The sequence below is a fragment of the Glycomyces albidus genome (genome assembly GCF_009451885.1).
Lineage (GTDB): Bacteria > Actinomycetota > Actinomycetes > Mycobacteriales > Micromonosporaceae > Glycomyces > Glycomyces albidus.
This window is the reverse complement of record NZ_WIAO01000013.1, coordinates 1-114607: the sequence shown is the minus strand read 5'-3', so window position 1 is coordinate 114607 and position 114607 is coordinate 1. Positions and strand designations below refer to the sequence as shown.

Below are 114607 nucleotides of genomic sequence, written 5' to 3'. Positions count from 1 at the left end.
GACTGCTGTGCGGCGCGGGCGTGGTCGGGATGCACTACACCGGCATGGCGGCGGTCGCGACGGGCGGACGGGTCGGTTTCGACCCGGCGCTGGTCGCGGCCTCCGCCGCCATCGCGGTGGTGGCCTCGACGGTGGCGCTGCGCTTCGCGGCGGTGGTGGACCGGCGCGGGTCGATGGCGCTCGCGTCGGGCGTCATGAGCGTCGCCGTCGTCGGCATGCACTACACGGGCATGGCCGCGGTGCGCATCGACGGCCCGGCGCGGTCGGACCTGTCGGGCATCGACCCGCTGATCCTGCTGCTGCCGATCCTGATCCTGGCGCTCGTCGCCATCGTCGGCATGGTCTTCGGGGTGCTCGCCTCCCCGAGCCTCGACCGACTCGACCGAAATGACCGTCCTAGTGCAACTGTCCGTCTTGCGGATGCCGCCGGACAGTAGTCGTATAGGTTTCGAACCGCGCCGATCGCAATCGCGCAACATTCCGGATACGGGCAGCCGCCTGGGGAGGAAGACCGCTGGTGGAACATGTGAGTCACTTCACTTATGGGTGGATCAACCCCATCATGTCGTTCGGATTCGCCTTCGCGGGCTCGATCCTGGCGCTGATGTGCATGACGCAGGCGCGCCGGCAGGACGGCACGGTGAAAGCGGTCCGCAAGCGGGTGCAGTGGATCGCCTTGGCCTCGTTCTCCTTGGGCGCCACGGCGATTTGGATGATGCACTTCACCGCGATGATCGGCTTCAAGGTCATCGACTCCGACATCGCCTACGACCCGCTCAGGACGTTCCTCAGCCTGGTCGCCTCGGTCGGCTCGGTGTTCTTCGGCCTCCTGGTCGCGGGCACCGGCAACCGCGGGACCGTCGGAAAGATCCTCATCGCCGGGCCGCTCACCGGCCTCGGCGTCGTCGTCATGCACTACTCGGGCATGGCGGCCATCAACGTCTCGGGCCTCATCTCCCACGACCGGACCTACTTCATCGCCTCCGTGGTGATCGCCGTGGTCGCCGCGACCGCGGCGCTGTTCTGCGGCATGTACCTCGACGGCTGGCGGTGGCACACCGCCGCGGGCGTCGTCATGGCGATCGCGGTGTGCGGCATGCACTACACGGGCATGGCCGGCGTCCGCGTCACCCTCTACAACGAGGGCCGCGACACCGTCGAGGGCATCGACCCGATCATGCTCATCCTGCCGATCCTCGGCGTCGCGACGCTCGGGATCATCGTGCTCCTGTTCGCGCTCATGGGGACCACGCCGAAGACGGTGACCCGCCGCGAGCAGCTCGGCATCCACGTCGAGGACGAGGAGGCCCTCCCGACCTCGACCGGCGCGATCCCGGTGGACCGCATGCGCCGCCAGCAGCGGCAGCAGGACCGCCCCCGCACTCCCGGCCGCGTCCGCAACCGCACGGAGCGCGCCTCCGGACGCGTCCCCGACCAGCGCACCACTCCCCCGGTCCCGGCCCCGCAGGGCCAGGACGACCTCCCGCGCATCGTCCCCGACCGCCCGGGCTCGCGCCCCCAGCGGTCCTTCCAGCAGGCGGACCTCGACGTCACCGCCGAACGCTTCGACGTCACCCGCAACACCCGCGGCCACTGACCCGCGCACCCGTCAAGCAGCGGGAACGGCCCCCACCGGATCGGTGGGGGCCGTTCCCGTATGCCTTATATATATGGTCCGCTACACGCTGTCGGCCCTCGCGCCCCGAAATCGGCCGCGACGACCGCGCGGCCGATGGGCCACGGCCGCAGGGCGGCACGTCGGATCGGGACCCCCAGCGAGAGTTCGCTCCGACCGCGTTTCGGTGTACCGCACGCATGGTGACGACCCGATACCATGAGACTCAGAGACAAAAGATCCCGAAACACCCCCGGAGGTCCCGTCGTGGCCGAGCGGATCCTTGATCCCACATATCTTGAAGCCTTCCGAGACGAGCTGGTCAACCGGCTCAATCACGTCACCGAGCTGACCGAGATGCTGCTGCCCGAACGCGAACTCGGTGTCGAGCCCGGATTCGGGCTGCTCGAATCCTCGCAGCAGGCACGCGACGACTACAAGCGCGCACACGAAGAGGTCTGGAACAACCTTCAAAAGCTCCGCCAGGATCTGTACGGTGCGATCGTGACGCTCAACGACGCTCTCGGCCTGCACATGGAGGCGGAAGAGCTGAACGTCCAAATGCTCAGCGCACCCGGCGCCGACATCGAGAGCTAGGACCCCTCACCATGAATCGACTCGCCAAGACCTGTACCGCCGCGGCCGCCGCCGGACTCCTGCTGTCCGCCTGCAATTCCGAGGGCAACGCCTCCGACGACGCCTCAGACGGTTCGGGCGAGAACCCGGTGTACGCCGAGATGGCCACCTGGAACGCGTGCGAAGTCCTGGACAACCTCCAGCCGATCGCCGACGAGATGGGGATCGAGGGATGGGGCGGTACCAATGTCGAAGGCGGTGCGCCCGGACCCTCCGAGCTCGGCAACACCCTCGACCCCGACGCCTTCGGTTGCGGAAGCCTCCTCAACCTCCGCAGTTCCGGAGAGTACGAGAACTTCGGCGGCGGCGGTGAGCTCAAGGTCAAGCTCGTGCCGACCGAGAGCGCCGACGCTGCCGCATCGGCCTACGAAGAGCGCGCGGGAAGCGCGCAGTCGGCGGGCTCGTCAAGCGAGGGATTCACCGAATCCGCACTTGCCGGCGAATGGGACCAAGGCGTCCTCTACGGGTGGACCGGCAGCGCCGACGCGCACTATCTCGAGGTCATCGGCCAGAGCGGCCAATGGGTTCTCCACATCCAGTTGAACTACGACCAGAACTTCGGCGAGGAGGACGGCGAACCCGCGTACTCGTTCACCAGCGATGAACTCGAGCAGTGGTTCGCCGAGACCTATGCGGCCGGGGTCGAGCAGACCGTGAACGGCAAGATAGCGGAGGTGCAGTGACCATGAGCGACATCGAATTCGCCGCCGAGACGTACGGAGGCGTGGCCGGTCAGGAAGCGGTCAACGGCCAAGACGCCTCCGCGACCGCCGTCTACCGCAGTCAGGCGCCGTGCTCGAACCCGAGCTGCACCAACACCAACACGACCTTCGAAGAAGCCTGGATCAAGCTCGTCTCCGCGATCCCGGTGACCGGGCAGATTCAGCGGTTCACGTGCGTGGCTGTCGGAACCGCCGCCCCCACGCCGGAGGAGGTCAGAGGCCTGGTCGCGCAAGTTCGGCCCGATGACGAAGACCGGTTCGCACTCCGTGAGATCTCCCGGCACTGGATGACCTTCAACCAGCGGTTCGCCATCGACGACAACGAAGCCGTCGGCAAGATCCTCGAGCAGAAGCTCACCGAGCTCTCCAACGGCTGGCAGGGCACCGACTTCGACGCCTTCGCCGAGCAGATGGAGACGGTCTTCGCCAACTGCGCGCAGATCCAAGCCGACATCGGCGACAACACCAGCGGGCTCATCGGGCTGCTGGAGTTCAAGGCCGAAGAGATCTTCGCCCTCCAGGGAGGCGAGTCGTACGAACTCCCCTACCCCGCACCGCAGTACTGGGTCGAGGACGAAGGCGGCCTCTTCTCCGATCCGACCGTGCACCACCGGGTCCCGTTCAAGGACGGCGACTGCGAGATCACCGACGGGTGCTCGTGGGACGGCGAGGACGACTCCGCCAACCGGGCCATGGAGCTCGGCGGTTTCAACGGCGACTACGCCAACGAGCTGGGCCAGTACGTGGCGGACCAGACCGAGGCCCACCTCGCGCGGCTCAAGCGAGAGAACCCGGAGACTCCTGAGGCCGAACTGCGCACTCAGGCCGAGCAACTCGCGACACAGGACGGCGACGCCCGCGCCAAGCGGGACTACGACTCTGGCTCGCAGGACTACCAGGCGCGCGCCGCCGAGCAGAACGACACGGTCCTGGCTCGATGGGAAGATGCCGAGATCGCGACTCAGGAGTTCACGCCGACCGTGGAACCGGTGCAGGACACCACGTTCCGCGAGTCCGGCCAGGATCTCGACGGCGGCGGGTACTCGCCGCCGACGGGCGGGGACTTCAACGGTTCGCCGACGAGTTCGGGGTCGAGCGGGTTGACCCCGCCGCCCACGACCACCCCGTTCGGGAGCGGGGGCTCGTCGGGCACGTCGTCGTGGAACCCGACGACCGGGGGCGACGAGGAGACGTCCGGTGGCCTCGCCGGCGGCGGACTCGGCGGCGGCCTCGGCGGTCTGCCGGGCGGCGGTGCCGGTGGCGGCCTGCCCGGCGGCGGCGCGGGCGGCGGTGCCGGCGGCGGGATGGGTGGTGCCGGAATGGGCCTGTTCGGGCCCGCGGTCGGGTCGACGCCGGGTGCCGGGGCCGGAGCCGGGGCAGGCGGCCGCGCCGGCGGTTCGGGGCTCGGGAAGGGCTCGGGGCTGTTCGGGAAGACGACCGGGGCCGGCGGCGCCGGGATGATGGGCGGCGCCGGCGGCAGGCCCGGGGCCGGAGGCGACGAGAACGCCGAAGGCAAGGAGTCGTGGCTGACCGAGGACGAGGACGTCTGGGGCCTGGCCCGCTTCGAGGACGAGAACGACCCGCTGGCGTGACCGCCGCGGCATGACGCGGTCGGGCCCCTCGCGCCAGTGCGCGAGGGGCCCGATCCGGCGTCCGGCCTCAGACTCCGGCGTAGGAGTGGAGTCCGGCGAAGACCAGGTTGACGGCGGTGAGGTTGAAGAGCATGACCGCGTAGCCGAGGATCGCGATCCAGGGCGCGTTCGCCTTGGCGGACCGGCCCGAGACGCGGGCGTGCAGGTAGGCGGCGTACACGACCCAGGCGATGAAGGCCCACACCTCCTTGGGGTCCCAGTTCCAGTAGCGGCCCCACGCGAAGTGGGCCCAGACCGCGCCGGCGAGGATGCCGAAGGTCAGGAGCGGGAACGCGAACACGTGGATCTTGAACGTCATGCGCTCCAGGGCGTTCGCGTCGGGGAGGCGCTCGGCGATGTTGAGGGGGAAGCGGATCGGCTTGCCGTCGGAGCGCTGGCGGTCGTAGCGGCGCTTGAGCAGGTGCAGGATCGCGAAGACGCAGCCGATGAGCAGGATGCCGGAGGCGGCGATGGCGGCCGTGACGTGGATGACGATCCAGTACGAGTCGAGCGCGGGGACCAGGGGCCCGGCCTCGGTGTAGACGCGGACGCTGGTGCCGAGGACCATCGTGACGGCGAAGGTCGCGAAGAGGCCGAGGCGGCGCGGGACGCTGCCGCGGGAGACGAGGACCAGCCAGGTGACCATGCCCGCGAGGGCGACGCCCACGGTGTACTCGAACATGTTGCCCCACGGCCACCGTCCGGTGTAGACGACGCGGGTGACGATGCTCGCGGCGAGCGCGGCGGTGCCGAGGAACGTCAGGACGAGGCCGAGCCGGCCGGCGCCGCGGGCGGCGACGGGGCTGATCGGGGCCTCCGACGGGGACTCGGCCGGGGCGTCGTCGGGGGCGTCGGCGCCGCCGGCGGCCACGAGGGCCCGCTTGGCCACGCGCTTGTCGAAGGCGTATTCGACGGCGTAGGAGAACATCGCCGCCGCGTAGGTGAGGATGGTCGCGACGAACAGGGCGTTCGCGGCTTCTGCACCGGTCATTGCTCACTCCCGGACTTGTCGGTGTGGGTTCCCGGCGGCTCGTAGTCGGGCGCGATCGCGGCTGTGAGCTCGTCGCACTCCTCGTCGAGGCCGTCGAAGTCGTTGCGGTTGAGGCCGGCGGTCTCGACGGTGCCGTCGGGGTTCCACCGGATCCAGTATCGTCTGCGGCGCACGGCGAGCCCTGGTAGGAGGCCGAGCAGGAGGAGGACCGCGCCTGCGAGGACGACGGGCCCGCCGGGGTCGTGGCGGACCTGGAGGACGGCGTACTGCTCGACGCCGTCGAAGGTGAGGGTGGTGCCGTCGGGGAGGGTCATGGCGTCGCCGACGCCGATGACCTCGACTTCCTCGTTGAGCCGGGTCAGGGCCCCGGAGGCGATCTGCTCCTCGTTGACGGAGTACACGGATTCGGGTTCGCCGTCGCCGAGGCCGAGGTCGCCGGTGTAGGCGGTGAGGGCGAGGACCGGGTTGTTCAGTTCGGGGTCGGTGCCCAGGAGCATGGCGGTGGAGTCGTCGAAGGTGGGGACGAGGATCGCGTCGAAGCCGACCTCGGCGTTCGCGTCGACCGTGCCGGTCTCCGGGTCGACGTTCGCGTCGGGGAACTTGAAGGCGCCCTCGGAGTTCAGGGCCGCGTCCATGGCCAGGAACTCCTGGTGGAGCGTCTGGGTCTGCCCGTAGCGGTCGGTGTAGGTGACGACGGCGGTGTAGCCGTGGCCGATGAGGAAGACGTTGGTGCCGTCGATGTTGAGGGGGTGGTTGACCTGGAGGTCGTACTTCCCGGTCTCGCCGGCGGTCTCGTAGGTGACGGCGGCGTCGTAGGCGGTGGGTCCGCCGTCGGTGAACTCGGCGTCGAAGGCGTCGAGGGTGACGCAGAACCGCGGGAGGCTCGTCTCGTCGACCCAGGCGCCGAGGCCGTACTCGTCGTACTGCTGGAGGTTGTTGCAGTAGGACTTGTCCTCGGAGAGGATCCGGTTGCCGTACCAGCTCATGAGGCTGCCGACGGCGACGCCGGCGAGGACGAAGATGATGCTGGTGTGGAACAGCAGGTTCCCGGTCTCGCGCAGGTAGCCCTTCTCGGCGGCGATGACGAACGTGCCGTCCTCGTGCTCGGTCACGGCGGTGCGCCAGCGCCGCTGCTTGAGGACCGCGCGGGCGCGGCCCTGGTTGGCGTCGACGTCGAGCACGCGGTGGTACGGGAGGATCGACATGCGCTTGGGGGCGTCGGGGACCTTGGCGCGCAGGGCCTTCCAGTGGACGCCGAGGCGGGGCACGATGCAGCCGGCGAGGCTGATCATGAGGAGCAGGTAGATCGCGGAGAACCACGGCGAGGTGTAGACGTCGAAGGCCCACAGGCGGTCGAGCCAGGGGGCAAGGTCGGGGTGTTCGTCGAAGTAGCCGGCGACGTCGACGGTGCTGATGGAGCGCTGCGGGAAGGTCGAGCCGGGGATGGCGGCGAGTGCGAGGGCGAGGAGGAGGACGAGCGCGGTGCGCATGGCGGTGAGCTGGTGCCACCAGCGGCGCCAGAACGCGCGGAAGCGTTTGGCGGCCTTGGGTTTGCGGGGCGCGGGGGCGAGGGTGGCGGTCACAGGGCGCTCACCCCGGTGCCGACGGTGGCGCGGAGCCAGTTGGTGAACTCGCCCCAGGCGCCGGTGGCGAGCATGAGGCCGACGGCGATGAGCATGGCGCCGCCGGCGATCGCGATGGCGCGGCCGTGGCGTTTGAGGAAGTCGAGGGCGCGGGCGAGGCGGTGCATGCCGACGGCGAAGAGCACGAAGGGGGCGCCGAGGCCGGCGCAGTAGGCGATCATGAGGCCGACGCCGCGGGCGGTGCCGTCCTGGATGACGGCGAGGCTGGTGATCGCGGCGAGGACCGGTGAGGTGCAGGGGATCCAGGAGAGGGCGAAGACGGCGCCGAAGAGGGGGGCGCCGGCGAGGCCGACGGCGGGGCGCCACTTGGGGACGAAGCCGCCGCGGGTCGGGATGAGGCCGATGAACATGGCGCCCATGGCGATCATGACGATGCCGGCGGCGGTCTCGAGGACCTGGGTGTTCTGGAGGAGGGCGCGTCCGGCGCTCTGGAGGGCGAAGACGACGACGGTGTAGACGGCGGTGAACCCGGCGACGAAGAGGAGGGCGCCGGCGAGGACGCGTCCGGTGCGCCGGTCGGTGGTGGTCCCGCCGCCGGCGGCGGAGCCGGCGAGTTCGGCGCCGCTCATGCCGGTGACGTACGAGACGTAGCCGGGCATGAGGGGGAGGGTGCACGGCGAGGCGAACGAGACGAGCCCGGCGAGTGCGGCGACGCCGAACGCGAGCAGGAGCGGCCCGGAGGCGGCGGTCTCGGCGGGGTTCACTCGGCGTCCTCGCGCGGTGCCGGCTCGAAGTGCTGCTTGCGGGAGGCGGGGTTGTCGAGGCGGCGTTTGACGAGGGCGCCGACGGCGACGGCCGTGAGGGCGGCGGTGCCGGCCATGACGGCGCCCTTGGCGGCCCGGCGGACGGCGGGGTTGGACGGCTGGCGCATCAGGTCTCCAGGGCTTTGGCGACGTCGGCGGTGAGCGTCTCGGCGTCGGCGAGTTCGCCCCGCCAGATGGAGAAGACGCGGTGCTCGGCGTCGATGAGGATCGTGGCGGGGATGCTGTTCGGGGAGAGTCCGAAGTCGACGAACTGGTCGGCGACGCGGCCGGCCTCGTCGTACAGGGACGGGTACTGGACGCCCCAGCGGTTCTCGAAGCTCCTGGCGGTGTCGAGGCCGTCGCGGATGTTCACGCCGAGGAACCGGACCGGCTGCCCTTCGAGGGCGGCGGCGGCGTCGACGAGGTGGGGGGCTTCGGCGACGCAGGGCGCGCACCAGGAGCCCCAGAAGTTGACGACGATGACCGAGCCCGCCCAGTCGTCGGTGTCGATCGGGTTGCCGTCGAGGTCCTCGCCTTGCAGGCGGGGGGCCTCGAAGCGGTCCTCGGGGTCTTCCCACCGGTAGTTGGAGCCGTCGCCGGAGACGTACCGGTCGCGGTTGATCTCGTTGACGCGGTTGCTGTCGGCGCCGCCGTCGCCGCAGGCCGCGAGGGCCAGCAGCGGTGCCGCTGCCAGCATGGTCCTGCGCCGGAGCCCCATGGGTCAGGCACCCTTGGCCCGCCGGGCCGACAGCGACTTGAGCACGAGGTGCCCGGCCGGTTCGGAGTACTCGATGCGGGCGAGGGTCTCGCCTTCGTAGACGAAGCTCGTGAGGGACGCGAGGGAGCATTCGCGGTTGCGCGGGTCGTGCCAGAGGCGCTTGCGCTCGGCGAAGCGGCGGACCGTCCAGATGGGGAGCTGGTGCGAGACGAGGACGGCTTCGGCGCCGTCGGCGGCGGCACGGGCCTTGTCGATGGCGTCCATCATGCGGCGGGCGATGTCGAGGTACGCCTCGCCCCAGGAGGGTTTGAAGGGGTCGCGCAGGCGCCACCAGTAGCGGGGGCGGCGGAGGGCGCCGTCGCCGACGCCGACCTTGAGGCCTTCGAAGGAGTTCCCGGCTTCGACGATGCCGTCGTAGGTGACGGTGTGGAGGCGGTGGGAGGCGGCGACGGGTTCGGCGGTCTCCTGGGCGCGCTGGAGGGGGGACGCGCCGACGTGGACGATGTCGCGCTTGGCGAGTCGCTCGGCGGCGGCGAGCGCCATCTCCCGGCCGAGCTCGGACAGGCCGAAGCCCGGGAGGCGCCCGTAGAGGATGCCGTCCGGGTTGTGGACCTCGCCGTGGCGCAGCAGGTGGACGATGGTCTTGGAGCCGCTCATGACCGCACCTTAGCCGCGGCTTCGGCCGCCGGTTGCAGCGCCTGTTCGATGTGTGACAGGGCTTCCTCGTCGATCGCGGCGGACGTGAACCAGCATTCGAACGCGCTCGGCGGCAGGTAGACGCCGTGTTCGAGCATGGTGTTGAAGAACGCGCCGTACGCGGCGGTGTCCTGGGCCTTCGCTTCGGTGAAGTTCGTGACGGGCCCTTCGGTGAAGAACACCGAGAACAGGTTCGAGGGCGCCGAGACGTAGTGGGGGACGCCGGCTTTGGCGAGGGCCTCGCCGGCCATGCGCTGGATCTCGGCGGCGGTGGCGTCGAGGGTCCGGTAGACCGCGTCGTCGCAGGCGCGGAGGGTCGCGAGTCCGGCGGCGACGGCGAGCGGGTTGCCCGAGAGGGTCCCGGCCTGGTAGACGGGGCCGGCGGGGCTGATCCGCGACATGAGGTCGGCGCGGCCGCCGAACGCGGCGGCGGGCAGGCCGCCGCCCATGACCTTGCCGTACGTGTAGAGGTCGGCGGGGGCGGCGAGGCCGCCGGGGGCGACGCGGAAGCCGGTCATGACCTCGTCGGAGATCAGGAGCGCGCCGCGGGCGTGCGCGATGGAGTAGAGCTTCTCGTTGAACCCGTCGAGGGGTGCGACGGCGCCCATGTTGCCGGGGACGGCCTCGGTGATGACCGCGCCGATCTGGCCGGGGTGGGCGGCGAACGCGGCTTCGACGGCGTTCAGGTCGTTGTAGGGCACGACGATCGTGTCGGCCGCGGCGGCGGCGGGGACGCCGGGCGAGTCGGGGTGCCCGAGGGTGGCGACGCCGGAGCCGGCTTCGGCGAGGAAGTAGTCGGCGTGGCCGTGGTAGCAGCCGGCGAACTTGACGACCTTGTCGCGGCCGGTCGCGGCGCGGGCGAGGCGGACGGCGCTCATGGTGGCCTCGGTCCCGGAGGAGACGAGGCGGACCATCTCGCAGGGGGTGCGCTCGACGATGAGCTCGGCGAGCTCGATCTCGCCGACGGTGGGCGCCCCGTAGGAGGTGCCGCGGGCGGCGGCCTCGGCGAGCGCTTCGACGACGGCGGGGTGGGCGTGCCCGAGGATGAGCGGGCCCCACGAGCCGACGAGGTCGATGTAGGTGTTGCCGTCGACGTCGGTCATGCGGGCGCCGCCGGCCTCGGCGATGAACACCGGGTCGCCGCCGACGCCCCGGAACGCCCGCACCGGCGAGTTCACGCCGCCGGGGATGACCCGGGCCGCGCGTTCGGCGGCGGCCTTCGAGCGGGAGCGGTCGAGCGGCTCGTGTTGCCTGTCAGTCACGGGGTCAGCATCGCACACGCATCACCGGTCGCACCGGTTCGGCCTGCACGCGATGACCGGCCTGACGCGGCGGCGGGCGCTGCGCCCGCCGCCGCGTCCGCGTCAGGCGACCGCCTTCAGCCGCGGCGCGTCGATCGCGACCGGGTGGACCAGGCGCTCGGCGAATCCCGCGGTGAGCGGCGCCGGGCCGGGCTCGGCGTCCGGGCCGGCCAGGAGCCACCGGAGCGGCGCCGGGACCCGGTAGACCGCCTGGTCCATGGCGGGCCGCTCGATGACGACCAGGGCCGCGTCGACGAGTTCGACGAGCGCTTCGAGGCTGCCGTCGCGCTGCCGGCACAGGTCGAGGACCTCGTCGACGCTCGCGCCGCGCTCGCGCCCCGCGAGTTCGAGCAGGACCGCGCGCGCCGGGCCCGAGATCGCGGCGACCGCGTCGTCGATGGCCTCGCGGAACCGCCCGCCCGCGTCCAGGACCGCGACCGGGTCGTCGCGCAGCCGCCGCAGCGCGGCCTGCGGGGAAGCGAGGGCGACCAGGTCGGCGAGCGCGAGCAGCGCCGGCGGGAAGTTCTCGACCGCGGCGGCGAGGCCGCGGCAGTCGGCGGCGGTCCACGGCGCGCCGCGGTCCTCGCAGAACCCGGCGAGCATCGCCGCGCCGACGCCGCTCGACGGGAGGTCCAGGGCCCGCTTGACCGCGCCGGGCAGGTCCAGCGGCCGCCGGCCCACGGCGAGCAGGTGCAGGTCCGGGCAGGACTCCAGGAGCAGGAGCAGCTCGTTGCGGCGTTCGGCGCCGAGCTGGTCGGTGCCGTCGACGACCAGGAGCGCCTGACGGTCGCGGAAGTGGTCGATGACGGTGCGCATCGGCTCCCGCAGCGGCTCCGAGCGCAGGTCGAGGGCGTCCAGGAGCGCCTTGCCGAGGTCGGGACCGGCCTTGGAGTACCAGACGCCGTGCTCGTAGCAGGACAGGCGCTTGCGGGCCCAGGCCCTGGCGAACGTCGTCTTCCCGCAGCCGGGCAGGCCGCTCAGCGTCACCATGCGGCTGACGGCGAAGGCCCGGTCCAGTTCGCGCGCGTCGTCGGGCCGGTCCACCGGCGGCTTCAACGCGTGCGGCAGGTTGTGCCGGCGCGGGCGCACCGGCGGCGGCGGAAACCGCTCGGGCAGCCCCGGCGCCCGCAACTGGACCAGCTCGGTGGCGCCCGGCAGGCCGCGCAGTTCGAAGTCGCCGAGGCGGCGCATCCGCTCGGGCGGCAGGCCCGCCGCGGCGGCGCACGCGGCCGACGCCAGGATCTGGTCGCCGTGGGCGGCCGAGCAGATCCTCGCGGTCTTGTGCACCTCCGGCGTGGCGTAGCCGCCGGCGGAGGGCCACGCCTCGCCGGTGTGCAGTCCCATGCGGACGCGCGGCCGCAGCGGCGCGCCGTCCTGGTCGGGCCAAGCGGCGCCGCGCAGCGCGGTCTGTATGCCCACGGCGGCGGCGCAGGCGGCCGCGGCGTCGTGGAAGGCCACGAAGAACGAGTCGCCCTCGGTGTCGATCTCGACGCCGCCGGCGGCCCGCAGGACTTCGCGGACCAGTGCGCGGTGGCGGTGGAGGACGACCCGGTAGCGCTCGGCGCCGAGCCCGGAGGCCAGGCGCGTGGAGCCCTCTATGTCGGTGAACAGGAACGTGACGTCGCCGGCGGGCAGCAGGGCCCGGCGCTCTCCGGCGGAGCCGTCGCCACCCGGGGCCGCGAGCCTTCCGGCCACATCGGATGGATGCCGGAACTCCGATGTCTCGTTCGTGAAAAGCGGCTCGAATGAGGTCAGTGCGGCGTGCGATGCCGTTGTCGTATCCACGTGTCGGTCAACTTTCGTTCAGCCCCCGTATGCCGGGCTGTGGCGCGCTGGTGCGCGGGCACAATTGCCCAGCGGCCTCACAGTGTCACCCCCATCTCAGTCGGTTACCTGACGTGATGGGAACTGGCACCCCGCATGGCCGTGTCTGCGGGCCCAGGCGGAGACGTGAAGCGCTCTCGACGCGGGTTTGCTCGTGGCAACCACCGATCCGATATGAGGAACGATCCGAGCGCCCGCTGGTAGCGGGCATCGGAGAGAATTGTTGCCCCTCAGGCGTTGCCCGCGGGCGCGAAACTAGGGAATACTCGCAGACAGTCCGGTCCCCCCGGTGCCGTGCCGCGGTCGACCCGCGGGTGCATACTGGGCGCCCCGGCGCCGACGCCGCACCGTCAGCGCGCACTCCACCCCCCGATCGGGCCCCGACGATCGAGAAAGGACGAACCGCTCCCGTGCCGCTCCTCCTCCGCCGCCTCGCCGTCCTCCCCTGGCGCGCCCTCAAGGCCGCGGGCAGGGGCGTCCGCTCCTGCGTCCGGGCCCTCCGGGCCCCGGCGGGCCGACTCGGCGTCCAGGCGGCGCTCACGGTCCTCGCCGTCGCCGGCGCGCTCGCCGCGGGCTGGTTCGTCGTCCCCGACGCCGGACCCGCATGGTCGTTCGGCACCGAGCCGACCCCCGAGGCCGAAGAGGCTCCGCTCGTGCTCACCCCCGAGGACGCGCCCGCCGCGGGCCTCCCGGCCGAGACCGACCCGATCGAGGAGGTCGGAACCGCCGCCCCCGACGGCACCACCACCCCCGGGGACACCACCACCACGCCCGCCGGCGGCGGCGACCTCGACTCGTGGGCCCGCAGCCTCGCGTCCCTCGGCATCCCCGAGCGGGCCCTGGTCGCGTACGGGCGCGCCGAGCTCGTCTCCGCGGTCGAGAACCCCGGCTGCAACCTCTCCTGGACCACCCTCGCCGGCATCGGCGCCACCGAGACCAACCACGGCACCACCGGCGGCAACCGGATCCAGAGCGACGGCACCACCCTCACCCCCATCCGCGGCGCCGGCTACGACGAGATGGGCCCCATGCAGTTCCTCCCCTCCACCTGGGAGGCCTGGAAGGCCGACGGCGACAAGGACGGCCTGTTCAACCCCGACGACATCGACGACGCCGTCACGGCCGCCGCCAACTACCTCTGCCACGGCGGCCGCGACCTCACCACCCCGGCCGGCTGGCAGGCGGCCGTCCACTCCTACAACCCCAGGGACGACTACGTGCAGAAAGTGTTCGACCGCGCCGACGAGTACGGCCGGTCCAGCACCGCCTGACCGGGACCCCGACCGCTGCATTCCGTGAGCCGGGGGTTCCGTTCGGTGACGATTTCGGGTAAGGATAAGAGATGCCCCTGAAGCAGCTGGCTCCCGGCGAGATGACGGACGACGACCTCCGCGACTGGTGCTCGGTGCTCAACGACATGACCGCCGCCGACATGCCCGCCGAACCGCGCTGGCGCACCGACTCGCTCCGCGAGTACCTGACCGCGACCCTGCCCGAGGACCGCCGGTACCTGTTCCTCGACCGCGACGCCGACGGCGACCTCGTCGGGCACGCGAGCCTGATCCTGTTCGGGGGCGAGCAGGCCGGCACCGGCGTCGTCGAGATGTCGACGCGCCCGTCCGCGCGCGGCAAGGGCGTCGGCACGCGCCTGCTGCGGGCCGTCGCCGAATGCGCCAAGGCCGGCGGCTGCCGGACCCTCTCGGTGGAGGTCATCGCCACCACCCCCGCGGTCGGCTTCTACGACCGGCTCGGCTTCGCCCGCGCGGTCGTGGAGCAGCGCCACCTGCTGCGCTGGGCCGACATCGACTGGGAGAAGATCGAGCGCGCGGCCGGGCGCCTCGCCGCCGGGTACCGGCTCGAGTACCACGCCGGGGGCGTCCCGGACCGGCTCATGGACTCGTACGCCGACGTCAAGGCCAACCTGCGGTCGGCGCCCGGGAACGTCGCGTTCGTGCCCGAGTGGCGCGGCTCGGCCAACGCCCCGGCCCTGCGCGACTCGTTCGAGACGCTCGCGCGCCGCGGCATGCGCTCGCACATCGCCGTCGCCGTCAGCGAGCCGTACGGGAACGTCGTGGGCCTCACCGAGCTCGTCGTCTCCGCGCAGCGCCCCACCCGCGCCGACCAGTACGACACCGTCGTCGCGCCCGCCCACCGCTCCTACGGCCTCGCCATGACCATGAAGGCGCGGCTGCTCACCGAGCTGCGCCGCGCCGAGCCGCAGCTCGTCGACGTCCAGACCTGGACCCTCGACACCGCCGACGACGTCCGCTGGATCAACAGCGAACTGGGCTTCGTCCACGACGTCGACTGGTACGACTACGAAGCGGACGTCGACAAGCTCCTCGCCCGCCTCTCCCGCCCCGCCTAGGCCCGTGTCCGCGACCGGCGGTACCGCAACCGTTTGCGAATCTTCTTTACACTGAGAGTCATGCACCCCCGGCAGGCCAGGTTCGAGGACGTGCGCCCCGACCGGCGCGTGATCGTGGTGGGCGACAACGGGCTCACGCTCCGGTTCATCCGCAACCTCATCGACAACTTCGCGTTCCACGTCATCGCCGTCATCCCGACCGGCCCCGGCGGCCAGCGCGACGAGATCCGCCGCGCCTCCCAGGAGAACCGGCGCCTGTCGGTCCTCGAGGCCCAGAACATCGGCGCCGACACCATCCGCGAGGCCGGCCTCACCGACGCGTACGCGGTGGCCCTCATGGACCAGAACGACGTCGGGAACCTGCACCTGGCGCTGAAGATCCGCGAGATGTCCCACTACCTCGGCGACGAGACGCTCCCGCGCCTGGTCATCCGCATGTACAACCGGGGGCTGCGCGACCACATGCAGAAGCTCCTCGGCGACGACGGCGTGTTCGTGAAGTCCGATGCGGACATGGTCGCGCGCACGTACGCGGCCGCCGCGCTCGAGCAGATCCCGCCGGGCGACATCGACATCTGGGGGCGGCGCCTGTACCTGACGCGCGCGCCCGACCCGCGCGCACAGGCGCAGTGGGTGGTCGCGGCCGGCAACGAGTTCGGCGTCGACATGATCCCCGAGGACGCCGACGAGGCGGTCCGGATGCTGTGCCTGGAGCCGGTGGCGGCGCGGCGCTGGGTCAGGCCGATGTGGGAGGCGGTGGCGCAGTGGTTCCGGCAGTCGCTGCACACGATGCGCCGCACGTTCGGCAAGGGCCTGTGGATGGCCGCGGCCGTCCTCTTCGCCGTGATGCTCGGCGGCATGACGACGCTGCTGTCCGTGAACAGCCTGAACGCGAACCGGGAGACCGACGGGGACTTCTGGGACGCGCTCTACATGCTCGCGATGATGGCCGCCGGCGGCGCGGACCCGGACACGACCGACCACTGGGAGCTGCGGTTGACGCACGTCGTCGTGGTCGTCTCGGGGGCGCTGCTCATCCCGGTGGTCACGGGTGCGATCGTCCAGGCCGTGGTCGAGCGGCGGTACGCGCTCGCGGAGGGCCGGATGGTGCGCGCGGTCCGCGACCACGTGATCGTGGTCGGCCTGGGCAACATGGGCACCCGCGTGGTGGAGACGCTGCGGGAGCGGCGCGTGCCGGTGGTGGCGATCGAGAAGGACCGCGACGCGATCGGCGTGCGCGCGGCGCGGGCGGCGGGCGCGCAGGTGCTGCTCGGCGACGCGAGCCGGCCCGAGACGCTGCAGGAGGCCGAGGTGAAGTACTCGCGGTCGCTGGTGGCGATGGCGAAGCAGGACTCGGCGAACCTGGAGACGGCGCTGTCGGGGCTGGAGTGCAAGCCGGACCTGCGCACGGTCATGCGGATCTACGACCCGGAGTTCGCGGCGCTGATCCGCCGCAACCTGAACCGTGGCCGGTCGCTGCACGAGGCGTCGCAGCATTCGTCGTACAGCGCGCCGCAGGTCGCGGCGGGCTCGTTCGCGCGGGAGCTCACCGACGACGAGATCCTGGAGACGATCCCGGTGCGCGGGCAGATCGCGTACATCGCGGAGGTCACGGTCGAGGAGGGCGCGTTCCTGGACGACCAGGCGGCGCAGGAGGCCACGGTCACCGGGTCGCACCGGCTGCTCGCGGTGAAGCGGGACACCGGCGGCGTCCGCTGGATGCCCGACGACGGCTTCCGCATCAAGCACGGCGACACGCTGCTGGTGCTGGTGACCCGCAAGGGCCTCAACGAGGTCCACGACTGCTGCCGGACGCCCCAGGACGCGTAGCGGCCGGTCGCATCGGGTCCTGGGCGGCGGCGGCTCCGATGCTCGGCGCGGGCACGCGGTCCTGCTCGGCGGCGGGGACACGAGTGCGGCTCGGCGGTGTGGTCGGGCGGTGTGACCCGCGTTTGCTCGCGTGACAGTGCGCAACTTCCGGCGCGTTCGCTCGTTTGAACCGTGGATGCATCTCTCATGGAAGGGGCCGGCAGTGGCGGCGAGCGAACGGAGACCGCAGGCGGAGTACGGGAGCGGGAGGCGGAAGCGCCGCAAGGCGGTGCTCGCGGCGACGGCCGGGACGCTGGCCCTGGGCATCGCGGCCGTGGTGGTCCCCGCGGCGTTCGCCGACGACCCGGCGACCGAGGCCGTCGAGGACGCCGTCGAGATCCTGCCGGTGGACGACTCGGTGCTGGGCCTGATCGACGTCGGCGAGGTCAAGGACCTGACCGAGTCGCTGACCTACGCGGGCGACCGGAACGCGGTCACCGTGTCGGAGCCCGACGCCGGATACGTGAAGGTCCACTTCGAGCGGCTGCTGCTCGACGCCGGCGACCATGTGACGGTCTCCAGCCCCGACGGGACCGAGTCGTACCGGTACGACCAGTCCATGGTGGACCGGTGGGCGACCTCGATCACCGGCGACACGGCGGTCGTCGAGCTGCACCGGGCCGAGTCGGCACCGGTGTCGGACGCGCTCGGCGTGCTGATCGACCGGGTCGCGTACGGGTTCGCCGCCGACGAGGTCGACGCCATGGCCGCGGACAAGGCTGACCGGGCGCGGCCCGAGGAGAGCATCTGCTCGGGCGACGAGAAGCGCACCTCGGCGTGCTACCGGAACTCGTACCCGGAGGTCGTGGAGGGCGCGGACCCGGTGGCGCGGCTGCTGATCGACGGGACCGTGCTGTGCACGGCGTTCCGGGTGGGCGAGGACAACCGGCTGCTGACCAACCACCACTGCTTCACCGAGTCGTGGGAGGCGAAGCAGACCGAGGTGTGGTTCGGCTACGAGTGCCTTGCGTGCGGCACCGACACGGCGAGCATCCCGGTGAAGGTCAACGGCGAGCAGGTCCTCAAGACCTCGAAGTCCCTGGACTACACGCTCTTCACGGTCGACGACTTCGCGCGGATCGAGCACTTCGGCCACCTGGACCTCGCCGACCGCCCCGCCGACGCGGGCGACGCGATCTACATCCCGCAGCACCCGGCCGGCCGGCCCACCGAGATCGCGATGGAGTCCACGGAGGACGGCGGCAACTGCGTCATCAAGGACGCGGTCTTCGACGGCTACGTGACCGGCAGCGACGTCTCCTACTACTGCGACACCGAGTTCGGCTCCTCCGGCTCCCCGGTGATCTCCCGCGACACGCATGAAGTCGTGGCCCTCCACCACTTCGGCGGCTGCCCCAACTCCGGCGTGAACGCCCAGCTCATCCGGGCCGAGATCGGCCGCATGATCTAGCGACACGACAGCGGCGGCGGCGCGGACCTTTTCGAGTCCGTGCCGCCGCCGCTGTCGTACCCGCCGGGCACTGTTGACTCGGGGGCGCCTGCGAATGCCCGATTCGCGATGAACCGCCGTTCACATTCCCTGCGCCCCATCGGATGTCCCACCGGGCACCGTTGATCCGGGGGCGCTTCGCAGCGCCCATTTTGCCGGGAACCGCCGTTCACATTCGCGCGGCGCGCTACTCCACGCGCTCTTTCACCTGGAGTTCGGCGACGATCGTCGAGAAGTGCGACCGGATGCGGTCGTCGGTCGGGTCGTCCTCCGGGGTCCAGTGGACCGACATGCGCTCGTAGAGGGTGTTGCGCTGGGCCGGAATCCGGTCCGCGGAGCGGATCAGGCCGATCAGCTCCGAGAGGCGCGAGCGGTGGCGGGCGCCGGCCGAGGAGATCACGTTCTCCTCCAGCATGATCGAACCGAGGTCGTCCACGCCGAGGTGGAGGCTGAGCTGACCCGACGCCTTGCCGGTCGTCAGCCACGACGACTGGAGGTGCTTCACGTTGTGGAAGAACAGCCGCGCGACCGCGAGGAGGCGCAGGTACTCGAGCGTCGTCGCCTGGGTCCGGCCCTTGAGGTGGTTGTTCTCCGGCTGGTAGGTCCAGGGGATGAACGAGCGGAACCCGCCGGTGCGGTCCTGGACGTCGCGGATCATCCGCAGGTGCTCGATCCGCTCGGCCGCGGTCTCGCCGGTGCCCATCATCATCGTCGCCGTCGACTCGAGGCCCTGCCGGTGCGCGGCCTCCATGATCTCGAGCCAGCGCTCCCCCGACTCCTTGAGCGGGGCGAGCGCGGTGCGCGGCCGGGCCGGCAGCATCTCGGCGCCCGCGCCGGCGATCGAGTCGAGCCCGGCCGCCTTGATGCGCCGGATCGCCTCGTCGATCTCGACGCCGGAGACCTTCGACATGTGCGCGATCTCCGACGGCCCGATCGAGTGGATCATCAGCTCCGGGTACTCGCGCTTCACCGAGGAGAACAGCTCCTCGTAGTACTCGACGCCGAAGTCCGGGTGGTGGCCGCCCTGGAGCATCACCTGCGTGGCGCCCAGGCCCACGGCCTCGCCGCACCGGCGCAGGACCTCCTCCATCGGGTGGGCCCAGCCCTCCTCGTGCTTCGGGGCGCGGTAGAAGGCGCAGAACTTGCACGCGGTGACGCACACGTTCGTGTAGTTGATGTTGCGGTCGATGATGTAGGTGACGATGTTGTCGCCGATGACGCGGCGCCGGGCCGCGTCGGCGGCCTCCGCGAGCGGGTGGAAGGGCGCTTCGGTGTAGAGCAGCAGGGCTTCCTCGGCGCTGATGGCGCCGCCGTCGGCGGCGCGGGCGAGGACATCGTCAATCTCGGCCATGCACGAAGCGTATCCGCCGCAGGCCCTCCGGGACAGTGCGCCCGAACGGATTGACTCGTGGGTTACTACACGGTGTAGAGCTCGGTGTGGATCTCGGCGGTGCCGTCGGCTTCGAGGATCTCCTTGACGCCGAGGACCATCTCGTAGGGCCCGCACAGGAACCACTCGTCGACCTCGCGCGGGTCGACGAGGGTGCCGAGGACCTGCTGGAGCCGTTCGGGGGTGAGCCGCCCGGTGAGCAGCGGCGAGGGGCCTTCGGACCGCGTCCGGACGTGGTGGAGGCGCAGCCGGTCGCCGTGGGCGCGTTGGAGTTCGCGCAGTTCGGCGGCGAACATGGTGCTGTCCTCGGTCCGGTTCGAGTAGAGGAGGGTCACGGTCGCGCCGGCTTCGAGGGCGGCGGTGGCGATCGAGATGATCGGGGTGATCCCGGAGCCGGCGACGACGGAGCCGTAGTGGCGGTCGGGCCGGATGTCGGTGCAGAAGTTGCCGAGCGGCGGGAGCACTTCGAGCACGTCGCCGGGCAGGAGCCGCCGGTTCGCGTACCCGGAGAAGGAGCCCTTGGGGATCGAGCGGATGCCCAGGCGCAGCGTGCCCTGCTCGGCGAGTTCGCGCGGCGTGGAGGCGAGCGAGTAGGAGCGGCGGACCTCGGAGCCGTCGGGTTCGACGCGCTGGAAGGTGAGGTGCTGGCCGGGTTTGAAGTCGAACGCAGGCCGGAGGTGCTCGGGGACGGCGAGGGTGACCTCGACGGCGTCCTCGGTGAGGTGCCGGACGCGGCTGACGGTGAGCTTGTGCCACGCGGGGCGGTTCTTGCGGGGCTTGTTCAGCTCGATGGCCACGGGCGGTCCTTCTCTCACTCTCGGTTCTCGCGTCGGTCGGCGGCGCCGCCGGGCGCCGCCTCGAACGGCGCGACGTCGTACAGGGCGCCGCGCGGTTCGGAGGTCGCGTCGGTTCAGATGTCGCTGTCGAAGAATTCGGGCCCTTCGGGCGAAAGGTCCTTCACTTCGGTGTAACGGGCGGCTCGGGAGGCGAATTCCCGCAGGCCCGCGAGGTGCCGGTCACCGAGGCCGAACTGGAGCCGGTCGAAGTACTCGGCGAGCGCGGCGGGCGCGAACGGCTCCCAGCGGGCGGCGGAGGCGACAACGGCGCCGATCTCCTCGCGGCTCAGGCGCACCGAGTCGCGGAACGCGAGGTGGACGTCCTTGACGAGCCCCGGGTGGGCTTCGGCGTAGTCGCGGCGGACGGCCCAGACGGCGAAGACCATCGGCAGGCCGGTCCAGTCCTTCCATTCGGCGGCGAGGTCGAGCACGTGCAGGCCCCGCGGGCTGTCGTGGCCGTGCTCGTGGAAGACGTGCAGTGCCTCGTCGCCGATGAGGACGGCCGCGTCGGCGCCGTCGAGCGCGGACTCGAGGTCCGGCGGCGCGGTCCGGTAGGTCGGCCGGCGGCCGTAGCGGTCCTCCAGGAGCATCCTCCCGAGGAGGACGCCGGTGCGCGAGTCCGAGGCGAGGGAGACGCGCGGCTCGGCGGGGAGTTCGGCGAGCGGGGTCTTCGTCACCAGGTTGACGCTGAGGACCGGGCCGTCGGCGGCGACCGCCGGGTCCGGGATGAGCAGCAGGCGGTCGCTGTGGCGCAGGTACTCGACGAGGGTGATCGGGCCGATGTCGAGGTCGCCCTCGACGAGGAGCCGGCTCAGCTCGTCGGGCGCGTCGCGGCGCAGGTCGAACTCGAGCAGCGCGCCCGTCCGGGCCAGTCCCCAGTAGATGGGCATGCAGTTGAGGAAGGCGATGTGGCCGACCCTCGGGCGTCGCGCATTGTTCACAGGTCCGACCGTAGCCCCCCTTCGAGTCCTAGGACGGTCCCGAGAGGGGGGCGGGGTCGCCGCCGTCACGGCCGGATCAGCGCTCGTCGATGTCGGCGAAGTCCCTGCCGTCCTCGGCGCCGGCGTGTTCGCCGGTGGTTCCGGAGGCGCTGACGAGCGCGGCGAGCCGGTCGAGGACGTCCTCGTCGTCTCCGGTGAGGACGATCTCGTCTCCGGGGCGCACGTCCAGGACGAGCACCTGGAGGATCGACTTGGCGTCGTGCCTCTCGCCGTCGGTCTTCGCGATGAAGACCTCGCCCGCGGACTGCGCGGCGGTCTCGACGAAGACCGTCGCGGGCCGCGCCTGGATGCCGACCTCTGTGGTCACTTTCACACGGCGCTCGGCCATGCTGCTCACTCTCCCCCGTTCACGCGCGGCGTCCGAACCGGACGGCCGCCACGGGGCCGCCGGAGCGGCCCTTCGACACCAGGATGGACCCGGTGCGGGAGCGCCGGAAGCGTTTTCGGGCTATTGCGGCGGGGTCGGGGCGGTCAGGCGTCGGTCTCCTCGGGCTTGGCGCCGTAGACCGTGGGGCGCGGGAGGGGGATGTGCTCGGGCAGCTCGGACCGGTCGAGGAGGTTCTTGACGCGGGCGCGGCCGACCCGGTAGCCCTCCTCCTCGGGCGGGGGCGGGAGTTTCTGCGCGCCGGTCTTGGTCGTCGGTTCCTCGAACAGGCTGATGTCGGGCGCGTTCACGATCTTCTTGCGCGACTCGGCCTCGGTGCTCGGGCCCTCGACGGGGGCGGCCTCCGGCTGGGACGGGGGCGTCTCGACCGGTTCGGGCTCCACCTCGGCGGCGCCGGGGGTCGGTTCGGCCGGGTACAGGTCGATGGGCGCCGCGTCGGAGAACGGGCTGTCCTCGGCGTACAGGTACGTCGGGGGCGGGGTCGGCTCGGGCCGCGGGATCGGCTCCGGGTCGGGCACCGGGCCCGGCGAGGGCGGCTGCGGCGGTGTCGGCTCCGGGTGCGGCACCGGTTCCGGCTGCGGGATCGGGGCCGGCTCCGGCGTCGGGACCGGCGGCGCCGGGTCCGGGACGGGCTGCGGCGGGGTGGGCGCCGGCGGGGTCGGTTCGGTGGAGGCGAAGAGGTCCGCGGCGGGTTCGCCGGCGGTGCGCTCGTTGACCGTCTCCCCGGAGTCGACGGTCTCGGCCGCCGCCTGGGGCGTCTCGCCGGAGGGCTCGGCGGTGAGGTCGATCGCGGGCTCGGGCACGTCGGGCGCAGAGCCGCCAGCCGCCTCGGCACCGGGTGTTTCGTCGAACGCCTTGGCGCCCAAGCCGATCACGGGCTCGGGCACGTCGGGAACGGGCACGCCTGCCGCTTCGGCCGCATCGGCCGCGGCCTCGGCCGCCTCGACCAGGTCGGCGCCGGGCGTCGGCGCGTCCACGACGGCGGTCTCGGCGAGCGCCTCCTCGAGCTCGGGCTCGACGACGCTCTCGGGCGCCTCGCCGTCCTCGGCGAGGCCGGGCGCGTCGGCCGGGGCCGGCGGCAGGGACTCGCCGGGGACCTCGTCGCCGAGGCCCGCCAGCGCGGACTCGTCGTCGTCGTCGAGTTCGGCGTCGTCGTCCGGGTCCTCGGGGTCGGGCAGGGAGTCCCAGACGGCGTCCTCGTCGTCGTCCTCGTCGAGCCCGGCCGGGGCCGCCGGCGCGGCGGCCGGTTCGGCGGTGCTGAAGGACACCTCGGGTTCGGCCGCCGGCTCGGCCGCGTTGAACGACAGTGCGGGCTCGGCGGGCGACTCGGCGGGGACGCTGAACGCGGCGCTGCCGGAGTCCGGGCCGTCGGCGGCCGTGTCGCCGGAGTCCGGCGTGGTGAACGCGGTGCCGCCGGTGGTGCCGGTGGAGGAGGGCGCGGGTTCGGCCGGGGGCGCGAACACGCCGCCGGGGCTGCTCTCCGAGGAGGGCACGCTGAATCCGGGCGGGGCGGCGGCCGGGACGGCCGGCGCGGTCGGGCCGGGGTCGGCGAACGGCGCCTCCGTCGGCGGGACGGCCGGGGTGCGGCGCAGGATCTGGGTGCCGTCCTGGACGTCGGGCGCGGCGGGGGCCGCGGGCGGTGCGAACATGCCCGGTTCGGCCGACGGCAGGCTGAAGGCGCTGCTCGCGGGCGGTGCCGCGTAGGGCGGGCCGGTGACCGGCGAGGACGCCGAGGGCGGCTCGGCGAACGGCCGGCTCTCGGGGGCGGCCCCGTAGGAGGGTGCGCCCGGCGGGTTCGCGGGCGGGGCCGCGAACGAGGGCGGCGGGGAGACCGGCGGGACCGTCGGCGGGGCGGTCGCGACCGGCGGCAGCGACTGCGCGGACTGGTACGGCTGCGGGGCCTGGTACGGGGGCACGGGCGGCTGCGGCGGCTGGTAGGGCGGGTACTGGCCCTGCTGGTTCGGGGCGTGGTAGGCCGGGACCTGCGCGGCGCCGTACGCGGGCGGCTGCGGCGGCGGGACCGGTGCCGAGCCGTACTGGGGCACGGCGGCCTGGCCCTGGGGTGGGACGGCGGCCGAGCCGTGCGCGGCCGGGCCCCACTGGTGCGGCTGGTTCGCCGGCGGCTGCGGCGGGACGGCCGCGTAGCCCTGGTTCGGGTACTGCTCGGGCGGCGCGGTCGGCTGGTAGGCGCCCGGGGGCGCGTACTGGGGTTCGGGCGGCGCGGCGTAGCCCTGCGGCTCGCCGGGCGGGGCGTACTGGGGCACGGCGGCCGCGCCGTACGCCTGGGGTGCACCGGGAGGCGCGTACGAGGGCGCGCCGTAGGTCGCCGGCGGCGGGTACTGCGGCTCTGCCGGGAACCCGCCGATCGGGGGCGGCAGGGGGGCGCCGCACTGGGGGCAGCGGCGCTGCCCGGACGTCAGTCGCTTGCCGCAGGAGCTACAGCTGTTTCCGTCCACGGAAGCCTCCTCTGGGCTGGAGCGTCGTCAATCGGGCAACTCGATATCCATCGTGCCATCAACCCGTCGCGTCCCGTGCACGCGTTCCCACTATCGCGGCGATGCCCTCACGCCTCGGTCTGGCGGGTCAGCATGCCGGCGACCGTGCTGGAGGCCGTGTCGACGGGCGATTCGCCCTCGTCCTCGGTGGGCGTCAGCGGCTCGTCCGACGGGGTCGGCGAGGGGGACTCCGACGGCGTCTCGCTGTCGGTCGGGTCGGGGTCCTCGGACGTCGGGTCGTCGTCCGGGGTGGTCGGGTCGTCGTCCGGCGTCGTGGGGTCGTCGTCGGGCGTGGTCGGGTCGTCGTCCGGAGTGGACGGGTCCTCGCCGCCGGGCGTCTGCGTCGGGTCCTCGGCGTCGGGGTCGGTCTTGACGGCGTCGACGACCCGGTGGGCGCCGGCGAAGTTCTCGAACCAGATCGAGCTGATCTTGACGACGTCGCCCGAGCGGGGGGCCTGGATCATCTTGCCGTCGCCCAGGTACATGCCGGTGTGGTAGACCGACTGCCAGTTGCCCGGGTCGTCCCACCAGTAGAGGAGGTCGCCGGGGAGGAGCTTCTCGACGTCGACCGGCTTGTCGCGGGTGGCGTTGTACTGGTCGGCGGCGACGCGCGGGAGGCTCACGCCCGCGTAGGCGTACGCGGACTGGACCAGGCCCGAGCAGTCGAAGGCGTCGGGGCCCTCGGCGCCCCACAGGTACGGGTCGCCGAGCTGGGCGAGCGCGTACTCGACGGCCTTCTTCGCTTCGGGGGCGGCGTCCCAGCCGTCGACCTCGGAGGAGAAGTCGCCGGAGTAGTCGGCGGCGGCGGCCTCGCGCTCGGCCTCGAGCTGCTCGAGGGCCTCCTGGTTGTCGGCGATGAGTTCGTTCAGGGCCGTCTGGGCGCGGTCGAACTCGGTGTCGAGGGCGAGGTAGCGCGATTCGGCGCGGTCGGCGGAGAGGACGGCGGCGTCGTAGGCGGCGCGGGCGACCGATTCGGCGGTCGACGCGTCCTCGAGTTCGGCGGTCAGCGCGGGCAGGTCCCATTCGCCGCCGAGCGGGGTGAGGCCGGAGAGGTCGGGCAGTTCGTTGTCGGGGACGCCGGCGGTGTCGGCGTACGCCTCGCCGGCGGCGTAGTCGAGGGCGGCCTGCGCGGCTTCGAGTTCGGTGGCGGTCGCGGTCCACTCGGTCTGGGCGTCGGCGAGGCGGGTCTCGCGGGCGAGCCACTCCTCCTGCGCGTCGGTGGTCTCCTCGGCGAGCTGCGCGAGGTCGATCTGGGCGGCGACGATCTGGTCGCCGAGGGGGCCGTCGGCGGTCTCGGGGTTGGTCACCGGGGTGTCGTCGCCGGCCGTGCCGAGGGGCCGGCCGCCGTCGTCGGGGACGGTCACGCCGGGCTGGGAGAACGCGGGGAGCGCCCCGCCGAAGACGACGGCCGCCGCACTGGCGGCGGCGATCATGCGGGCACCGAACCGTGAAACGCGCATGTGAGGTGTCCTTCTGTGGGGGAGGCCACGGATACTGTACCCAACACACGCAACTCTCGCGTCTCCGGTTGCTTGCGAGAACGGATCGTGTTGGTGGACACTCGATGTCGTACTCCCCGCGTAGCGTCGCATCGGGGGGCTCCCGGTGTCCGAAATGCCGGGACGCTCCGTTCGCGTTCAGAGCCTCACACGCTGATCGTGCGCGGCGGCCCCGGTGCCGCCGCGAGGCTACGCTGGCGGTGAACCGACAACGTTGGGAGCGCCATGGACGACACCGCTGAGTTCAAGGCCGGCATCGAAGCGAAGCTCGCGGCCGGCGAGCGGCTGACCTTCGACGACGGCGTGGGCCTGTACGAGATCGACGACCTCGCCTGGCTCGGCCGCCTCGCGCACGGGGTGCGCACCGCCAAGAACGGCGACCGGACCATGTTCAACGTCAACCGGCACCTGAACCTCACCAACGTCTGCTCCGCATCCTGCGCGTACTGCTCCTTCCAGCGCAAGCCCGGCGAGGCCGACGCGTACACGATGCGCGTCGAGCAGGCCGTGGCCCTCGCCGAGCAGATGCGCGGCGACGCCCCCACCGAGCTGCACATCGTCAACGGCCTCCACCCGACCCTCCCGTGGCGGTACTACCCGCGGGTCCTCAAGGCGCTCAAGGAGACCCTGCCGGAGGTGAACCTCAAGGCGTTCACCGCGACCGAGGTCCAGTGGTTCGAGAAGATCTCCGGCCTCGGCGCGAGCGAGATCCTCGACGAGCTCATCGAGGCCGGCCTCGAGTCGCTCACCGGCGGCGGCGCCGAGATCTTCGACTGGGAGGTCCGTCAGCACATCGTCGACCACGACTGCCACTGGGAGGACTGGTCGCGGATCCACCGGCTCGCCCACGAGAAGGGCCTGCGGACCCCGGCGACGATGCTGTACGGCCACATCGAGGAGCCCCGCCACCGCGTCGACCACGTGCTGCGCCTGCGCGAGCTCCAGGACGAGACCGGCGGCTTCGCCGTGTTCATCCCCCTGCGCTACCAGCACGACTTCCACGACTCCAAGGACGGCAAGATCCGCAACCGGCTCCAGGCCCGCACCACCATGGCGAGCCCGGCCGAGTCGCTCAAGGTGTTCGCGGTCTCGCGGCTCCTGCTCGACAACTTCGACCACGTCAAGTGCTTCTGGGTCATGCACGGCCTCGACGTCGCGCAGCTCTCGCTGTCGTTCGGCGCCGACGACCTCGACGGCTCGGTCGTCGAGTACAAGATCACCCACGACGCCGACGACTACGGCACGCCCGACAAGATGACGCGCGACGACCTGCTCGAGCTCATCCGCGACGCCGGGTTCCGGCCCGTCGAGCGCAACACCCGCTACGAGGTGGTGCGCGAGTACGACGGGCCCCGGTCGATCGCCGAGCGCCGGGCCGAACCCCAGTCGGTGAAGTTCTAGTGGTCCAGGCCCGACCGGACGAACCCAAGGCCCCCATGGCGATGGGCCCGCTCGTGGGGACCGCGCTCGCGTACTTCGTGATGGGCGCGGTCGTCCTCGCCGTGATCGACCTGCTGTTCGTGATCCCCAGCGGCCGGCCGTTCGGCGAGACCTCCGGGTGGATCGCCGCGCTGCCCACCGTGTGGGCGTACACCGAGCAGTTCCGGCGCTACAGCGGCGCGGCCCGCTGGGGCGTCATGCTCGCCGGAGTCGTCCTCGGCCTCGGCTCCGGGCTCGCCGTCGGGATCCTCCTGCCGCCGACCTGGCCGCCGATGCTCACCGGCGGCCTGGCCGGACTCACCGCCGCACTCGTCTACGCGCCCCTGTGGTCAGCAGGGGTCCGCGCCTTCGGAGAGGAGCGGGTCGCATGAACCCGGTCGCCAAGTACTACCTCGCCCGCGTGGCGATCATCGCCGCCGTCGCGGTGCCGCTCATGTTCCTCATCAACGTGCTGGCCGCGCTCGCCGCCGGCCTGCTGGTGTCGTTCGTCCTCGGGTTCCTGCTGCTGCGCAAGCAGCGCGACGCGATGATCGCGCACATCGACGACGGCGTGAAGCGCCGCCGCGAGGAGAAGCAGCGGCTGCGCGCCGAGCTCTCCGGGGAGTGACGCCGGGCCGGGCCGGTCCTTCGGGCCGGCCCTCAGGCGTCCTTCATCAGCTCCGAGCAGATCTGGAGCGTCTCGGCCGCGCCCGCCTCGAGGGCCTTGCCGTAGTGCTTGAGCCAGGCCCGGACGCCGTCGGGCGTGCCGGTCGACCAGGCGCGCTGCGCGCCCACGTACTCGGGCTGGCGCTCGAGGTGCCCGGCGTCGACGGTGATGAGCAGCTTCGGGTCGAGGCCCTTGCTCGCCAGCGCCAGGCGCGCGGCGGCGCGGGCGACCACGTTGTTGGCGACCGGGAACGGCCGCACCGACAGGAGCTCGCCGTGGACGACGGCGGCGGCCATCGCGGCCGGGATCTCCTTGGTGGGGTTGGTGATCAGCGCGCACAGGGCGTTGATCCGCGCGGAACCGGACTCGTCGACCTCGATGCGGCCCGGCTCGAAGTCGACGCCGGCGTCCGCGAAGTCGCGGGTGGCGAGCAGGTGGAGCTTGGCGAGGACGTAGCGCGGCGAGACCGGCCAGACGTCCGCGAGCGAGGGCAGGGCGTCGGTGACGGCGAGGACGCCGCTGACGACGGGGTCGTCGAAGTCGCCGGCGCGCAGGCGCTCGACGTCGCAGTCGTACCCGTCCAGCGCGAGGGTCGCCGAGGCGCTGTGCAGGGCCACCTCGGTCTCGACGAGGCTCTCGTCGCCGCGCAGGGCCTCGTGCCAGAGCATGCGGTCGACGTTGGCTCGGGCGTTCTCAAGGGCGTCGGCGACCTCGGAGAGCTCGAGGAGAGGCGCGAGAGGATCCACGGGCGGAACCTTACCTTTAGTGCGGAGCACGCAAACGGCGCACCGGGCGGGCTAGAGGGCAGTCACAAGATCATATGCAAGTTCGCGGGTCTGCACCGCTCCGACGATACCTGCCGAATCGGAGCGCAAGGGTCCCCGAGGAGAACGAATCCGACCGCTCGGCGGCCGCCGGTCGGCCGCTCCCGGGCCGTTCGGCGCGGGCAGTTCCCAGATGCCGGAGCCGACGCGGGCGCACGTTCCGTGTCGGCCAGTTCGCGGTAGTGTTACGCGGCATAGACCCGCCTCACAGTCGCGCATCGGCGCGTAGATCTGTAAGGAGCCAATACCCGTGGCAGATACCCCGCAAGAGACGCTTGCCAACCTCCTGTCGGAGGAGCGGACCTTTCCGCCGTCCCCCGAGTTCTCCCAGGCGGCGAACGTCACCGCGGCCGCCTACGAGGAAGCCGCGGCCGACCGGCTCGCCTTCTGGGAGCGGCAGGCCCGCCGCCTCGACTGGTCGAAGGACTGGGACCGGGTCCTGGACTGGGACGACCCGCCGTTCGCGAAGTGGTTCACCGGCGGCGAGCTGAACGTGTCGGCGAACTGCCTCGACCGGCACGTGGCCGCCGGGCTCGGCGACCGGGTCGCGATCCACTTCGAGGGCGAGCCCGGCGACACCCGCGCCGTCACCTACGCCGAGCTGCTCGACGAGGTCAAGCGGGCCGCGAACGCCCTCACCGAACTGGGCGTGGAGGCCGGCGACCGGGTCGTCGTCTACATGCCGATGATCCCCGAGGCCGCGGTGGCGATGCTGGCGTGCGCGCGCATCGGCGCGCCCCACTCGGTGGTGTTCGGCGGGTTCAGCGCGACCGCCCTGTCGAGCCGCATCCAGGACGCGGGCGCGAAGCTCGTGATCTGCGCCGACGGCGGGTTCCGCAGGGGCAAGCCGCTGGCGCTCAAGCCGACCGTGGACGAGGCGCTCGAGTCGTGCCCGACCGTGGAGAAGGTCCTCGTCGTCACCCGCACCGGGCAGGAGGTCGCCTGGAGCGACCGCGACGTCAAGTGGGAGGACGCCGTCGGCGGCGCCTCGAGCGAGCACGAGGCGCAGCCGTTCGACGCCGAGCACCCGCTGTTCATCCTGTACACGTCGGGGACCACGGGCAAGCCCAAGGGCATCCTGCACACCTCCGGCGGGTACCTGACGCAGGCGTCGTACACGCACCACGCCGTGTTCGACCTCAAGCCGGAGACCGACGTCTACTGGTGCACCGCCGACATCGGCTGGGTCACCGGCCACTCGTACATCGTCTACGGCCCCATGTCGAACGGCGCCACCCAGGTCATGTACGAGGGCACCCCGGACACGCCGCACACCGGCCGGTTCTGGGAGATCGTCCAGAAGTACGGCGTGACGCTGCTCTACACCGCGCCCACGGCGATCCGCACGTTCATGAAGTGGGGCGACGACATCCCCGCGAAGTACGACCTGTCGAGCCTGCGCCTGCTCGGTTCCGTCGGCGAGCCGATCAACCCCGAGGCGTGGGTCTGGTACCGCGAGCACATCGGCGGCGGGACGACCCCGGTCGTCGACACCTGGTGGCAGACCGAGACCGGCGCGATCATGGTGTCCCCGCTCCCGGGCGTCACCGCGACCAAGCCCGGGTCGGCGCAGCGGCCGCTGCCGGGCATCGACGTCGACGTCGTGGACGAGCAGGGGCGGTCGGTGCCGAACGGCGGCGGCGGGTTCCTCACCATCCGGGAGCCGTGGCCGTCGATGCTCCGCACCATCTGGGGCGACGACCAGCGGTTCATCGACACGTACTGGGCGCACTTCGACGGCATGTACTTCGCCGGCGACGGCGCGAAGAAGGACGACGACGGCGACCTGTGGCTCCTGGGCCGCGTCGACGACATCATGCTGGTCAGCGGCCACAACATCTCCACGACCGAAGTGGAGTCGGCCCTCGTCAGCCACCCCACCGTCGCCGAGGCGGCGGTCGTGGGGGCGTCCGACCCGGTCACCGGGCAGGGCATCGTCGCGTTCGTGATCCTGCGCGGGCAGGCCGAGTCCAGCCCCGAGCACCTCGCCGAACTGCGCGCGCACGTGTCGAAGACGCTGGGCCCCATCGCGAAGCCGCGCCAGGTCATCATCGTGGCCGAGCTGCCGAAGACCCGCTCGGGCAAGATCATGCGGCGGCTCCTGCGCGACATCGCCGAGGACCGCGAGCTCGGCGACGTCACCACCCTCCAGGACAGCGCGGTCATGAGCCGCATCAAGACCGGGCTCAGGGCCGGCAAGGAGGACTAGGAGGCGAACGCCACCGGCGTTCGCCGCCGCGCCGCTAAGGCGTAAGCAACTCGTAACGAGGTCGGGTCCGCAACCTGCGGGCCCGACCTCGTACGCTGTCCGCGTGACCCGCAAGACCTTCGCCGACAGCGCCGCGCTCAAGCAGGGCCCCTGGACGCACCGGCAAGTCGACGCCAACGGCTCGCGCTTCCATGTGGCCGAATCCGGGGAAGGCCCGCTGATCCTGCTGCTGCACGGCTTCCCCGAGTTCTGGTGGGCCTGGCGCCACCAGATCCCCGCGCTCGCGGACGCCGGCTTCCGCGTCGTCGCCGCCGACCTGCGCGGCTACGGCGCCTCCGACAAGCCCCCGCGCGGCTACGACGCGTACACGATGGCCGCCGACGTCGTCGGGCTCGTCCGCGCCCTCGGCGAGCGCGAGGCCACCGTCGTCGGCCACGACCTCGGCGGGATCCTCGGGTTCGCGGCGGCCGCGTTCCACCCCCGGCAGTTCAAGTCGCTCGTGGTCCTCGGCGCCGCGCACCCGCTGCGGCAGCGGGCCGCGCTCGCGGTGGACCCGAAGGGGCAGCTCTCGGCGTCACGGCACCTGTTCGCGTTCCAGATGCCCCGCTACGAGCACAAGCTGACTGCTTGGGACGCAAGGAAAGTGGCGGATCTGATGTACTCGTGGTCGGGGCCGGGGTGGCGGAACACGCGGGACTTCCAGGAGTACGTGCGGGCCTGCCGGGACGTCATCCAGATCCCGCAGGCGGCGTTCTGCGCCCTGGAGGCGTTCCGGTGGCCGTTCCGGACCTCGCTGGGGCTGGCGGGGCGGCGGTTCGTGAAGCTGCTCCAGCGGCCGACGCCGGTGCCGACGCTCCAGCTCCACGGCGCGCTCGACTCGTGCGTGCTGCCGCGGACGGCGCAGGGCTCGGGGCGGTACGTGCACGGGCGGTACGAGTGGAAGCTCCTCGACGGGGTCGGGCACTTCCCGCAGCAGGAGTCGCCGGAGACGGTCACCAAGGAGATCATCCGCTGGGCGTCCTGAGGCCGGTCACAATCCCGCAAATATACTAGCCGACCGGCTAGTGAATGGGGCAGGATGGGACTGCAAGCTGCTTCCCATCCGAAGGCGGGTCCATGTCCGTGCCACAATCCGGCTCCGCAAGCGCCGCCGGACCGACGTTCGCGCTCACCGGCGCCACCGTCGTCCCCATCACCGCCGCTCCGATCGAGCAGGGCGTCGTCATCGTCGAGAACGGCCGCATCAGCGCCGTCGGCGGCCCCGAACTCACCGTCCCCGCGGGCGTCGACCGGATCGACGCGTCCGGCAAGTGGATCGTCCCGGGCCTCATCGACGCCCACACCCACCTGGGCGTCCACGAGACCGGCGAAGGCTGGGCGGGCGACGACACCAACGAGATGACCGACCCGAACACCGCGCACGTGCGGGCCCTGGACGGCATCAACCCGACCGAGCCCGGGTTCGCCGACGCCCTCAAGGGCGGCGTGCTCACCGCCTGCGTCAACCCCGGCTCGGGCAACGTCATCGGCGGCGAGTGCGTCGTGGTCAAGACCGCCGGCGGCCGCCGCGTCGACGACCTCGTGGTCCGCTCCCCCGCCGGCATCAAGTCGGCGCTCGGGGAGAACCCGAAGCGCGTGTACGGCGACAAGGGCCAGACCCCGAAGACCCGCATGGGCACCGCGGGCGTGCTCAGGTCGGCGTTCATCGCCGCCGAGAAGCACCGCGCCGCCGAGGACCCCGACCGCGACCTCAGGCTCGAGAACCTCGTGAAGGTCCTCGACCGCGAGATCCCCTGGCGCCAGCACTGCCACCGCGCCGACGACATCGCGACCGCGATCCGCGTCGCCGACGAGTTCGGGTACGACCTCGTCCTCGACCACGGAACCGAGGCGCACCTGCTCGCCGACGTGATCGCCGAGAAGGGCGTCCCGGTCCTGTTCGGACCGCTGCTGACCGCCCGCGCGAAGGTCGAGACCGCGAAGCGGTTCCCGGAGAACGCGGTGAGGATGGCCGAGGCCGGCGTGAAGCTCGTGATCATGACCGACCACCCGGTGGTCCCGATCCAGTACCTCATCGTGCAGGTCATGGAGTGCGTCAAGGCCGGACTCGACCGCGACACCGCGCTGCGGTCGGTGACGATCAACCCGGCCGAGGTGCTCGGCGTCGCCGACCGGCTCGGCTCGCTCGAGGCCGGCAAGGACGCGGACTTCTGCGTGTGGTCGGGCGACCCGCTCGACTACTACTCGAAAGTGGAGCAGGCGTACATCGACGGGTCGCGGGTCGCTTAGCGCGCCTTCGCGTCTGGGTCCGGTCCTCACATCGGACACCTGGGGAGACCCGTATCGACCCCGCCCCCGGGGTGCGACGGAACGGCGCTCGGGCCCGGGAGGCGATGCCTCCCGGGCCCGAGCCGTGCTCACGTATTGCCTGCGACGTCGAGGCCGCCTGTCCGGTGCCCGACGGCGCGAACGCCGCCGGACCGGTCGCGGCCCTATGCGGCGCGGCGCACCTCGGCGCGCGTCGGCAGGGCGGCGAGCTCGCCGCGGACCCGCAGTTCGCGGGCGATGAAGCCGTGCTTCGCGGCGGCGAAGCCGCCGACGATGCGGTCCATCAGCGACGGCCGGTCCTCGACGACCGGGGCGTCCGGCAGCGCGGAGCCGGCGTCGGACTTGATGAGCTGGACTGCGATGAACGCGTAAGGGTCCATTGTGGTTCCTTCCGGGCGGTGATGCGATGAGCGTGCCGCGCCGGTGCGGCGTGAGGCCCGACCGGTCTCCGGTCCCCCGGGCCTCACGGTCAACTCTGACCGGCCGGTGTCACCGGCTCATTACGTCCCAGCAAACCCTCGGGCAAGCCTGGTAAACACCGCGGTGCCGATCATGCCGCAGGTCACATATCACGGGTCCGCGAATCCGCTTGCCGCATTCCACACGATCGATGAAATTCCAACAAGAGAGAGAAATACCCGCGCCGCATTTGCCAATGACTCCGCCTAATTCGGTCATACATTCTCGACGGCGGACCATCGCCTCCGAGAAAGGAGCGCATTTGGGCAATCCGCTACGCTCAGCGCATGACAAGCGGAAGCACCGCGTATTTCGGCGTACTGGACACTGTCAACTTCCAGCCGGATCTTCCGGAACTCGAACTTGCGAATCGCACATTGAACGCGACCGGAGCGGTGATGCTCCACATGATCCTCGGCGGCGTTCACCCCGTACTGAGTCAATCCCAGGCATTCGACAGCGCACCACTCGTCAGCACCCTCGCCCGAATGGACGAGGACTCGCTCGCAATGATCGGACTCGCCCGCCGGGGAAGCATCCAAGTCCGCATTCTCGACAGCCCGGGCCTCGCGGATGATCCGGCCGACGGCCAGAGGTTCACACTCCTCAATGCGTTCCGATCGGCACTCCTGCAACCGGAGTTCCGCTTCTCGTCATGGCCGGAACTCGGCGCGGACATGGCACTGCGGCGAGCGGTCGCCGAGCAGCTCGACCGCGACCCGGAACGGGTAGGCGCGATCGCCGAACACGACCTGCTCCACCGGCTGCTCGGCCTCATCGAGTTCGACCAGGCGCTGCGGGACAGCCCCGTCTCGGAACGGGCGACGATCGCGAACGGCGCCGACCTCGCCGACCAGGTGCTCGGCGCCGTCTCGAGCATCCGCCGCACCAGCGGCGGAGCGGACACCGACATGCTCACCCTCCTGCAGGCGCGGGTCCAGGAGGCCCGCGACCCGGCGCGGTTCAGGCGGCGGTCGGCCTGGTACGCGCTGCTCGACGAGTACGAGGACGCGGCCTCGCAGGACGCGTCGGCGGCCGGCCAACTGGAACTGGTGCGGGGCCTCGTGAACGCCAAGTACAACGGCATCGTCGCCGCATCCCTGGGCGCCGACGGACTGGACGTGGAGATCCCCGACTTCAGAGCGGCGCAGATCGTGGCGCGAGCGGGAACCGAGCACCTGGTGGGGGCCAGGAGCGCTCAGGTGCTCGACCATTCGGACGTCGGCGCCTGGCTGACCTGGAGTGAACTGCAGCGGACCCTGACGCTGATGCAGGACATCAGGGTTCCGCAGAGCCGGTACCGATTCCTTGTCGGAAAATACCGCGAATACGATGTCGGGCGGCGCATGCGATCGCAGCCGGGCGGACAGATCTGGGCCCATGTCCGCGCCGCACCGATCAACGCACTGGGAGCGGCCGTCGGCGGCATCGTCGGACTCGCCATCGGAAACGACGCAGTCGGCACCGTTGTCGGGAGTCTTATCGGAACCGCAGGCGGAGTGTACGCTAACGTCGTGCTCGACAAATTCAAAGAACGCGCTCTCGGCAAGGCCGCACTCAAAGCCCAAAGGGAATCCGATCAGGTCTTCACCCCCGTCCTCGGTCGCGGCAGCATCGCGTACCGGATCGACGATGAATCCTGACAAGCGCCGGTACGAACAACTCCGGGAGACCCGACCCGAACTGTTCGCCAATCCCGCCGGAACGATCTTCTCCATCCTGCACGAACCTGAAGCGGTCGCCGAGGCCGAGCGCGAAGCGGCCGACCGGCTCCGGTCCGCCGGACTCCCCGAGGCATGGGCCCGGACCGGAGTGGTCTACGAGGACGCGTACGGCCTCCGGGTCCGGGACGCCGTCCGGTTCCCCGACGGCGCCCTCGGCACCTACATCCGCGACGTCGGACCCCGAGCGGTCGCCGGAGTCGTGGTGCTGCCGGTCCTCGACGGCAGCGTCGTGCTCGTCGACCACTTCCGGCACGCCACCCGCAGCCGCCACCTTGAGCTGCCCCGAGGCGCCGGCGAATCCGATTCGCCCGAAGACGATGCACGCCGCGAACTCGCAGAGGAGGTCGGCGCCGACGCGACGACACTCGTCCCGCTCGGCGAGCTGCACCCCGACACCGGCATCTCGGCATCGTCCGTCGCGATGTTCTACGCCGAGATCGACAGGATCGGCCGGCCGGACACGGGCGAGGCCATCGACTCGATCCGCCTGGTGCCGCCCGACGAGCTCCGGGACATGATCCGAGCCGGAGCGATCACCGACGGCTTCACCCTGGCCGCCTACCTGCGAGCGGTACTGCTCGGGCTGCTTCCCGGCTGAGCGCGAGCAACAGGCACCGGCTGCCCGACAACGATTGAGCGGCAAGGATTCTCCTGTTAGGATCGCCGCATGTACCTGGTCTCGGGAGCCACCGGCAACATCGGCCGCGAAGTCGTTCAGGCGCTGGCGGAGCGAGGGCTCCCGGTGCGGGCGCTCGTCCGCGACGCGAGCCGCGCGGCACTGCCGGACGGCGTCGAGGCCGCCGTCGGCGACCTCGACCGGCCCGAGTCGCTCGACCCGTGGCTCGGCGGCGTCGAAGCGGCGTTCGTCCTCCCCGGCTTCGCCGACATGCCGGCCGTCTGCGGTCGGCTCCGCGACGCGGGAGTCAAGCGGATCGTGCAGCTCTCCGGCAGCTCCCCCGAGACCGGCAACGCCGACAACGCGATCACCGCGATGATGGTGCGGTCCGAGGACGCCGCCCGCGGCTCCGGTCTCCAGTGGACTGTCCTGCGGCCCAGCGGATTCATGTCGAACACGCTGCGGTGGCTGCCGCAGCTCCGCACCGGCGACGTCGTCCGCGCGCCCTGGGGCGACATCCCGGTCGCGTGCATCGACCCGTTCGACATCGCCGCAGTCGCGGTGGCAGCGCTGACCGAGGACGGCCACCACGAGGCGGTCTACCGCCTCTCCGGGCCCCGCGCGATGCTGCCGGCCGAGCAGCTCGAGATCCTCGGCCGGATCCTCGACCGCCCGCTCCGCTTCGAGAACCTGACGATCGAGGAGACCCGGGCAGAGCTCGAGGCGACGATGCCCCAGCAGTACGTCGACGCCTTCTTCGACTTCTATGTGGACGGATCGCTCGACGAGTCGCCGGTGTACCCCACGGTCGAGCAGGTCACCGGCCGCCCGCCGCGCACGTTCGAGCAGTGGGCCCAGGCCAACGCCGCCGCCTTCCGCTGACCCGCACCCCGAACCCGACCGCCGATCCCCGAACGCGTCACTGGACCGGGGCTGCGCCGTGCCCTGCGTTGATCGCGGGCCAGCCGCGGAACGCCTTGTCCCCCAGGAGAGCTACGCGCAAGTGTCCACTCCACGGGGACGCCGCCGGGCCGCCGGATCCGTAGCGTTCACCGCAGCCGCGGCGCCCCCGCCGCGGGACAGCGGAAGGAATCCTCATGAGACTGGTCTGGCAACTGCTCGCCGTCGGCGCGATCGCCCTCATCGGCGGCCAAGCGACGGTCGTACTCGACGGGCGACCGTGGCTCGTGCTGATCGTCGGCCTCGCCACGAGCGCGGTCGCAGTGCTCGTGTACCGGTGGATCGTGCGGCGCACCGAGCACCGCCCGGTCGCCGAACTGGCATGGCCCGGCGCGGGCAGCGGCATCGGACTCGGCGCCGTCCTCGGCGTCGCCATGTTCGGGGCCGTCATCGCGAACATCGCGTTCCTCGGGCACTACACCGTCGACGGCCTCGGATCGCCCACGGGCGCGATCGGACTCGTCGGCTTCATGGCCGCCGCCGCCGTCACGGAGGAGCTGATCTTCCGCGGCGTCCTGCTGCGCATCGTCGAAGGGCGCTTCGGCACCTGGATCGCCCTGGCCTCCACCAGCCTCGTCTTCGGGCTGACGCACCTGGTCAACCCGAACGCGACCCTGTGGGGCGCGATCGCCATCGCGATCGAGGCCGGCGGCATGCTCGGCGCCGCGTACATCGCCACCCGCAGCCTGTGGCTGCCCATCGGCCTGCACTTCGGCTGGAACATCGCCGCCTCCGCGATCTTCAGCACCGAGGTCTCCGGCAACGGCACCCCGCAGGGCCTCCTCGACGCCGCGACCTCCGGCCCGGTCCTCGTCAGCGGCGGCGCCTTCGGCCCCGAAGGCAGCGCGTACGCGGTCGGCTTCGGCGCCGCCCTGATGATCGTCTTCCTGTGGATCGCCAAGCGACGCGGCCGCCTGGTCCCGCCCCGCCGACGCGCCGAGCGGGCCGACGCCGCGGCTACACTGCCCCGGTGATGGAACTCCGGCGGATCCCGGAGCAGTGGCGGCGGCTCGACGTCACGATCCGGGATCTCCCCTTGGGGCTGATGCTCGCCGCCATGTCGTTCCTGCCCCTGCTCCGCGGCCACGAGACGCAGCTCGGCGACCTCCCCGGGCGGCCGCTGGACGCGTTCGGCATCGGCGTCATGGCGCTCGAATGCCTCCCGCTCGCCGTGCGGCGCCGGTGGCCGGCCGTGTGCCTCGCACTGGTGTCGCTCGGGTTCGTCCTCGCCTCGCTCGGCCGCTACCACCTGGTCGCCAGCACCGCAGTCGGTTTCGCCCTGATCAGCGGAGGCGCCCACCTCGAGCGGTACCGTCGGACCGCCGTGGTCCTGCTCTCGATCGCCTACGCGGGCTTGGCGATCGGGCTCGTGCGGCTCGGCTCGGACGAAGGGGCGGCCGGCTTCGCGACGTTCTACGCGCTCCTCGCGGCCGCATGGGGCACCGGGTCCTGGCTCCGCGCCACGCGGCAGGCCGAGGCCGAGCGGCGCCGCCGCGTCGCCGAGACCACCCGCGCCGCCGAGCGGACGCACATCGCCCGCGAACTCCACGACGTCGTCACGCACCACGTGACCGCGATGGTCGTGCAGGCCGAGGCCGCCCGGTACCTGACCGGCGCTCCCGACCGCCTCGACGCGACGCTGAAGGCCGTCGGCGACACCGGCCGCCGCGCCACCACGGACCTGCGGCACCTGCTCGACCTGCTCGCGCCCGACCACACTGCTTCTGACAACGCCGGCGCCGACCGCCGGGCGCCCGGCGCCGGGGCCCGGACTCCGGCGGTCGGGCGGCTGCTCACGCTCGTGGAGCAGACGCGGCAGGCCGGCCAGCCGGTGGAGTTCACCGAGGAGGGCACGCCGGCGGCCGACACCGGCAGCGCGGACCTGGTGGCGTACCGGGTCGTCCAGGAGGCGCTCACCAACGCGGTCAAGCACGCCCGCAGCAGCCCCACGGCGGTGCGGGTGCGGCACCGCGCCGGCGACATCACCGTCGAGGTCGTCACCGAGGGGTCCACCGTCCCGCCGCTGGCCGGGAGCGGGCGCGGCCTCGCCGGGCTGCGCGAACGCGTCGACCTCCTCGGCGGCGACTTCGACGCCGGCCCCCGCGCGGGCGGCGGGTTCGCCGTGCGGGCGCGCATCCCCGCGGGCGGCCCGTCGTGACCGCCCCGATCCGGGTCCTGGTTTGCGACGACCAGATGCTCATCCGCACCGGCCTGGTCACGATCATCGGCGCGCAGCCCGACCTCGAGGTGGCCGGCGAGTGCGGCGACGGGCAGACCGCGGTCGACCTGGCCGAGCGCCTGCGACCGGACGTCGTGCTCATGGACGTCCGCATGCCGGTGCTCGACGGCATCGAGGCCACCCGCCGCCTCGCCGGCGCCGCGGTCGGCGACCCCGTCAAGGTCCTGGTGCTCACCACGTTCAACCTCGACGAGTACGTCTACGAGGCGCTGCGCGCCGGAGCGAGCGGCTTCCTGCTCAAGGACGCGCCGCCTTCGCAACTGCTGCAAGGGATCCGCACGGTCGCGACCGGCGCGGCGCTGCTCGACCCGGAGGTGACGCGCGCACTCGTCGGCAGGTACGCGGCCCGCATCCGGCCCGCGGGCGGCGCCGCCCCGGCACACCCCCTCACGCCGAGGGAGCTGGAAGTCCTGCGCCTCATCGCGGACGGCCGCTCCAACGCCGAGATCGCCGCGGCCCTGTTCATCAGCCCGGAGACGGTGAAGACCTTCGTCTCGCGCATCCTGACCAAACTGGAGCTGCGCGACCGTGTCCAGGCCGTCGTCTACGCCCACCGGCACGGCCTGGTGGACTGACCGGCGGTCAGTCGCGCTTCGCCGGGTCGCGGAGCACGGCACCGATCACCGAGGACACGACCTTGCGGACTGCCTCCGCGCCGGGCGGGGCCGCGCGGTCGGCGAACAGCAGGTGCGCGCCGCCGACGAGCATCGGCGCGAGCCCGTCGACCTCGGCGTCCGCGGCGAGCCGGCCGAGGTCCCGCTCCTGCCGGAGGTAGGCCGCGATCATGTCGACGCCTTCGGTCAGGACGGGAACGCCGGCGGGCCAGACCTCGCGGAGGCGCACGCGCAGGGGGTCGCGGAAGGTCAGCAGCGGCACGATGGCGACCGCGACCGATCCGAACAGGGCCGTCAGCGCCTCGGTGAGGTTCCCGATCACCGAGCCGGTGCCGGCCGCTTCGCGCAGCGCCGCGGCCGGGCCGTCGAGCCGCCCGACCCGGTCCATGACGAACTCGGCGAGGAAGTCGTCGAAGTCGGTGAAGTGGCGGTGGAGCACGCCTTTGGCGACCTGCGCCTCGTCGGTCACGGCCCGGCTGGTCAGGGCGCTGGGCCCGTCGCGGAGCAGGACGCGCTCGGCCGCGTCGAACAGCTGCGTCCGCGGATCGCGGAGCGCCACTCCTGTCGGCACCGTGCACCACCTCGCTTCTGTGGGGAATTCTGCCAGATTGACAAGTGGGCGAACGCCCATTTAGAGTGGGCGCATGACCACTTCAGTGTCCGGGCCGCTTCCGGAGCCCCACCGTCTGCGCGACGCCGCCGAGTCGTTCGGCGCCGACGCCGCCCGCTACGACCGCGCCCGACCCGACTACCCGGCCGCGATGGTCGACCGCATCGCCGCCGCGGCGCCCGGCCGGGACGTGCTCGACGTCGGCTGCGGCACCGGCATCGCGTCGCGGCGGCTGCAGGCCGCCGGCTGCCGCGTCCTCGGACTGGACGTCGACGAGCGCATGGCCGCGTTCGCCAGGAGCCGCGGGCTGGACGTCGAGGTCGCGAAGTTCGAGGACTGGGACGCCGCCGGCCGCCGCTTCGACGCCGTCGTCGCCGCCCAGACCTGGCACTGGATCGATCCGGTCGCGGGAGCGGCGAAGGCCGCCGGACTGCTGCGCCCCGGCGGGCTGCTCGCGGCCGTGTGGAACGTCGCGCAGCCGCCGGCCGACCTGAGCCGGGCCTTCGCAGCGGCGACCCGCGAGGCCATGCCGCCGCAACTCGCTGCCGTCATCGACGGATCGGACGTGGTGAAGTCCGCAATGGACGGATACCGGCCGATGTTCGACAGCGCGGCGCGCGGCGTCCGGGAGTCCGGCGCCTTCACGGAGCCGGCCGAGTGGCGGACCGCCTGGGAGCGCGAGTACACGCGGGACGAATGGCTCGACCAGCTCCCGACCGGCGGGCTCTACACGCGGCTCCCGAAGCCGGTGCTCGAGCGCCTGCTCGAGGCCGCGGGCGCGGTGATCGACGAGGCCGGCGGCGCCTTCACCGTCCGGTTCACGACCGTCGCGGTCGCAGCCACGAGGGCCGGGTGACGGCGCCGGGACGGGCCGGGTCTTGACTCCGTCGCAACATATTGGCAAACTTCGATGTAATGGGAGCGCTTCCGTAGCCTCCGCCGAATCAACGAAGGGCATGCCAATGCGGACAGGACGAAGACGAAGGAGCATCGCCGCCCTCGGCGCGGTCGTCGCCGCGGTCGGCGCGGGCGCGCTGACCATCGTGGCGGCCCAGGGCGCCGGGGCCGCGGAAGGCTGCGAGGTCGAGTACAACGTGGTCAACGACTGGGGCTCGGGCTTCCAGGCGAACATCAGCATCACCGCCGACGAGCCGATCGACGGCTGGACGGTCGAATGGGACTTCACCGGCGCTGTCTCCGGCATCAGCGCCTGGAACGTCACCGCGCAGTCGCTCACCGGCCCGCACTTCGAAGCCTCCGACGCGGGATGGAACGGCTCGATCGCCTCCGGTCAGACCAGGGAGGTCTTCGGCTTCACGGCGAACGGGACGGCGGGCGACATCGAGAACGCCGCCGTCAACGGCGTCGAATGCGGCGGCGACGGCAGCCAGGAGCCGACGACCGAGCCCGAGCCGACCGACCCGGACCCGACCGACCCGCCGCCGGCCGGCACGCCCGTCGAGCGGCACGGGCAGCTCAGCGTGTGCGGCGCCAACATGTGCAATGAGGACGGTCAGGCGATCCAGCTTCGCGGCATCTCCAGCATGTGGCTGCACTGGCAGACCCAGCCGTACGCGCAGAGCCTCTCGGCCCTCGAATGGATGCGCGACAACTGGAACATCGAGGTCTTCCGCGTCGCCATGGGCGTGGAGCCCGCGGGCGCGTACCTCGACGACCCCGGCCGGTGGAAGTCCGAAGTGGAGACGGTGATCCGGAACGCCGCCGAGGCCGGCGTCTACCTGATCGTCGACTTCCATGCGCACCAGGCGCACCAGCACCGGTCCGAGGCGGTCGCGTTCTTCTCCGACCTCGCCGACCGGTACGGCCACCTGCCGAACATCATCTGGGAGCCGTACAACGAGCCCGAGCAGGTCTCCTGGACCGGCGCGGTCAAGCCCTACCACGAGGCCGTGCTCGCGGCGATCCGCGCGCAGGACCCGGACAACATCGTCGTCCTCGGCACCCCGACCTGGTCCCAGGACGTCGACGTCGCCGCCGCCGACCCGGTGTCGGGCACGAACCTGATGTACACGCTGCACTTCTACTCGTGCACGCACGCACAGTGGAACCGCGACAAGGCCGATGCCGCGATCGACGCGGGCCTGGCCCTGTTCGTCACCGAGTGGGGCGCGAGCGCCGCCGACGGCGGCCTCGACGGACGCGTCTGCCTCGACGAGGCCCAGCGCTGGATCGACTGGATGGCGGCCAACCGGATCTCGTGGACCGCATGGAAACTGGACGTCGGCACCGACTCGACGAACCTGCTCTCCAGCGGGGCGCCGCTCAACGGCGGCTGGGACAACCACCTGCACGGGCACGCGCCCTTCGTGATCGCGAACCTGCCGTAGCGGGAACCGCCGGCCGGACGGTCGGGGCCGGCCGTCCGGCCGGCGGGCCCGCGGTCTCGCACCGGGACCGCGGGCCCGGCCCCTGGGGTGAACGGTGCCGTTCATGTGCCGTGCCGGATTCAGTCTCGCGGCCGGAGGCGGGATTCGCGAGGCGGCGGACCGGCAGGAGACCGGCACGAGGGAGAGCCGCCTTGGGGCGCTTGATGATCCGTTTCGAAGTGCCCGTTCCGCGTCAGTCGGCGGCCCCGCCGCACGCGGGCGCCTTCTGAGCGGCCTCGTTCAAGTCGGCGGCCGTCAGGTACGTCTCGGCCATCATGAGCGGGTACGGCAGGTTCATGGCGTCCATGCCCGCGAGCAGGTACAGGTCCTCGAGCTGCTCGACCGGGTAGACGGGCGCCAGGTCCGCGTATTCGGCGAAGCCGCTTCGGGCCTCCTCGACGTCCGCCCGGTACTGCTCCAGCGCCGCCTCGGCCTCCGGTGTCGGCCCCGCGGGGACAGCGTCGACGGCAGCCACGGCGTCGGCGAGGACGCGGTCGACCTCCGCCAGCGCGTCGATGAGCGGCCGGCGGTCGTCCTCGGTGACCTCCGCCCCGCGCGCCGCCGCGGTGAACGGGATGTACAGGTCCGTGGGGATCGCCTCGGGGGCGGCGCAGAACGCCTCCGCCCAGTCCACGAGCGCTTCCGACACCGCGGCGGGCGACTCGTCGCCGCCGTCCTGAGTCGGTTCTCCGGCGGAGCAGGCCGCCGAAGCGAGCGACAGGATGGCGGCGGCGAGAACGGTGGCGGCGGTTCGGGACACGGTGACCTCCGGGAGAGCGGCGCGATCCCCCAGTTGTAGGCCACCGCGACCGGGAGGGGTCCCGATGGACGCCGGCGGCCCTGTTGCGGACGCGTGAGCGCATCGGCGGCCGAAGTCGCCGGCGGCCTCGGCATCCTCTTCTCATCCGGCGACCACAACGGCACCGGCCAGTGGATCGTCAACGGCAACACCTCGACCACCAGAGTCCGCCGGGCCGCCGCAGGCGAACGGGAGGCCCGCGAGCCCGCGGCGAACCTCCGGAGACGGGGGCCGCAGGTGGGCCTGACGTCGCGTGCGAACGCCGAGGGCCCGCACCTTCCGGTGCGGGCTCCCTTGTGGCCGTGGGAGATCAGGCGGCGCGAACCGGGGTGCGGCCGCGGGCGAGGCTGACGGCGGCCACGATGAGGCAGACCATGCACAGCAGCCGGCCCAGCGGCAGCAGCGGCGACGCGTAGAAGAAGGCCACCGACAGGATCGACAGCACCGCGGGGACGCCGGCGACCCAGCCCATGACGCGGACCGGACGGGTCCAGGCCGCGGCCCTGGTGGCGAGGAAGACGAACAGGCCGAGGGCGACGATGTGGACGACGCCTCCGGTGAAGAAGTTCACCTCCCGCATCGCGAGGACGGTGTCCTGGGATGCGGTGGTCGCGGTGAGGCCGAGCGCGATGGACAGGCCGGCGGAGACCAGCATCGCGGCCACCGCGGTCGCGCCGAGGATCCGGACCACGCTGCGGCGCGTCCCGATCGCGGCGACGGGGCCGGCGACCACGACGGCGAGGCCGAGCACCGAGAGCGCCTGGAGGATCCCGGTCAGGAGGGACGCGGTCGTGTTGTCGCGCAGGTAGGCGTAGATCGCGTCGGCGGGGTCGTTCGGCAGCGGCATGTCGCCGTTCTGGACCGCGCCGGTCGCGAAGTCGACCGCGAGGTAGCAGAGGAGGAACGCGACCGCTCCGAGGAGCGGCGCGACCGGTCGGCGCAGCGCGGTCCGCTGAGCCTGGGGCACTTGGTGTTCGGTCATCTCGATCAGTCCTTCCGAGGGATTCGACTCGATGTCTCCTCCCACGTTCGCCGACCCGCACCGACACGTCATCGGACTGTGAACGTATCCGCCGTTCCGTCCCAGAACGTACGCCCGAGGGGGCACCCGGCCGGGGGACCGCCTTCGGGCGGGCCGGCGGACGGGTAGGACACCGCCGGCGCGGAAGCCGCGGTTCGTCGAGGTGGTCGAAGCGCACGTCCCGATCGCACGCGCTGGGGCCCTCGGCACCGAGCGTCGTCGGTCGAGGGCCCCGCTGTGTTGCGAACACCGGCGCTGCCGGCGGTGGAGGCGCTACTGGTGGAACCGCCCGAGCGGCACCTTCACGATCTTGAACTCCGCGTCCGGGTTGCCGATGTTGGCGAAGTTCTCGCCGAAGTTGCCGTCGACCACATAGAGACTGGAGTGGTACTTCTTGGCCGTGGTCGCCCACTCGGCGCCCACATCGAGCGTCGTGATCACCGTTCCAGTGGTGAGCGACCGGTCGAGCCTGATCTTGACGACGCTTTCGGGCGTCACGACGAACAGTTTCCGGTCGATCAGCACGAGCCCGTCGGCGCCCACTGGCAGCGGGCCGCTGAGCTCGATCCGCTGCGCGTCGGCGACTCCTTCGGCGTCGGCGTCGGCGTCGACGAGGTAGAGGGCCCCGCCGGTTCCGTCGGCCGCCACCGTCTGTGCCACGATGAGGTTCCCGCCGCCGGCGGCCACGATGCCGTTGGCGTCGACCTCCTGGTTCGGGACCCAGTCGCCGCCGAGTTCGATCCGTTCGGGCGTACCGATCTCGCCGTCCTTCGCGATCGGCACCTTGAAGAGCTGGGGAGCGAAGGAGTCGGTGAACCAGGCCGCCTCCTTCGTCACGAACACGTCGTTGAGGAACTCGCCGGGGACTTCGACGTCGGCCACCAGTTCGCCCGTGTCGGTGTCGTAGACGCGGAAGCTCGGTGCCACGCCTGGGAAGAAGCTCTCGCCGCCGCCGGCGACCCAGAGCCGATCGAACCGGTCGACGTCCATGCCGATCGCCCGCTTGTCCGGCCCCGGCGAGGGCGCGAACTCCTCGACTTCGCCATCGGGGAGGTGGACCTGCAGGATCGAGCCGTCGACCAGCGAGCCGGTGTACGCGACCCCTTCGTCGATGGCGATGCCCTCGGGTGAGAACCCGTTGGGGAGCTGGATGTCGGTGAGCGCCTTCTCGGCCGACGCTGGCGCGGCGAGCAGGCCGAGGGTCAGGGGCGCGGCCAAGGCGACCGATAGGACGGACGTGAGCGAGCGTTTCATGCTGTTCCCTTCCGAGCCGGACGGCTCGATTCGTATTGCGCGTCTTCGCGGCACCGCACATCCTGCCACCGCGGAGTCGAGTCGTCACGAAAATGGAATGCAGCCGTATGGACATGGCCCAGGATGAAGGAGGAGACGCATGTGAGCTGGGGATAACTCGACTGTGCTGCAGTAGTCATCGACCACTGTGGGCTACCTTGGCGACCGCTACCTCTGAGCACACTGGAGCGACCACTGCCGGTCGGTTCGCCACGCGCGCGCCGCAATCCCGCGTCGGCGTCGGCCGCCGCCGGTCAGGGCAGGACGTGCTCGAGCAGCGCGATGAGGCGCGCTGCGTGGTCGCCGGCCGGATCCAGGTCGGGCCGGAAGTCCGCGACGCTGACGCCGAGGAGTCGCGGTGACCGTGCGAGGGGCTCCATCACCGCCGCGAGCTGATCCCAGTCGAGTCCGCCCGGCTGCGGGTAGCTCACGGCGGGGAGCACCTCGCCGTCGAGCACGTCGACGTCAACGTGCAGCCACATGCGCCGGTCGGGGACCCACGAGGCGGCGCGCCGCCCTGCGTCCGCCGGGTCGACCGCGACGGCCGCGGCGTCGATGCGCTGGAGCGTTTCGGGAACCCTGGCGAGTTCGCGGGCCGAGGCCGCGTCCAGACCGCTCGTGCGGTGCCCGAGCATGACCACCGACTCGGTCGGAACCATGGGCACGACCCCGGCGAGCGAGACGAGCGGTTCCGCGCCGGCGCCGGTCAGCACCGCGAGTTCCATGTCCGCGGTCTCCCCGGTCTCCGAGCCGGGCCCGTCCGAGTAGTCCGGGTGCCCGTCCACGAACCACAACCCGATCTCGCCCACCGCGCGGCGCAGGGCCGGGACGATCCCGAGCAGGATCGAGCAGTCGCCGCCGACCACCAACGGCCGCAGTCCGGGCCGGTCCCGCAGGGCGCGCTCGACGGCCTCCGAGAGCGCGTGCGCCGCACGCAGCGTCTCGGGTAGCGCGAGTACCCCGGTAGCCGCGTCTCGTCCAGCGCCGTCGATCGAGCAGGCGGCATCTCCCGAGTCGCGGCCCACCATGCCTGAGAGCCCGGCTGCACGCAGCGCCGCCGGAGCCGCCTGCTCCCCGCGGCCCGAACCCGAACAGTCCCAGGGCGCGCCCAGCAGGAACCAGTCAGAGGTGATCACGATCGTCGCCCATCAGCAGTGTCGGATGCCCCTCGTATCCCCCGAACGCCGATCGGTCAAACGACGGCCGCCGCCCGTCCCCCGGCGCATCGGGCCCGTTCCGCCGGAGGCTCCCGCCTGATCGCGCACGGCGAGCACACCGGGCCGCGCTGCGCCCGTCCTCCGGTCACGACCCGTCGCTAGACCATGTGTCCCGGAGCGAAGACCCCTCTGCGGCCGGCTCGCTCTCCCCGGCGCGCGCCTTTCCGTCAGGTGGAGCCCCTGCCGCAGGCGACGAACACGGAGCCGCGTCCCGCCGGGACGCGGCTCCGCCGTCACCTCGCGCACTCGCACCGCGCACGGACGAGTCTTCAGGCGTCACCCCACCGACCGCTTGACCAGCTCGGTGATCTGCTTCTCCACAGCAGGGGTGATCTCCTTGAGCGCGAACGCGGTCGGCCACATCTCGCCGTCGTCGAGGGCCGCCTCGTCGTTGAAGCCGAAGCTCGCGTACCGGGCCTTGAACTTCTGCGCGCTCTGGAAGAAGCAGACGACCTTGCCGTCCCTGGCGTACGCGGGCATGCCGTACCAGGTCTTCGGCGTCAGCTCGGGCGCGTGCTCCGTGATGATCGCGTGGAGGCCCTCCGCGAGCACTCGGTCGGTGCCGTCCATCTCGGCGATCTTCTCGAGGACGTCGCGCTCGCCGTCGGCCTTGGTGGCCCGCTTGCCGCGGCGCCGCTCCTTCTTCAGCTCCTCGGCGTGGTCCTTCATCGCCGCGCGCTCCTCGTCGGTGAACCCCGCCGAGTTCTTCGCGGCGGCACCGGTCTCGGAGGCGGTCTTCTTCGCGGTCATCACTGGCTCCTCTTGTGTCGATCGTGATGACTCGATGCTAGTTTTCCCGTCCTGACCTGCGCTTCTCGATTCCTGATCGATGTCGGCGGCAAGCGCCGCGACGGTCGCGGCCGCCCCCGGACGGCCCGCGAAAGGGCGACCGGAGCGGACGAACCGCGGCCCGCGTCCCCTGCTGCGGCAGCCCCGGCCCCGGTGCCTGGAATCGGCTCGAACCGGTCGGCTAGAGCGCCGGCGCCGCCTCCTTCGGCTGCGGCGTGCTCGCGAGGAGGACGTCCAGCCGGTCGTCGGCCGGGCACCGGCCCTGGTCGGTGTAGCGGAGCCTGAACTCGGCGAGGCGCGAACGCAGCCGCTGCGGGGCACCCGTGCGGGCGAGCGCCTCCTGTGCGGCGGTGAAGCAGGCGAGCGCCGCCTCGTGCAGCTCCTTGTCGGTCAGGCCGATGCGGGCGGCCTGCTCCCACACCGGCGCGGGCGGCTGCGTCCGGCCCGCGCACAGCGCCTCGGTGGCCTCGTACGCGGCGTCGGCGGCGCGCCGGTCGTCCATGAGGGTCTCGGCCAGGACCGCGGGCACGATCCAGCCGTCGCCGTCCTGCTGGTCGATCATGCGCAGCTCGAGCCAGCCGCGCGGCCGCACGGGCGGGAAGAGCGTGCTCATGTGGTACCGAAGGTCCTCGGCCGTGGGCCATCGGCCGTCGTGTCCGTCGCGGATCCAGTCGCGCAGGGTCATGCCCGGCGGAACGTCCCATGATCCGGGCGGGTCGCAGCGGTGGCACATGACCTCCGCGTCGAGCACCCAGTTCGCGAAGTCGCGCCGCAGGTCGCCCTCCTCGGAGACCGGGTGGCCCCACCCGGGGAGCTTCGACCACAGGGCCTGGCGGGTGGAGTTCCAGCCGCTGGCGCGCCCGTCGAGTTCGGGCGAGTTCGCGAACGCGGCGATCAGGACCGGTCCGAGCCGGTGCGCGAGGTCCCAGCGGCGGCGCAGATCGGCGTCGTCGTCGCCCGCATCCAGGTTGACCTGCACCGATGCGGTGCCGCACATGACCATGCGGCCCCAGGGCCCCGTGCGGTCGTAGTAGGCCTCCATGGTCCGGTACCGCGCGTCGTCGACGTAGCGGACCGGGTCGCGGACGCCGTCGAAACCGCCGCCGCGGACGGTCTGCCCCCGCGTGGCGAGGGCCGCCTCGAGCGCGGCCTGGTCGGCTTCCGCGGAGACGATGCAGGCGGCGAGGTCGTCGGCCGGTGCGGAGCTCATCTCGACCTGTCCGCCGGCCTCGCGGCTGACGGTGCCGCCGTTGGGCAGGTCCCAACCGGTCTCCAGGTCGCCGCGGGGGTCGACGAGCCATTCGAGCTCGACGCCGACGCGCCGGGAGGGACCGGTGGTGAAGCCCCACCGGCCGATGAGACCGGCCGCCTCGTCCGAGGTCAACAGCGTGTCCATTCCGCCTCTCCTTCCTGCGCCAGGATGCAGAACGCCCCGCACGGGCCCAGTCCCGCTCGGGGGCGCGAGGAGGATGCCCAGAACGGGGCCGGTTAAGCAAACCGGGCCGCTACCTGCATCGATGCAGAGGCTGACGGTCCCCTCAGGCGCAGCGGACGTGCCGTCCGCGGGCTCGGCGGCCGACGCGCGCAGGCCCGGCGGCGCTCGCACGCGGCCGGGCCTGCGCGGTGTCCGCCCGCCGCGGCCTACGGGCTGTGGAAGACGGCCTCGGGCCAGGTCTCGGTCGGACCGTCGAGGACCGGGGCCTCCTCGCCGCGCAAGTGCGCGTCGACGAACGCGGTCACATAGGCGCGGACCAGCTCGACGGCCCGGGCGCCCTCCATCTCCTGGATCGGGATGCCGAGGTCGTCGGCGAACGGCGCCAGGTCGGTGAAGGAGCTGTGCGTGGTCTGCTCGACCTGGATCCAGCGCTTCCAGTCCGACATCTGGTTCCAGGCGGGGATCCAGTCGTCGTTGCCGCCCGGCGCGGCGTTCTCCTCACTGCCGAGGAGCAGGAACGGTTCGTCCACGGGCGCGTCCACGTGGTCGTACAAGGAGCTGTCGAGGACGAAACCCGCGGTGAAGCGGTCATCGGCCTGCACGGCCGCGTGCGCCCCGGAGCCGCCGATCGAATGGCCGCCGACGGCCACGTGCCCGCGGTCGATTCGGCTCCGCCATTCGGAGCCGCGCGAGGTGAGCTCGTCGAGCACGAATGAGAGGTCCTCGGCGCGCTGGGCGGTGACGGTCCCGCCGTCCGGATCGGTCGGGCACGCGAGGCACGGGTTCGTCGTCCCGTCGGGGAGGCCCGTCGGGGCCTCGTAGTTGTGGCCGACCGCGGCGACCGCGTAGCCGTGGCTCGCGAGCTCCTCGGCGAGGCTCGTGAGCGTGGCGCGAGGGAAGCTCCACCCTGGCGAGAGCATCACCAGCGACAGCCTGCCGCGCACCGGTTCGGCGTCCGCGACGGCGTTCGTCTCGACGGACGCGAAGTAGTCGGCGGGCGCGTCGATGCCGAGCTGGTCGACGAACACCGCCGACTCCTCGGCGGTCATGTAGGCCGCGGTCTCGCCCTGGTCCGCAGTGGGAAACCACATCGACACCATGAGCTGCCGGTCTTCCTCAGGGAGCCAGGGGTCGGCCCGGTCCTCGTCCACGAGATGGAGCGTCGTGGTCCCGATGCCGAAGGGCCCGTTCGGTTCGGCCAGCGCAGGCGCGCTCGCGTCGGCGGCCGCGCCGGGGCCGGCGGGTTCGGCCTGCGCGGTGCCGAAGGCGGCGGCCGTCGCACCGGCGGTGACCGCCAGGGCGGTCGCGCCGAGAAGGAGTCGTTTCGCGTGTCGTCGCAACGTCGATGTCCAATCGGTTGGCGGCGCGGGCCCGGCCGGGCCCGCCTCGCCAACCTTGGCGCGCGGAAGCCTCGCCGCCCTGGGCCGAACGACCGGCCGGGGTCGGTACGAAGACGGATATTCGGACGGTCCCGGCATCGCCACGGCTCGGCGCCACGACGAATGGCCCGAGGGACCGCCGAGCGACCCCGTCCGGAACGGCGAACCGGCGGCTGGAAAGGGCCCGCATCTCCCGCCGGAGTTCCGCCGGTGTTCCGCCTTGTGAACAGGCCGCCGGGCTCGAATACTGGCCCTGTCACAGAAGGGAAGTCTATTTTGTTCTCCACATTCGCGAAGCGTGCGCTGGTCGTATGCGCCGCCATGACGGCACTCGTCCTCGGAGCGTCGGGACAGGCGCAAGCGGCCAACGCATATCTGATCCTGAGCGACCGGGACGGCCGGCAGCTCGGGACCATGACCCACTACGACGCGGAGACGGACACGTTCAAGGTCTGCGACACGCAGCGGGACGGTCACGCGGTGACCGGCGTCCTGTACCGGGTCGGGGGGAGCGGCAACCTCCTGGAGATCTCCGACGGCTCCGACGCCGGCTGCAACTCCAAGAGCTACAACATCCGCGCCGGGTACACCTACTACATGGACCTGAGCTGGAACGGGAACTTCGACATCTGGCAGCGCATCCAGATCACCGAATGAGCGCAAGGCCGGGCGCAGCGCCCGGGAACCGCCGGGGGCGCCGCCAGGAATGAGGCGCCCCTGGCGTTCTGCCGCATCCGGCCGGGCGAACCGTCGCCGGAGCTTCGGCGGCGGGCTTGCGGCCAGGGCGCATCGACCAGTCGGTTGATTTCCGGTCCGCACATCGATGCGCCGATGCGCGCCCGAGGGTCGATTCGGCAGGGCCTCGAAGCGGCGAGGCTTGAGCCATGGCAGTCATCGAAGTCGCGAACCTGCGAAAGACCTACTCCGGCCGGGCCGTCCTCGAGGACGTCTCCTTCTCCGTCCAGGAGGGCGAGGTGTTCGGCATCCTCGGCCCGAACGGCGCCGGGAAGACCACCACCGTCGAATGCGTCGAAGGCCTGCGCCGCCCCGACGCCGGCACCATCCGCGTCCTCGGGCTCGACCCCGTCCGCGACGCCCGGGCCCTCCGCGAGGACGTCGGCGTCCAGCTCCAGCAGACCCAACTCCCCGAGAACCTCAAGGTCGGCGAAGCCCTCGACCTGTACGCCTCCTTCTACCGGGCGCCGCGCGACTGGCGTGAACTGCAAGAGGAATGGGGCCTGGCCGAGCTGCGCCGCGCCCGCTTCGGGAAACTCTCCGGCGGGCAGCGCCAGCGCCTGTTCATCGCGCTCGCGCTCGTCGGCGACCCGAAGGTCGTGTTCCTCGACGAACTCACCACCGGCCTCGACCCGCAGGCCCGGCGCTCCACCTGGGAGCTCGTGAAACGCGTCCGGGCCCGCGGCGTCACCACCGTCCTGGTCAGCCACTTCATGGACGAGGTCGAGGAACTGTGCGACCGGGTCGCCGTCATCGACCGCGGCACGGTCGTCGCCCTCGACACCCCCGCCGGCCTCGTCGGCGCCGACGCCGGCCCGCAGCAGATGCGCTTCACGCTCCTCGCGGACACCGACCCGGTGCCGCTCCTCTCCGCGCTCCCCGGCATCACGGCCGTCGACCGCGACGGCGCCCACGTCACGGTCCACGGCACCGGCGACTTCGCCACCGCCGTCGCCGCCCGCCTCGCCCAAGAACACCTGCTCGTCACCGACCTTCGCATCGACCAGCGCTCCCTCGAAGACGCCTTCATCGCCCTCACCGGCCGCCCCTTCGACCACTGAGCACCGCGACCACTTCGCCCGCACGCCGCCGCATCAACGAACCGGAGACGCCGCCATGACCGCCCTCGCCAAACTCACCGCCGTCGAGACGAAGCTGCTCCTGCGCGAGCCCGGCTCACTCGTCAGCATCCTCATCCCCCTGTTCTTCCTCGTCGTCTTCGGCGCGTCCACCCCGAAGGACGACACGGTCCTCCTCCCCATGGGCATGTCGATCGCCGTGGGACTCATCGGCCTCTACCTCCTGCCCACCACCCTCGCCGGCTACCGCGAACGCGGCATCCTCCGGCGCCTCTCCACCACGCCCGTCAAACCCGGCAACCTCCTCGCCGTGCAGCTGCTCCTGCAACTCGCGCTCCTCGCCGCGGCGACCGCGCTCCAGCTCACCGTCGCCGGGGGCGTCCTCGGCATCCAGCTGCCCTCCCGCGCCCTGCCGGTCGCGATCGCCTGCGCCCTCGGCACCGCCGCGATGTTCGCCGTCGGCCTGCTCATCGCCGCGCTCGCCCCGAACGGCCGGGCCGCCAACGGCATCGGCGTCCTCCTCTACTTCCCGATGGCCTACCTCGCAGGTCTCATCCAGCCGGTGGCGCAGATGCCTGCTAGCCTGGCGCGCGTCGGCGAGTACACCCCTCTCGGCGCGTTCAGGGCCGGCCTGGCCCAGGCCTGGACAGGCCAGTCCCCTGACCTGCTGCCGCTGATCCTGCTGGCCGCGTACACGGTGGTCATCAGCGCGATCGCAGCGCGCTGCTTCCGATGGGAGTAAGGGACATGACGGGCGCGACCGGGCGGCTCGACCGCTGGGAGCGGCGGCTCCAGACGCACATGCGGCTCGCACCGTACGGGCTCCTGGCGGTCTCGCTCGGCCTCTACTGGCTCACGGTCGAAGCGGCCTGGGCCGACCGGCTCGAAGTCCTCGGCCTCAGCGCGCTAGCCGCCGCCTGGATGCGCTTCCTCCCGCCTGCCAGACCCGCCCGGGTCCCGGACGCGGCCTGGCAGGGCCTGTACATCGCGGGCCTCATCGGCGCCATCGCCGTCCTCGGCTCCCACGCCGTCTGGTTCACGACGTTCTTCGGGTTCACCGGTTTTCTCCATTCGTGGTGGTTCCTCAAGAGCCCGTGGAACTTCGCGGGCGTCGCCGCGACCGCCGCAGTCAGCGTCGCCACCTACACCGGGGTCCCGGACGGGCCCGCCGAAGCGCTCACCTTCGCGCTGTTCACCGCCGCCATCACCGCTCTCGTGGCGCTGTTCAGCTTCGTCGGCGACGTCACCGCCGAGCGCAGCGCCGAACGCAAACGCACCGTCGAACGCCTCGAAGCCGCACTCGCCGAGAACGCCGGCCTCCACGCGCAACTGCTCGTCCAGGCACGCGAAGCCGGCGTCATGGACGAGCGCCAGCGCATCGCCGCCGAGATCCACGACACCCTCGCCCAGGGCCTCACGGGGATCATCGCGCAGCTCCAGGCCGCGCCCGGGGAACCGGACTGGCGGCCCCGGGTCGAGAAGGCCCTGCTGCTCGCCCGGGCGAATCTCGCGGAGGCGCGCCGGACCGTGCACGCCGTGGGCCCCGCGCAGTTGGAGGCCGCCGCGCTCCCCGAGGCGCTCGAGACCGTGTCGGGCCACTGGTCCGACCTGCACGGGATCCCGGTGGCGGTCGAGGTGACTGGTACCTTTCGGCCCATGGACCCCAGTGTCGAGGGCACGCTCCTGCGCGTCGCCCAGGAATCCCTCGCGAACGCCGGCAAGCACGCCCGTGCCGGCCGCGTCGGCATCACGCTCTCCTATATCGACGACGTGGTGGCGCTCGACGTGCTGGACGACGGCCGCGGCTTCGACATCAAGGCGGTCGCGGACGGCGGAGGGTTCGGACTGGACGGGATGCGGCGGCGCGTCGAACGGCTCGGCGGGACGTTCGCCGTCGAGTCCGCGCCCGGTGAGGGCACGGCCGTCTCGGCCACGGTGCCCGCGCTGGACCGCGACCGCGTCGGTGCCGCGGTCCGTGCCGATCCCGAACGGGCGCAGGCATGACCGGGGCGCCGATCCGCATCCTCATCGCCGACGACCATCCGGTCGTGCGGGACGGCTTCCGCGGCATGTTCACCACCGAGCCCGGTTTCGCGGTCGTCGGCGAGGCCGGGAACGGGTCCGAGGCCGTCGCGATGGCGAAGGCCCTGCACCCTGACGTGATCCTGATGGACCTGCGCATGCCCGTCATGGGCGGCGTCGAGGCCATCCGCGAACTCGGCCGCACCGGCCCGCCGGTCAAGGTCCTGGTGCTCACCACGTTCGACACCGACCAGGACGTGCGGCCCGCGATCGAGGCCGGCGCCACCGGGTACCTGCTCAAGGACACCGGCCGCACTGACCTCGTCAAGGCCGTGCGCGCGGCCGCCCGGGGCGAGGCGGTGCTCTCGCCGACGGTCGCGAGCCGCCTGATGAGCCAGGTCCGCGCGCCCCAGGAGGCGTTGAGCGACAGGGAGATCGAGATCCTGCACCTCGTCGCCGAAGGCTGCTCCAACAAGGAGGCCGCCAAGCGCCTGTTCCTCAGCGAGGCCACGGTCAAGACCCACCTGCTGCATCTCTACGCCAAACTCGGCGTCAACGACCGCGCGGCGGCAGTCGCCGTCGGCTTCCGCAAGGGCCTCCTCCCGCTGGCGGACGAGCACTAGTACCGCGGGCGCGGACGGTCGGCCCTGCACCTGGGCGCCCCTCCGATGAATGCACCAGGTCAGGTCAGGGCGTGCGCTGCCGAGGCACGGCCGGCGGTGCGCACCGGGCTCATCGCGGACCGACGAGCAACCAGGGTTGACAAGTATCGATGAGCAACCTAGGTTGACGGTATGGAATCAGCGCAGATTGCGACGGTCGCCGCTGACGTCAGCGACCCGCGCGCCGGGCTTCGCGCCGTGGCGTCGCTGCGGGTGCTGGCCGACAGGCTCGAATTGCGGCAGGTCGAGGCGGCCCTGCGCTCCGGCATGGGCTGGCAGGCCATCGCCGACGCGCTCGGAGTGACCCGGCAGGCAGTGCACAAGAAGTACGCGAAACGCATCGACCCGACCATCCGCCCCTCGAGGAGAAGCACGTGAGCAGGTTCCTCGGCATGGCCGCCACCGCTCACGCGCTGTCGCTCACCGCGATGGAGGAGGCCTCGCGGCGCGGGCAGCGCGAAGCCGACATCGACGATCTGTTCCTCGCACTCGTCGTCGAGGAGCAGATCGCCGGCCAGGTGCTGCGGTGGGCCGGCATCACGCTCGACGCCGCACGCGAGGCGGTCGCCGCCCTGCATGCGGCGCAACTGGAATCGCTCGGCATCACCGCCGACCTCCCCGGCCCGGACCGCATCGTGTTCCACGAGACCGGCGGCTACGAGTGGACCGGGCGGGCCCTCGACGTCTTCGATCGCGCGAGCCGGAAAGGGAGCAAGGGCGACGGCGTCGCGGTACTGCGAGCACTCCTGGCCGAGCCGAGCGGGATGATCGAAGACCTGCTGCACCGGCTCGGCACCGCGCCCGCGGAAGTGCTGGCGCGCCTTGACGAGGCCGAGCGGCTCCCGGCGCGACCGGCACCGCGGCATCCCGCTTCCGGAGCACTGTCAGGCTCCGCGGAGAAGTTCGTGCCCGCCCCGGTTCCGGCCGTGTGGGCGATGCTCGCCGACCCCGCGCGCATGCCCGAGTGGGATCCCGGCATCGCACGCGTCGAGCCCGGCGAGGAGGCGGGTCTCCTCGGCGGGACCTGGGTGGCCCTCGCGCCGACCCACCGCCCCGACGGGAGACGACTCGACATCAAACCGGAATTCCGACGCCGGCGGGTGGAGCTGCTGGACGCCGACGAGGCCTCCTTCATCAAGTGGCGCTTGTCCTTCCCGGACGCGACCCGCGCGAACCCCCTATGCATCGCCATCATCCTCGAGCCCGCGGCCGGCGGCACCCTGCTGGGCATCACGCTGGAGTGGCAGCGCATCCGGAAGAGCCGGGTCCTCGGCCCGCTCCTGCGCCCGTGGCAGAAATTCGCCATCTGGATGCAGCTCAGCCAGATCGGCGCCGCGATCAGCCGCGCCTTCCGATGACGAGGAGCGAGGGCCACGGGAGACGGTCAAGGCGCAGAGCACCGGAGTCGAGTTCAGTCACATCGATCCGCCTGCCAATGGAGGTTCCCGCTCCCGCAAGCGATCCCGGAGCCGAGTGCAACGCCGGGTAGCGGACACGGTCCCGCCGGCGCTGGTCGTTGCGTTCGTTCACGTCCCTACTCGGCCGCCCCGGGGCGGATCCGACCGACGACCTCGTTCAGATACCGCGTCGCGAGGCCCGCCGCATCATGGTTTCGGTCGAAGGCGACATCGACGTCATCGGTCCACTGGCGATAGAGCTCGACACAGGCGAGAAGCGCCTTCCCCACCTCGCCCCTGTCGGAGCCGCAGAGAGTCGCCTCGAGCCGCGCCGCGGCATCGGGGTCGATCGCCTCGAGGCGCCGCACCCCTTGCAGCAGCTTTCCGTGGCGGTGCTGGATCAAAGGACCGAACACGGTCTCCCGGAGAAAGGCAATGAATCCGATGGCCTCGAGCAGCTCGCCCCTGGCCAGCTTCGTGGCACCGTAGTGGATCCACACCCAGAACCGGTCCTCGATCCACTGAAGGTCCAGCCGGGGAGGAGCGGGCGGAGTCGCGGCGAGCGCGGCCGAAAGGCGTCCGTCCCGTTCCCAGAGCACCCGAAGCCCATCGACCCGGGTCGCGAAGTCGGTGAGCCTGACGAATTTGAAATCGACATGCAGCGCCTGGGGGCCCATGAGACTGATGATGAGTCGGGGTTCCCCGACGTGCTCGCCCGTGAATCCGGCGACGAGCGGCGACCATGCGGCTATGAGGGCGAGCCGCCCACGCATCACCTCGTCGAACTCGTCGTCCTCGATCGCCAGCACCAGGTCGATGTCGGAGTACTCGTCAGGGACACCGTTGGCGATGGACCCGCCGGCCGCCACGCCGACGATCCGCGGGTCGGACCGCGTTCGGGGCAGCAGACCGTCGAGGAAACGCTCATGCACATCGGGCAGGGACATCGTTCTCCTTTCCTGTGGGAGCAAAGTTTTCGAGCGTAACACCCTGGACTGGACGAATCAATCGATGAATGAGAACGGCCCGGTCGCGGGCCCTGACGGGACCGCTTGGCGCGCCCGGCATCGCTTCTCGTCGGTGAACGAGGTGTGGAAAGGGGACGTGGGGGTAATGAGAAGGAACCTCAGCCCAACGAACATGGAGGTTCCAACATGATCGGTTTCATCGTCGCCGGGCTCATCATCGGTGCGCTGGCGCGCCTGATCAAGCCCGGTAAGCAACGCCTCGGCATCATCGCCACGCTGCTGCTGGGCATCGTCGGCTCGGTAATCGGCGGGACCATCGCGAACCTGCTGGGCACCGGCGACATCTGGGAGCTGAACGTCCTCGGCTTCGTCGTGGCAGTCATCGCCTCGATCCTGCTCATCGGCGTCGCCGAAGCGATCGCCGGGAACCGCCACAAGACCGCCCACTAGCCATGAGGACGCATCGGGGCCCGTTCGCGCTGCGAGCGGGCCCCGACCGTGTCTCGTGAGGCGATGGCGACCCGGCATCCGTCGGCCCAGCGGAGAACCCGCCCGCGCCGCTCCTCGAACGGCCGTTTCGAAACCGCGCCGTGGCGGTGCGTCAGCCCTTGACGGCGCCGGTGATGACGGCCTTGGTGAAGTGCTTCTGGATGAACGGGTACATGACCACGATCGGGATGATCGTGCACACGACCGCGGCCATCTTGAGCGAGGCGGCCGGCGCGTTGTCCATGCCGGAGGAGATGGCCGCCGCCGCGGCCGCGTCCTGCCCGGACGGCTGGGTGGACGCGATGAGCCACTGCTGGATGAGCACCTGGATGGGCTTGGTCTCCAGCCCGGGCGTGTAGAGCACCGAGAGGAAGTAGGTGTTCCAGTACCCGACGGCGTAGAACAGCCCGATGACCGCCAGGATCGCCTTCGACATCGGCAGCACCACTTTGAACATGGTCCGGAACTCCCCCGCGCCGTCGATCTTGGCGGCGTCGATCAGCTCGCCGGGCACGCTGGTCATGAAGAAGGTGCGCAGGACGATGAGGTTCCAGGCGGAGAAGCAGACCGGCAGGATCAGCGACCACATGTTGTTGAGCAGGCCCAGGTCCTGGACGACCAGGTAGGACGGGTACATGCCGGGGGCGAACAGGAGCGTGACGAGGGCCGCGGTGAGGAACTTGCGGTGCCACACCGACCCGGGCCGCGACAGCCCGTAGGCCGCGCCCACGGTCAGGACCAGGCTGATGGCGGTGCCCACGGCGGTGAGCATGAGCGTGAACAGCAGCGACTTGGTCACCGCTCCGCCCGACAGGATCTCCCGGTAGGCCTGGAAGCTCACGTCGGTGGGGAGGAAGACCATGTCCCCGCCGGAGCGGGCGAGGGCGTCGTCGGTGGCGACGCTCGTCGCGAGCACCGCCCATAGTGGAACTATGATCGCCGCGGCGTAGCAGATCAGGAACAGCGCCTTGGCGGACTTGCCGAGGAACGAGGGCTTCTCGTCCCAGACGGGGCGCCGGTCGCGGCGCGGGCGGCGGGCGCGAACGGCGGTGGTTGCGGTGACGGCGCTCATGACTTCTGGTAGATCCCTTGCTCTCCGAGGCGGTGGGCGATGTTGTTGGCGGCGAGGATGAGCAGGAGCCCGATGACGCCCTTGAACAGCCCCGCCGCGGTGCCGAGCGATTCGCCGTTCGAGGCCAGGATGGTCCGGTAGTAGACGAACGTGTCGAGCACTTCGGAGGCGCCCCAGCCGACCGCGGCCCGCTGGAGCTGGTACTGCTCGAAGCCGACCGACAGGATGGAGCCGAGCTGGAGGATGAGCAGCAGGACGATCACCGGGCGGATGCTCGGCAGCGTGATGTGCCACAGGCGCCTCCAGCGGTTCGCGCCGTCGACGGCGGCGGCCTCGTACAGCGCGGGGTTGATCGCGGCCAGGGCGGCCAGGAAGATGATCATGCCCCAGCCGGCGTCCTTCCAGGTCCACTGCATCCAGGCGAGGAACATGAAGGAGTCGGGGTCCCTCATGATGTCGAGGCGCTCGCCGCCCATGCCCACCAGCCACCGGCTGAGCAGGCCGTCCTGGCCCAGGACCTGGGCGAAGACCGAGACGACCAGGACCCAGGAGAAGAAGTAGGGCAGGTAGACGATCGACTGGAACGTGCTGCGGATCTTCGTCGAGACGACCGAGTGCATGATCAGCGCGAGGACGATCGAGAACGGGAAGACGAACAGCAGCTGCGCGAACGCGAACTGGAGCGTGTTGAGCAGCGCGTCGACGAAGTACGGGTCCTCGAAGAGGATCTGGAAGTGCGTGAACCCGATGATCGGGTTCTCCCACAGCGGCCGGTACGGACTGTAGTCCATGAAGGCGATGATGCTGTAGGCCGAAGGAGTGTAGAAGAAGACCGCCAGCTGCACCATCGCGGGCAGCGTGAGCACGACCAGCGGCCAGTCCAGCCGCAGGCGGTGCCGGAGCGGCCGGCGTCGGGCCTTCGGGGCCTTGGTCTTCGTCGGGGCCGCGGCGGTGCGCGCCGCCGGTGTTGTCACTGCCATGTCGCTCTCGTCGTCTCCGATGGGAATCGCTCGCCGAACCGTCCTCAAGGGCGCGTGCAGGGGCGGCGCCGGGTTCCGCCCCGTGCCGTCACTCGCCGTGCAGCTGCTTGTAGGCCTTCTCGAAGAACTCGCGGGCCTCGTCGCCGCCGTCGGCCTTCCAGGTCTCGATCGCCGCGTCGAGCTCGCTGAGCTCGGCGCGGCCGTAGATGATGTCGTTGACCTTCTCGTCGAAGACGGTCCCGGCGTTGACGCCGGACTCGGGGCCGTTCAGGCGCAGGCCCTCGAAGGGGTTCTCGTCGAGGTAGGGCTGGACGGCCTCGTTGAACGCGAAGCGGGCCTCGACGATCTTCGTGGGGCCGTCGAGGAAGTACTGCGGCGAGCCGCTCATGGCCGTGTAGGCCAGCGAGTCCTGCTTGGACTTGATGCCCGCCTCGGTGAACGCGGGCTTGCCCTCGGCGTCGTACTCGAAGTGCACGCCCTGGAGGCCGAAGTGGATCATCTCGTACTCCTTGGTGCCGTAGGGCGACGCGCAGAAGTTGGAGACGTCGAGCAGTTCGGCGATGGCGTCCTCGCCCAGGTCCTTGCGGAAGAACAGCCAGCCGCCGACGCCCCATGCGGCGTGGTACATCGGCTCGCGGTCCTTGAAGGTGAGCGCGCCGAGCACGCCCAGCTCGAAGTCGGGGTTCTCGCCGCTGGCGTTCATCTCCAGCGTGAGGTCGTTCCAGCGGTTCCAGCCGTCCTGGTCGAACAGGACTTCGCCGGACTTCTGTGCCTGCTTGGGCTCGAACCCGGGGGTGCCGACACTGGGGTGGCGCAGCTTCTCGTCGGTCAGGGTGCGCTGGAACTCGACCCATTCCTTGAACTCGGAGCGCTCGTTGTTGTGGACGAGCCCGGACCCGTCCCAGTACCAGCCGTGCCCGGCGGCGAGGCGGAACCACGCCTTCGACATGTAGTCGGTGCCGGCGAACGCCCACTTGCCGGCCTTGTCGTCCGACCAGGCGCGGCCCACCTCGAGCAGCTCCTCGACCGTGGTCGGCACGTCGAGGCCGGCCTGGGCCAAGAGGTCGGCCCGGTAGTAGAAGGCGTTGCCGGGTCCGCCGTTGAGGGCCCAGGGGACGCCGTAGATCCCGGCGGTGTCCTTGGGGTTCTCGGGGTCGGTGGACCAGACCGAGTCGGCCCAGGCGGCGTCGCCGCGTCCGGCCAGCAGCGGCCAGCGCTCCGAGATGTCGCCCGAGACGATGCCGCTGATGTCGGCGAACCGGTTGACGACGGTCTCGTTGAAGTCGGCGTGCGCGTTCGTCATCCAGCCGAACATGAAGATCGCGTCGCCGAACTCCTCGGCCTGGATCCACTGCACCGAGGCCTCGGCGAACGCCTCGCCGTCGCTCTGGACGAACTCGATCTTCGTGCCGCCGGTGGCCTCCTGCATCGCGAGGTAGTACGGGTCGTCCTTGGCGGGGGAGGGCCCCCAGTTGGGGACGTAGACCTGGTAGGAGCCGGAGTTGCTGGGCGGATTCGGGATCGCCTGCGCCACCGGGTTCGGGTACGTCAGGTACGCGCTGGGGTGGTTCGGGGGGTCCCCGATGAGGTCGGGCTGGACCGGCAGCGGCCATTCCTTGTACTCGGGCAGGATGTCGAGGGTCTGGTCGAGTTCCTGCACGCTGCCCTCGCCGCCGCTGACCTCGCCGCAGGCGGACACCAGGGGCACGCCGGCGGCGCCGACCGCGCCGAGGCCGGCGGCTTTGAACAGGGAGCGGCGTCCGAGCGGCGCCTTGCTTGAGGGATTCGCCATTTGCTTTCCTCGTCATTGAGAAGGGGATGCGGATCGCCGGGGCGGCCGTTGCAAGATCGACGTACTTACATGAACCGCCTGGCGTGCCGTACGCTACACAGCCTATGGCACTTTGTCAACGCATGAAATCAAGAGGGCGTCAAGTATGAACCACAATCGCCTAAATTTCGGATAAAACGCCTAATGGTTCTATGCGGGTAGAGTGAAGAAGCTTGTTTCGAAACAAAGCGAGGAGTATGGGATGGCGAGTGCCACAGCGTTCTCGAGCGAGGGGTCCGAACCGTGGCCGGCTCTCGGCGGCGTCGAACGCCAGGCCCTGCGCGAGCTGCTGATCCACGGACCGAAATCGCGCGCCGAGATCGCGCGGGAGCTCGGCATGTCGCGCGCGAGCCTCACGCGCGTCACCCGCACGCTGGTCGAGCACGGCTTCGTCGCCGAAGGGGCCTCCGAGCTGCGCGGGGCCACCGGCCGCCCCAGCGAACTCCTCCACGTCCGCCCCGAAGCGCGGAGCTTCCTCGGCGTCAAGCTCACCGGCGAGGACCTGTTCGCCGTCGTCACCGACCTCACCGCGAAGGTCCTCACCTCGCACGACGAGCCGCTGCGCTCCAAGGACGTGGACGTCGTCGTCGCGCAGATCGGCGAGGTCTACGACCGCTTCAAGGCCTCCCACCCGGACATCACGGCGGCGGGGATCGGCCTCGCAGGGGACCTGGCCGAGGTGAACGGGCGCCAGGTCGTCGTGGATTCGCAGTTCCTGGGCTGGTCGCAGGTCGAACTCGCCGACCTGGTCCGCGAGCGGCTCGGGGTGCCGGTCGCGACCGAGAACGACGTGCGCTGCCTGACCGCGGCCGAGCACTGGTTCGGCGTGGGAGCCGGGTTCGACTCGATGGCGCTGCTGACCGTCGGCGCCGGGATCGGCATCGGCCTGGTGGTGGACGGGAAGGTCGTCACCGGCGCCCACGGCAAGGCGGCGCGCCTCGACCACCAGCTGGTCGACCCGAACGGACGCGCCTGCGGGCGGCATCGCGGCTGCGTCAGCTCCTATCTCACCAACTGGTCCATCGTCAGCTCGCTGCGGACTCCCGGGCTTGACTACGAGGCGGTCGTGGACCTCGCCCGGAACGGCGACTACGCGGCCGCGGCGGCGTTCGCCGACGCCGGGCGGGCCCTCGGGGTGCTGGTCGCGACCGTGGCCAACGCGATCGACCCCGAGAAGATCGTGATCACCGGCGAGGGCATCGCCGTGACCGAGCTCGCGCGCGAGGCCATGGAGGACGCCATCGAGATCTACCGCTACACCACCGGCGCCCCCCTCGTCCTCGACATCCAGCCGTTCGAGTTCGTGGAATGGGCTCGGGCCGGGGCCGTGCTGGCGATCCGCTCCTGCCTCCAGTTCTGAGGCCTTCGCCAATCGGTTAGTTTCTCTCGTTGACAAAGCAGGGCGCCGTGCGCATACTTGGGCGTCTGCTGCAGTCGTCCCCGAGAGGCCCGCATGAACGAGTCGATGTCCGGTGTCGCCCCGGTACCGTCCCTCCCGGGACCGGCCCGCCCCCGACCCGGCGCCGCCGCGCCCTCCGCCGACGGGATCCGGGTCCTGCGCGGCGGCGGCGCCGCGGTGGTCGTGCACTTGCGCGCCGAGGGCCTTCCCGAAGTGCTGCACTGGGGACGCGAGCTCGGGGACCTCGACGCCGGCGACCTCGACCAGCTGCGCCTGGCCCGGTCCCGGCCGGTGTCGCCGAGCGCTCTGGATGCGCCGTGGCCGCTCACGCTGCTGCCGGACGAGCCCGACGGCTGGGAAGGGCGCCCGGCGTTCGCGGCGCATCGCGGCGGGCGCGTCGAACACCCGCGCTGGGTCGTCACCGAACTCCAGGCGGACACCGGGCGGCTGCACATCCGAGCCGCGGCCGAGGGCTTGTCGCTCGAAACGCAACTGGCGCTCGACGATGCAGGGGTCCTGCGCGTCGGGCATGAGCTCGTGAACACCGCGGACACCCCGCTCGCGCTCGCCGCCCTGGAAGCCGTGCTGCCTGTGGGCGATCGCGTGGGCGAGGTCCTCGACTTCACCGGCCGCTGGACCCGCGAACGGTCCCCGCAGCGCCGGGCCCTCGCACAGGGCAGCCACGTGCGCGAGACCCGGCGCGGGCGCACCGGTCACGACGCCCCGTACGTGCTCGCCCTCGGCACGCCGGGCTTCGCGACGGACGCGGGGGAGGTCTGGGCGGTGCACCTGGCCTGGAGCGGCGACGCCGTCTACCGTCACGACGCGCTGCCCGAGGCCGGGCCGCTCCTGGGCGCCGGGCCGCTGCTGCGCCCCGGCGAGATCGACCTGGCCCCCGGCGAATCGTTCCGCGCACCGACCGCGGTCTTCGTCTGGAGCGACCGCGGCACCGACGGCGTCGGCGCCCGCCTGCACGAGTCGCTTCGAGCGCGGCCGGCGCACCCGCGAGAGCCGCGCCCGGTCGTGCTCAACACCTGGGAGGCGGTGTACTTCCAGCACGACCTCGGCCGGCTCGCCTCGCTCGCCGAGACCGCCGCCGCCGTCGGCGTCGAGCGGTTCGTGCTCGACGACGGCTGGTTCACCGGCCGCCGCGACGACCGGGCCGGCCTGGGCGATTGGACCGTCGACGCCGAGGTGTGGCCCGACGGGCTGCATCCGATCGTGGACAAGGTCCGGTCCCTGGGCATGCAGTTCGGGCTCTGGTTCGAACCCGAGATGGTCAACCCCGACTCCGACCTCGCCCGCGACCACCCCGACTGGCTCCTCCAGCCCCTCGACGCCGGCATCAGGGCCTGGCGCGGACAGTACGTGCTCAACGTCGCCCACCCCGCGGCGTTCGAGCACCTGCTGAACTCGATCTCGGCGATCGTCTACGAGTACCGGCTCGACTACATCAAATGGGACCAGAACCGCGACCTGATCGAAGCCGCGCACGAGGGCCGCGCGACCGTCCACCGCCACACCGAGGCCGTCTATCACCTCATGGACCGCCTGCGGGCCCGGCACCCGGCGCTCGAGATCGAATCCTGCGCCTCCGGCGGCGCCCGCGTCGACCTGGGCGTCCTCGAGCGCACCGACCGGGTGTGGGCCTCGGACACCAACGACCCGATCGAGCGCCTCGCCATCCAGCGCTGGACCGAGCTGCTCCTCCCCCTCGAGCTCATCGGCTCCCACATCGGCCCTCCGGTCGCCCACACCACGCACCGCGCCGCGAGCCTGGACCTGCGGATCGCGACCGCGCTCTTCGGCTCCTTCGGCATCGAATGGGATCTCACCTCGTGCGCCCCGGCCGAACTCGAGCAGTTGCGCGCGGGCATCGCCTGCTACCGGCGCCTGCGGGGCCTGCTGCACACCGGCCGGCTCAGCCACCCCGACACCGGTGACGACGGCGCGACCGCCACCGCCGTGATCGCCGACGACCGGAGCCGCGCGGTCGTGCGCCTCGCCCGGCACACCACCGCCGACCGGGCCCTCGCCCCGCTGCTCCGCGTCCCCGGACTCGACCCGCGCGGCCGCTACCGGGTCGCGCCCGTGGCGGAACTGCGGACACCGCGCGGACTGGATGAGGCGCCGCCGCCGTGGCTTCGGGACGGGCTGCTCCTGCCCGGCTCGGTCCTGGCGGAGGTCGGCGTCCAGCCGCCCCTGCTCGCCCCCGGCGAGGCGCTCGTCCTCGACCTCGTCCGCCGACCGCACGGCTGAACACGCGTCCGCAGCGGGCGCGAACACCTGCCGTTGGGCGCGAAGCGAACGAGGCCCTGCCGGACACCGTCCCTCCGGTGAGGAGGGAGTCGGTCCGGCAGGGCCTCGTCGGCGTGCGGAGCGCCCGTTCAGGCGCTCCCGGCCGCTGCGGGGACTATGCGGCCGAGCAGGTCACCTGCGGTTCGACGCCCGCGCCGGTGCCGATGAAGCCGAAGACGTTGCGGGTCTGGCCCGCCGCGACGGCGGCGTTCCAGCCGACGTCGGAGGCGGTCACCGTGGCGCCCGTCTGCGTCAGTTCGGCGTTCCAGTGCGAGGAGATCCGCTGGCTCCCGGGCCAGGTCCAGGTGAGGGTCCAGCCGTCGACCGCGCCGTTGTCCGCGGTGATGTGGACGTTGCCCTGCCAGCCCGAGCCCCAGTCGCTCACGACCTCGATCTCGGCGGAGCAGTCGCCCTCGGGGGCCGTGGTGGGCTCATCGGTGGTGGGCTCGTCCGAGGTGGTCGGCTCGGTGTCGTCGTCGAAGACGGTGGCGCGCTCAGACGTCGCACCGATGCCGTTGGGGCCGTGGAAGACCCGCTCGCCCCAGGGACGCATCTGGTTCGGGTCGAAGCCGATCACCTGGTCGTGGTCGACACTGCTGTTGCCGCTCCAGGACCACGCGATCCAGCCGATGCCGCGCTCCCGGGCCTCGGCCTCGATCGTCTCGGGGGTGTCGAAGCCGAACTCGCCCACGATGAGCGGCAGGTTCTTCGCCTCGAACGCGTCGAAGTAGTCGACGACGGTCTGCGGCTGACTGTAGACCGAGTACATGTGGACCGAGAACACCGTGTTCTTCAGCGGGTCGGCGTCGAAGATGTTCTGGGCGGCGTCGCCGTCGCGCATGGTGTTGGTCCAGTCCTGGCCCCAGTTGGGGGCGTCGACCACGAGAGTGTGCTCGAAGCCGATCCGGCGCATCCGCTCGACGGCGGCGGTGGTGGCCGGCTCCCACCCGGAGACGTCGTCGTTGCCCCAGGCCTCGTTGCCGATGTTGATGAGGATGTACTCCTCCTCGCCCATCAGCACGTCCTTGATGGACTCCCAGTAGTCGACCGCCTGGTCGAGGCTGGCGGCGTTGGGGGCGTACTGGTCGCCGTAACCGGTGGTGTCGTGGACCTCGAGCACGCAGACGACCTTGTTGGCCTTGCACTCCTCGATCAGGGCCTCGACGGCGGACGCGGGGCTCGGGCCCCACTGCTGCCCCGAGCCGAGCACGACGCGGACGGTGTTGGCGCCCAGGGCGCTCATGTCCGCGATCGCCTCCGTCTCGCCCTGGTACCACTCGTGAGGGTGCGTGGAGCCGCGCATGACGAAGACGTTCCCGTTGGCGTCCACCAGGTCGTTGCCGACCACATGGAAGCCGGGCGTCTGCGCCTGGGCGGCGGGCAGGAGGAAGAGGGCCGCCGCGACGGCCGTGGCGGCGGCGGTGAGCACCGTGAGGAGTGCCCGGAGCAGCGGGCGCCGCCTCCCGGGCGCGGGTGTCACTGACATGTTGAAACCTCTCTGATGTCGGTCGCTTGCAACATGTTGGGGTGCCGGAGGCGACCGTGGCCGTTCGCTGACCCAACATGAGAGATAGCTAAACATAAATGTAGCGATGAGTCAATCATCTATGTTCATCGAAGAAACAAATCGATGCGAGCCGTCGAACAGGCAGATCGGCCCGCAAGCGGTTGCTGCATGCGCTTGAAAGCAGCGGTTTCAACGAATGCCGGTACCTCAGGCCACGGCGTCCGGTTCACTTCAAGGCGCGACGGACCATCTCAGTTTGTTCAGTGAACACTTCAGTAGTCGAAGATAATACTGCCATCAGGGCAAATATCCTGCTCATGGCATGCCCGAAGGAGCGTCGGGCGACAAGTTCGTTTCCCTCATTGACAAACAATGACCGGATGCGTATGGTACTTCGCGTCAGGTCCGGCCCTCACCGGGAGCAACCGCGGCGGCCCGGACCCGTCACCGCTCAACCCCTACTCAACGGCGAGGACGACAAGATGACCACTCCCCCGGGAACATCGCCGCTCAGGCGCCGCTCCCTGTTCAAAGCGGCCGGCCTCGGCACGGCCGGCGCCGCCGGCCTGCCGCTCGCTGCCGCCTGCGGCGACGTCAGCGGCGGCGAAGGCAACGTGCAGGAACTCGACCAGGCGCTCGACATCCTGCCCGAGTACAGGGAATGGCCGCTGCCGGCCCAACCCGACCTCGTCGGCGAGCCGCCGCACCACCCCAGCGGCTACCTCACCTACCCCGACCCGGTCCCGCAGGCGGTCCCCGACCCGCCCGGCAACTCCGGCACCTACCAGGTCTACGTCCCCAACTGGGGCCCGACCATGTCCAAGGACGACCCCTACTTCCTGACCATGCGCGACGCCATGGGCGGCACGAAGATCGACTTCGTCCAGAACACCGCGGACACCTACGCCGACGCCGCCGTGCAGTGGATCAAGGCCGAGGAGTTCGGCGACGCGATCTTCCTGCAGACGTGGATGACGGGAGCGGACGCCAACTTCAACGAGACCGTGATCAACCGGTTCGCGAACCTCACCGGCCACCTCTCGGGCGACATCGCCGAGCGCTGGCCGCTCCTGGCCGGTCGCGGCGACGACGCCTGGGCCGCCTCGGTCTGGTCCTCCGACCCTGACAAGCCCGAGGAGACCGCGGGCATCTATGCCGTGCCGTGGACGCTCAAGGGCGGACCCGGCAACGCGGTCTTCGCCCGGGTCGACCTCCTCGTCGACGCCGGACTCGCGATGCCGACCACCGTCGAGGAACTGCTGGAGGTCGCGCGGGCCTGGACCGACGACGGCGCCGGCCGGTGGGCGATCGCGGGCACCGACTGGATGTCCCCCGCCTGGTTCGGGCTCACCGCCGGGAACGGATGGCGGTGGGACGGTTCGGGCATGGTCCACAACTTCGAGCTGCCCGAGTACAAGGACTACGTCCGGTTCCACCGCACCCTGACCGACGAGAAGCTCCGGCACCCCGGTGTGGGCACCGCGGGCTTCGACCATCGGGCCGCGCACCGGGCCGGCGAGTTCGTCTTCGACCAGGACGGCTGGAACCGCTGGCCCGAACTCACCGCCGAGGTCCGCACGAGCGGCGAGGACCCCGACTTCGCACTCGCCCCGCTGGGCGCGCTCAACTTCGAGGGCCGCGAACCGGTCTACTTCGGCGCCCACGGCGTCGACGGCTACCTGTTCCTGAGCAAGAACCTGAGCGAGGACGCGATCGCCGAGATCCTCGACGTCTGCAACTTCGTCGCGGCGCCCTACGGCACCAAGGAGTACGAGATGGTCACCTACGGGTTCGAGGGCGAGCACTTCGAGTACGACGCGGACGGCAAGCCCGTCTTCACCGAGGCCGGCGTCGTGTCCAAGCAGGACTCGTTCGCCTACACCGCGATGAGCGGGGTCACCCAGGTGTTCCTCGAAGGCCCCGCCGACGTCGTCGAAGCCCGCTTCGCGTTCGACGAGGCCGTCCAGCCCTACCTGGACGAGGACCTCTTCGCGGGCCTGCGCCTCACCGCGCCCGAGTCCGGCAACACCGCCTCGAGCGTCTTCGGCGAGAAGGTCAACGACATCATCTACGGCCGCGCCGAACTCAGCGAGTTCGACGCGGCGGTCGAGGCGTGGCAGGCCGACGCCGACGAGGCCCGCGCCTTCTACGAACAGGCTTACAAGCAGCTGCACGGCGAGTAGCGGCAGGGGGCGGGACCGCGGTTCCGCCCTTTTCCGACCGGCTCGGGCGGTGGAGGTCTATCCGCGCTCGTTCGCCGATGCGAACGGCGACGGCATGGGCGACCTGGGCCGCAGACTCAAGGAGTTCTCGTGCGCCGCCGGCGTCAAGTACCTGGTGACCGAGGCGCACCAGCCCGGCTCGCACCACTGGCCGAAGGACGGCATGCACCGGCCCTCCTTGCTCCGGGCCAGAAGCGAGCACAGGTCGGCACCGGGCGCGTAGCCGCCGCCGGATCGACCGCCATCACCGGAGGAAGGGTTGCGGCGGTGTGCGAATCAGGCACGCAGCGCACCCACAGGCACGAGGGTGTCATCGCGGTGCGGGTCGAGGACTCGCCCGTCACCGGTCTCTACTTCGTCCGCAACCCGCACCAACTGACGCATATCAACGCCGAAGTCTCCGCTCACCCTGCGACACCAGGAGTCGGGGCTGTCATTGCGGTGTCAGCGCCATGTCAGCGCGGGCGGCGACAGTTCAGGGCATGACGAACCACGACACGCACGCGAACGCCTCGGCCTGGTCCGGCCTGGTCCCGGTCGACGACACCGCCCTCTACGTCACCGACACCGGTGGCGACGGCATCCCGGTCGTCTACTGCAACGGCCAGTTCGCCACCCTCGGCTACTGGAAGCATGTGGTCGAGGAACTCGGCTCCGGATTCCGCCACATCAACTTCGACGAGCGCGCCCGCGGCAAGCGGTCGAAGACCTCCAGCGACTACTCCTTCGAAGCCTGCATCCGCGACGTCGACGCCGTCCTCGCCGCCCGCGGCGTGACCGGCCCGGTCCTGATCGTCGGCTGGTCGTACGGCGCGTTCGTCGCCGCGCACTGGGCGCAGCGCAACCCCGACCGCGCCCTCGGCGCGGTCCTGGTCGACGGCGCCCAGCCGCACGACTGGCTCACCGACGCCATGGAGGAGCGGATCCGCAAGCTGTTCAAGCGGCTCCGCCCGATCACCGCCATCCTGCGGCCCACCGGCCTGACCCCCAACCTCAGCGCCGCCCAGCAGGCCGAGTGCAACATCGAACTCGGCAAGATCTCCCGCGAGGCGAACCTCGGGCCGGTGATCGACGGCCTCGCCGTACCGACCCGGTACGTGTTCGCCTCGGGCGCCTCCCTGGGCAGTAAAGGCGACGAGCAGGAGGACATCCGCGCCGCCGTCGACAAGTACGCCCAGCGCAACCCCAACGTCAAGATCTTCGCGAAGGTCCCCAGCAACCACGACCACATCCTCAGGAAAGACTTCCGCACCGTGGCCGACGCCGTCCGAGAAGTCGCCACCGCGAGGAACTGAACACGAAACCAGCCGGGCCCGGCGGGCACCCATATCGGATGCCCGCCGACCCGGCCGGCGTTGGGGATGCCACCACCTTGGCAGCGCTTCGGAGCCAGCGACTCGACGATCTCCCAGAGCCGGTCGGGCACAAGACGTTGGGCGAATACATCCACGCCGATCTCTACGAGCCATGTTGGAAGCCGGCCCGATACTCGCCCTTCAAATGCGCGCCCTCGGCTCATTTGGCGATACCTCGCTTGTGTTCGAGCGCGGCGTGGAGCTCAAATGAGCCGTCACCCGGCCCGCTTCCCTGGTAGGAAGCAAAGCCGGGCGACAGTATCGGCGTTGAGAACGGCCACCCGTCGATCAGGTTCAGCCGGGGAACGGAACGAATACGAAGCGCCCCACCGCGACGAACAAGGCCATGGCCAAGTAGATGACGTTGACGGTCACCGTGCCGCGCTCCCCGCGGCGCACCCGCATGATCACCGCGCCTGTGAACAGGGCGACCGCGCCCGAGGCCGCTATGGGGACCAGGACCGGCGCGATCCCGAGAGCTCCGGGAAGCAGCAGGCCGATCACGCCAAGTAGCTCCAGCAGCCCGATGGCCTTCAACGCGCCAGGAGGGAAGTCGGTGACCCAGGCCAACTGGTCGCTCTTTGCCCCCATCGCCACGATCTTGGCATTCGGCAGAAACAGCTTGGCCGTGCCTCCTAGTAGGACGAGGGCAAGCAGCCCGGCGGTGACCCACAATGCAATGTCCAACGGAATGCTCCTTCCAGATCTGTCGACCAGTTGACAGAGCGGCACCGCGAATCCTGACATCTCTGGTGAGTGACGTACGCCACTCCGGAGTGAGCGAAGGGCGGAAGATCGGCACGTACAGCGCTCGCGGAGCCGATGGCGCGGTGGTGGGCGCGGACCAGGGCGGTGGTGCGGCGCAGGGCGTGGCTGGACCGGGCAGAACGACGGGGTAGGCAGCAAGCGGACTCCGGGGCGGGCGGCTGAGACCAGGGACGGGCGCAGTGCGGCCCGGCCCCGCCGCACTCGGGTGTTGGGTGGTGTTACTTGTCGTGGGCGCAGCAGTCGTCGTCGCAGCCTGAATCGGTCCCGGCTGCGGTGTCGGCGGTGAAGGCGGCGGCTGCCGGGGGGCAGCAGTTGTCGCCCCGCCAGGCTTCGATGCCTTCGCGGACGGCGACGGCGGCGATGCCGAGGGCGGCGATGGGGTCGGCCCAGGACCAGCCGAAGAGGCTGTTGAGGGCGAGGCCGACGAGCAGGACCGCCGACAGGTACGTGCAGAGGAGGGTCTGTTTGGAGTCGGCGACGGCGGTGGCCGAGCCCAGTTCCCGTCCGGCCCTGCGTTGCGCGGCCGAGAGAATCGGCATGATCAGGACCGAGAGCCCGGCCAGGACGAGGCCGATGGTGGAGTGCTCGGCCTCGGACCCGCCGATGAGGCCACGGACGGACTCGAACGTGACGTAGGCGGCGAGGACGAAGAACGAGACGGCGATGATGCGCAGGGCGCGGTGTTCGCGGGCTTCGCGGACTGCGGGGTCGGAGGCGGCGAACTGCCAGGCGACGGCGGCGGCGGAGGCGACTTCGATGATGGAGTCGAGGCCGAAGCCGATCAGGGCGGTGGATGAGGCGAGGGTGCCGACGGTGAGGGCGACGACGGCTTCGATCACGTTGTAGGTGATCGTGGCCGCGACCAGCAGCCGGACGGTGCGGACCAGTCGGGCACGGCGCTCGGGGCTCGGCCCTGTGGGGGTGAGCGACAGGGAGAGCGGCGTGGCGGCCATCAGCAGCAGTCCTCGTCGTCGGTGGCGTCGCAGGCTTGGGGGTCGACCGCGAGCACGACACTCAGCAGGTCCTTCAGTGCATGGGCGAGCTGCGGGTCGGCGAGTTCGTAGCGGGTGCGGCGGCCCTCGGGGACGGCGACGACCAGGCCGCAGCCGCGCAGGCAGGCGAGGTGGTTCGACAGCGACTGGCGCGAGACGCCGAGATTCTGGGCGAGGTCGGCGGGGTAGCCGGGGGCCTCGCGCAGCGCCAGCAGCAGGCGTGCGCGGGTGGGGTCGGACAGGGCGTGGCCGAAGCGGGCCAGGACCTGCCCGTAGGTCAGGGTCTCCATAACGCGGATGATACACGAAATCGTGTATTCATTAAGGCGTGTACTGTCGATGACTCGGTGGACTCTCACCGGCCCGCCCTACCTCAAGCGGCGCGGGAGAGGTTGCGCAGGCGAGCCATGCCGCGCATCGCGATCGCGACGCCTTTCACGTTCACTACCAACATCCCGCGGTAAACCGAGAAGCCTTCAGGTCACCACCGTCCACAAAGGCACGTCATGCGAATCCATCCACACCACATCCACAGGAAGCCTGGGAAAGCGTTTACACGGCGTCGCGCTGATGCCGGATGGAAATGAATGTGCTGGTGAGGGACTTGCGTTGGTGGGCCCCCTCGGACTCGAACCGAGAACCTACGGATTAAAAGTCCGCAGCTCTGCCATTGAGCTAGAGGCCCTGTGCCGAGACCATACCGCATCGGCGCGCAGCCCTGCCGTGGCAGCAGGCTGCGGCATCGATGGTACGGCATGGCCGCCACGAGGACTGTTCGCGCCAGGCCCTCGTGGCGACCGGCACGGTCGAATCGACTGCGAGATCGAGGATTTTCGGAAGTCCGCTGGGCCGTCAAGCAATGTGCCGCGGATCCTCACCGGGTGGGAATCTCGACATGGGGTGCACCCTCCTATGCCATGGCTCCAGTCCGGCGTTCTGGCCGTCTGCTCGCGTCAGGTGGAGGCAGCAGAGTCGACGAGTTCGGGCGCTGGATTGTCGGGGGTGTGGGGGATGATGGCTCGAGGCGGGACGAGCACTGGCTCGGACACGCAGTGACTGGATTTGAGCAAGCTCCACCGCCGGGCCGGTGGCGGTGGAACCCGCGGCGGGCGGTGTGGGCTCGCTTCGCCGCTTGGACGGCGCGGCGGCAGTCGCGGAGAACCGCCGCCGCGCCTATTCGATTCCCGCGTCACACGTAGCCCTCGGTGGGGGCGGGCCCGCTCCCGCTCGAATCGAACATACGTACTATAGCGGATGAGGGCGAGCCCGTGCACCCCCGGTCGAGTGAAAACCCGCCAGCGTCGGTGCGCGGGTGCGGCCCCGGCGGCACCAGGCGGACGAGCAGGTAGACTCGCCTGCTGTGCTCATACTGCTGCCGCCGTCAGAGGGAAAGGCCGTCCAAGGGGACGGTCCGTCCCTCGACCTCGGGCGACTCTCCTCACCGGCGCTGAACCCGGTTCGCGAACTCCTGGTCGACCGGCTCGTCGAGCTGTGCGCGGACGAGGAGACCGCCGCCCGGACGCTGAAACTCCCTGCGTCGCAGCGGCACTACGTCCAGGCGAACCGGGCGCTGCGCAACGCGCCGACCCTCGCCGCCTGGGAGCTGTACAACGGCGTCCTGTACGAGCGGCTCGGCCTCGGCGACCTGCCCGACGGCGAGCAGGTTCTCATCGCGTCGCCGCTGTGGGGGCTGCTGCGGCCGTCCGACCGGGTCCCGCCGTACCGGATGCCGATGAGCGCGAAGCTTCCCGGCACCGAGACGCTGGCGAAGCTGTGGCGCCCGGCTGTCGCCGAGGTGCTCGGCGCGCGGGACGAGCTCATCGTCGATCTCCGCTCCGGCGCGTACGTGCAGGTGTGGGGGCCCAAGGACCGCGGCGTCTCAGTGCGTGTCTTCAAGGAGGACGCCGACGGGAAGCGCAGTGTCGTCACCCACATGGCGAAAGCCACCCGGGGCGAGGTCGCGCGGTCGCTGCTCGCCGGCGGTATCCGGCCTGTGTCCGCAGCCGATGTCGCGGACTTCCTCGCCGGACAGGGCTGGAAGGTCGAGCTCTCCGAACCCGCGACCCGCTCCAAGCCCTGGCTCCTCGACATCGTGAGCGCGTGATTCGGGAACTACCCTCGGGTCAACTTCTGAGCACCCCTGACAACCACCCTGCCTCAGGGAACCTGAAGCCCGGCTGAAGCGGGACCGGTTCGCCGCTGGACGGGAGTTACCCGCGCGTGTCGTTCGAAGGGCCCCTGACAACTACCCTGCCTCGGGGCACCTGAAGCGGAGCTGAAGCGTTGGGGTGCGTGAAGCGTCCTGGGAGCGCCTGAAGCGGGGCTGAAATCGACAAGCCCCCCTCGCCCATCAAGTTGAGAGTTACTGACGCGTGGCGTTCCGAGCACCCCTGACAACTACCCTGCCTCGGAAGAGCTGAAGGCAGGCTGAAGTGGCCGGGTCGGACTGACGGGAGTTACCCACGCGTGTTGTTCGGCGGGCCCCCGGTTTCCACCCTGCCTCGGGGAAGCTGAATGAGGGCTGAAGTGATTGGCGGGTAAGCGAAAAGGAACGGCTCCGAGCGTGTTCGCTCGGGGCCGTTCCCTTGTCGGTCTTTAGTGCTTCGAGTTGTAGCCGGAGGCCTTCGCGCGTTCGAAGGAGCGGCGGACCTCCTCTTCGGCCTCGGCCCGGCCGGTCCAGGTGGCGCCCTCGACGCTCTTGCCCGGCTCGAGGTCCTTGTAGACCGTGAAGAAGTGCTGGATCTCGAGGCGGTCGAACTCCGGGACGTCGGCGATGTCCTTGAAGCGGTCCTTGCGGGGGTCCTCAGCGGGCACGCACAGGACCTTGTCGTCGACGCCCTTCTCGTCGCGCATGCGGAACATGCCGATCGCGCGGGCGCGGATCACGCAGCCGGGGAACGTGGGCTCGACGAGCACCAGCGCGTCCAGCGGGTCGCCGTCCTGGCCCAGGGTGTCGTCGATGAAACCGTAGTCGGCCGGGTACACCGTCGCGGTGAACAGCGTCCGGTCCAGGCGGATGCGCCCGGTCTCGTGGTCGATCTCGTACTTGTTCGCGCTCCCCTTGGGGATCTCGACGGTCACGTCGAACTCCATCGGCCGACCTCCTCCAGGCTCCTGTGCAATGCTCTCAATGGCCTAGTCTCTGTGCATGTCCCTGAGCGACAACGCCGACCCCAAGACCGCGAGTAGTACGCCACACGCCGAGACCGCCGCGCCCGCCCCGGCCCGGTCTCCCAAGCAGGGCCCGCGGCGGCGCCGCCGGGTGCTCACCGGTGTGCTCGCGGCCCTCGCGATCCTGGTCACCGTAGCCGCCGCCGGCGGCCTGGTGTGGCAGATCTCGGCGGTCGCCGCCCCGCGGACCGGCACGTTCACCGCCCCCGAGGCGTACCCGCCGGCAGCGCCCGCGCCCGTCCTGGCCTCCTCGAACGCCGACGCGCCGGTCCCGGACCTGCAGACGGTCCTGCCGGCGGTGCTCGCCGACGACCGGCTCAACGGGAGCCTCTCCGCATCGTTCGTCGACGCGCAGACCGGCGAGGTCCTGTTCGAGCAGAGCAGCACCACCCCGCTGACGCCGGCGTCGTCGATGAAGGTGGTCGCCGCCATCGCCGCGCTCGAGCACCTCGGCCCCGAGTACCGGATCCCCACGACCGTGGTCGAGGGCCCGACCGAGGACAGCGTCGTGCTCGTGGCCGGCGGCGACGTGACGCTCACCGTCGACGGCGAGGGCTACTACACCGACTACGCCGACGGCGCGAGCCTCGCCGAGCTCGCGGAGGCGGTCCTGGAGGCGCGCGACGGCGTCGCGCCGACCACGGTCTACCTGGACACGAGCGTGTTCACCGACAACCCGAAGGCCGAAGGGGTCCCCGCCGAAGACCTCGTCTACATGACCGCGCCGGTGGCGCCGATCATGGTCGACGGCGGTCGCGTCGAGAACACCGGCAACTACGCCGAGCACTACCCCGACCCCGCGCAGGTCGCGGCCCAGCAGTTCGCCGAGCTCGTCGGGGCCGGCGACGTCGCCGCCGGGACCGCCGATGCGGCAGCCGCCGAACTCGCCGTCGTCTACTCGGCGCCGATGGCCGCCCTCGTCGACGCGTTCATCCTCACCTCGGACAACCTGCTCGCCGACGCGGTCGCGCTGCAGACCGCGCTGATCGTCGAAGGCGAGATGACCTGGGCGGCCATGTCGACGGTGCACCTTGCGACGCTCGAATCCCTCGGAGCCGACACCACCGGCCTCGTGTTCTACGACGGCGCCGGGCTCTCGCCGAGCAACCGCATGACCGCGAGCGCGTTCACGCAGCTGCTCTTGGGCGCTGCGTCCTCGAAGTCGGCCACCGTCTTCTCATCGCTGCCCGTCGCCGGGTACTCGGGGACGCTCGACGACCGGTTCGACACCGCAGCGGACGGCAAAGGCGTGGTCCGCGCGAAGACCGGCACGCTCAGCGGCGTCTCCTCGCTCACCGGGACGCTGACGACGGTCGACGGGCGCCAGCTCGTGTTCTCGCTGATCAGCAACGGCGCCACGACCGGTAAGACGGCGGTGGAGTCGGCCATGGACGAGATCGCGACCGCTGTTGCCGTGTGCGGGTGCTGAGCGCCTCCTTTCATACGTTCGTCGCGTGGCCGGCTCGGTGGCGCGGCCGAGCGGCCGGACGGACTCGGTCCTGCGGTGTCGATGCGGGCGGGCATTCCTGCTTCGGCTCGGTTCCTTGCGGGGAGTCGCTAGGAGGCAATGATGGGCCGGTGGACCTGAAGCGGAGCTGAAGCCGCCTGAAGAGCGCTTCAGGAAGAAGAGGCCCCGGGCGCTGTGCGCCCGGGGCCTTCGTATTCGGTCAGGCGGTGTTCCAGGTCTGGTGCAGCTCCAGGCAGCCGGCGCTCGGGACGGTCGCCGTCCGGTTGCCGATGGACTCCCAGGTGTAGCTCCCGTTGGCGCGCACGATCACGTACTTGTACTGGAACGCGGTCCCTGCCGGGATCGAGACGGTGCCCCTCCAATAGGGGTAGGTCGCGCCGGAGAGGTGCGCCGAGGGGATCGCCGTCCAGTTGCCGAGCTGCGGGATCGAGCCGACGATGTACACCTCGTCGCCGACGTTCGTGCCGGTCACGTAGGCGCTGACGGTGACGCAGTCGCCCGTGCCGCCGCTGCCGCCGGTGTTGCCGACGTGGATCGCGAGCGCCGCCTTCGCGGCGACCGTGGCGGTGAAGGTCCCGCCGGCGACCGTCACGGTCGAACCGGAGATGACGTCCAGGTAGGACCCGGCAGGGAGCGAGGTCGTGAACGTCTGCGTGATCGGGGCGGTGCCGGCGTTGATCACGACGTGCCCGGCGTCGCCGCGCCCGAAGGCGAGGGCGTCGCCCGAGCCCCAGGTGTTGACGACCGGCTCGCCGGCGGTGGCGGCGCGGAAGCCGGCCATGCCGCTCATGTACGGGGAGCGGTGGATGCAGGTGAACGCGCCGGAGCCGCAGACGGCGTCGGCGACCGAGCCGTCCGGGTTGAGGGGCGGACCGGTGTGGGAGGCCGAGAACGAGTAGCCGGTGTAGGAGGCCGGGGTGCCGAACGGGTGGGCGAGCATGAACGCCTCGCCGAGCAGGTAGTCCTGGCCGTGCTTGTAGCTCATGGTGAGCGAGCCGCGCTCGGTGTCGTGGTTGGCGGTGAAGACGCCGGCGGGTGCGGTGTAGCCCCAGCTCGTGCCCAGCGTGGTGAGGTGGCGGGCTTCGGAGGAGCCGTTGATGTGGTTCTTGAGGTCGTAGGAGTAGGCGAATTCCTGGACGTCGCCGATGCCGGTGTACTCGGCCTCGGTGATGGGTTCGCCGGGCGCGCCGATGACCTCTTGGACGATGTAGGGGTCGCCGTCGACGAGGTCCATGATGGCGCCGAGGTCGGTGGCGGAGATGTGCTTGGCGGCGTCGACGCGGAAGCCGGCGACGCCGAGGCTCAGGAGGTCCTCGAGGTAGGCGGCGATGGTCTGGCGGACGTCGGCCTGGGAGGTGTCGAGGTCGTTGAGGCCCACGAGGTGGCAGGTCTGGACCTCGGTGCGGTCCTGGTAGTTGTCGATCTCGCAGTAGGAGGCGCCGGTGTTGTGGAAGTCGGAGGCGTCGTAGCCGGCGTCGGGGTAGTGGAACCGGCGGTACTCGCTGCCGTTCCAGCCGTGTCGGGTCTCGGTCGGGGAGCCGGCGGCCATGTGGTTGATGACGACGTCTGCGATGACGCCGATGCCGTTGGCCTCGCAGGTCGCGACCATGGCCGCGTATTCGGCGCGGGTGCCGAGGCGGGACTCGATCTCGTAGCTGACGGGCTGGTAGTGGATGTACCAGGCGTCCTCTTCGCCCGGGGTGGTGTCGGAGCCGAGGATGTGCTCTTGGGGCGGGGAGGTCTGGACGTAGGTGTAGCCGGAGTCGGCGAGCGGGCCGTCGCATTCGGCGGCGATGGAGTTCCAGGTCCATTCGAACATGTTGAGGATCGAGTCGCCGCCGCCCAGTGCCGCGGCGGGCGCGAGCGCGGGTGACGCCGGGTCGGTCTCCGGGGCGGTCTGGGGGTGGGCGGCGGCGAGGACGGCGGCGGCCGCGAGGGCGGCGCCGCCGGTGGCGGCGAGGATCCGCCGGGCGATGGGGTGAGGCATCGTTGGCTCCCTTTGCAAGTTCTGCACGCGATACTGCAAGATGTTGCGTACTTGGAACGAAGTTAACACCATCGGTCCAGAACTTTCAAGAGTTTCGATATTTGGATTTGGGACGGCGGCGTCCGGTACGATCCGGTTCGGACCCGCTTGCGCGGGATGGTGGCGAGACGGGTGCCCGCTGGATAGGCTGGACCGATGGCGCCGCCCGCAGGAAACCCGATGCTGCCGTCAGTCGACTGGCGGACCGCCGCGTCCTGCTCGCGGGCCCTCACCAAGGGCGGCCCCCGCATGAGCCCCGAAGGCGCCCTCGACGTCGTCGCCGACCTGCACCGCCATGCGCGGCACGCGATCGACCTGGTCACCGAGTACACCGGGCTCATGCCCGAGACGCACGCACCCGTCGACGTCGTCGACCGCGCCCGCTGGAGCCGGATCAACATCGCCGGGTTCCGCCGCCTCCTCACCGGACTCGGCGCGGACGCCACCGCAGGGGACGCCGCCCCGACCGCGGCCGCCAAGCTCACCGGCGTCCAGGCCGGCGCGGTCCTCGCGTTCCTGTCCTCGCGGGTCCTCGGCCAGTTCGAGACGTTCTCCGCCGACACCGGGCGGCTCCTGTTCGTGGCGCCCAACATCGTCGAGGTCGAGCGGCGCCTGCGCCTGCCCTCCCGCGAGTTCCGCCTGTGGATCGCCGTCCACGAGGCCGCCCACCTCACCCAGTTCACGGCCGTGCCGTGGATGCGCGGCCACTTCCACGGCCTCATCCAGACCTTCTTCGACGCCGCCGAACCCGACCGGTCCTCCGCCGCCGGGCTCGCGCTCGCCGTGCGCCGCGCCCTCGCCTCCGCCCGCGAGGACGAGCCGCAGCAGCCCGGCACCGACGTGATGAGCGCTGTCACCAGTCCCGAACAGCGCCAAGCGATCTCGGAGATCCAGGCGCTCATGACGCTGCTGGAGGGCCACGCCGAGTCCGTGATGGACGGGGTCGGTCGCACCTCCATCAACCACGTCGCGCTCCTGCGCCGCCGCTTCGACCGCCGCCGCGCCAACCCCACGACCCTGCAGAAGTTCCTGCGCCAGCTCCTCGGCCTCGACGCCAAGATGCGCCAGTACGCGGCCGGGCGCCGCTTCGTCGACCACATCGTCGGCGAGCACGGCGTCACCGGGTTCAACCGGGTCTGGGAGCGCCCCGCGAACCTGCCGACCGAGGCCGAGATCGACCGCCCCGGGCTGTGGACCGCGCGGATCCTCGGGGCCCCCGCGGCCCGTGGCTAAGCTGCCGCCTGCGGTGGCGCGCCTGCGCGCCGCCGTCCGCGGCGGCCTCGCCGACCTGCCGACCGGCTCGCTCGTCCTCGTCGCCTGCTCCGGCGGGCCCGACTCGCTCGCGCTCGCCGACACCGTCGCGTTCTGCGCCCCGCGGCAAGGGCTGCGGGCCGGGCTCGTGAGCGTCGACCACGGGCTCCAGGACGGTTCGGCCGACCGCGCCGCCGACGTCGCCGCCTGGGCCCGCGGGGTCGGGTTCGACCCGGCCGAGGCCGTCCGGGTGGAGGTCGGCGCCGACGGCGGGCCCGAAGGGGCTGCCCGCGAGGCCCGGTACGCGGCCCTCGACGCGGCCGCCGAACGGTACGGGGCCGGCGCAGTCCTCTTGGGCCACACCAGGGACGACCAGGCCGAGACCGTGCTGCTCGCGCTCGTGCGCGGCGCGGGCCCGCGCGGGATCGCCGGGATGCGCGCCGTGCGCGGGCGCTACCGCCGGCCGCTGCTGGGGATCGCGAGGAGCGACACGCACGAGGCGTGCGCCGAGCGCGGCCTCAAGCCGTGGGCCGATCCGCACAACGACGACCCGCGGTTCCTGCGCTCGGCCCTGCGCCCGGCCCTGGACTCGCTGGTGGCGGTCCTCGGCGAGGACCTCGTGGCGAACCTCGCGCGGACGGCGGCGCTCGTCGGCGAGGACACCGACTACTTGGACGCGCTCGCGCTGACCGCACTCGACGAATGCCGCGGCGCGAGTGCCGGGGACGGATTGGACGCGAAGCGGCTCGCGGCGCTGCCCGCGCCGATCCGGACCAGGGCGCTGCGGGCCTGGGTCCTGGAATCGGGCGTGAACGGCGCCGAACTGAACCACCGGCACCTCGCCGCAGTCGATGCCCTGGTGGCGGCCTGGCGCGGGCAGGGCCCGGCGTTCATGCCCGGCGGGATCGCGGTCCGCCGAAGCGGCGGCCGCCTGACGGCCGCGGCGCCGTAGGCGGCGCGGCCCCGGGCAGCGGCGGGCGCCTCGCGGGGGCGGATTTCGGGCCCCCGGTTCAATACCGTGACTCAGGGGTCCGACAGGAACGGCCCCGCCCCGGGTTTGTTCCGCTGATAGCGAAACTGAGAGAACTCCCAGTTACCGGGCCGAGGGCAGCGAGAAGGCCCGCGCTGCTGCGCGGGCCCGGTGGATCGGTGGTCCGGGCGGGCGGGGCCGCCGCCGCTGGTGGACCGCTACTGGTAGACCTCGGGTTTGAGGACGCCGATGAAGGGGAGTTCGCGGTAGCGCTCGGCGTAGTCGAGGCCGTAGCCCACGACGAACTCGTTGGGGATGTCGAAGCCCAGGTACTTGACCGGGATGTCGACGCGCTGGACGCCGGGCTTGCGGAGCATCGACACCACCGAGACCGACGCCGGACGCAGGCCCTCGAGATACTTGAGCAGCCACGACAACGTCAGACCGGAGTCGATGATGTCCTCGACCACCAGGATGTGCTTGCCCTCGACATCGGAGTCGATGTCCTTGAGGATCCGGACCGTGCCCGACGAGGTGGTGCTGCTCCCGTACGAGGACAGCGCCATGAACTCCATCTTCACCGGCACCGACAGGGCGCGCGCGAAGTCGGCCATGAACATGACCGCCCCCTTGAACACGCCCACGAGCAGCAGCTCGTCGCCGTCGGCGAGCTGCCCGTCCGCGTAGTCGGCCGAGACCTGCGCGCCGAGCTCGGCGACCTTCGCGCGGATCTCGTCCTCGGTGATGATGGTGCGCTCGATCTCCTCGGCGTACCAAGAATCCGGATCGAACACCGCGTCCTCCGCTGCGGGGGACGGCACTGATGCTGGGCTGGCCAACTCCGACGTCATGTCTCAAGGGTGCCACCCGTTCGCCGCCGCCGCAGGCTTGGGTGGGCGAAGTCAAGCCGCCCGTGGTACTAATTACGGTCTATCGGCGGGGCGGGTAAAGGGCGGAATCCGGCGCGGAGCGCCGCTTCAGGGGCGCGAACGCAGCAGGACGCCGAACCTTCACACCGTGTACGTTCGAGGTGTCAACGCCTTGCGGCCAAGGAAACCCTGCAGGGCCACAGCGAGGCCCGCGCGCCGTGCACGACCGCGGCCCCGCTCGAATACGCGACGAAACGCAGCAGGAGGAAACGAGTGGTCGACGCCGGGAGACCCACACCTGAGCGGAAGCGGTTCTTCCGCAGGCCGCTCGTCTGGATCGTGCTCATCGCCCTCATCGCGGTCCTCATCGGCAGCTTCTGGTCCGGCGGCTCCGACTACAACGAGGCCACGACCTCCGAAGTCCTCAAGGACATCAACGACGGCAACGTCGAGGAGGCGACCCTCCTCGACCGCGAGCAGCTCGTCCAGATCACCAAGACCGACGGCGAACAGGTCGAGGCCTACCTCCCCGCGGGGATGATGGAGACCGTCGCCACCGAGCTCGAAGAGGCCGGGGTCCAATTCGACACCGAGGTCAACGAGACCTCCGTGTTCGTGAGCTTCCTGCTCAGCCTGCTCCCGATCGTCCTCATCGTCCTGCTGCTCCTCTTCTTCATGTCGCAGATGCAGGGCGGCGGCTCGCGGGTCCTCAACTTCGGCAAGTCCAAGGCGAAGATGGTGTCCAAGGACACCCCGAAGACCACGTTCGACGACGTGGCCGGCGCCGACGAGGCCGTCGAGGAGCTCCGCGAGATCAAGGACTTCCTCGAAGACCCGAAGAAGTACCAGGAACTCGGCGCCAAGATCCCCAAGGGCGTCCTCCTGTTCGGCCCGCCCGGCACCGGCAAAACCCTCCTCGCGCGCGCCGTCGCCGGCGAGGCCGGGGTCCCGTTCTACTCGATCTCCGGCTCCGACTTCGTCGAGATGTTCGTCGGCGTCGGCGCCAGCCGCGTCCGCGACCTGTTCACCCAGGCCAAGGAGAACGCGCCCGCGATCGTGTTCGTCGACGAGATCGACGCCGTCGGCCGCCACCGCGGCGCCGGCATGGGCGGCGGCCACGACGAGCGCGAGCAGACCCTCAACCAGCTCCTGGTCGAGATGGACGGCTTCGACACCCGCGGCGGGGTCATCCTCATCGCCGCCACCAACCGCCCCGACATCCTCGACCCGGCCCTGCTGCGCCCCGGCCGCTTCGACCGCCAGATCCCCGTCGACGCCCCCGACAAGGAAGGCCGCCAGGCGATCCTGGCCGTCCACGCCAAGGGCAAGCCGTTCGTCCCGAACGTCGAGTTCGAGACCATCGCGCGCCGCACCCCCGGGTTCTCCGGCGCCGACCTCGAGAACGTCATCAACGAGGCCGCGCTCCTGACCGCCCGCCACAACGAGAAGGCGATCTCCGCGGCCGCCCTCGAAGAGGCCATCGACCGCGTCATCGCCGGACCCGAGCGCAAGGGCCGCGTCATGGGCGAGGCCGAGAAGAAGATGACCGCCTACCACGAGGCCGGCCACGCGCTCGTCGCCCACGCGCTCCCCCACGCGGCGCCCGTGCACAAGCTCACGATCCTGCCGCGCGGCCGGAGCCTGGGCCACACGCTCGTGCTGCCGACCGAGGACAAGTACACGCAGACCCGCTCCGAGATGATCGACACGCTCGCCTACGCCCTCGGCGGGCGGGCCGCCGAGGAGCTGGTCTACCACGACCCGACCACCGGCGCGTCGAACGACATCGAGAAGGCCACCAAGGTCGCCCGCGCGATGGTCACCGAGTACGGCATGTCCGCCAAGCTCGGCGCCATCAAGTACGGCTCCGGCGGCTCCGAGCCGTTCCTCGGCCGCGAGTACGGCCACCAGAAGGACTACTCCGACGAGGTCGCCGCGCTGGTCGACGCCGAGATCCGGGCGCTCATCGAGACCGCCCACGACGAGGCGTACGCGATCGTCACCGAGTACCGGGACGTCCTCGACCAGATGGTCACCGAGCTGCTCGAGAAGGAGACCCTCGACACCGAGGACCTCGAGCGGATCGCGGCCCGCGTGGTCAAGCGCCCGCCGATGGCGCCGTTCAACGGCACCGACAAGCGCAAGCTCGGCAGCCCGCCCGTCTCGACCCCGAACGGCTCCCGGCCGGCCGAGAGCCCCGAAGAGGGCATCGAGATCGGCCCCGCGACCGAGGGCCAGAGCCCGCAGCCGTAGCGAAATCGTTACCGGGCCCGTCTACCGCAGGTAGGCGGGCCCTTCCGTTTCCAGCGCGTGACGAAGGGCACTCGGATTGTCGGAGGAAGACCGTAAGCTTGCGCAATGGCTGAACTCGACAACCTGGCCGCCCGCCTCATCGACGGCCGCATCAACGGGAGCCCCGTCGAGGACGCGGTCGACCTGGACCGGATCGAGGCCGCCGTCCGCGAGATCCTGACCGCGATCGGCGAGGACCCCGACCGGTCCGGCCTCAAGGAGACCCCGCGCCGCGTCGCCCGCGCGTACGCCGAGCTGTTCGCCGGCCTCCGCGTCGACCCCGCCGAGGTCCTGAAGACCTCCTTCGACGAGAACCACGACGAGCTGATCCTCGTCCGCGACATCGACGTGCAGTCGTTCTGCGAGCACCACCTGCTGCCGTTCACCGGCGTCGCCCACGTCGGCTACATCCCCGGGGTCAGCGGCCAGATCGTCGGCCTCTCGAAGCTCGCCCGGCTCGTCGAGGTGTACTCGCGGCGCCCGCAGGTGCAGGAGCGGCTCACCAGCCAGATCGCCGACCAGCTCTACACGTCGCTCGAAGCGACCGGCGTGATCGTCGTCGTCGAATGCGAGCACACGTGCATGTCGATGCGCGGCATCCGCAAGCAGGGCTCCCGCACGGTCACCTCTGCGGTGCGCGGGACGCTCCAGTCGGACGCGCGGACCCGCGCCGAGGCGATGTCGCTGCTGCGCGGCACCACCGGCTGAGCCCGGCACGGGAGCGGCCGCCGACGGCGGCACCGGACACGGCGGAAGGCCGGATGCCATGGGCATCCGGCCTTCGCGTCATGGATGAACTGAGGCCAGGGGTGTCCGGTCTCAAGCACCCGGTAGTTAGATGACCTGACCGGTCTGCGACTGGAAGGAGTCGCCGCCGGGGGTCGCCTCGGTGTAGGCGGTGTCGAGGAAGGCGTCCTCGTTCGTGTCCTGCAGGACCGCGTCGGTCACACCGTCCGCGTCGGAGTCGATCGAGATGTCGTCGACGAAGCCGTCGTAGTTGGCGTCGGTGGCCACGACGTCGGCGTAGCCGTCGTTGTTGGTGTCGGTGGCGACCGAGTCGACGAAGCCGTCGGCGTTGGTGTCCACGGAGACCTGGTCGGTGAAGCCGTCGCCGTCGGTGTCCGACTCGTAGGTGTCGATCAGCGTGTCGCCGTCGGTGTCGGCCGCGTAGGACTCGAGGGAGCCGTCGCCGTCCGCGTCGATGATCAGCTCTTCGCTGACGCCGTCGCCGTCGTAGTCGGTGGCCACGCCCTCGGCGTCGCCGTCGCCGTCGGAGTCGATCAGGGTCACGCCGTCGGCGGTGATCGTCTCGTCGGTGATGCCGTCGCCGTCCAGGTCGAAGGACTCGGAGGAGGTGTAGTCCTCGGTCGAGTAGTCCTCGGTGTAGGTGGTGTCTTCCTCGGCGGTGTAGTCCTCGGCCGCAACGTCTTCGACCGGGGCGTCGTCGTATTCGCTCATCTCGTCCATCCTCAGGAGTGTGGTGCTTCGTGCTTGTGAGAAGAACTCTACGACTGCCGCCCGGGCCGTGAATCCCCAGAGTGTGCCAACCCCCTATGCTTTCCTCCGGTCCCCCTTGCGCGCAGTTGTCACAGAAGGTCAGGAGCGTTCATTGGGCTTGTCGGACAGCTCATTCGAGGTCCCGGATCCGCCTCCGGCCCTGGTCCCGGTGCCTGCCGGCAGGGCGTTCGACCTCCATTCCAGCCGGGTCGTCACGGGCGCGCCGGGGTGCGGCTGGCAGTTCGACCTCCGGGCCGACGACCCCGTCACGCGCGACGGGATGCTGGTGGTGCCGTTGATATCCGAAGCGGACTACTACCGGGCGATCGACGGCGACGGGGACGCGTACGCGTGCCTGGTCCCGGCCACCGACGTGTGGGTGCAGCGGCCCGAGCCCGGCACGGGCGCGCCGCGGCCCGGCTACCTCATCGAGCGGCTCTCGGACCCCGACGCGCCGCCCGTGCGCCGGCCCTACCCGGCCTCCGACGTGCCGAACCTGATCGGCCGGCGCGTCTGGCACTGGACGGACGGGGTGTTCCGCGACGACTTCCGCTGCGTCTCAGAGCCGTTCGAGACCGACGGCGACTTCTGCGTGCGCGTGGTCGAGGAGCGGGCCTGGTACCGGTGGCGGCGCACCGGCCAGATCCCGAAGGCGCAGGACTCGTACATCCACCACCTGTGGACGCAGTGACGCGGTGAGGGAAGGGCCGGTGCGTCGTCGCTCCGGTGCCCCCTCGTGCGAGGACCGTCCGCCCCTCACGGGCGGGTGTGTCGGCGCCCGGGCCCCCGGCACCAGGGTGGCACCGGGGTGTGACGGTCAGGCGCGCCAGAGGGCGAGCATCATCGCCTCCACGGCGATGCGCGGGCGCACGTTCGCTTCGATGGCCTTGCGGCAGTCCAGGATCGCGTCGATGCGGCGCAGCAGCGACTCGGCGCTGAGCTTCGAGGCGGCGGCGCGGGTGGTGTCGGCCATGTCCGGGTGGACGGGGGCGACGCGGGCCCCGAAGCCGGCGGCCAGGGCGTCGCGGTAGAACGCGGCCAGGTCGACCAGGGCCCGGTCCAGCGAGTCGCGCTGGGCGCGCGTGTCGCGCGTCTTCTGGCGCTTCTCCAGCTCCTTCAGCGCCGCCGAAGCGCCCCGGGCGGCCTTCGACGCGCCCTTGCCGGTGCCGCCCTTGCCGAGCGCGGTCTCGAGCGCGTCGCGTTCGGCCGCCGACCGGTCGGTGTACGTCCCGGACGCCTCGGCCTCGGCGGCCTCGATGAGCTCGACCGCGGCCGTGAAGCAGGCGCCGAGCCCGGTGAGGCGCCTGGGGATCTGGAGCACGTCGTGGCGCTTGGCGCGGGCCTCCGGGTCCGTGGCGAGCCGCCGGGCGCGGCCGACGTGGCCCTGCGCGGCGGCCGCGAACAGCTCGGCTTCGCGCCGGTCGAGGCCGTCCCGGGAGACGAGCAGGTCGGCGATCGCGCCGGGCGGGGGCTGCCGCAGGCCCATGACGCGGCAGCGGGAGCGGATCGTCACCGAGATCTCGGCCGGGTTCGTCGACGGCGCGCACAGCAGGAACACCGTCCGCTCCGGCGGCTCCTCGACCGCTTTGAGCAGCGCGTTCGCGGCGGCCTCGGTGAGGCGGTCGGCGTCCTCGACGATGAGGACCTGCCACGGGCCGGTCGTCGGCGCGCGCGAGGCGCCCTGGATGAGCCCGCGCACCTGGTCCACGCCGAGGGAGAGGCCCTCGGGGATGACGCGCGTGACGTCCGGGTGCGTGCCGCCCAGCGCGGTCCGGCACGAGTGGCACTCCCCGCAGCCGGCGTCCGGGCACTGGAGCGCGGCGGCGAACGCGACCGCGGCCGTCGACCGGCCGGACCCGGGCGGGCCCGTGAACAGCCACGCGTGGGTCATGCCGGTGCCGCGCGCGGCGTCGGCGAGGACCCGCCTGGCCTCGTCCTGGCCGACGAGCTCGTCGAACACTCCCCCGGTCACCGCGTTCACGCCCGACCGGCCTCCTCGGCGACGCTCTCCCAGCCGTACTCGTCGGCGCCGCGGCGGGAGTCCTGGTCGGTGTCGAGGCCGGGCCAGCCGGCGTCGGTGCGGGCGGTCTGGGTGCGGATGTCGAGCCGCTCGGCGACGGCCTCGCGGACCGTCGCGGCGATCTCGTCGGGCGTGCCGCCCGCCGGGACGACCAGGTAGCGGCGCGGCTCGGCGGCCGCGAGCGCGAGGAACGTCTCGCGGACGCGCTCGTGGTATTCGAGGCGCTCCTGCTCGAGCCGGTCGCCTTCGCCGCCGGCCTTGGCGCGGTGCAGGCCCTGGGCGGGGTCGACGTCGAGGAGGACCGTCAGGTCAGGTTTGAGGCCGCCGGTCGCCCAGTTGGAGACCCACGCGACGTCGTCCTTGCCGAGCTCGCGGCCCGAGCCCTGGTAGGCGATGGAGGAGTCGATGTACCGGTCGGAGACGACGACCGCGCCGCGTTCGAGGGCGGGCCGGATGACCTTCTCGACGTGCTGGGCGCGGTCGGCGGCGAACAGGAGCGCCTCGGCGCGCGGCACCGGCGCGGACGCCCGGGTCCCGTCGCCGTTCTTCGCGTCGAGGACGAGCGAGCGGATGCGCATGCCGATGTCGGTGGCGCCGGGCTCGCGGGTGAGGACCGCCTCGTAGCCGCGGAGCTTCAGCCACGCGGCGAGCTTCACCGACTGCGTGGACTTCCCGGCGCCCTCGCCGCCTTCGAAGACGACGAAGAAGCCGTCGCTGACCAGCGGCGCCCGCAGCGGCCGGCCGCGCAGCGACGACCACAGGTCGGCGAGGACGGGGACGCCCGGCTTGTCGTCCATGGACTTGAACGCGGTGACGCCGAGCCAGACGACGAGCGCCGCGGCCACGAACAGGAGGATGCGGCTCATCGACACCTCGACCTCGGTGACGCCCAGGTCGAGCTGCCGGGCGGCCTGCCAGCCGGCGAGCGGCGCGGAGATCGTCATGGCGAGCATGAGGATGACGCGCGCCGAGACGGCGATGAACGCGAACATGCGGCCGCGGATCTCGTCCTCGGTCTCGCGCTGGAGCAGCGTGATCCCCGCGAGGAACGCCATGCCCGCGCCGAGGCCGATGACGACCGAGCCGAGGATCGAGAACACCATGTGCGGGGCCAGCGCGTCCACGGCGAGGCCCGCGCCGGCGAGGACGATGCTCATGCCGAACCAGCGCAGGCGCGACAGTTCGCCGACGAGCTTGGGTCCGAAGGCGATGCCGCAGCCGAGGCCGAGGAACAGGAACACGGCGAGGGTGTAGAACGCGGCGTCGCCCGCGCCGAGCGTGGCCGCGTAGACGGTGCCGACGCCGATGAGGATGCCCGCGCCGCTGAACGCGCCGAGCATCCCGAGGATGAGGCCGCGCACCCGCTCGGAGGTGCGCAGGTAGGACCAGCCTTCGACGAAGTCGTGCCAGACGCTCGTGGTCTTGGCGGCGACCTGGCCGTAGCGGCCCGAGATCTGCGGGATGAAGAAGTAGACGGTGACGGCCAGGACCGCGAACATGACGGCGTCGATGTAGAGGGCGAGGACCATCGGCTCGGCCCAGGAGCCGAGGTTGGACCAGACGGCGGTGCCGCGCTCGAGGACCGCGAGGACCGCGAACGCGAGCGGCGGGGCGATGCCGTACGTGGTGGCGAGCGAGAGCTGGTTGGCGGCCTCGTACTTCTCGCGCGGCAGGAGGTTGGGGACGGCGGCCTCTTTCGCGGGCGACCAGATGAGGACGGCGGCCTCGATGCACAGCTGGGCGACGGCGAGCCAGGTGACGGTGATCGCGGTGGAGTCGGTGACGAGGTAGACGGTGGGGACCGAGGCGATGAGGAGGCACCGGGCGGTGTCGCACGCGGCCATGGTCTTGCGCCGGTCGAAGCGGTCGGCGAAGACGCCGGCGACCGGTCCGAGGACGAGCGAGGGGAGCAGGCGGAGCACGATCGTCGCGGAGAACGCGGCGCCCTTCGCGGCGGGGTCTTCGAAGAGGGACTGCGCGAACCCCGCGGTGGCGAACAGTGCCAGCCAGTCGCCGAAGGAGGCCAGGCCGAGCACGGTCCACAGCCGTCTGAAGGGCTTGATCCGCAGCACCGTCTGGATGTCGGCAAGGGTGTTCGCCATGCTGCTCCTCGAAAGTCAGAGACCGCACCGGGTCGACTTCGAGACTAGTCGGCCCGGTACGGCCCCACGTCCCGGCGCGGTCGTTGAGTGGCCCGCGTCAGGGCCTGCTTCCTTCGGCTGGTCGCGCGCCTACGGCAGGCGGCGGGCGAGGTAGTCGCAGACGACGCCGTTGGCCTCGGCGATCGAGGCGGCGCAGCCTTCGGGGTCGCGGCGGAACGCCAGGCGGACCAGGGCCTGCCCGGTCTCGACGGCGACCGTGACGGTCTTGCCGAGCTCGTCGTCCCCGCCGATCCCGAAGCGCTGGGCGAGCCCGGCGAGGATCTGCTCGGCGATGACGTCGCCGCCGGTGGTGACGGCGTCGGCCCGGCCCGGGTCGATCGCGTCGGCCAGGTGAAGGACGCGGAAGCCGGGCGCGGTCCGGTACATGTGCACGTACTCGGCGATCGCGGCCTCGACCCCGGCCCGCCAGTCGGCGGGCGGTTCGGCGTCGAAGCGCGCGGCCAGGCGCTCGAAGTACAGGTCGATGTAGCGCTGCGAGAGCGCCTCGGCGAGCGAGCGCTTGTCCCCGAAGAACTGGTAGACCGAGCCGATCGCGACGTCCGCTCGCTGGGCGATGGCGGTGGTCGAGAGCCGGTCGTAGCCGACCTCCTCGATCAGGTCGGCGGCCGCGTCGAGCATCCGGCGCACGCGTGCGGCCGAGCGCTCCTGGACGGGCAGGCGGCGAAGCGAGTGCGTCTGTCCGAACTTGGACACCGGTGACATCGTGGGCTGCCTGGCGGCGGGCACGGTGGCAGTGCTCATGGTGTTGTCCCCCCTCGTGATGACAAGTCTCCCCATCATGGACGACTTGCCCGGATTTGAGGCTCATTCCGGCCCGTGTCGCGAGAGAAATTCCGGCTTCCCTCGACCGAGTGTCACTATTCCGACACGAATCGGAAGGGAAGGCTCATGTCGCCCGGCGGCTTGACATTCGTCACTCCCGCGCTTGGGCCGGTTGTGCCCGGACACCCGGAAGCGGAAGGATGGCGAGGGTTTTGCGGTTGCTGTAGGGGACGAGCAGCCGCGGGAGAGGACAGACACGTGAATCAACGGCGTACACCGGCGTTCAGGGCCCGATGCCGGAAGCAGGCGGTCCACCGCGTCGCGATGGTCTCGGTCCACACCTCCCCCCTCGCGCAGCCCGGCACCGGCGACGCCGGCGGCATGAACGTGTACGTCCTCAACACCGCCCGCGAGCTCGCCCGCGCCGGCGTCGAGGTCGAGATCTTCACCCGCGCCACCAGCTCCGAGGAGCCCCCCACCGTCGAGGCCGCGCCCGGCGTCCTCGTCCACCACCTCCCCGCCGGCCCCTTCGAGGGCCTGTCCAAGAACGACCTGCCCACGCAGCTGTGCGCGTTCACCGGCGGCCTCCTGCGCGCCGAGGCGCACAACCGGCCCGGCCACTACGACCTCATCCACGCCCACTACTGGCTCAGCGGCCAGGCCGCGTGGGTCGCCTCCGAGCGGTGGAACGTCCCGCTCGTCCAGACCTTCCACACCCTCGCGAAGGTCAAGAACGCGCAGCTCGCCGATGGCGACTCCCCCGAGCCGATCGGGCGCGTCGTCGGCGAGGAGCAGATCACCACCGAGGCCGACCTCCTGATCGCCAACACCGCGGCCGAAGCCGACGAGCTCCAGCGGTACTACGCCGCCGACGCCCGCCGCGTCGAAGTCGTCCACCCCGGCGTCGACCTCGGCGTGTTCCGCCCCGGCGACCGGTACGCCGCCCGGCAGGCGCTCGGCGTGCCGCAGGACGCGCTCGTCATCGCCTTCGTCGGCCGCATCCAGCCCGCCAAGGCCCCCGACGTGCTCCTGCGCGGCCTCGCGCGGCTGCGCGAGACCGACCCCGCGCTCGCGGCCCGGATCGTCCCGGTGTTCGTGGGCGGGCCGTCCAACACCGACCTGTACTGGCTGCCCAAGCTCGCCGGGGAGCTCGGGCTCGCCGACCGGGTCCAGTGGCGCACCCCGCGCTCGGGCGAGGCGCTCGCGCAGGTCTACCGGGCCGCCGACGCCGTCGCCGTCCCCAGCTACAACGAGTCGTTCGGCCTCGTCGCCCTCGAGGCCCAGGCGACCGGCACGCCCGTGGTCGCCGCGAAGGTCGGCGGGCTCACGACCGCCGTCGCCGACGGCGTCTCGGGCCTGCTAGTCGACTCCCACCGCTCCGACGACTGGGCCGGGGCGCTCGCCCGGCTCCTCGGCGACGGGGCCCTGCGCGAGCGCCTCGCCGCCGGCGCCCGCACCCACGCCGCCCTCTTCTCCTGGCAGGCCACGGCCGAAGGGCTCGGCGCCGCCTACCGCCGCGCGGTCCTGCGCCGCTCGCGGGCGATTACGGTCAGGTGACCCCCGGCTCCAGCCGGGGGCTTGCCCGTCCGACGTCGACTACGCTGAACCGGTGATCGAGCGACTCAAGGCCGCCCTGGACGAGATCGGCGCCGACTACCGCCTGGACACGCCGCGGTCGGCGGTCGTGACCCTGCCCGGGCAGCGCAAGCTCACCACCGAGTGCGGCCTCGTCGTCGAAGACCACGCCCTCCGCGTCGAAGCGTTCGTCGCCCGCAGGCCGGAGGAGAACCACGCAGCGGTGTGGTCGGAGCTCCTGCGCCGCAACGGGAAGCTGTACGCCGTCGCGTTCGCGACCGACGAGAGCGAGGACATCCACCTCGTCGGCCGCCTCCCGTTCACCGCGATCGACCCCGCCGAGCTCGACCGCGTCCTCGGCCAGGTCCTCGAGGCCGCCGACGACACCTTCAACGTCATCCTCGAGCTCGGCTTCACGACCTCCATCCAGGAGGAGTGGCGCTGGCGCCTCGCCCGCGGCGAATCCACCCGCAACCTCGCCGCGTTCGAACACCTCCGGCCGCGGGACTGACCGCACGGCCGGCCGCACCCGCCTGTGAGGAGGCGACGCCCGCCACACCGCCGCGGCGACCGGGGGGCGGGGGCGCGGGCGGGGCGGCAGGATAGGGGCATGACCTACACTCTCGTGCTGCTTCGCCACGGCGAAAGCGAATGGAACGCCAAGAACCTGTTCACCGGCTGGGTCGACGCGAAGCTGTCGCCCTCCGGCGAGGAGGAGGCCCGCCGCGGCGGACGGCTGCTCGCCGAGGCCGGCCTGCTGCCCGACGTCGTCCACACTTCGCTGCTGCGCCGCGCGATCAACACCGCGGAGCTGGCGCTGAACGAGGCCGCGCGGTCCTGGATCCCCGTCAAGCGCTCGTGGCGCCTGAACGAGCGCCACTACGGCGCCCTCCAGGGCAAGGACAAGGCGCAGACGCTCGCCGAGTTCGGCGAGGAGCAGTTCATGATCTGGCGCCGCTCCTACGACGTCCCGCCGCCGCCGATCGAGCCCGGCTCGGAGTTCTCCCAGGACGGCGACGCCCGCTACGCCTCCCTCGCCCCCGAGGTCAGCCCCGCCTCCGAGTGCCTCAAGGACGTGCTCGAGCGCATGCTCCCCTACTGGTACGACGGGATCGTCCCCGACCTGAGGACCGGGCAGACCGTGCTCGTGGCCGCGCACGGCAACTCGCTGCGCGCCCTCATCAAGCACCTCGACGGCATCAGCGACGAGGCGATCGTCGGCCTGAACATCCCCACCGGCATGCCCCTGCTGTACGAGCTCGACGAGAAGACCCTCAAGCCGGTCACCGCCGGCGGCTCCTACCTCGACCCCGAGGCCGCGGCCGCCGCTGCCGCCGCCGTCGCGGCCCAGGGGAAGGGCCTGAAGGGGGACGCGAACAAGGGCCTGAAGCAGGCCGAGGAGAAGTAGTCCGAACGACCGCGGCGCGCCGGCAGGCGTGAGCTCGATTACGGCCCGGTGGTCGACACCGGGCCGTCTCGCGCTTAATCTGGGGGCGTGGCCCATAACGAACCGCAGCCCAAGAGCCTCGGCGGAGGCATCGGTCGCGTCCTCACCGGTCTCGCCGCGGGCGCCGCCTTCGGCGCCGCCGCGACCGCGATGATGCGGATCCGGCACCGGGGAGCGCCCCACCCCGAGCCCCGCTCCGCGCCCGTCCCCGACACCCGCCCGTGGGAGGCCGCCGTCGGCCTGCTCAGGACCGGCGTCTGCCTGGTCGACGACCACAACCGCGTCCTGTACACCAACCGCGCCGCCCGGGACCTCGGGCTGGTCGACGACCACGAGATCGTGTCGCTGACGCTGCGGGCGCTGCTCGCGCAGGCGCGGCGCTCGGGCCGCTACCGGGACGCGGAGATCGAGGTCCCGAAGCAGGTCATGGGCGAGCCGAGCGCTGTGAGCGTGCGCATCACGCCGCTGCCCGACGGCGTGTCGGTCGCCGAGTTCCAGGACATCTCCGAGCTCCACCGCGTCGAGCGGGTCCGGCGCGACTTCGTGGCGAACATCAGCCACGAGCTGAAGACCCCGGTCGGCGCGATGCAGATCCTCTCCGAGGCGCTCAAGGACGCCGCGGAGGACCCGGACGCGGCCGCGCGCTTCGCCGACCGCATCCGCTCCGAGTCCAAGCGCATGAACCACCTGGTCAGCGACCTGCTCGAGCTGTCGCGGCTCCAGGGGGCCGAGAAGCTGCCGGACCCCGAGCCGGTCGAGGTCGACCGGATCGTGATGGAGGCGTTCGACCAGACGCGGATAGCCGCCGAGGAGAAGGGCATCGAGCTCGTCGCCACCGGCGTCGAGGGCACCGAGGTGCTCGGGAACGAGCCGCAGCTCGTCACCGCCGTGAAGAACCTCGTCGGCAACGCCATCTCCTATTCACCTGAGCACACGTCCGTGGAGGTGTCCACCTCGGTGACGTCCCCGAACGGGCACCTCGCGGGGGTCAAGATGGTGTGCATCTCCGTGCGCGACCAGGGCATCGGCATTCCCGCGGAGGAGCTGGACCGCATCTTCGAGCGCTTCTACCGGGTGGACGCGGCCCGGTCGCGCGCGACGGGCGGCACCGGCCTCGGCCTGGCGATCGTCAAGCACGTGGCGGTCAATCACGGGGGTAGGGTGGAAGTGTCCAGTATGCCCGATGCCGGATCAGTGTTTACCTTGATGTTGCCTGCGCGTTCCCTTCCGTCCGACGCGACGGCACCGGACTCGGCTGAAATCGGAACCAACCAGCAAGCCCGCCGTTTAGGAAGGTTCACTCGTGACCCGCGTGCTCGTAGTTGAAGACGAGGAATCGTTCTCCGATGCCCTCTCCTACATGCTCCGCAAGGAGGGCTTCGAGGTGGCGGTCGCCGCGGACGGCGACGCCGCCATCAAGGAGTACGAGCGCGCCGGCGCCGACGTGGTCCTGCTCGACCTGATGCTGCCGGAGAAGTCCGGCACCGAGGTCTGCCGGGAGCTGCGCGCCCACTCGAACGTGCCGATCATCATGGTCACGGCCCGGGACTCCGAGGTCGACAAGGTGGTGGGCCTCGAGCTGGGCGCCGACGACTACATCACCAAGCCGTACTCGTCCCGGGAGCTGGTCGCCCGCATACGGGCCGTGCTGCGCCGCTCCGCCGAGCCGGACGACCCGATCGTCACGGTCCTCGAGGCCGGGCCGGTTCGCATGGACGTCGACCGGCACACGGTCACCGTCGGCGGCGGCGACGTGCAGCTCCCCCTCAAGGAGTTCGAGCTGCTCGAGATGCTGCTGCGCAACGCCGGGCGCGTGCTCACCCGCGGGCAGCTCATCGACCGGGTCTGGGGCGCGAACTACGTGGGCGACACCAAGACCCTCGACGTGCACGTCAAGCGCCTGCGCTCCAAGATCGAGCCGGAGCCGGGCAAGCCGCGCCACCTCGTCACGGTCCGCGGCCTCGGCTACAAGTTCGACCCGCACGCGTAGCCGTTCACCTCGGGTTCACCCGCGGGCGGGGGCTCGCCGCTCGTTCGCGTACAACGCTTGCCGAACCGGATAGGGTGCACTGGTGACCTTCATTCCCGCGGACGACCGCTACGAGTCCATGCCCTACCGCCGCTCCGGACGCAGCGGCCTCAAACTCCCGGCGATCTCGCTGGGCCTGTGGCACAACTTCGGCCACGGCCGGCCCCTGGAGACCCAGCGGGCGATCGTGCGGCGCGCCTTCGACCTCGGCGTCACCCACTTCGACCTGGCGAACAACTACGGCCCGCCGGCCGGGAGCGCCGAGGAGAACTTCGGGCGGCTCCTCGCCGAGGACCTGAAGCCGTACCGGGACGAGATCGTCGTCTCCTCCAAGGCCGGGTACTACATGTGGCCCGGCCCGTACGGCGAATGGGGCTCGCGCAAGAACCTCGTCGCCTCCGTCGACCGGTCGCTCGCGCGGCTGGGCCTGGACTACGTCGACGTGTTCTACCACCACCGGCCCGACCCGGACACGCCGCTCGAGGAGACCATGGGCGCCCTCGACGCGATCGTGCGGTCGGGCAAGGCGCTGTACGTCGGCGTCTCGAACTACACCTCCGAGCAGGTCCGGGCCGCCGCCGCGATCCTGCGGGACCTCGGCACGCCGCTGCTCATCGACCAGCCGCGCTACTCGATGTTCGACCGCCGGATCGAGGACGACGACCTGCTCGGGGCGCTCGACGAGGTCGGCGCCGGCTGCATCGTGTTCAGCCCCTTGGAGCAGGGCGTGCTCACCGACCGGTACCTCAAGGGCGTCCCGGCCGACTCGCGGGCCGCCACCAGCCACTTCCTCAACGAGGACAGCCTCGACGAGGCGACCATGGCGAAGGTGAAGGCGCTGGGCGAGATCGCCGCCTCCCGCGGCCAGTCGCTCGCGCAGATGGCGCTCGCCTGGGCGCTGCGCGACGACCGGATGACCAGCGTCATCATCGGCGCGAGCAGCGTCGCCCAACTCGAGGCCAACGTCGCCGCGACCGGGAACCTCGCCTTCACCGCCGAGGAGCTCGCGGCGATCGACGCGGTGTCGATCGGATAACAAGGCGCGCAAGCGATTCGCGGGGCCGTTCGACCTTTGTCGGCCCCGCGACCGGTACCTCGGTAGGACGCGGCGCCCGCGGAAGATCCGACCCGAGTCGGAAGTTTCACCCGCATTCGTTCCATACGATTCAGGCATGACCGCTTCACGGACCGCCCTCCGCCCGCCGCAGAACCGGTTCGACCCGCGCACCGTGCCCTGGTGGCGCGTGCAGCTGCTCGTCGCCACCGCCGTCCCCGTCGTGCCCCTGGCCGTCCTCGGCCTCCTCATCGAACCGGCCCGGCCGTGGCTGCTCGGCCCTGCCGCGCTGATCCTCGTCCTCGGCCTCGCCTCGGCCCTGGCGCTGCCGGCGTGGTGGCACCGGGTGCACCGCTGGGAGGTCACCGACACCGCGGTGTACACGCTCACCGGGTACTTCTGGCGCACCTGGCGGATCGCCCCGATGTCCCGCATCCAGACCGTCGACACCACCCAGGGCCCGCTCCAGCGCTCCTTCAGCCTGTCCACAGTGGTCGTCACGACGGCGTCGTCCGCCGGCGCGGTGAAACTCGAAGGGCTCGACCAGGACGAGGCGTCGGCGCTCGCCGAGCGCCTCACCGAGCTCACCGACGCGACCCCCGGGGACGCGACATGAGCGGGGAGGCCACCGCGGGAGCGGTCGAGCGCGGCGAGGCCGCGAACGGCACCGCCGGAAGCGGCTCTGCAGGAAGCGGAGCCAACGAGCACGGCGCCGCAGTGAACGGCACGGCTGCAAGCGACGCCGCCGCGAACGGAGCGGCCGGACCGGATCCGGTCGAGTCCGGCGAGCCCTGGCGCAGGCTCCACCCCAGCGGCCTCAAGGTCACGGCCCTCTACATGGCCGGGGTGATGACCGCCGCCGGCGTGCCCGTCGCGTTCGGGATCGGCTCGGGCGCCGGCCTGCTCATCGCGCTCGCGTTCGCCGTCCCCGGCGCCCTGCTCGTGATCGGCGCGACCGTCGGCTACGAGGCGATCCGCCTGCGCGTCACCAGGTACCGGGTCACCGACACCCGCGTGGAGATGCACACCGGCGTCCTGTTCAAGACCCGGCGCTCGCTCATGCGCGAGCGCATCCGGTCGGTCGACCTCACCGCCAACCCGCTCGAACGCGTCTTCGGACTCGCCAAGGTCAAGGTCGGCACCGGCGAGACCGGCAGCGGCTCGGGATCGACGAACGAGCAGACGCTCACGCTCGACTCGGTCGCCCGCGCCGAAGCCGACCGGCTCCGCGCCGAACTGCTCCGCCGCGCCGCCGCCGGCATCGGCGAGGACGGCGAGCAGCGGCTCGCCACCTGGGAACCCGGCTGGCTCAAGTACGCGCCGCTGTCGTTCCTCACGCCGATGCTCGCTGGCGCGGCCGTCGGCGCCGCGTTCCAGGTCGCGGACTGGTTCGGCAGGGGCGGCCTGCCCGTCGAGATCGTCGGCGGGCTCGTCGAAGAGCACGGGGCCTGGACGGTGCTCGGCCTCGGCCTGATCGTCCTGCTCGTCCTCGGCGCCGTCGCAAGCCTCGCGCTCCAGGGCGAGGCGTGGTGGCGCCACCGGCTCGACCGCGAACCCGGCGGGACGCTCCGCGTGCGCCGCGGCCTGCTCGTCTCCCGCTCGCTCAGCCTCGAAGAGGAGCGCATCCGCGGCATCGAGATCGTCGAGCCGATCGGGATCCGGTCCGCAGGTGCGGGACGCCTCGACGTGGTCGCGATCGGCCTCAAGACCGACCAGGAGGGCAGCGACCTCAGCACCCTGGTCCCGGCCGCGCCGCTCCCCGCCGTCACCGCCGCCGCCGAAGCGGTCGTCGGCCCGGTCGGGTGCGAGCTCCGGACCCATCCGAAGGCGGCCCGGACGCGGCGCCTGCGCTGGGCCGCGGTCACCGTCGCGGCGCTCGCCGCCGCGGCGGCCGTCCCGCATCTGCAGTGGCCGCTCCCGGCGCTGCTCAGCGCCGCGATCGTGCTCGCAGCGGTGCTCGGCTCGGCGTTCGCGGTGTGGACGGCCTTCGACTCGTACGCGTCCCTCGGCCACGCCCTGACCGCGCGGCACCTCGTGTCGCGGCGCGGCAGCACCCGCCGGGCCACGGTGCACCTCGACCGCTCCGGGATCATCGGCTGGCGCCTCTCGCAGTCGGTGTTCCAGAAGCGCATGGGCCTCATGACGCTCGACGCCACCACCGCGGCCGGCAAGGGCCACTACGCGGTGATCGACGCCGACGAGCACGAGATCCTCGACTTCGCCGACGCGGCCGTCCCGGACCTGCTGCGGCCCTTCCTGGTCACGTCACCGGAATGACCGCAGCGCCGACTCCCCGGGCGGCTCCTCGGCGCGGATCAGGGCCTCGATGTCGCCCATCCGGTCCCACGTGTTGACGGCCATGCCCGCGAGGACCCGCCCCTCCTTGGTCCAGAACGCGGCGAACTCGAGCGACTCGACCGAGCCGGACACGACGATCTCGTCGTAGGCGTCGGGCCCGGCCACGAAGCCGAGGTACTCCATGCCGAGGTCGTACTGGTCGGTGAAGAAGTACGGCAGCTTGTCGAACGGCTCGTCCGAGCCGAGCGCGGCCTTCGCGGCGTGCACGCCGGTGTCGATCGCGGTCTGCCAGTGCTCCACCCGGATCGGGCGGCCGTAGTGCGGGTAGGGCGCGCTCGCGATGTCGCCGGCCGCCCACACGTCGGGGGCGCTGGTGCGCAGGGCGGCGTCGACGGCGACGCCGCCGCCGAGCTCCCTGCCGCGCAGTTCGAGCCCGGCGGCGGCGGCCAGCCCGGTGTTGGGGGTGACGCCGACCGCGATGAGCACGAGGTCGGCGTCGACCCGCTCGCCGTCGCCGGTCTCGACGGCGACGGCGCGGCCGTCCTCGCCGACGATCTCCGCGACCGCGGTGCGCCGCCGCAGGTCGACCCCGTGGTCGAGGTGCAGCTTCGCGAACACGAGGCCCATCTCGGGGCCGAGGACCCGTTCGAGCGGCTGCGCGCCCAGCCCGAACACGGTCACGTCCCGGCCGAGCCGGCGCACCGACGCGGCGACCTCCATGCCGATCCACCCGTCGCCGACGATCGCGACCCGGCCGTCACCGCTCTTCACCTCGGCGGCGAGCAGGTCGGCGTCCTCGACGGTGCGCAGCAGGTGCACGCCGCGCAGGTCCGCGCCGGGCACCGGCAGCGCCCTCGGGCTGGAACCGGTCGCCAGGAGGAGCTTCGCGTAGTCGAGCCCGCTCCCGTCGGCCAGCGCGAGCCGGCGGGCGCCGGTGTCGAGCCCGGTCGCGGGCACGCCGACGCGCAGTTCGGCGTTCTGGCGGTACCAGTCCTCGTCGACGGTGAACAGCGCCGACCGGTCGGCGTCCCCGCGCAGGTAGTCCTTGGAGAGCGGCGGCCGCTCGTACGGCCGGTGCGGTTCCCCGGTGACGACGACGAGGTCGCCCTCGTACCCCTCGTCGCGAAGCGTCTGCGCGGCTTTGGATGCGGCGAGGCCGCCTCCGACGATGACGAACGGTGCAGTGCTCATATACGTCTCCTCACGCGTCGCCGAGGCCGCTCAAGTGCGACTCCGGCTCCCGTAGACGGCTCAGGCGGCTGGCCCGCCTCTCATTCTTACGCCGAACGGGTGACCGGGGCGGCGGCAACCGACACTTGTCCCGCGCGGAAATCAGTGTGATTACTTCTCGCGAATGAATCCGGGCGGTCCGGAATCAGCCTCAAGCATGAGGACCCGGCTCCGGCCCGGAACTAGGGTGAGTTCATGTTGGAAATCAAGGACCTGCACAAGCGGTTCGGCGACACCGCAGCCCTCGACGGGGTGTCGCTCTCGGCCGCGCCGGGCGAAGTCGTCGGGTTCGTCGGGGCCAACGGGGCCGGCAAGACCACCACCATGCGCATCGCCATGGGCGTGCTCGCCGCCGACTCCGGGGAGATCGTCTACAACGGATCGCCGCTCGGCGTCGAACAGCGCCGCCGCTTCGGGTACATGCCCTCCGAGCGCGGCCTCTACCCCAAGATGAAGACCGGCGAGCAGGTCGCGTACTTCGGCGAGCTGCACGGGATGACGCGGGCCGAGGCCCGCCGCTCGGCCGCCGAACTCCTGGAGCAGCTCAACCTGACCGAGCGGATGGGCGACTTCGTCCAGGACCTCTCCCTGGGCAACCAGCAGCGCGTCCAGCTCGCCGTCTCGCTCGTCCACGACCCCGAGGTGCTCATCCTCGACGAGCCGTTCTCCGGCCTCGACCCGATCGCCGTCGACGTCATGGGGACCGCGCTCAAGGACCGCGCCGCGGCCGGGGCGCCCGTCATCTTCTCCAGCCACCAGCTCGACCTCGTCGAGCGGCTCTGCGACTCCGTCGTCATCATCGGCAACGGCCGGATCATCGCCGCCGGCGGCGTCGAGGAGCTGAAGGCCAAGGAGGTCAAGCACCTCCGCATCAGCGTCGAGACCCCCGAGGACCTCACGGCGCGGCTCCCCGGGACCGTGACCCGCGACGGCGACGACTACCTCATCGAGGACGGGGACGACCAGGAGGCGCTGCGCATCGCCGCGGCCGCCGGGCGCGTCACCCGCTTCGCCTACGACCAGCCGACCATCGCCGAGATCTTCCGAGAGGCCGTGACCCGATGACGCAATCAGAGACTTCGCGGATGCGCGGGCTGCTGCTCGTGGCCGGGCGCGAGATCCGCGTCCGGGGCCTGTCCAAGTCGAACCTCGTCAGCCTAGTCGTCACCGTCGTGATCGTCGGCGTCCTCGCGGCGCTCCCCACCCTCATCGGCGGCGACGAGGGCGACGCGAAGGTCGGCCTCGCCGGCGACAACGCCCCCGCGATGCAGGCCCAGCTCGAAGCCATGGGCGGCTTCGACATCACCGTCTACGGCTCCGCGGACGAGGCCGAGCGGGCCGTCGAGGACGAGACCGTCGAGGCGGCCGTCGCCGACGGGTCCCTCTACAGCCTCGACGGGGTCGCCAACGACGTCGAGACGAAGATCGACGCCGCCTGGCAGGCCGCCAGCGTCCAGACGAACCTCGCGGACGCCGGGCTCTCCGACCAGGAGATCACCCAGGCGCTCACCGTGCGGCCCTTGGAGTTCGTGACCCTCGAGTCCGGCGGCGTCAACAGCACGCTCGACTACTTCACCGGCCTGATCATCTCCATCATCATGTTCATGATGCTCATGACCCCGGTGCAGTACATCGCCATGGGCGTCGTCGAAGAGAAGTCCAGCCGCATCGTCGAGATCCTCCTGACCAGCCTCAAGCCGTGGCAGCTCCTCGGCGGCAAGGTCATCGGCCTCGGCGTGATCTCCCTGGTCAACCTGATCGCCATGGTCGCCGTCGGCCTCGGCGTCTCGGCCGCGACCGGGATGCTCTCCGACCTCCCGCCGGGCACCGCCTCCGCGGCGGTCTCCACCATCGGGTGGTGGCTGATGGCCTTCGCGCTCTTCGGCACCCTCGCCGGCGGCGTCGGCTCCCTCGTCTCCCGCCAAGAGGAGTCCGGGTCGGTCCTGACCCCGCTCATCATGTCGCTGACGCTCAGCTACCTGGGCGCGATCTTCCTGCTGAACGCGCCGACGAGCACGTTCGCCGAGGTCCTGTCGATCATCCCGCCGTTCTCGGGCATCGCGATGCCCACCCGGATGGCGATCGCCGAGGTCCCCGCCTGGCAGATCGGCCTCTCGGGCGTCCTCCTGGCGCTCGCGGCGGCCGGGGCGCTGGCGCTCGGCTCGCAGCTGTACAAGCGCAGCGTCCTGTACACGGGGTCGCGCATGAAGCTCACCGAGGCGCTCCGCCGCGCGGCGTAGCACGACGCGAAAGGGCCCGGGAGGCTTCCTCCCGGGCCCTTCGTCGTGTGCGCGCTACTCGAGCAGGAACAGGAAGTAGCCGATCGAGGCGAGCATGAGCACCCAGGCGATCGGGTGGACTTCCTTCCAGCGGGCCTTCGCGGCCATCATGACCGGGAAGAACACCAGCCCGAGGGCGATGCCGTTGGAGATCGAGTAGGTCAGCGGCATCGCGGCGACGATGAGGAACGCCGGGATGGCGTACTCGAGCCGGTCCCATTCGATCTGGCCGAGCGCCTTCGCCATGAGCACGCCCACGATGATGAGCGCGGGCGCGGTGACCGCGGGGTTGTTGGCCACCAGGCCGAACACCGGGAACGCGACGAGCGAGACGATGAACCAGAAGCCGGTCGTGACCGCGGTCAGGCCGGTGCGGCCGCCGACCGAGACGCCGGCGGTCGACTCGATGTACGCGGTGGTGGTCGAGGTGCCGAGGACGGCGCCGGCGGAGGTCGCGATCGAGTCGGTGGCGAGTGCGCGGCCCGCCCGGGGGAGCTTGCCGTCCTTGACGAGCCCGGCCTGGCCGGCGACGGCGAACAGCGTTCCGGCCGTGTCGAAGAAGTCCACGAACAGCATGGTGAGGATGACGGCGATCATGTGGACCGTGAACGCGTCTTCGAAGCCGGTGAAGGCCGCGCCGAACGCGTCGAGGTTCGGCGTGAAGCCCTCGGCGAGGCGGAAGTCGATGACGCCGGTGAGGATGCCGAGCGCGAGGGTGGCGAGCATCCCGTAGAAGACGCCGCCCTTCCAGCCCAGGACCATGAACACGGCGGTGACGACGAGGCCGAAGACGGTGAGCAGGACCGTGCCGTCGGTGAAGCTGCCGATCGTGACCAGCGTGGCCGGGGAGTCGACGACGATGCCGCCGCCTTTGAGGCCGATGAACGCGATGAACAGCCCGATGCCCGCGCCGACCGCGAGCTTGAGCTGGGCGGGGATCGCGTTGATGATCGATTCGCGCGCGCCGGTGACCGCGAGGACGAAGAACAGCACACCGGACACGAGGGTGCCGGTGAGCGCGGTCTGCCAGGGGATCCCGAGCGTCATCACCACGGTGAAGGCGAAGAACGCGTTCAGTCCCATGCCGGGGGCGGTGGCGATGGGATAGCGGGCCCACAGGCCCATGACGAGGCAGCCGAGGGCGGAGGCGAGGGCGGTCGCGGTGAAGACCGCCCCGGGGTTCGGTGCGTCGAATCCGGCTTCGGAGAGTCCGAAGCTGAGGATGCCAGGGTTGACCGCGAGGATGTAGGCCATCGCCAGGAACGTGGTGGTTCCGGCGAGGATCTCGCGCTTCCAGTTGGTCTGGTGCTCGGTCATCCCGAAGTACTTGTCGAGGCGCCCGGGCGGGGGCGCGTCGTCGTTCGTCGTGTTCTCTTCTGTGGCTTCAGTGGCCATGTGGCGGGCACTCCTGTGCAGGTGCGTCGTGGATGCCGGGCAGCGGGCACCGCGGGGACCAGGCCGGCGTCCAGGCGCCGAACCTGCCGGTAATGTACCGGGTCCACCACTGAAAGAGAAGCGAGTCGGCCTCGAAGTCGCGGGTTTTACACAGACTTCACAGCCGGGGAAAGGCGACGCCCCGGAGCCAAGGGGGGGACGGCTCCGGGGCGTCGACTTAGGGTCGAGCCCCCGGTGGCAGGATTCCGGGGGCTCGACAAGGACCGCACCGTCAAGCAGCGGGCGGTAGTCGGAGGTCTCACCCCGGCCTGACTGCGCCGGGCTCCCTGCCCTGAGACAACTGCTAAACGCGGCGGCGTCTCCCGCGGTTGCATAACGGTTCGATAACGGCCGCATCCGCGGTTCGGGGCCGCCTATTCCTCGCCGGTCTCGGCCCTGCGGCGCGCCACGATGAGGATCACGATCCCCGCGAGCACCACGATGCCGCCACCGATGAGGAAGTACGTGAGCGAGGAGCCCGTGATCGGCAGCGCCGACCCGGCCGGCGAGGTCGAGACCGCGCCGGGCGCGGGGCTCGTCGTGGTCGGCTGCGAGCCGGACTCGGTCGGGCTGGACGACTCCTCGGCGGGCGAGGACGCTTCCTCAGAGGTGGTCTCTTCTTCAGAGGTCGTCTCCTCCTCGGAAGTGGTCTCCTCCGCAGAGGTGGTCTCTTCCTCGGAGGTGGTCTCCTCCGCAGAAGTCGTCTCCTCTTCGGAAGTCGTTTCTTCCTCGGAGGTCGTCTCTTCTTCAGAGGTGGTCTCCTCTTCGGAAGTCGTCTCCTCCTCGGAGGTGGTCTCCTCGGACGAACTCGACGGCTCGTCGGTCGTCGGCTCCTCCGACGTCGGCGCCTCGGTGGTCGGTTCCTCGGTGGTCGGCTCCTCCGAAGAGGGCTCCTCGCTCGGGGTCTCCGTCTCCTCGCCCGGGGGCTCCTCGGTCGCGGGGCACGTGTGGGTAAGGTTGAAGTAGTCCCGGTCGCCGTTCCCGCCGCCGTTCCCGTTGCCGCCCTTCTTGTCGTCCTCTTCGTCGTCGCGCGGGATCACGGCCTCGGCGTCGATGAGCGTGAGCCCGGCCGGAGTGACGATGTACGCCTTGTTGTCGCCGGAACCGGAGACGATCCCGCCGTCGTCGTCGGTGTTGAAGCGGAGGACGTTGCCGTCCTCGTCCTGGAAGACGGCTTCGATGTACTCGAAGTTGCCGTCGGCGCCGACCGAGTTGGGCAGTACGAAGACCCAGCCGTCGAGCCAGTCCGCGGTGTCGCCCGGGACCTGGTCGCAGCTCTGGTCGCCGAACCCTTCGGCGGTCGTGGGCACGTTGCCCGGGTTGATGGCGATGGTGTCGGTGCTCCCCGCGAGCGCGGGGACGGCGAAGGCGAGCGCGACGGCTCCGGCCAGGCCGGCCGCGATCGCGGCGCCGGAGACCTTCTGGCGGCGTGTGAATCTCAAGGGACTGGCTCCGTGATGGGTGGTCGGTGTCGGACCTGTCGGTGTCCGACGGCGCCTGGGCCAGGCGCCGGCGAAGTGTTCACGCCGCCGGATGCACCGCAGTTGCGGTCCGACCGGAAGGTTCTGGAATCCGACCGAACGGCTGACCTGCCAATCCACCGCGAAATCGGCGAAACGCGACGGCGCCCCCGGGGATGGGACCCGGGGGCGCCGTCTGAAGCGCTTCGCGCCTTACCAGTTCTGGGCCTCGCGGCGGCGGCGCTGGATCAGGTACAGCGCGGCACCGCCCGCGGCCAGGGCCGCGGCCGAGACGATCGCGATCGTCAGCGGGGTGCCGGTGGTCGGGAGCTGGCCGCCGGCGGTGGGAGAGGTCGTCTCCTCGCCGGGCTGGCTCGAACCGTCACCGGGCGAGGTCGGCTCCTCGGACGGGGACGAGGGCTCCTCGCCGGGGCTCGACGGCTCTTCGCCGGGCTCGCCGGGGCAGGTGTGCGTCAAGTTGAACTGGGCGCCTTCGTCGGGGTCGTTGACCTCGGCTTCGGCGTCCACGAGCGTCCAGCCGGCGGGCGTGATGATGTACGCCTTGTTGTCGCCGGAGCCGGAGACGATGCCGCCGTCCTCATCGGTGGTGAGCACGTGCTCGTCGCCTTCGGCGTCTTCGAAGGTCGCCGTGACCGAGATGAAGTTGCCCTCGGCGCCCGCGGCGGCCGGGAGCACGAACACCCAGCCGTCCTCGGTGGCGGCGATGTCGTCGGGGACCTGGTCGCAGCTCTGGTCGCCGAACTCCGCGGCGGTCGTGGGCACGTTGCCGTCGTTGATCGGGATCGTCGCGACCGCTGCCTGGGCCGGCGAAGCGAGCGCGATTGAGCCGAGCAGACCGGCGGCGGCGGTGACGCCGAATGCGCCGACGGTCTTGATGGATTGCTTGAGTTCCACGTTGATTGCTCTCGTTCGATCGTTGCGATATGGATCGAATGTGCCGGATTCGAGATGGGCAGTACTTTAACGCGCAGCGGGCACCGCAGGTTGCGACACGAATGAATAACGAACCGCAGCCCGGCCGAGCGCGCCTGACGCGTGGATCCTATAGGATATCGGCATGTCGCGAGCATTGAAGCTGAGCTATGACAGACCGGCCGACGCCTGGCACGAGGGCCTCCCGCTCGGAAACGGACGCGTCGGGGCGATGCTGGTCGGGGACCGGATCGAACTCAACGAGGACGGCTTCTGGTCGGGCGACGGCAATCAGGGCGTCCCCGACGGGGTTGAGGGCATCGCCGCCGAAGCGGCCGAGTTGGTGCGCCGCGGCGAGTACTTCGCCGCCGACCAGCTCATCACCCGCCTCCAGGGCCCGAGCACCCAGGCGTACCAGCCCGCCGGCGCGTTCACCGCGGTCCACTCCGACGCTCCTCTCGAGCGGCGCGAGCTCGACCTCCGCGACGGCGTCGCGACCACCGTGCGCGGCCTCGTCCGCCAGGAGGCGTTCGCGTCGGTCGCCTACGGCGTCATCGCGATCCGGTGGAGCGCCGAGGAGCCCTTCGACCTCGACCTGGAGTTCCACTGGCCGCACGAGGGCGGATCCGCGGAGGCCGGCGCCGACGCCGGGACCGGCGAGCTGCGCTTCACCGGCCGCGCCCCCGTGACCGTCCACAAGAACGGCGGACCCGACTACTCGTCCGCCGAGGGCGTGCGCCGGCTCGGCCTCACCGCGAGCGTCCGCTGCGACGGCGGCGTTGCCGCCGCAGACGCCGGCCACCGGTTCACCGGCTGCCGAGAGATCGAGGTCTTCCTCGCGCTCCACTCGGACTTCGACGAGCAGGCCGCCCTCGACCGGGCGCAGACCGACGCCCGGCGCGCGGCCGAGAGCGGCTGGCAGGCGCTCTTCGACGACCACCTCGCGGCGCACCGGGCCGTGATGGACCGCGTCGGACTCCGGCTCGATGCAGAGCCGCCCGAAGCGGCGGGCGCCGCTTCGTTCACGCAGTCCCCTGTGGACGAGCTGTCCACCGCCGACCGGCTGCGGCGCCGCGCCTCCGGCGAACCGGACGAGCACCTCGCCGTCCTCGCGTTCCAGTTCGGCCGCTATCTCCTGGCCGCGTCCTCGCGGCCGGGCACGCAGGCCGCGAACCTCCAGGGCATCTGGAACGACCTGGTCACGCCGCCGTGGAACTGCGACTACACCACCAACATCAACGTCGAGATGAACTACTGGCCCGCCGAGACCTGCGGCCTGCCGGAGTTCCACGAGCCCCTGTTCGACCTCGTCGAGGGCCTGGCCGCCACGGGCGCCGAGACCGCGCGTCGCCTCTACGACGCGGGCGGCTGGTGCTGCCACCACAACACCGACTACTGGCGCCTCACCACCCCGGTCGACGGGCGCGCCTGCTGGCAGGCGTGGCCGATGGGCGGGCTCTGGCTCGCCATGCACATCGCCGAGCACTGGCGCTTCGGCCGCGACGAGGAGTTCCTCGCGGACCGGCTCCCCCTGGTCCTCGGGGCCGCGCGCTTCGCGTTCGACCGTCTCTCCGAAGGCGGCGACGGCACGCTGGTCACCAACCCGGCGTCGAGCCCTGAGAACGAGTTCCGCACGCCCGAAGGGAACTCGGCGATCGACGAGTCCACCGGGATGGACGCGGCGCTCGTGCGCGAGCTGTTCGCGTTCGTCGTCGAAGCCGCCGACGTCGTGGCCGAGACCCTCCACGGCGAGGACCTCAAGCTCGTCAAGGGCATCCAGGAGGCGCTGCCCCGCCTGGCCGGCCCCAAGATCGGCGCCGACGGCCGGATCCTCGAATGGGCGGCCGAGCGCGAAGAGGCCGAGCCGCACCACCGGCACGTCTCCCACCTGTACGGCGTGTTCCCGGGTGACTCGTTCGCCGACTCCCCCGAGCTGCTCGACGCGGCCCGCAAGAGCCTCGAAGCGCGCGGCGACGCCGGGACCGGCTGGTCGCTCGCGTGGAAGACCGCGCTCTGGGCCCGGCTGGGGGACGGCGACCGGGCGCACCGGCTGCTCGGGGAGTTTCTGACACCGGTGGGCTTCCGCGGCGCGGGCACCGAGTACGCGGACGGCGGCGTCTACACCTCGCTGCTGTGCGCGCACCCGCCGTTCCAGATCGACGGGAACTTCGGCACCACCGCGGCGATCGCCGAGATGCTCGTGCAGTCGCACCGCACCGTCGACGGCGAGCCGGTCATCGAGCTGCTGCCGGCGCTGCCGAGCGCCTGGCCCGACGGCGAGGTCCGGGGCCTGCGCGCCCGCGGCGGCGTGACGGTGGAGCGGCTGGCCTGGCGCGGCGGGGCCGTGACGGACCTCGTCCTCGTCTCCAGTGTGGACACGAAGGTGCGGGTGCTGGGCCGCCGGGTGGCCCTCGCGGCAGGCACCCCGTGGACGCCTGAGCTCTGACCGGCACTGAGACCGCAAGCGGCCCTTGGACACAGGGGAGCGGCCGGAGTCCGATGGGACTCCGGCCGCTTGGGTATGAAGGTCTCACTCAGTTGTGGGGCTCGACGTTCGCCCCGCTGATCGGGGCATCGCTCGCGGACCGGTGGAGGTTCCGGCAGCTTCGGCGTTCACCAGCGCGTTCCCGCGTTCGGCGTTCACCGGCTCCTCCTGGTTCGCGGCGGTCCCGTTCAGCAGTACAGCTCGTCATCGGCCCCGCCGATCGGGGCACCGCTCGCGGACCGGTGGAGGTTCCGGCAGCTTCGGCGTTCACCAGCGCGTTCCCGCGTTCGGCGTTCACCGGCTCCTCCTGGTTCGCAGCGATCCCGTTCAGCAGTACAGCTCGTCATCGGCCCCGCCGATCGGGGCACCGCTCGCGGACCGGTGGAGGTTCCGGCAGCTTCGGCGTTCACCAGCGCGTTCCCGCGTTCGGCGTTCACCGGCTCCTCCTGGTTCGCAGCGATCCCGTTCAGCAGTACAGCTCGTCATCGGCCCCGCCGATCGGGGCACCGCTCGCGGACCGGTGGAGGTTCCGGCAGCTTCGGCGTTCACCAGCGCGTTCCCGCGTTCGGCGTTCACCGGCTCCTCCTGGTTCGCAGCGGTCTTGCCTGCTCGGTGGGGATCGACGACGGATTCGCCGATCGAGTTGGGGGGGATCGTCGGTTCCGGCGGCTTCGGCGTTCACCAGCGCGTTCCCGCACCGGCCACCGGCTCCTCCTGATCCCCAGCGGTCATGTTCAGCAGTAGGGCACGACGATCACCTCGCCGACCGAGACACCGCAGACGGACCATTGGAGGGCTCCGGTGGCGTCGGCGTTCACCAGCGCGTTCCCGCGTTCGGCGTTCACCGGCTCCTCCTGGTCCTGTATCGAGTTGTCGCAGTGCGCGCCTCGGGTGGAGGCGCCGACCGCGACCCCGCAGACCTTCCAGGTGGCGAAGTTCCGCAGGTCGATGTCGACGAGCCTGACGCCGCCGTCGCTCTCGTGGAGCTCCGGCAGGGGCGCGCCCGTCCACTCGTTCGCCGAAAGCGATCCGAGAACGGTGTCGCAGGCCGGGCCGGTGATCGCACCGGGTGTTCCGGTCTCGCAGACACTGGGTAGGACCGAGTCGTGCCCGGTCTCCACGGCGGCGAGCGTCAACCAGTCGGGAGTGGACGCCTGGGCGGCGTCTCCCGAGAATGCGGCTGCTGCCGCGGCGGCCGAAACCGCCGCCATGGTGGTGTTGCGCATGTGCCTCTACCCCTTCTCGCCCGCGTACGGGCGATGAACGGTCTAGTAGTCGCCTTGGTCGGCGCCCTTGTCGTGCCGGTCGCGTTCGTCCTCGGAGATGTGGTCGCGGTTGTCGCAGACCTGTCCGAACGACGTGGCGAGCACGTTCTGGCCGCAGATCTGCCAGTGCAGGGCACTGGAGGCGTCGGCGTTGACCAGCGACGGGCTCCCGGCCCACACGCCCGAGTTCTGGCCCGAGCCGATGTGGTCGCGGTTGTCGCAGACCTGGCCGTACGAGTTGGCCAGGATGTTCTGGCCGCAGATCTGCCAGTGCGCCAGGCTCGAGGCGTCGGCGTTGATCAGCGAGGGGCTCCCGGCCCACACGCCCGAGTTCTGGGCCATGGCGGGCGACGCCGCGCCGAGGGCGGCGATCGCGCCGGCAGCGGCGGCGGTGACGGCAAGTACCTTGCGCATCTGATGGTTCCTTTCGTTGCGGGCGGGACGGGCCTCCGCTTGACAGCCGCGAGCCTTGGCTCGGCGCTGCCCGGGGCTCGCCCCTGCGGCCGGTTTACTCCGCCGCGTGGGTGACGTGGTCGTAGTTCTTGCAGACCTGCTCGAGCGACGGCGACACGGCGATGTTCTGGCCGCAGATCTGCCAGTGCAGCGCACTGGAGGCGTCCAGGTTGGCGAGCGCCGGACCGGCCGCCCACACGCCGGACTGCGGGCCCGAGCCGATGTGGTCGCGGTTGTCGCAGACCTGGCCGAACGACGTGGCGAGCACGTTCTGGCCGCAGATCTGCCAGTGGGCCAGGCTGGAGGCGTCGGCGTTGATCAGCGCGGCGTCCGCGGCCCACACGCCCGAGTTCTGGGCCATGGCGGAGCCGGCGGAGCCGACGGCGGCGATCGCCCCGGCGGCGGCGGCGGTGACGATGAGAGCCTTGCGCATTGTTTCTTTCCCCGTTTCTTGGTTTCCTGTTGTCCCGCTTGACGAGCCGTCCTCGGCGGACGGCCCGGCCAGGGAGGTCTACTCGTTCAGGTGGTCGTAGTTGAGGCACTGCTGGTGCAGCGACGGCGCGACGGCGATGTTCTGGCCGCAGATCTGCCAGTGCAGCGCGTCCGAGAGGTCGATGTTGCCGAGCGCGGCGTCACCGGCCCACACGCCGGACTGCGGGCCGGGACCGATGTGGTCGCGGTTGTCGCAGACCTGGCCGATGGACTGGGTCAGGATGTTCTGGCCGCAGATCTGCCAGTGGGCCAGGCTGGACGCGTCGACGTTGACCAGGCTGACCTCCCCGGCGGTGATGCCGGAGTTGTTGCCGGCGGCCGTCGCGGGCGCTGCCGACAGGGCGGCGGCGCCGGCGGCGACAGCCGCGACGGTGAGAACCTTGCGCATGAGATGCGGTTTCCTTCTGGATTGTGCGCCCGATCGTGCGGGCGGCTCATCGGATTGCCGGGCCTCTCAGGGAGGCGGCGGCGAAGGCCTGGCCGCGCGTCGGCGCGCCGGAGGGCACCGGGGGTCTGAATCCCGAGCACTGAACCGGAGGGAGATGCGAAGGCGGACTTCGCTCCCCGCGCGCCGACGCGCGGTGGCGCTAGTCTGGGGCGACGGACAGCTCGGCGGCGCGGTCCAACGGCCGCCCCAAGTCCCCGATCACCGTGCGGGAGAGTGACACCTCTTCCCCCGCGGCGCACGGGGAGACGCAGACAGCGTTGCAACCGCTGTCGACGCTGATACCGGCGGTCGAGCCAGTGGCTCCACCGGGGATGATCTTCAGGTCGGGAAGGGCGGGGCCGTGGTACCCCCACGGCTCGGCCGCGGTGTGCGGCACGCCGCGCACCTCGTCGATCCCGGACCGGTCCGTCCCCCGCTGTTCTTCAGCGGAGCACTCGAAGGCGGCGGCCGGCCGGCCAGTGTGCGCTCCTCGGAGCGCCGCCACCACCTCGCTGGAGTCGGCGTTCGCCGCAAGTGCGGTGAAGCTCGGCTGTCCTGCGGCAGCGGCGAGGACGCTCCCGGGCGTCGTCGCGTCGCCGAGACGCAGGCCATCGGTCACCAGTCGCGCCAGGTCGCCGACCGGGTCGGTCGGGGGCGCGACAGTCTCATAGACACCGGACACCACCGGGGCCGGGCGGTCCACAATGGACGCCGTTCCCTGCACGAGGGTTCCCACCAGCGGTGCCACTACTTCGGCGGTGCCGTCTCCGACGGACGTGTCGTCCAGGTCGATCAAGCCGGGTCCGGAGCCGGTCGGCAGCACCGTGCCCACGGCTTCATCCGTCTCGTCCACCAGCGATCCCATCGGCTCGGACAGGCCCGACACCAGCCCCGTGACCTCCCCCTGTCCCGCCGGCGTCCGATGTCCCTGCTGGTTCTGCGGGACCAGTCGCGCGGCCAGGCGCGACATGTCGGACACCTCTGCGGAGAGGGGGTCGGTCATCGCGGCAAGGCCCTGCGATGCTGCGGAATCGTCTGATGCCCAAGCGGAATCGGCCATGGCGAAGGCCCCCAAGAGCAGGGAGCCGAATGCTGTCAGCGCGGCGCCGAGGAGGAACCGGAGCACGCTGAGACGGCGGGATTCCCCGCTGCCCCCGGCGATGCGTCCCATCGTCTCCCCCGTCGTCCTCAACCTGAGCGCGAGCGGTCTCGCCGCTCGCATCTAGAAGAACGAGACCGGCCCGACGGCGGATACGGGGCGAAGCAGATTTTCTCCCCGAACCCAGGGCGAGACGGACTCACAGCAGCCCGCTGCTCACGCACAGCACCGGTTAACAGACTGTTTACACGCGATCAATGAACGAGAAATTGCCCGCTGGGAGCGTGGCAGCACAGCCTCACGGCTCGAATCGGCACTGCCTCGCCGCGTGAGCAGGCACCCCCGGCCGGTTCGGACCCCCGAGCTGGACCGCGTCATGAAGAAGGGCTCCCACCTGATGGCCATCAAAGCCGAGTACATCTGGATCGACGGCACCGAGCCGACCGCCAAGCTGCGCTCCAAGACCAAGATCCTCGCCGACGGCGCCGAGCCGCCGATCTGGGGCTTCGACGGCTCCAGCACCAACCAGGCCGAGGGCCACGCCTCGGACTGCGTGCTGCGCCCGGTCAAGGTCGTGCCGGACCCGATCCGCGGCGGCGAGAACATCCTGGTCCTGTGCGAGGTCCTCGACATCGACTTCTCCCCGCACCCGTCCAACACCCGGGCGAAGACGGCCGCGACCGCCGAGAAGTACGCCGCGCAGGAGTCCTGGTTCGGCATCGAGCAGGAGTACACCTTCATGGTCGGCTCCCGCCCGCTCGGCTTCCCCGAGGGCGGCTACCCGGCCCCGCAGGGCGGCTACTACTGCGGCGTCGGCGCGGACGAGATCTTCGGCCGCGAGATCGTCGAGAAGCACCTCGACAACTGCCTCGCCGCGGGCCTGCCGATCTCCGGCATCAACGCCGAGGTCATGCCCGGCCAGTGGGAGTTCCAGGTCGGCCCGGCCTCCGCCCTCGAGGTCTCCGACTCGCTGTGGCTGGCCCGCTGGCTGCTGTACCGCACCGCCGAGGACTTCGGCGTCTCCGCGACCATCGACCCCAAGCCCGCCAAGGGCGACTGGAACGGCGCCGGCTGCCACACCAACTTCTCCACCAAGGCGATGCGTGAGGACTACGAGCCCATCATCGCCGCGTGCGAGGCCCTGGGCGAGAAGGCCGCCGAGCACATCGCCGTCTACGGCGACGGCATCGCCGACCGCCTCACCGGCGCCCACGAGACCGCCCACTACTCCCAGTTCTCCTACGGCGTCTCCAACCGCGGCGCCTCGATCCGCATCCCGTGGCAGGTCGAGAAGGACAAGAAGGGCTACCTCGAGGACCGCCGCCCCAACGCGAACATGGACCCCTACCTCGTCACCGGGCTGATCGTCGACACGGTCTGCTCGGCCCTGGAGAAGAAGGGCCTGGTCTAGCACCACCGTCCCCGGAACGGGACCGGAGGGGCGCAGCGGAGATTGAACTGGTCCCCGATTGTTGGACTGGTGTTTGAAGGCTAGGCCATGAGGGTCTGGGCCCGGTATGCAGCCGGGGTCAGGCCCTCAAGCCGTGTGTGGATGCGTTCGGTGTTGTACCAGCGGATGTA

104 protein-coding genes and 1 tRNA gene (1 of these 105 cut by a window edge) are annotated in these 114607 nt (G+C 71.2%); 55 read left to right on the top strand and 50 right to left on the bottom strand.

Annotation, left to right across the window (positions count from 1 at the left end; all coding sequences use genetic code 11):
• The 5 genes from GFD30_RS12675 to GFD30_RS27550 all read left to right on the top strand — a co-directional run.
• A protein-coding gene (locus tag GFD30_RS12675) for an MHYT domain-containing protein (protein WP_153025565.1) crosses the window boundary here: on the top strand, positions 1-437 show its 3' portion. 367 nt of this gene lie to the left of the window's left edge; the window shows 437 of its 804 coding nt (coding positions 368-804); its start codon lies off the left edge, out of view; it ends in the stop codon at positions 435-437.
• Positions 438-517: 80 nt separating this feature from the next.
• Entirely contained in the window at positions 518-1597 is a 1080-nt protein-coding gene (locus GFD30_RS12670; protein ID WP_153025564.1) for an MHYT domain-containing protein, read from the top strand.
• A gap of 285 nt (positions 1598-1882) precedes the next feature.
• On the top strand, positions 1883-2212 hold the full coding sequence (locus GFD30_RS12665; protein WP_153025563.1) for a hypothetical protein: 330 nt from the start codon (positions 1883-1885) through the stop codon (positions 2210-2212).
• A gap of 11 nt (positions 2213-2223) precedes the next feature.
• Positions 2224-2934, top strand: coding sequence for a hypothetical protein (locus tag GFD30_RS12660; protein WP_153025562.1), 711 nt, complete (start codon positions 2224-2226; stop codon positions 2932-2934).
• 2 nt (positions 2935-2936) lie between these two features.
• On the top strand, positions 2937-4565 hold the full coding sequence (locus GFD30_RS27550; protein WP_153025561.1) for a hypothetical protein: 1629 nt from the start codon (positions 2937-2939) through the stop codon (positions 4563-4565).
• Between the two features lie 67 nt (positions 4566-4632).
• Here the strand turns inward: GFD30_RS27550 and ccsB are convergent, their stop codons facing one another.
• The 8 genes from ccsB to GFD30_RS12615 form a co-directional block, all read right to left on the bottom strand.
• Positions 4633-5595: a c-type cytochrome biogenesis protein CcsB gene (ccsB, locus tag GFD30_RS12650; protein ID WP_153025560.1), complete on the bottom strand. Its 963-nt coding sequence runs from the start codon at positions 5593-5595 to the stop codon at positions 4633-4635.
• Positions 5592-7178, bottom strand: coding sequence for a cytochrome c biogenesis protein ResB (resB, locus tag GFD30_RS12645; RefSeq protein ID WP_322633201.1), 1587 nt, complete (start codon positions 7176-7178; stop codon positions 5592-5594). The genes ccsB and resB overlap by 4 nt, the downstream gene beginning before the upstream one ends.
• Positions 7175-7942 (bottom strand): cytochrome c biogenesis CcdA family protein, encoded by a 768-nt coding sequence (locus tag GFD30_RS12640; RefSeq protein ID WP_322633200.1) that lies wholly within the window; start codon positions 7940-7942, stop codon positions 7175-7177. The genes resB and GFD30_RS12640 overlap by 4 nt, the downstream gene beginning before the upstream one ends.
• Positions 7939-8109, bottom strand: coding sequence for a hypothetical protein (locus GFD30_RS12635; RefSeq protein ID WP_153025559.1), 171 nt, complete (start codon positions 8107-8109; stop codon positions 7939-7941). The genes GFD30_RS12640 and GFD30_RS12635 overlap by 4 nt, the downstream gene beginning before the upstream one ends.
• Entirely contained in the window at positions 8109-8699 is a 591-nt protein-coding gene (locus GFD30_RS12630; protein ID WP_153025558.1) for a TlpA family protein disulfide reductase, read from the bottom strand. Before GFD30_RS12630 ends, GFD30_RS12635 begins: the two co-directional genes overlap by 1 nt.
• A gap of 3 nt (positions 8700-8702) precedes the next feature.
• Complete coding sequence (locus tag GFD30_RS12625) at positions 8703-9356, bottom strand: histidine phosphatase family protein (protein WP_153025557.1); 654 nt, start codon at positions 9354-9356, stop codon at positions 8703-8705.
• The gene (hemL, locus tag GFD30_RS12620) at positions 9353-10657 is read right to left on the bottom strand and encodes a glutamate-1-semialdehyde 2,1-aminomutase (protein ID WP_322633199.1); all 1305 of its coding nucleotides are present in this window, start codon (positions 10655-10657) and stop codon (positions 9353-9355) included. The genes GFD30_RS12625 and hemL overlap by 4 nt, the downstream gene beginning before the upstream one ends.
• A gap of 102 nt (positions 10658-10759) precedes the next feature.
• Entirely contained in the window at positions 10760-12391 is a 1632-nt protein-coding gene (locus GFD30_RS12615) for an adenylate/guanylate cyclase domain-containing protein (RefSeq protein WP_194201944.1), read from the bottom strand.
• A 539-nt stretch (positions 12392-12930) separates the two neighbouring features.
• Here GFD30_RS12615 and GFD30_RS26270 point away from each other — a divergent pair.
• From GFD30_RS26270 to GFD30_RS27925, 4 genes are all read left to right on the top strand, one after another.
• A complete protein-coding gene (locus tag GFD30_RS26270; protein ID WP_194201943.1) occupies positions 12931-13791 on the top strand; it encodes a lytic transglycosylase domain-containing protein in 861 nt (286 codons plus the stop codon).
• 71 nt (positions 13792-13862) lie between these two features.
• A complete protein-coding gene (locus tag GFD30_RS12605; RefSeq protein WP_153025554.1) occupies positions 13863-14888 on the top strand; it encodes a GNAT family N-acetyltransferase in 1026 nt (341 codons plus the stop codon).
• Positions 14889-14948: 60 nt separating this feature from the next.
• Positions 14949-16718, top strand: a complete 1770-nt coding sequence (locus GFD30_RS12600) for a potassium channel family protein (protein ID WP_153025553.1) — start codon at positions 14949-14951, stop codon at positions 16716-16718.
• Positions 16719-16920: 202 nt separating this feature from the next.
• On the top strand, positions 16921-18168 hold the full coding sequence (locus GFD30_RS27925) for a trypsin-like serine peptidase (protein ID WP_153025552.1): 1248 nt from the start codon (positions 16921-16923) through the stop codon (positions 18166-18168).
• A 226-nt stretch (positions 18169-18394) separates the two neighbouring features.
• Here the strand turns inward: GFD30_RS27925 and mqnC are convergent, their stop codons facing one another.
• The 6 genes from mqnC to GFD30_RS12565 form a co-directional block, all read right to left on the bottom strand.
• Positions 18395-19558 (bottom strand): cyclic dehypoxanthinyl futalosine synthase, encoded by a 1164-nt coding sequence (gene mqnC, locus GFD30_RS12590; RefSeq protein WP_153025551.1) that lies wholly within the window; start codon positions 19556-19558, stop codon positions 18395-18397.
• A gap of 65 nt (positions 19559-19623) precedes the next feature.
• The gene (locus tag GFD30_RS12585) at positions 19624-20394 is read right to left on the bottom strand and encodes an FAD-binding oxidoreductase (protein WP_153025550.1); all 771 of its coding nucleotides are present in this window, start codon (positions 20392-20394) and stop codon (positions 19624-19626) included.
• 113 nt (positions 20395-20507) lie between these two features.
• Positions 20508-21374: a menaquinone biosynthetic enzyme MqnA/MqnD family protein gene (locus tag GFD30_RS12580; protein WP_322633198.1), complete on the bottom strand. Its 867-nt coding sequence runs from the start codon at positions 21372-21374 to the stop codon at positions 20508-20510.
• 76 nt (positions 21375-21450) lie between these two features.
• Entirely contained in the window at positions 21451-21762 is a 312-nt protein-coding gene (locus tag GFD30_RS12575; protein WP_153025549.1) for an HPr family phosphocarrier protein, read from the bottom strand.
• 143 nt (positions 21763-21905) lie between these two features.
• A complete protein-coding gene (locus tag GFD30_RS12570; protein ID WP_153025548.1) occupies positions 21906-24275 on the bottom strand; it encodes a hypothetical protein in 2370 nt (789 codons plus the stop codon).
• A 107-nt stretch (positions 24276-24382) separates the two neighbouring features.
• Positions 24383-25774, bottom strand: coding sequence for a C40 family peptidase (locus tag GFD30_RS12565; protein ID WP_153025547.1), 1392 nt, complete (start codon positions 25772-25774; stop codon positions 24383-24385).
• Positions 25775-26038: 264 nt separating this feature from the next.
• Here GFD30_RS12565 and mqnE point away from each other — a divergent pair, with 264 nt between their 5' ends.
• Genes mqnE through GFD30_RS12550 form a run of 3 tightly spaced genes read left to right on the top strand, consistent with a single transcriptional unit; the run spans position 26039 to position 27860 of the window.
• A complete protein-coding gene (mqnE, locus tag GFD30_RS12560; protein WP_153025546.1) occupies positions 26039-27214 on the top strand; it encodes an aminofutalosine synthase MqnE in 1176 nt (391 codons plus the stop codon).
• Complete coding sequence (locus tag GFD30_RS12555) at positions 27214-27624, top strand: hypothetical protein (RefSeq protein ID WP_153025545.1); 411 nt, start codon at positions 27214-27216, stop codon at positions 27622-27624. The genes mqnE and GFD30_RS12555 overlap by 1 nt, the downstream gene beginning before the upstream one ends.
• Positions 27621-27860 (top strand): DUF4229 domain-containing protein, encoded by a 240-nt coding sequence (locus GFD30_RS12550; protein WP_153025544.1) that lies wholly within the window; start codon positions 27621-27623, stop codon positions 27858-27860. Before GFD30_RS12555 ends, GFD30_RS12550 begins: the two co-directional genes overlap by 4 nt.
• 32 nt (positions 27861-27892) lie before the next feature.
• Here GFD30_RS12550 and GFD30_RS12545 read toward each other — a convergent pair whose 3' ends face one another.
• Entirely contained in the window at positions 27893-28645 is a 753-nt protein-coding gene (locus GFD30_RS12545; protein WP_227996157.1) for an oxidoreductase, read from the bottom strand.
• 328 nt (positions 28646-28973) lie between these two features.
• Between GFD30_RS12545 and acs the strand changes: the two genes are divergently transcribed.
• The 3 genes from acs to GFD30_RS12530 all read left to right on the top strand — a co-directional run bounded on the left by acs (position 28974) and on the right by GFD30_RS12530 (position 33221).
• Positions 28974-30932: an acetate--CoA ligase gene (gene acs, locus GFD30_RS12540; RefSeq protein ID WP_322633197.1), complete on the top strand. Its 1959-nt coding sequence runs from the start codon at positions 28974-28976 to the stop codon at positions 30930-30932.
• 103 nt (positions 30933-31035) lie between these two features.
• Positions 31036-31956, top strand: coding sequence for an alpha/beta fold hydrolase (locus tag GFD30_RS12535; protein WP_322633196.1), 921 nt, complete (start codon positions 31036-31038; stop codon positions 31954-31956).
• A 92-nt stretch (positions 31957-32048) separates the two neighbouring features.
• Entirely contained in the window at positions 32049-33221 is a 1173-nt protein-coding gene (locus tag GFD30_RS12530; RefSeq protein ID WP_153025543.1) for an amidohydrolase, read from the top strand.
• Positions 33222-33424: 203 nt separating this feature from the next.
• Here GFD30_RS12530 and GFD30_RS12525 read toward each other — a convergent pair whose 3' ends face one another.
• Positions 33425-33640 (bottom strand): hypothetical protein, encoded by a 216-nt coding sequence (locus GFD30_RS12525; protein WP_153025542.1) that lies wholly within the window; start codon positions 33638-33640, stop codon positions 33425-33427.
• 366 nt (positions 33641-34006) lie between these two features.
• Between GFD30_RS12525 and GFD30_RS12520 the strand changes: the two genes are divergently transcribed.
• From GFD30_RS12520 to GFD30_RS12495, 6 genes are all read left to right on the top strand, one after another.
• Complete coding sequence (locus GFD30_RS12520) at positions 34007-35362, top strand: hypothetical protein (protein ID WP_153025541.1); 1356 nt, start codon at positions 34007-34009, stop codon at positions 35360-35362.
• Positions 35352-36041, top strand: coding sequence for an NUDIX hydrolase (locus GFD30_RS12515; protein ID WP_153025540.1), 690 nt, complete (start codon positions 35352-35354; stop codon positions 36039-36041). The genes GFD30_RS12520 and GFD30_RS12515 overlap by 11 nt, the downstream gene beginning before the upstream one ends.
• A gap of 69 nt (positions 36042-36110) precedes the next feature.
• Positions 36111-36941, top strand: coding sequence for an NAD(P)H-binding protein (locus GFD30_RS12510; protein ID WP_153025539.1), 831 nt, complete (start codon positions 36111-36113; stop codon positions 36939-36941).
• A 215-nt stretch (positions 36942-37156) separates the two neighbouring features.
• A complete protein-coding gene (locus tag GFD30_RS12505) occupies positions 37157-37993 on the top strand; it encodes a CPBP family intramembrane glutamic endopeptidase (protein WP_153025538.1) in 837 nt (278 codons plus the stop codon).
• Entirely contained in the window at positions 37990-39177 is a 1188-nt protein-coding gene (locus GFD30_RS12500) for a sensor histidine kinase (RefSeq protein WP_407649029.1), read from the top strand. The genes GFD30_RS12505 and GFD30_RS12500 overlap by 4 nt, the downstream gene beginning before the upstream one ends.
• Positions 39174-39833 carry a response regulator transcription factor gene (locus GFD30_RS12495; RefSeq protein ID WP_322633195.1) on the top strand — a complete coding sequence of 220 codons (660 nt, stop codon included), beginning with the start codon at positions 39174-39176 and terminating at the stop codon, positions 39831-39833. The genes GFD30_RS12500 and GFD30_RS12495 overlap by 4 nt, the downstream gene beginning before the upstream one ends.
• A gap of 7 nt (positions 39834-39840) precedes the next feature.
• Here GFD30_RS12495 and GFD30_RS12490 read toward each other — a convergent pair whose 3' ends face one another.
• Positions 39841-40443: a TetR/AcrR family transcriptional regulator gene (locus GFD30_RS12490; RefSeq protein WP_322633194.1), complete on the bottom strand. Its 603-nt coding sequence runs from the start codon at positions 40441-40443 to the stop codon at positions 39841-39843.
• A gap of 73 nt (positions 40444-40516) precedes the next feature.
• Here GFD30_RS12490 and GFD30_RS12485 point away from each other — a divergent pair, with 73 nt between their 5' ends.
• Together GFD30_RS12485 and GFD30_RS12480 are read left to right on the top strand one after the other, a co-directional pair.
• Positions 40517-41338 carry a class I SAM-dependent methyltransferase gene (locus GFD30_RS12485; RefSeq protein WP_153025536.1) on the top strand — a complete coding sequence of 274 codons (822 nt, stop codon included), beginning with the start codon at positions 40517-40519 and terminating at the stop codon, positions 41336-41338.
• 106 nt (positions 41339-41444) lie between these two features.
• Positions 41445-42830 (top strand): cellulase family glycosylhydrolase, encoded by a 1386-nt coding sequence (locus GFD30_RS12480; protein WP_194201942.1) that lies wholly within the window; start codon positions 41445-41447, stop codon positions 42828-42830.
• A 232-nt stretch (positions 42831-43062) separates the two neighbouring features.
• Here the strand turns inward: GFD30_RS12480 and GFD30_RS12475 are convergent, their stop codons facing one another.
• The 7 genes from GFD30_RS12475 to GFD30_RS12445 all read right to left on the bottom strand — a co-directional run bounded on the left by GFD30_RS12475 (position 43063) and on the right by GFD30_RS12445 (position 50763).
• Positions 43063-43629 carry a hypothetical protein gene (locus tag GFD30_RS12475; RefSeq protein WP_153025534.1) on the bottom strand — a complete coding sequence of 189 codons (567 nt, stop codon included), beginning with the start codon at positions 43627-43629 and terminating at the stop codon, positions 43063-43065.
• Positions 43630-43978: 349 nt separating this feature from the next.
• Positions 43979-44650 (bottom strand): hypothetical protein, encoded by a 672-nt coding sequence (locus tag GFD30_RS12470; protein WP_153025533.1) that lies wholly within the window; start codon positions 44648-44650, stop codon positions 43979-43981.
• A 312-nt stretch (positions 44651-44962) separates the two neighbouring features.
• Complete coding sequence (locus GFD30_RS12465) at positions 44963-45943, bottom strand: hypothetical protein (RefSeq protein ID WP_153025532.1); 981 nt, start codon at positions 45941-45943, stop codon at positions 44963-44965.
• Between the two features lie 293 nt (positions 45944-46236).
• Positions 46237-47118, bottom strand: coding sequence for an arginase family protein (locus GFD30_RS12460; RefSeq protein WP_322633193.1), 882 nt, complete (start codon positions 47116-47118; stop codon positions 46237-46239).
• Positions 47119-47475: 357 nt separating this feature from the next.
• Positions 47476-47949 carry an iron chaperone gene (locus GFD30_RS12455; protein WP_153025531.1) on the bottom strand — a complete coding sequence of 158 codons (474 nt, stop codon included), beginning with the start codon at positions 47947-47949 and terminating at the stop codon, positions 47476-47478.
• 220 nt (positions 47950-48169) lie between these two features.
• Positions 48170-49384, bottom strand: coding sequence for a glutamate-cysteine ligase family protein (locus GFD30_RS12450; RefSeq protein WP_153025530.1), 1215 nt, complete (start codon positions 49382-49384; stop codon positions 48170-48172).
• 245 nt (positions 49385-49629) lie between these two features.
• Positions 49630-50763: an alpha/beta hydrolase family protein gene (locus tag GFD30_RS12445; RefSeq protein ID WP_153025529.1), complete on the bottom strand. Its 1134-nt coding sequence runs from the start codon at positions 50761-50763 to the stop codon at positions 49630-49632.
• Between the two features lie 360 nt (positions 50764-51123).
• On the opposite strand from GFD30_RS12445, the gene GFD30_RS12440 reads away from it, so the two are divergent.
• The 7 genes from GFD30_RS12440 (at position 51124) to GFD30_RS12410 (ending at position 56658) form a co-directional block, all read left to right on the top strand.
• On the top strand, positions 51124-51459 hold the full coding sequence (locus GFD30_RS12440; RefSeq protein WP_153025528.1) for a hypothetical protein: 336 nt from the start codon (positions 51124-51126) through the stop codon (positions 51457-51459).
• Positions 51460-51686: 227 nt separating this feature from the next.
• On the top strand, positions 51687-52598 hold the full coding sequence (locus tag GFD30_RS12435) for an ABC transporter ATP-binding protein (RefSeq protein ID WP_153025527.1): 912 nt from the start codon (positions 51687-51689) through the stop codon (positions 52596-52598).
• A 55-nt stretch (positions 52599-52653) separates the two neighbouring features.
• Entirely contained in the window at positions 52654-53358 is a 705-nt protein-coding gene (locus tag GFD30_RS12430; RefSeq protein ID WP_153025526.1) for an ABC transporter permease, read from the top strand.
• Positions 53359-53363: 5 nt separating this feature from the next.
• Complete coding sequence (locus tag GFD30_RS12425; RefSeq protein WP_153025525.1) at positions 53364-54620, top strand: sensor histidine kinase; 1257 nt, start codon at positions 53364-53366, stop codon at positions 54618-54620.
• Positions 54617-55261: a response regulator gene (locus tag GFD30_RS12420; protein WP_153025524.1), complete on the top strand. Its 645-nt coding sequence runs from the start codon at positions 54617-54619 to the stop codon at positions 55259-55261. Before GFD30_RS12425 ends, GFD30_RS12420 begins: the two co-directional genes overlap by 4 nt.
• A 171-nt stretch (positions 55262-55432) precedes the next feature.
• Positions 55433-55678, top strand: a complete 246-nt coding sequence (locus GFD30_RS12415) for a hypothetical protein (protein ID WP_153025523.1) — start codon at positions 55433-55435, stop codon at positions 55676-55678.
• Positions 55675-56658, top strand: a complete 984-nt coding sequence (locus tag GFD30_RS12410) for an SRPBCC family protein (RefSeq protein WP_322633192.1) — start codon at positions 55675-55677, stop codon at positions 56656-56658. Before GFD30_RS12415 ends, GFD30_RS12410 begins: the two co-directional genes overlap by 4 nt.
• Positions 56659-56834: 176 nt before the next feature.
• Here the strand turns inward: GFD30_RS12410 and GFD30_RS12405 are convergent, their stop codons facing one another.
• Positions 56835-57644: a nucleotidyltransferase domain-containing protein gene (locus GFD30_RS12405; RefSeq protein WP_153025522.1), complete on the bottom strand. Its 810-nt coding sequence runs from the start codon at positions 57642-57644 to the stop codon at positions 56835-56837.
• A gap of 207 nt (positions 57645-57851) precedes the next feature.
• Here GFD30_RS12405 and GFD30_RS12400 point away from each other — a divergent pair, with 207 nt between their 5' ends.
• Positions 57852-58115 (top strand): GlsB/YeaQ/YmgE family stress response membrane protein, encoded by a 264-nt coding sequence (locus tag GFD30_RS12400; protein ID WP_153025521.1) that lies wholly within the window; start codon positions 57852-57854, stop codon positions 58113-58115.
• Positions 58116-58266: 151 nt separating this feature from the next.
• On the opposite strand, the gene GFD30_RS12395 is transcribed toward GFD30_RS12400, so the two are convergent.
• The 3 genes from GFD30_RS12395 to GFD30_RS12385 form a co-directional block, all read right to left on the bottom strand.
• Positions 58267-59226, bottom strand: coding sequence for a carbohydrate ABC transporter permease (locus GFD30_RS12395; RefSeq protein ID WP_153025520.1), 960 nt, complete (start codon positions 59224-59226; stop codon positions 58267-58269).
• The gene (locus GFD30_RS12390) at positions 59223-60206 is read right to left on the bottom strand and encodes an ABC transporter permease (protein WP_153025519.1); all 984 of its coding nucleotides are present in this window, start codon (positions 60204-60206) and stop codon (positions 59223-59225) included. Before GFD30_RS12390 ends, GFD30_RS12395 begins: the two co-directional genes overlap by 4 nt.
• An 88-nt stretch (positions 60207-60294) precedes the next feature.
• Positions 60295-61998 (bottom strand): type 2 periplasmic-binding domain-containing protein, encoded by a 1704-nt coding sequence (locus GFD30_RS12385; RefSeq protein WP_153025518.1) that lies wholly within the window; start codon positions 61996-61998, stop codon positions 60295-60297.
• A 241-nt stretch (positions 61999-62239) separates the two neighbouring features.
• Here GFD30_RS12385 and GFD30_RS12380 point away from each other — a divergent pair, with 241 nt between their 5' ends.
• Both GFD30_RS12380 and GFD30_RS12375 read left to right on the top strand, forming a co-directional pair.
• Positions 62240-63397 carry an ROK family transcriptional regulator gene (locus GFD30_RS12380; RefSeq protein WP_153025517.1) on the top strand — a complete coding sequence of 386 codons (1158 nt, stop codon included), beginning with the start codon at positions 62240-62242 and terminating at the stop codon, positions 63395-63397.
• 93 nt (positions 63398-63490) lie between these two features.
• Entirely contained in the window at positions 63491-65695 is a 2205-nt protein-coding gene (locus tag GFD30_RS12375) for an alpha-galactosidase (protein WP_227996155.1), read from the top strand.
• A gap of 154 nt (positions 65696-65849) precedes the next feature.
• Here the strand turns inward: GFD30_RS12375 and GFD30_RS12370 are convergent, their stop codons facing one another.
• Entirely contained in the window at positions 65850-67220 is a 1371-nt protein-coding gene (locus tag GFD30_RS12370) for a cellulase family glycosylhydrolase (protein WP_153025516.1), read from the bottom strand.
• A gap of 503 nt (positions 67221-67723) precedes the next feature.
• On the opposite strand from GFD30_RS12370, the gene GFD30_RS12365 reads away from it, so the two are divergent.
• The 3 genes from GFD30_RS12365 (at position 67724) to GFD30_RS12355 (ending at position 70758) form a co-directional block, all read left to right on the top strand.
• Complete coding sequence (locus GFD30_RS12365) at positions 67724-69424, top strand: type 2 periplasmic-binding domain-containing protein (RefSeq protein WP_153025515.1); 1701 nt, start codon at positions 67724-67726, stop codon at positions 69422-69424.
• Between the two features lie 49 nt (positions 69425-69473).
• Positions 69474-69686: a hypothetical protein gene (locus GFD30_RS12360; protein ID WP_194201941.1), complete on the top strand. Its 213-nt coding sequence runs from the start codon at positions 69474-69476 to the stop codon at positions 69684-69686.
• Between the two features lie 259 nt (positions 69687-69945).
• The gene (locus GFD30_RS12355; RefSeq protein WP_153025514.1) at positions 69946-70758 is read left to right on the top strand and encodes an alpha/beta fold hydrolase; all 813 of its coding nucleotides are present in this window, start codon (positions 69946-69948) and stop codon (positions 70756-70758) included.
• A gap of 354 nt (positions 70759-71112) precedes the next feature.
• Here the strand turns inward: GFD30_RS12355 and GFD30_RS12350 are convergent, their stop codons facing one another.
• From GFD30_RS12350 to GFD30_RS12335, 4 genes are all read right to left on the bottom strand, one after another.
• Positions 71113-71505 (bottom strand): DoxX family protein, encoded by a 393-nt coding sequence (locus GFD30_RS12350; RefSeq protein ID WP_153025513.1) that lies wholly within the window; start codon positions 71503-71505, stop codon positions 71113-71115.
• A gap of 299 nt (positions 71506-71804) precedes the next feature.
• On the bottom strand, positions 71805-72539 hold the full coding sequence (locus GFD30_RS12345; RefSeq protein ID WP_153025512.1) for a cation diffusion facilitator family transporter: 735 nt from the start codon (positions 72537-72539) through the stop codon (positions 71805-71807).
• Complete coding sequence (locus GFD30_RS12340) at positions 72539-72868, bottom strand: ArsR/SmtB family transcription factor (protein ID WP_153025511.1); 330 nt, start codon at positions 72866-72868, stop codon at positions 72539-72541. The genes GFD30_RS12345 and GFD30_RS12340 overlap by 1 nt, the downstream gene beginning before the upstream one ends.
• Before the next feature lie 320 nt (positions 72869-73188).
• Positions 73189-73263, bottom strand: a tRNA-Lys gene (locus GFD30_RS12335).
• A gap of 675 nt (positions 73264-73938) precedes the next feature.
• Between GFD30_RS12335 and GFD30_RS12330 the strand changes: the two genes are divergently transcribed.
• Positions 73939-74682 carry a YaaA family protein gene (locus GFD30_RS12330; RefSeq protein ID WP_153025510.1) on the top strand — a complete coding sequence of 248 codons (744 nt, stop codon included), beginning with the start codon at positions 73939-73941 and terminating at the stop codon, positions 74680-74682.
• Positions 74683-75173: 491 nt separating this feature from the next.
• On the opposite strand, the gene GFD30_RS12325 is transcribed toward GFD30_RS12330, so the two are convergent.
• Entirely contained in the window at positions 75174-75671 is a 498-nt protein-coding gene (locus GFD30_RS12325; RefSeq protein WP_153025509.1) for an inorganic diphosphatase, read from the bottom strand.
• Positions 75672-75726: 55 nt separating this feature from the next.
• On the opposite strand from GFD30_RS12325, the gene dacB reads away from it, so the two are divergent.
• Complete coding sequence (gene dacB, locus GFD30_RS12320) at positions 75727-77178, top strand: D-alanyl-D-alanine carboxypeptidase/D-alanyl-D-alanine endopeptidase (protein WP_153025508.1); 1452 nt, start codon at positions 75727-75729, stop codon at positions 77176-77178.
• Positions 77179-77416: 238 nt separating this feature from the next.
• Here dacB and GFD30_RS12315 read toward each other — a convergent pair whose 3' ends face one another.
• Entirely contained in the window at positions 77417-79204 is a 1788-nt protein-coding gene (locus tag GFD30_RS12315; protein ID WP_153025507.1) for a carbohydrate-binding module family 20 domain-containing protein, read from the bottom strand.
• Positions 79205-79423: 219 nt separating this feature from the next.
• Here GFD30_RS12315 and GFD30_RS12310 point away from each other — a divergent pair, with 219 nt between their 5' ends.
• Together GFD30_RS12310 and tilS are read left to right on the top strand one after the other, a co-directional pair.
• Positions 79424-80476, top strand: coding sequence for a zinc-dependent metalloprotease (locus tag GFD30_RS12310; RefSeq protein WP_153025506.1), 1053 nt, complete (start codon positions 79424-79426; stop codon positions 80474-80476).
• Positions 80469-81446, top strand: coding sequence for a tRNA lysidine(34) synthetase TilS (gene tilS, locus GFD30_RS12305; RefSeq protein ID WP_407649027.1), 978 nt, complete (start codon positions 80469-80471; stop codon positions 81444-81446). Before GFD30_RS12310 ends, tilS begins: the two co-directional genes overlap by 8 nt.
• A gap of 236 nt (positions 81447-81682) precedes the next feature.
• Here the strand turns inward: tilS and hpt are convergent, their stop codons facing one another.
• Complete coding sequence (hpt, locus tag GFD30_RS12300) at positions 81683-82315, bottom strand: hypoxanthine phosphoribosyltransferase (protein ID WP_153025505.1); 633 nt, start codon at positions 82313-82315, stop codon at positions 81683-81685.
• 357 nt (positions 82316-82672) lie between these two features.
• Between hpt and ftsH the strand changes: the two genes are divergently transcribed.
• Positions 82673-84586 (top strand): ATP-dependent zinc metalloprotease FtsH, encoded by a 1914-nt coding sequence (gene ftsH / locus GFD30_RS12295; protein WP_407649037.1) that lies wholly within the window; start codon positions 82673-82675, stop codon positions 84584-84586.
• Positions 84587-84691: 105 nt separating this feature from the next.
• A complete protein-coding gene (gene folE / locus GFD30_RS12290) occupies positions 84692-85333 on the top strand; it encodes a GTP cyclohydrolase I FolE (RefSeq protein WP_153025503.1) in 642 nt (213 codons plus the stop codon).
• 126 nt (positions 85334-85459) lie between these two features.
• Here the strand turns inward: folE and GFD30_RS12285 are convergent, their stop codons facing one another.
• Positions 85460-86092 carry a hypothetical protein gene (locus tag GFD30_RS12285; RefSeq protein ID WP_153025502.1) on the bottom strand — a complete coding sequence of 211 codons (633 nt, stop codon included), beginning with the start codon at positions 86090-86092 and terminating at the stop codon, positions 85460-85462.
• Between the two features lie 148 nt (positions 86093-86240).
• Here GFD30_RS12285 and GFD30_RS12280 point away from each other — a divergent pair, with 148 nt between their 5' ends.
• Entirely contained in the window at positions 86241-86813 is a 573-nt protein-coding gene (locus GFD30_RS12280; RefSeq protein WP_153025501.1) for a hypothetical protein, read from the top strand.
• Positions 86814-86939: 126 nt separating this feature from the next.
• Here GFD30_RS12280 and GFD30_RS12275 read toward each other — a convergent pair whose 3' ends face one another.
• The 3 genes from GFD30_RS12275 to GFD30_RS12265 all read right to left on the bottom strand — a co-directional run bounded on the left by GFD30_RS12275 (position 86940) and on the right by GFD30_RS12265 (position 91045).
• A complete protein-coding gene (locus tag GFD30_RS12275; protein WP_407649036.1) occupies positions 86940-88094 on the bottom strand; it encodes a DNA polymerase III subunit delta' in 1155 nt (384 codons plus the stop codon).
• Positions 88095-88099: 5 nt separating this feature from the next.
• Positions 88100-90244 carry a dTMP kinase gene (gene tmk, locus GFD30_RS12270; protein WP_153025499.1) on the bottom strand — a complete coding sequence of 715 codons (2145 nt, stop codon included), beginning with the start codon at positions 90242-90244 and terminating at the stop codon, positions 88100-88102.
• A 129-nt stretch (positions 90245-90373) separates the two neighbouring features.
• Positions 90374-91045 carry a TetR/AcrR family transcriptional regulator gene (locus GFD30_RS12265; protein WP_227996153.1) on the bottom strand — a complete coding sequence of 224 codons (672 nt, stop codon included), beginning with the start codon at positions 91043-91045 and terminating at the stop codon, positions 90374-90376.
• Between the two features lie 345 nt (positions 91046-91390).
• Between GFD30_RS12265 and mshA the strand changes: the two genes are divergently transcribed.
• The 8 genes from mshA (at position 91391) to GFD30_RS12225 (ending at position 99448) form a co-directional block, all read left to right on the top strand.
• Positions 91391-92623 (top strand): D-inositol-3-phosphate glycosyltransferase, encoded by a 1233-nt coding sequence (mshA, locus tag GFD30_RS12260; protein ID WP_153025583.1) that lies wholly within the window; start codon positions 91391-91393, stop codon positions 92621-92623.
• Between the two features lie 52 nt (positions 92624-92675).
• Positions 92676-93152, top strand: a complete 477-nt coding sequence (locus GFD30_RS12255; protein WP_322633187.1) for a type III secretion system chaperone family protein — start codon at positions 92676-92678, stop codon at positions 93150-93152.
• A gap of 99 nt (positions 93153-93251) precedes the next feature.
• Positions 93252-94049 (top strand): phosphoglyceromutase, encoded by a 798-nt coding sequence (locus GFD30_RS12250; RefSeq protein WP_153025498.1) that lies wholly within the window; start codon positions 93252-93254, stop codon positions 94047-94049.
• Between the two features lie 87 nt (positions 94050-94136).
• Complete coding sequence (locus GFD30_RS12245) at positions 94137-95414, top strand: sensor histidine kinase (protein ID WP_153025497.1); 1278 nt, start codon at positions 94137-94139, stop codon at positions 95412-95414.
• The gene (locus tag GFD30_RS12240; RefSeq protein WP_322633186.1) at positions 95392-96078 is read left to right on the top strand and encodes a response regulator transcription factor; all 687 of its coding nucleotides are present in this window, start codon (positions 95392-95394) and stop codon (positions 96076-96078) included. The genes GFD30_RS12245 and GFD30_RS12240 overlap by 23 nt, the downstream gene beginning before the upstream one ends.
• A 118-nt stretch (positions 96079-96196) precedes the next feature.
• On the top strand, positions 96197-97153 hold the full coding sequence (locus tag GFD30_RS12235) for an aldo/keto reductase (protein ID WP_153025581.1): 957 nt from the start codon (positions 96197-96199) through the stop codon (positions 97151-97153).
• Between the two features lie 136 nt (positions 97154-97289).
• Positions 97290-97787, top strand: coding sequence for a PH domain-containing protein (locus GFD30_RS12230; protein ID WP_153025496.1), 498 nt, complete (start codon positions 97290-97292; stop codon positions 97785-97787).
• The gene (locus tag GFD30_RS12225) at positions 97784-99448 is read left to right on the top strand and encodes a PH domain-containing protein (protein ID WP_227996151.1); all 1665 of its coding nucleotides are present in this window, start codon (positions 97784-97786) and stop codon (positions 99446-99448) included. Before GFD30_RS12230 ends, GFD30_RS12225 begins: the two co-directional genes overlap by 4 nt.
• Here the strand turns inward: GFD30_RS12225 and GFD30_RS12220 are convergent.
• On the bottom strand, positions 99437-100660 hold the full coding sequence (locus tag GFD30_RS12220; protein ID WP_153025495.1) for an NAD(P)/FAD-dependent oxidoreductase: 1224 nt from the start codon (positions 100658-100660) through the stop codon (positions 99437-99439). The genes GFD30_RS12225 and GFD30_RS12220 overlap by 12 nt on opposite strands.
• A gap of 234 nt (positions 100661-100894) precedes the next feature.
• Between GFD30_RS12220 and GFD30_RS12215 the strand changes: the two genes are divergently transcribed.
• Both GFD30_RS12215 and GFD30_RS12210 read left to right on the top strand, forming a co-directional pair.
• Positions 100895-101764 carry an ABC transporter ATP-binding protein gene (locus tag GFD30_RS12215; RefSeq protein WP_153025494.1) on the top strand — a complete coding sequence of 290 codons (870 nt, stop codon included), beginning with the start codon at positions 100895-100897 and terminating at the stop codon, positions 101762-101764.
• 20 nt (positions 101765-101784) lie between these two features.
• Complete coding sequence (locus GFD30_RS12210) at positions 101785-102939, top strand: ABC transporter permease (RefSeq protein ID WP_194201940.1); 1155 nt, start codon at positions 101785-101787, stop codon at positions 102937-102939.
• 54 nt (positions 102940-102993) lie between these two features.
• Here the strand turns inward: GFD30_RS12210 and GFD30_RS12205 are convergent, their stop codons facing one another.
• The 3 genes from GFD30_RS12205 to GFD30_RS27920 all read right to left on the bottom strand — a co-directional run bounded on the left by GFD30_RS12205 (position 102994) and on the right by GFD30_RS27920 (position 106787).
• Positions 102994-104373, bottom strand: a complete 1380-nt coding sequence (locus tag GFD30_RS12205; RefSeq protein WP_153025492.1) for an NCS2 family permease — start codon at positions 104371-104373, stop codon at positions 102994-102996.
• A 413-nt stretch (positions 104374-104786) separates the two neighbouring features.
• A complete protein-coding gene (locus GFD30_RS12200; protein ID WP_153025491.1) occupies positions 104787-105854 on the bottom strand; it encodes an LPXTG cell wall anchor domain-containing protein in 1068 nt (355 codons plus the stop codon).
• Positions 105855-106085: 231 nt separating this feature from the next.
• A complete protein-coding gene (locus GFD30_RS27920; RefSeq protein WP_153025490.1) occupies positions 106086-106787 on the bottom strand; it encodes an LPXTG cell wall anchor domain-containing protein in 702 nt (233 codons plus the stop codon).
• 163 nt (positions 106788-106950) lie between these two features.
• Between GFD30_RS27920 and GFD30_RS12190 the strand changes: the two genes are divergently transcribed.
• The gene (locus tag GFD30_RS12190) at positions 106951-109251 is read left to right on the top strand and encodes a glycosyl hydrolase family 95 catalytic domain-containing protein (RefSeq protein ID WP_153025489.1); all 2301 of its coding nucleotides are present in this window, start codon (positions 106951-106953) and stop codon (positions 109249-109251) included.
• Between the two features lie 773 nt (positions 109252-110024).
• On the opposite strand, the gene GFD30_RS12185 is transcribed toward GFD30_RS12190, so the two are convergent.
• The 5 genes from GFD30_RS12185 to GFD30_RS12165 all read right to left on the bottom strand — a co-directional run bounded on the left by GFD30_RS12185 (position 110025) and on the right by GFD30_RS12165 (position 113098).
• Complete coding sequence (locus GFD30_RS12185) at positions 110025-110516, bottom strand: hypothetical protein (RefSeq protein ID WP_153025488.1); 492 nt, start codon at positions 110514-110516, stop codon at positions 110025-110027.
• Positions 110517-110558: 42 nt separating this feature from the next.
• Positions 110559-110969 (bottom strand): hypothetical protein, encoded by a 411-nt coding sequence (locus GFD30_RS12180; RefSeq protein ID WP_153025487.1) that lies wholly within the window; start codon positions 110967-110969, stop codon positions 110559-110561.
• Between the two features lie 94 nt (positions 110970-111063).
• The gene (locus GFD30_RS12175) at positions 111064-111441 is read right to left on the bottom strand and encodes a hypothetical protein (protein ID WP_153025486.1); all 378 of its coding nucleotides are present in this window, start codon (positions 111439-111441) and stop codon (positions 111064-111066) included.
• Positions 111442-111519: 78 nt separating this feature from the next.
• The gene (locus GFD30_RS12170; RefSeq protein ID WP_153025485.1) at positions 111520-111888 is read right to left on the bottom strand and encodes a hypothetical protein; all 369 of its coding nucleotides are present in this window, start codon (positions 111886-111888) and stop codon (positions 111520-111522) included.
• A 199-nt stretch (positions 111889-112087) separates the two neighbouring features.
• Positions 112088-113098 (bottom strand): hypothetical protein, encoded by a 1011-nt coding sequence (locus GFD30_RS12165; protein ID WP_153025484.1) that lies wholly within the window; start codon positions 113096-113098, stop codon positions 112088-112090.
• Positions 113099-113423: 325 nt separating this feature from the next.
• Between GFD30_RS12165 and glnII the strand changes: the two genes are divergently transcribed.
• Positions 113424-114437 (top strand): glutamine synthetase, encoded by a 1014-nt coding sequence (gene glnII / locus GFD30_RS12160; RefSeq protein ID WP_153025579.1) that lies wholly within the window; start codon positions 113424-113426, stop codon positions 114435-114437.
• Positions 114438-114517: 80 nt separating this feature from the next.
• On the opposite strand, the gene GFD30_RS12155 is transcribed toward glnII, so the two are convergent.
• Positions 114518-114604, bottom strand: a complete 87-nt coding sequence (locus GFD30_RS12155) for an IS3 family transposase (RefSeq protein ID WP_322633022.1) — start codon at positions 114602-114604, stop codon at positions 114518-114520.
• Positions 114605-114607: the final 3 nt, after the last annotated feature.

Excerpts from the sequence above, each read along its gene's own strand:
- GFD30_RS12660 (WP_153025562.1), top strand. The coding sequence starts at position 2,224 with ATGAATCGACTCGCCAAGACCTGTACCGCCGCGGCCGCCGCCGGACTC.
- GFD30_RS27550 (WP_153025561.1), top strand. The coding sequence starts at position 2,937 with ATGAGCGACATCGAATTCGCCGCCGAGACGTACGGAGGCGTGGCCGGT.
- ccsB (WP_153025560.1), bottom strand. The coding sequence starts at position 5,595 with ATGACCGGTGCAGAAGCCGCGAACGCCCTGTTCGTCGCGACCATCCTC.
- GFD30_RS12635 (WP_153025559.1), bottom strand. The coding sequence starts at position 8,109 with ATGCGCCAGCCGTCCAACCCCGCCGTCCGCCGGGCCGCCAAGGGCGCC.
- GFD30_RS12630 (WP_153025558.1), bottom strand. The coding sequence starts at position 8,699 with ATGGGGCTCCGGCGCAGGACCATGCTGGCAGCGGCACCGCTGCTGGCC.
- GFD30_RS12625 (WP_153025557.1), bottom strand. The coding sequence starts at position 9,356 with ATGAGCGGCTCCAAGACCATCGTCCACCTGCTGCGCCACGGCGAGGTC.
- GFD30_RS12605 (WP_153025554.1), top strand. The coding sequence starts at position 13,863 with ATGCCCCTGAAGCAGCTGGCTCCCGGCGAGATGACGGACGACGACCTC.
- GFD30_RS12600 (WP_153025553.1), top strand. The coding sequence starts at position 14,949 with ATGCACCCCCGGCAGGCCAGGTTCGAGGACGTGCGCCCCGACCGGCGC.
- mqnC (WP_153025551.1), bottom strand. The coding sequence starts at position 19,558 with ATGGCCGAGATTGACGATGTCCTCGCCCGCGCCGCCGACGGCGGCGCC.
- GFD30_RS12575 (WP_153025549.1), bottom strand. The coding sequence starts at position 21,762 with ATGGCCGAGCGCCGTGTGAAAGTGACCACAGAGGTCGGCATCCAGGCG.
- GFD30_RS12565 (WP_153025547.1), bottom strand. The coding sequence starts at position 25,774 with ATGCGCGTTTCACGGTTCGGTGCCCGCATGATCGCCGCCGCCAGTGCG.
- mqnE (WP_153025546.1), top strand. The coding sequence starts at position 26,039 with ATGGACGACACCGCTGAGTTCAAGGCCGGCATCGAAGCGAAGCTCGCG.
- GFD30_RS12550 (WP_153025544.1), top strand. The coding sequence starts at position 27,621 with ATGAACCCGGTCGCCAAGTACTACCTCGCCCGCGTGGCGATCATCGCC.
- GFD30_RS12530 (WP_153025543.1), top strand. The coding sequence starts at position 32,049 with ATGTCCGTGCCACAATCCGGCTCCGCAAGCGCCGCCGGACCGACGTTC.
- GFD30_RS12525 (WP_153025542.1), bottom strand. The coding sequence starts at position 33,640 with ATGGACCCTTACGCGTTCATCGCAGTCCAGCTCATCAAGTCCGACGCC.
- GFD30_RS12520 (WP_153025541.1), top strand. The coding sequence starts at position 34,007 with ATGACAAGCGGAAGCACCGCGTATTTCGGCGTACTGGACACTGTCAAC.
- GFD30_RS12515 (WP_153025540.1), top strand. The coding sequence starts at position 35,352 with ATGAATCCTGACAAGCGCCGGTACGAACAACTCCGGGAGACCCGACCC.
- GFD30_RS12510 (WP_153025539.1), top strand. The coding sequence starts at position 36,111 with ATGTACCTGGTCTCGGGAGCCACCGGCAACATCGGCCGCGAAGTCGTT.
- GFD30_RS12505 (WP_153025538.1), top strand. The coding sequence starts at position 37,157 with ATGAGACTGGTCTGGCAACTGCTCGCCGTCGGCGCGATCGCCCTCATC.
- GFD30_RS12485 (WP_153025536.1), top strand. The coding sequence starts at position 40,517 with ATGACCACTTCAGTGTCCGGGCCGCTTCCGGAGCCCCACCGTCTGCGC.
- GFD30_RS12480 (WP_194201942.1), top strand. The coding sequence starts at position 41,445 with ATGCGGACAGGACGAAGACGAAGGAGCATCGCCGCCCTCGGCGCGGTC.
- GFD30_RS12470 (WP_153025533.1), bottom strand. The coding sequence starts at position 44,650 with ATGACCGAACACCAAGTGCCCCAGGCTCAGCGGACCGCGCTGCGCCGA.
- GFD30_RS12465 (WP_153025532.1), bottom strand. The coding sequence starts at position 45,943 with ATGAAACGCTCGCTCACGTCCGTCCTATCGGTCGCCTTGGCCGCGCCC.
- GFD30_RS12455 (WP_153025531.1), bottom strand. The coding sequence starts at position 47,949 with ATGACCGCGAAGAAGACCGCCTCCGAGACCGGTGCCGCCGCGAAGAAC.
- GFD30_RS12450 (WP_153025530.1), bottom strand. The coding sequence starts at position 49,384 with ATGGACACGCTGTTGACCTCGGACGAGGCGGCCGGTCTCATCGGCCGG.
- GFD30_RS12440 (WP_153025528.1), top strand. The coding sequence starts at position 51,124 with ATGACGGCACTCGTCCTCGGAGCGTCGGGACAGGCGCAAGCGGCCAAC.
- GFD30_RS12435 (WP_153025527.1), top strand. The coding sequence starts at position 51,687 with ATGGCAGTCATCGAAGTCGCGAACCTGCGAAAGACCTACTCCGGCCGG.
- GFD30_RS12430 (WP_153025526.1), top strand. The coding sequence starts at position 52,654 with ATGACCGCCCTCGCCAAACTCACCGCCGTCGAGACGAAGCTGCTCCTG.
- GFD30_RS12425 (WP_153025525.1), top strand. The coding sequence starts at position 53,364 with ATGACGGGCGCGACCGGGCGGCTCGACCGCTGGGAGCGGCGGCTCCAG.
- GFD30_RS12420 (WP_153025524.1), top strand. The coding sequence starts at position 54,617 with ATGACCGGGGCGCCGATCCGCATCCTCATCGCCGACGACCATCCGGTC.
- GFD30_RS12415 (WP_153025523.1), top strand. The coding sequence starts at position 55,433 with ATGGAATCAGCGCAGATTGCGACGGTCGCCGCTGACGTCAGCGACCCG.
- GFD30_RS12405 (WP_153025522.1), bottom strand. The coding sequence starts at position 57,644 with ATGTCCCTGCCCGATGTGCATGAGCGTTTCCTCGACGGTCTGCTGCCC.
- GFD30_RS12400 (WP_153025521.1), top strand. The coding sequence starts at position 57,852 with ATGATCGGTTTCATCGTCGCCGGGCTCATCATCGGTGCGCTGGCGCGC.
- GFD30_RS12395 (WP_153025520.1), bottom strand. The coding sequence starts at position 59,226 with ATGAGCGCCGTCACCGCAACCACCGCCGTTCGCGCCCGCCGCCCGCGC.
- GFD30_RS12390 (WP_153025519.1), bottom strand. The coding sequence starts at position 60,206 with ATGGCAGTGACAACACCGGCGGCGCGCACCGCCGCGGCCCCGACGAAG.
- GFD30_RS12385 (WP_153025518.1), bottom strand. The coding sequence starts at position 61,998 with ATGGCGAATCCCTCAAGCAAGGCGCCGCTCGGACGCCGCTCCCTGTTC.
- GFD30_RS12380 (WP_153025517.1), top strand. The coding sequence starts at position 62,240 with ATGGCGAGTGCCACAGCGTTCTCGAGCGAGGGGTCCGAACCGTGGCCG.
- GFD30_RS12375 (WP_227996155.1), top strand. The coding sequence starts at position 63,491 with ATGAACGAGTCGATGTCCGGTGTCGCCCCGGTACCGTCCCTCCCGGGA.
- GFD30_RS12370 (WP_153025516.1), bottom strand. The coding sequence starts at position 67,220 with ATGTCAGTGACACCCGCGCCCGGGAGGCGGCGCCCGCTGCTCCGGGCA.
- GFD30_RS12365 (WP_153025515.1), top strand. The coding sequence starts at position 67,724 with ATGACCACTCCCCCGGGAACATCGCCGCTCAGGCGCCGCTCCCTGTTC.
- GFD30_RS12355 (WP_153025514.1), top strand. The coding sequence starts at position 69,946 with ATGACGAACCACGACACGCACGCGAACGCCTCGGCCTGGTCCGGCCTG.
- GFD30_RS12345 (WP_153025512.1), bottom strand. The coding sequence starts at position 72,539 with ATGGCCGCCACGCCGCTCTCCCTGTCGCTCACCCCCACAGGGCCGAGC.
- GFD30_RS12340 (WP_153025511.1), bottom strand. The coding sequence starts at position 72,868 with ATGGAGACCCTGACCTACGGGCAGGTCCTGGCCCGCTTCGGCCACGCC.
- GFD30_RS12325 (WP_153025509.1), bottom strand. The coding sequence starts at position 75,671 with ATGGAGTTCGACGTGACCGTCGAGATCCCCAAGGGGAGCGCGAACAAG.
- dacB (WP_153025508.1), top strand. The coding sequence starts at position 75,727 with ATGTCCCTGAGCGACAACGCCGACCCCAAGACCGCGAGTAGTACGCCA.
- GFD30_RS12315 (WP_153025507.1), bottom strand. The coding sequence starts at position 79,204 with ATGCCTCACCCCATCGCCCGGCGGATCCTCGCCGCCACCGGCGGCGCC.
- GFD30_RS12310 (WP_153025506.1), top strand. The coding sequence starts at position 79,424 with ATGCTGCCGTCAGTCGACTGGCGGACCGCCGCGTCCTGCTCGCGGGCC.
- hpt (WP_153025505.1), bottom strand. The coding sequence starts at position 82,315 with ATGACGTCGGAGTTGGCCAGCCCAGCATCAGTGCCGTCCCCCGCAGCG.
- folE (WP_153025503.1), top strand. The coding sequence starts at position 84,692 with ATGGCTGAACTCGACAACCTGGCCGCCCGCCTCATCGACGGCCGCATC.
- GFD30_RS12285 (WP_153025502.1), bottom strand. The coding sequence starts at position 86,092 with ATGGACGAGATGAGCGAATACGACGACGCCCCGGTCGAAGACGTTGCG.
- tmk (WP_153025499.1), bottom strand. The coding sequence starts at position 90,244 with ATGGCGAACACCCTTGCCGACATCCAGACGGTGCTGCGGATCAAGCCC.
- GFD30_RS12265 (WP_227996153.1), bottom strand. The coding sequence starts at position 91,045 with ATGAGCACTGCCACCGTGCCCGCCGCCAGGCAGCCCACGATGTCACCG.
- mshA (WP_153025583.1), top strand. The coding sequence starts at position 91,391 with ATGGTCTCGGTCCACACCTCCCCCCTCGCGCAGCCCGGCACCGGCGAC.
- GFD30_RS12250 (WP_153025498.1), top strand. The coding sequence starts at position 93,252 with ATGACCTACACTCTCGTGCTGCTTCGCCACGGCGAAAGCGAATGGAAC.
- GFD30_RS12235 (WP_153025581.1), top strand. The coding sequence starts at position 96,197 with ATGCCCTACCGCCGCTCCGGACGCAGCGGCCTCAAACTCCCGGCGATC.
- GFD30_RS12230 (WP_153025496.1), top strand. The coding sequence starts at position 97,290 with ATGACCGCTTCACGGACCGCCCTCCGCCCGCCGCAGAACCGGTTCGAC.
- GFD30_RS12225 (WP_227996151.1), top strand. The coding sequence starts at position 97,784 with ATGAGCGGGGAGGCCACCGCGGGAGCGGTCGAGCGCGGCGAGGCCGCG.
- GFD30_RS12220 (WP_153025495.1), bottom strand. The coding sequence starts at position 100,660 with ATGAGCACTGCACCGTTCGTCATCGTCGGAGGCGGCCTCGCCGCATCC.
- GFD30_RS12215 (WP_153025494.1), top strand. The coding sequence starts at position 100,895 with ATGTTGGAAATCAAGGACCTGCACAAGCGGTTCGGCGACACCGCAGCC.
- GFD30_RS12210 (WP_194201940.1), top strand. The coding sequence starts at position 101,785 with ATGCGCGGGCTGCTGCTCGTGGCCGGGCGCGAGATCCGCGTCCGGGGC.
- GFD30_RS12205 (WP_153025492.1), bottom strand. The coding sequence starts at position 104,373 with ATGGCCACTGAAGCCACAGAAGAGAACACGACGAACGACGACGCGCCC.
- GFD30_RS12190 (WP_153025489.1), top strand. The coding sequence starts at position 106,951 with ATGTCGCGAGCATTGAAGCTGAGCTATGACAGACCGGCCGACGCCTGG.
- GFD30_RS12185 (WP_153025488.1), bottom strand. The coding sequence starts at position 110,516 with ATGCGCAACACCACCATGGCGGCGGTTTCGGCCGCCGCGGCAGCAGCC.
- GFD30_RS12180 (WP_153025487.1), bottom strand. The coding sequence starts at position 110,969 with ATGCGCAAGGTACTTGCCGTCACCGCCGCCGCTGCCGGCGCGATCGCC.
- GFD30_RS12175 (WP_153025486.1), bottom strand. The coding sequence starts at position 111,441 with ATGCGCAAGGCTCTCATCGTCACCGCCGCCGCCGCCGGGGCGATCGCC.
- GFD30_RS12170 (WP_153025485.1), bottom strand. The coding sequence starts at position 111,888 with ATGCGCAAGGTTCTCACCGTCGCGGCTGTCGCCGCCGGCGCCGCCGCC.
- GFD30_RS12165 (WP_153025484.1), bottom strand. The coding sequence starts at position 113,098 with ATGGGACGCATCGCCGGGGGCAGCGGGGAATCCCGCCGTCTCAGCGTG.
- glnII (WP_153025579.1), top strand. The coding sequence starts at position 113,424 with ATGGCCATCAAAGCCGAGTACATCTGGATCGACGGCACCGAGCCGACC.